Source organism: Kribbella sp. NBC_01245, assembly GCF_036226525.1.
Classification (GTDB): domain Bacteria; phylum Actinomycetota; class Actinomycetes; order Propionibacteriales; family Kribbellaceae; genus Kribbella.
Window position 1 is genome coordinate 7,550,638 of record NZ_CP108487.1, and the last position, 112,229, is coordinate 7,662,866.

The 112,229-nt window shown below is 66.6% G+C and carries 112 protein-coding genes and 1 tRNA gene (1 of these 113 running past the window's edge); 73 read left to right on the top strand and 40 right to left on the bottom strand.

Features of this window, described 5'->3' with window-relative positions; genetic code table 11:
* On the top strand, positions 1-505 hold the 3' portion of the coding sequence (locus tag OG394_RS34595) for a hypothetical protein (protein WP_328991418.1). 167 nt of this gene lie to the left of the window's left edge; only the last 505 of its 672 coding nucleotides appear in the window; its start codon lies off the left edge, out of view; the stop codon is at positions 503-505.
* Complete coding sequence (locus tag OG394_RS34600) at positions 505-1,557, top strand: MazG family protein (RefSeq protein ID WP_442914246.1); 1,053 nt, start codon at positions 505-507, stop codon at positions 1,555-1,557. The genes OG394_RS34595 and OG394_RS34600 overlap by 1 nt, the downstream gene beginning before the upstream one ends.
* Positions 1,558-1,567: 10 nt before the next feature.
* On the opposite strand, the gene OG394_RS34605 is transcribed toward OG394_RS34600, so the two are convergent.
* The 4 genes from OG394_RS34605 to OG394_RS34620 all read right to left on the bottom strand — a co-directional run bounded on the left by OG394_RS34605 (position 1,568) and on the right by OG394_RS34620 (position 4,654).
* On the bottom strand, positions 1,568-2,953 hold the full coding sequence (locus tag OG394_RS34605) for an MFS transporter (protein WP_328991419.1): 1,386 nt from the start codon (positions 2,951-2,953) through the stop codon (positions 1,568-1,570).
* A gap of 67 nt (positions 2,954-3,020) precedes the next feature.
* Positions 3,021-3,335, bottom strand: a complete 315-nt coding sequence (locus OG394_RS34610; protein WP_328991420.1) for a transcriptional regulator — start codon at positions 3,333-3,335, stop codon at positions 3,021-3,023.
* On the bottom strand, positions 3,332-3,793 hold the full coding sequence (locus tag OG394_RS34615; protein WP_328991421.1) for a hypothetical protein: 462 nt from the start codon (positions 3,791-3,793) through the stop codon (positions 3,332-3,334). The genes OG394_RS34610 and OG394_RS34615 overlap by 4 nt, the downstream gene beginning before the upstream one ends.
* Before the next feature lie 348 nt (positions 3,794-4,141).
* Positions 4,142-4,654 carry a hypothetical protein gene (locus OG394_RS34620; RefSeq protein WP_328991422.1) on the bottom strand — a complete coding sequence of 171 codons (513 nt, stop codon included), beginning with the start codon at positions 4,652-4,654 and terminating at the stop codon, positions 4,142-4,144.
* Positions 4,655-4,724: 70 nt separating this feature from the next.
* On the opposite strand from OG394_RS34620, the gene OG394_RS34625 reads away from it, so the two are divergent.
* The 8 genes from OG394_RS34625 to OG394_RS34660 all read left to right on the top strand — a co-directional run bounded on the left by OG394_RS34625 (position 4,725) and on the right by OG394_RS34660 (position 12,024).
* Complete coding sequence (locus OG394_RS34625; RefSeq protein WP_328991423.1) at positions 4,725-5,594, top strand: LysR family transcriptional regulator; 870 nt, start codon at positions 4,725-4,727, stop codon at positions 5,592-5,594.
* The gene (locus OG394_RS34630) at positions 5,591-6,139 is read left to right on the top strand and encodes an RNA 2'-phosphotransferase (protein WP_328991424.1); all 549 of its coding nucleotides are present in this window, start codon (positions 5,591-5,593) and stop codon (positions 6,137-6,139) included. Before OG394_RS34625 ends, OG394_RS34630 begins: the two co-directional genes overlap by 4 nt.
* Positions 6,140-6,213: 74 nt before the next feature.
* Positions 6,214-7,491: a phosphopyruvate hydratase gene (gene eno, locus OG394_RS34635; protein WP_328991425.1), complete on the top strand. Its 1,278-nt coding sequence runs from the start codon at positions 6,214-6,216 to the stop codon at positions 7,489-7,491.
* 54 nt (positions 7,492-7,545) lie between these two features.
* Entirely contained in the window at positions 7,546-8,145 is a 600-nt protein-coding gene (locus OG394_RS34640) for an FtsB family cell division protein (protein WP_328991426.1), read from the top strand.
* The gene (locus OG394_RS34645) at positions 8,142-8,639 is read left to right on the top strand and encodes a DUF501 domain-containing protein (protein WP_328991427.1); all 498 of its coding nucleotides are present in this window, start codon (positions 8,142-8,144) and stop codon (positions 8,637-8,639) included. Before OG394_RS34640 ends, OG394_RS34645 begins: the two co-directional genes overlap by 4 nt.
* Entirely contained in the window at positions 8,632-9,564 is a 933-nt protein-coding gene (locus OG394_RS34650) for a Ppx/GppA phosphatase family protein (RefSeq protein WP_442914247.1), read from the top strand. Before OG394_RS34645 ends, OG394_RS34650 begins: the two co-directional genes overlap by 8 nt.
* Positions 9,565-10,392, top strand: coding sequence for a uracil-DNA glycosylase (locus OG394_RS34655; RefSeq protein ID WP_328991428.1), 828 nt, complete (start codon positions 9,565-9,567; stop codon positions 10,390-10,392).
* 324 nt (positions 10,393-10,716) lie between these two features.
* Positions 10,717-12,024 carry an NAD(P)/FAD-dependent oxidoreductase gene (locus OG394_RS34660; RefSeq protein WP_328991430.1) on the top strand — a complete coding sequence of 436 codons (1,308 nt, stop codon included), beginning with the start codon at positions 10,717-10,719 and terminating at the stop codon, positions 12,022-12,024.
* Between the two features lie 105 nt (positions 12,025-12,129).
* Here the strand turns inward: OG394_RS34660 and OG394_RS34665 are convergent, their stop codons facing one another.
* From OG394_RS34665 to OG394_RS34675, 3 genes are all read right to left on the bottom strand, one after another.
* Positions 12,130-14,532: a GH92 family glycosyl hydrolase gene (locus OG394_RS34665; protein ID WP_328991431.1), complete on the bottom strand. Its 2,403-nt coding sequence runs from the start codon at positions 14,530-14,532 to the stop codon at positions 12,130-12,132.
* 68 nt (positions 14,533-14,600) lie between these two features.
* Positions 14,601-15,278 (bottom strand): response regulator transcription factor, encoded by a 678-nt coding sequence (locus OG394_RS34670; RefSeq protein WP_328991432.1) that lies wholly within the window; start codon positions 15,276-15,278, stop codon positions 14,601-14,603.
* A complete protein-coding gene (locus tag OG394_RS34675; RefSeq protein WP_328991433.1) occupies positions 15,275-16,450 on the bottom strand; it encodes a sensor histidine kinase in 1,176 nt (391 codons plus the stop codon). The genes OG394_RS34670 and OG394_RS34675 overlap by 4 nt, the downstream gene beginning before the upstream one ends.
* A 103-nt stretch (positions 16,451-16,553) precedes the next feature.
* On the opposite strand from OG394_RS34675, the gene OG394_RS34680 reads away from it, so the two are divergent.
* The 5 genes from OG394_RS34680 (at position 16,554) to OG394_RS34700 (ending at position 20,342) form a co-directional block, all read left to right on the top strand.
* Positions 16,554-17,063, top strand: coding sequence for a glycine cleavage system protein R (locus OG394_RS34680; protein ID WP_328991435.1), 510 nt, complete (start codon positions 16,554-16,556; stop codon positions 17,061-17,063).
* Positions 17,060-17,626: a peptide deformylase gene (locus tag OG394_RS34685; protein ID WP_328991436.1), complete on the top strand. Its 567-nt coding sequence runs from the start codon at positions 17,060-17,062 to the stop codon at positions 17,624-17,626. The genes OG394_RS34680 and OG394_RS34685 overlap by 4 nt, the downstream gene beginning before the upstream one ends.
* Before the next feature lie 105 nt (positions 17,627-17,731).
* Positions 17,732-17,815 (top strand) — tRNA-Leu (locus OG394_RS34690).
* A gap of 413 nt (positions 17,816-18,228) precedes the next feature.
* Positions 18,229-19,113 carry an inositol monophosphatase family protein gene (locus OG394_RS34695; RefSeq protein WP_328991437.1) on the top strand — a complete coding sequence of 295 codons (885 nt, stop codon included), beginning with the start codon at positions 18,229-18,231 and terminating at the stop codon, positions 19,111-19,113.
* 116 nt (positions 19,114-19,229) lie between these two features.
* Positions 19,230-20,342 (top strand): hypothetical protein, encoded by a 1,113-nt coding sequence (locus tag OG394_RS34700; RefSeq protein ID WP_328991438.1) that lies wholly within the window; start codon positions 19,230-19,232, stop codon positions 20,340-20,342.
* 170 nt (positions 20,343-20,512) lie between these two features.
* Here OG394_RS34700 and OG394_RS34705 read toward each other — a convergent pair whose 3' ends face one another.
* Positions 20,513-20,905 (bottom strand): hypothetical protein, encoded by a 393-nt coding sequence (locus OG394_RS34705; protein ID WP_328991440.1) that lies wholly within the window; start codon positions 20,903-20,905, stop codon positions 20,513-20,515.
* 256 nt (positions 20,906-21,161) lie between these two features.
* Between OG394_RS34705 and OG394_RS34710 the strand changes: the two genes are divergently transcribed.
* A complete protein-coding gene (locus OG394_RS34710) occupies positions 21,162-22,325 on the top strand; it encodes a hypothetical protein (RefSeq protein WP_328991441.1) in 1,164 nt (387 codons plus the stop codon).
* A gap of 9 nt (positions 22,326-22,334) precedes the next feature.
* Here OG394_RS34710 and OG394_RS34715 read toward each other — a convergent pair whose 3' ends face one another.
* Positions 22,335-22,736 (bottom strand): VOC family protein, encoded by a 402-nt coding sequence (locus tag OG394_RS34715; RefSeq protein WP_328991442.1) that lies wholly within the window; start codon positions 22,734-22,736, stop codon positions 22,335-22,337.
* 374 nt (positions 22,737-23,110) lie between these two features.
* Positions 23,111-24,379, bottom strand: a complete 1,269-nt coding sequence (locus tag OG394_RS34720) for an IS110 family transposase (protein ID WP_328989086.1) — start codon at positions 24,377-24,379, stop codon at positions 23,111-23,113.
* Positions 24,380-24,833: 454 nt separating this feature from the next.
* On the opposite strand from OG394_RS34720, the gene OG394_RS34725 reads away from it, so the two are divergent.
* The 5 genes from OG394_RS34725 to OG394_RS34745 all read left to right on the top strand — a co-directional run bounded on the left by OG394_RS34725 (position 24,834) and on the right by OG394_RS34745 (position 27,986).
* A complete protein-coding gene (locus OG394_RS34725; protein ID WP_328991443.1) occupies positions 24,834-25,559 on the top strand; it encodes a class I SAM-dependent methyltransferase in 726 nt (241 codons plus the stop codon).
* On the top strand, positions 25,556-25,933 hold the full coding sequence (locus tag OG394_RS34730; protein WP_328991444.1) for a hypothetical protein: 378 nt from the start codon (positions 25,556-25,558) through the stop codon (positions 25,931-25,933). Before OG394_RS34725 ends, OG394_RS34730 begins: the two co-directional genes overlap by 4 nt.
* Positions 25,930-26,406 (top strand): hypothetical protein, encoded by a 477-nt coding sequence (locus OG394_RS34735; RefSeq protein ID WP_328991445.1) that lies wholly within the window; start codon positions 25,930-25,932, stop codon positions 26,404-26,406. The genes OG394_RS34730 and OG394_RS34735 overlap by 4 nt, the downstream gene beginning before the upstream one ends.
* Before the next feature lie 39 nt (positions 26,407-26,445).
* Positions 26,446-27,027 carry a hypothetical protein gene (locus OG394_RS34740; RefSeq protein WP_328991446.1) on the top strand — a complete coding sequence of 194 codons (582 nt, stop codon included), beginning with the start codon at positions 26,446-26,448 and terminating at the stop codon, positions 27,025-27,027.
* Between the two features lie 119 nt (positions 27,028-27,146).
* The gene (locus OG394_RS34745; protein ID WP_328991447.1) at positions 27,147-27,986 is read left to right on the top strand and encodes a Bax inhibitor-1/YccA family protein; all 840 of its coding nucleotides are present in this window, start codon (positions 27,147-27,149) and stop codon (positions 27,984-27,986) included.
* Between the two features lie 172 nt (positions 27,987-28,158).
* On the opposite strand, the gene OG394_RS34750 is transcribed toward OG394_RS34745, so the two are convergent.
* Both OG394_RS34750 and OG394_RS34755 read right to left on the bottom strand, forming a co-directional pair.
* Positions 28,159-28,389 (bottom strand): DUF4287 domain-containing protein, encoded by a 231-nt coding sequence (locus OG394_RS34750; RefSeq protein WP_328991448.1) that lies wholly within the window; start codon positions 28,387-28,389, stop codon positions 28,159-28,161.
* A gap of 153 nt (positions 28,390-28,542) precedes the next feature.
* On the bottom strand, positions 28,543-29,574 hold the full coding sequence (locus OG394_RS34755) for an SGNH/GDSL hydrolase family protein (protein WP_328991449.1): 1,032 nt from the start codon (positions 29,572-29,574) through the stop codon (positions 28,543-28,545).
* Positions 29,575-29,650: 76 nt separating this feature from the next.
* Between OG394_RS34755 and OG394_RS34760 the strand changes: the two genes are divergently transcribed.
* Complete coding sequence (locus OG394_RS34760) at positions 29,651-31,021, top strand: cystathionine beta-synthase (protein ID WP_328991450.1); 1,371 nt, start codon at positions 29,651-29,653, stop codon at positions 31,019-31,021.
* A gap of 219 nt (positions 31,022-31,240) precedes the next feature.
* On the opposite strand, the gene OG394_RS34765 is transcribed toward OG394_RS34760, so the two are convergent.
* Positions 31,241-32,683 (bottom strand): flavin-containing monooxygenase, encoded by a 1,443-nt coding sequence (locus tag OG394_RS34765; RefSeq protein WP_328991451.1) that lies wholly within the window; start codon positions 32,681-32,683, stop codon positions 31,241-31,243.
* A gap of 257 nt (positions 32,684-32,940) precedes the next feature.
* On the opposite strand from OG394_RS34765, the gene OG394_RS34770 reads away from it, so the two are divergent.
* A complete protein-coding gene (locus OG394_RS34770) occupies positions 32,941-33,972 on the top strand; it encodes an IS110 family transposase (RefSeq protein ID WP_328991452.1) in 1,032 nt (343 codons plus the stop codon).
* A gap of 578 nt (positions 33,973-34,550) precedes the next feature.
* On the opposite strand, the gene OG394_RS34775 is transcribed toward OG394_RS34770, so the two are convergent.
* Positions 34,551-35,810 carry a lactate racemase domain-containing protein gene (locus OG394_RS34775; protein ID WP_328991454.1) on the bottom strand — a complete coding sequence of 420 codons (1,260 nt, stop codon included), beginning with the start codon at positions 35,808-35,810 and terminating at the stop codon, positions 34,551-34,553.
* A 39-nt stretch (positions 35,811-35,849) separates the two neighbouring features.
* Entirely contained in the window at positions 35,850-36,440 is a 591-nt protein-coding gene (locus tag OG394_RS34780; protein ID WP_328991455.1) for a TetR/AcrR family transcriptional regulator, read from the bottom strand.
* Between the two features lie 79 nt (positions 36,441-36,519).
* Between OG394_RS34780 and OG394_RS34785 the strand changes: the two genes are divergently transcribed.
* Both OG394_RS34785 and OG394_RS34790 read left to right on the top strand, forming a co-directional pair.
* Entirely contained in the window at positions 36,520-37,248 is a 729-nt protein-coding gene (locus OG394_RS34785; protein WP_328991456.1) for an SDR family oxidoreductase, read from the top strand.
* A 117-nt stretch (positions 37,249-37,365) separates the two neighbouring features.
* Positions 37,366-38,739: an FAD-binding oxidoreductase gene (locus tag OG394_RS34790; protein ID WP_328991457.1), complete on the top strand. Its 1,374-nt coding sequence runs from the start codon at positions 37,366-37,368 to the stop codon at positions 38,737-38,739.
* Positions 38,740-38,949: 210 nt separating this feature from the next.
* Here the strand turns inward: OG394_RS34790 and OG394_RS34795 are convergent, their stop codons facing one another.
* Positions 38,950-39,951: a hypothetical protein gene (locus OG394_RS34795; RefSeq protein WP_328991458.1), complete on the bottom strand. Its 1,002-nt coding sequence runs from the start codon at positions 39,949-39,951 to the stop codon at positions 38,950-38,952.
* Positions 39,952-40,071: 120 nt separating this feature from the next.
* On the opposite strand from OG394_RS34795, the gene OG394_RS34800 reads away from it, so the two are divergent.
* Positions 40,072-41,121 carry a LacI family DNA-binding transcriptional regulator gene (locus OG394_RS34800; RefSeq protein WP_328991459.1) on the top strand — a complete coding sequence of 350 codons (1,050 nt, stop codon included), beginning with the start codon at positions 40,072-40,074 and terminating at the stop codon, positions 41,119-41,121.
* Here the strand turns inward: OG394_RS34800 and OG394_RS34805 are convergent.
* A complete protein-coding gene (locus OG394_RS34805) occupies positions 41,118-42,671 on the bottom strand; it encodes a bifunctional NAD(P)/FAD-dependent oxidoreductase/class I SAM-dependent methyltransferase (protein ID WP_328991460.1) in 1,554 nt (517 codons plus the stop codon). The two genes, OG394_RS34800 and OG394_RS34805, sit on opposite strands and share 4 nt — an antisense overlap.
* A gap of 85 nt (positions 42,672-42,756) precedes the next feature.
* Between OG394_RS34805 and OG394_RS34810 the strand changes: the two genes are divergently transcribed.
* The 5 genes from OG394_RS34810 to OG394_RS34830 all read left to right on the top strand — a co-directional run bounded on the left by OG394_RS34810 (position 42,757) and on the right by OG394_RS34830 (position 46,395).
* Positions 42,757-43,323 carry a helix-turn-helix domain-containing protein gene (locus tag OG394_RS34810; RefSeq protein WP_328991461.1) on the top strand — a complete coding sequence of 189 codons (567 nt, stop codon included), beginning with the start codon at positions 42,757-42,759 and terminating at the stop codon, positions 43,321-43,323.
* Between the two features lie 32 nt (positions 43,324-43,355).
* A complete protein-coding gene (locus OG394_RS34815) occupies positions 43,356-44,240 on the top strand; it encodes a phosphotransferase family protein (protein WP_328991462.1) in 885 nt (294 codons plus the stop codon).
* A complete protein-coding gene (locus OG394_RS34820; protein WP_328991463.1) occupies positions 44,237-44,731 on the top strand; it encodes an NUDIX domain-containing protein in 495 nt (164 codons plus the stop codon). The genes OG394_RS34815 and OG394_RS34820 overlap by 4 nt, the downstream gene beginning before the upstream one ends.
* A gap of 48 nt (positions 44,732-44,779) precedes the next feature.
* Positions 44,780-45,121: a hypothetical protein gene (locus OG394_RS34825; protein WP_328991464.1), complete on the top strand. Its 342-nt coding sequence runs from the start codon at positions 44,780-44,782 to the stop codon at positions 45,119-45,121.
* Positions 45,122-45,243: 122 nt separating this feature from the next.
* Positions 45,244-46,395, top strand: coding sequence for a hypothetical protein (locus OG394_RS34830; RefSeq protein WP_328991465.1), 1,152 nt, complete (start codon positions 45,244-45,246; stop codon positions 46,393-46,395).
* 6 nt (positions 46,396-46,401) lie between these two features.
* On the opposite strand, the gene OG394_RS34835 is transcribed toward OG394_RS34830, so the two are convergent.
* Positions 46,402-46,875, bottom strand: a complete 474-nt coding sequence (locus tag OG394_RS34835; RefSeq protein ID WP_328991466.1) for a GNAT family N-acetyltransferase — start codon at positions 46,873-46,875, stop codon at positions 46,402-46,404.
* 110 nt (positions 46,876-46,985) lie between these two features.
* Between OG394_RS34835 and OG394_RS34840 the strand changes: the two genes are divergently transcribed.
* The 6 genes from OG394_RS34840 to OG394_RS34865 all read left to right on the top strand — a co-directional run bounded on the left by OG394_RS34840 (position 46,986) and on the right by OG394_RS34865 (position 51,225).
* Positions 46,986-47,444: a hypothetical protein gene (locus tag OG394_RS34840; protein WP_328991467.1), complete on the top strand. Its 459-nt coding sequence runs from the start codon at positions 46,986-46,988 to the stop codon at positions 47,442-47,444.
* 29 nt (positions 47,445-47,473) lie between these two features.
* Positions 47,474-48,139, top strand: a complete 666-nt coding sequence (locus OG394_RS34845) for a hypothetical protein (protein WP_328991468.1) — start codon at positions 47,474-47,476, stop codon at positions 48,137-48,139.
* A 204-nt stretch (positions 48,140-48,343) separates the two neighbouring features.
* Positions 48,344-49,549: an ATP-binding protein gene (locus OG394_RS34850; protein WP_328991469.1), complete on the top strand. Its 1,206-nt coding sequence runs from the start codon at positions 48,344-48,346 to the stop codon at positions 49,547-49,549.
* 7 nt (positions 49,550-49,556) lie between these two features.
* On the top strand, positions 49,557-50,096 hold the full coding sequence (locus OG394_RS34855) for a hypothetical protein (RefSeq protein ID WP_328991470.1): 540 nt from the start codon (positions 49,557-49,559) through the stop codon (positions 50,094-50,096).
* Between the two features lie 78 nt (positions 50,097-50,174).
* Positions 50,175-50,723: an SRPBCC family protein gene (locus OG394_RS34860; RefSeq protein WP_328991471.1), complete on the top strand. Its 549-nt coding sequence runs from the start codon at positions 50,175-50,177 to the stop codon at positions 50,721-50,723.
* 55 nt (positions 50,724-50,778) lie between these two features.
* Complete coding sequence (locus OG394_RS34865; protein ID WP_328991472.1) at positions 50,779-51,225, top strand: PaaI family thioesterase; 447 nt, start codon at positions 50,779-50,781, stop codon at positions 51,223-51,225.
* Here the strand turns inward: OG394_RS34865 and OG394_RS34870 are convergent.
* Both OG394_RS34870 and OG394_RS34875 read right to left on the bottom strand, forming a co-directional pair.
* Positions 51,222-51,533, bottom strand: coding sequence for a DUF1905 domain-containing protein (locus OG394_RS34870; RefSeq protein WP_328991473.1), 312 nt, complete (start codon positions 51,531-51,533; stop codon positions 51,222-51,224). The genes OG394_RS34865 and OG394_RS34870 overlap by 4 nt on opposite strands.
* 36 nt (positions 51,534-51,569) lie before the next feature.
* Positions 51,570-52,199: a hypothetical protein gene (locus tag OG394_RS34875; RefSeq protein ID WP_328991474.1), complete on the bottom strand. Its 630-nt coding sequence runs from the start codon at positions 52,197-52,199 to the stop codon at positions 51,570-51,572.
* A gap of 174 nt (positions 52,200-52,373) precedes the next feature.
* Here OG394_RS34875 and OG394_RS34880 point away from each other — a divergent pair, with 174 nt between their 5' ends.
* Both OG394_RS34880 and OG394_RS34885 read left to right on the top strand, forming a co-directional pair.
* The gene (locus tag OG394_RS34880) at positions 52,374-53,087 is read left to right on the top strand and encodes a DUF2625 family protein (RefSeq protein ID WP_328991475.1); all 714 of its coding nucleotides are present in this window, start codon (positions 52,374-52,376) and stop codon (positions 53,085-53,087) included.
* Positions 53,088-53,126: 39 nt separating this feature from the next.
* On the top strand, positions 53,127-53,657 hold the full coding sequence (locus tag OG394_RS34885; protein ID WP_328991476.1) for a DinB family protein: 531 nt from the start codon (positions 53,127-53,129) through the stop codon (positions 53,655-53,657).
* A 34-nt stretch (positions 53,658-53,691) separates the two neighbouring features.
* Here the strand turns inward: OG394_RS34885 and OG394_RS34890 are convergent, their stop codons facing one another.
* Entirely contained in the window at positions 53,692-53,928 is a 237-nt protein-coding gene (locus OG394_RS34890; protein WP_328991477.1) for a hypothetical protein, read from the bottom strand.
* Between the two features lie 324 nt (positions 53,929-54,252).
* Between OG394_RS34890 and OG394_RS34895 the strand changes: the two genes are divergently transcribed.
* Positions 54,253-55,044, top strand: coding sequence for a trypsin-like serine protease (locus OG394_RS34895; protein WP_328991478.1), 792 nt, complete (start codon positions 54,253-54,255; stop codon positions 55,042-55,044).
* A gap of 249 nt (positions 55,045-55,293) precedes the next feature.
* On the opposite strand, the gene OG394_RS34900 is transcribed toward OG394_RS34895, so the two are convergent.
* Together OG394_RS34900 and OG394_RS34905 are read right to left on the bottom strand one after the other, a co-directional pair.
* Entirely contained in the window at positions 55,294-55,998 is a 705-nt protein-coding gene (locus tag OG394_RS34900; RefSeq protein ID WP_328991479.1) for a DUF998 domain-containing protein, read from the bottom strand.
* Between the two features lie 52 nt (positions 55,999-56,050).
* Positions 56,051-57,706, bottom strand: coding sequence for an HD domain-containing phosphohydrolase (locus OG394_RS34905; protein ID WP_328991480.1), 1,656 nt, complete (start codon positions 57,704-57,706; stop codon positions 56,051-56,053).
* A gap of 163 nt (positions 57,707-57,869) precedes the next feature.
* Here OG394_RS34905 and OG394_RS34910 point away from each other — a divergent pair, with 163 nt between their 5' ends.
* The 3 genes from OG394_RS34910 (at position 57,870) to OG394_RS34920 (ending at position 60,273) form a co-directional block, all read left to right on the top strand.
* Positions 57,870-58,079 (top strand): (2Fe-2S)-binding protein, encoded by a 210-nt coding sequence (locus OG394_RS34910; protein WP_328991482.1) that lies wholly within the window; start codon positions 57,870-57,872, stop codon positions 58,077-58,079.
* Positions 58,080-58,094: 15 nt separating this feature from the next.
* Complete coding sequence (gene bfr / locus OG394_RS34915) at positions 58,095-58,553, top strand: bacterioferritin (protein ID WP_328991483.1); 459 nt, start codon at positions 58,095-58,097, stop codon at positions 58,551-58,553.
* Between the two features lie 331 nt (positions 58,554-58,884).
* Entirely contained in the window at positions 58,885-60,273 is a 1,389-nt protein-coding gene (locus tag OG394_RS34920; protein ID WP_328991484.1) for an LVIVD repeat-containing protein, read from the top strand.
* Positions 60,274-60,377: 104 nt separating this feature from the next.
* On the opposite strand, the gene OG394_RS34925 is transcribed toward OG394_RS34920, so the two are convergent.
* Entirely contained in the window at positions 60,378-60,953 is a 576-nt protein-coding gene (locus tag OG394_RS34925; protein ID WP_328991485.1) for a hypothetical protein, read from the bottom strand.
* Between the two features lie 90 nt (positions 60,954-61,043).
* Positions 61,044-61,418: a YciI family protein gene (locus tag OG394_RS34930; protein WP_328991486.1), complete on the bottom strand. Its 375-nt coding sequence runs from the start codon at positions 61,416-61,418 to the stop codon at positions 61,044-61,046.
* A 481-nt stretch (positions 61,419-61,899) separates the two neighbouring features.
* Between OG394_RS34930 and OG394_RS34935 the strand changes: the two genes are divergently transcribed.
* The 3 genes from OG394_RS34935 (at position 61,900) to OG394_RS34945 (ending at position 63,773) form a co-directional block, all read left to right on the top strand.
* Entirely contained in the window at positions 61,900-62,532 is a 633-nt protein-coding gene (locus tag OG394_RS34935) for a hypothetical protein (protein ID WP_328991487.1), read from the top strand.
* 98 nt (positions 62,533-62,630) lie between these two features.
* Complete coding sequence (locus OG394_RS34940) at positions 62,631-63,284, top strand: hypothetical protein (RefSeq protein WP_328991488.1); 654 nt, start codon at positions 62,631-62,633, stop codon at positions 63,282-63,284.
* 183 nt (positions 63,285-63,467) lie between these two features.
* Complete coding sequence (locus tag OG394_RS34945) at positions 63,468-63,773, top strand: hypothetical protein (protein WP_328991489.1); 306 nt, start codon at positions 63,468-63,470, stop codon at positions 63,771-63,773.
* Between the two features lie 645 nt (positions 63,774-64,418).
* On the opposite strand, the gene OG394_RS34950 is transcribed toward OG394_RS34945, so the two are convergent.
* Positions 64,419-66,098, bottom strand: a complete 1,680-nt coding sequence (locus OG394_RS34950) for a hypothetical protein (protein WP_328991491.1) — start codon at positions 66,096-66,098, stop codon at positions 64,419-64,421.
* A gap of 500 nt (positions 66,099-66,598) precedes the next feature.
* On the opposite strand from OG394_RS34950, the gene OG394_RS34955 reads away from it, so the two are divergent.
* Positions 66,599-67,480, top strand: coding sequence for a hypothetical protein (locus OG394_RS34955; RefSeq protein ID WP_328991492.1), 882 nt, complete (start codon positions 66,599-66,601; stop codon positions 67,478-67,480).
* A gap of 99 nt (positions 67,481-67,579) precedes the next feature.
* Here the strand turns inward: OG394_RS34955 and msrA are convergent, their stop codons facing one another.
* Positions 67,580-68,224, bottom strand: coding sequence for a peptide-methionine (S)-S-oxide reductase MsrA (msrA, locus tag OG394_RS34960; protein ID WP_328991493.1), 645 nt, complete (start codon positions 68,222-68,224; stop codon positions 67,580-67,582).
* 99 nt (positions 68,225-68,323) lie between these two features.
* Positions 68,324-69,781 (bottom strand): MocR-like transcription factor YczR, encoded by a 1,458-nt coding sequence (gene yczR / locus OG394_RS34965; RefSeq protein WP_328991494.1) that lies wholly within the window; start codon positions 69,779-69,781, stop codon positions 68,324-68,326.
* Between the two features lie 61 nt (positions 69,782-69,842).
* On the opposite strand from yczR, the gene yczE reads away from it, so the two are divergent.
* Positions 69,843-70,490, top strand: coding sequence for a membrane protein YczE (yczE, locus tag OG394_RS34970; RefSeq protein WP_328991495.1), 648 nt, complete (start codon positions 69,843-69,845; stop codon positions 70,488-70,490).
* Between the two features lie 111 nt (positions 70,491-70,601).
* On the opposite strand, the gene OG394_RS34975 is transcribed toward yczE, so the two are convergent.
* Positions 70,602-72,758 carry an MMPL family transporter gene (locus OG394_RS34975; protein ID WP_328991496.1) on the bottom strand — a complete coding sequence of 719 codons (2,157 nt, stop codon included), beginning with the start codon at positions 72,756-72,758 and terminating at the stop codon, positions 70,602-70,604.
* 94 nt (positions 72,759-72,852) lie between these two features.
* Between OG394_RS34975 and OG394_RS34980 the strand changes: the two genes are divergently transcribed.
* Genes OG394_RS34980 through OG394_RS34995 form a run of 4 tightly spaced genes read left to right on the top strand, consistent with a single transcriptional unit; the run spans position 72,853 to position 77,256 of the window.
* Positions 72,853-73,428: a TetR/AcrR family transcriptional regulator gene (locus tag OG394_RS34980; RefSeq protein WP_328991497.1), complete on the top strand. Its 576-nt coding sequence runs from the start codon at positions 72,853-72,855 to the stop codon at positions 73,426-73,428.
* Between the two features lie 9 nt (positions 73,429-73,437).
* On the top strand, positions 73,438-74,592 hold the full coding sequence (locus OG394_RS34985) for a cystathionine gamma-synthase (RefSeq protein WP_328991499.1): 1,155 nt from the start codon (positions 73,438-73,440) through the stop codon (positions 74,590-74,592).
* Positions 74,592-76,031, top strand: coding sequence for a glutamate mutase L (locus OG394_RS34990; protein ID WP_328991500.1), 1,440 nt, complete (start codon positions 74,592-74,594; stop codon positions 76,029-76,031). The genes OG394_RS34985 and OG394_RS34990 overlap by 1 nt, the downstream gene beginning before the upstream one ends.
* Complete coding sequence (locus OG394_RS34995; protein ID WP_328991501.1) at positions 75,991-77,256, top strand: AI-2E family transporter; 1,266 nt, start codon at positions 75,991-75,993, stop codon at positions 77,254-77,256. The genes OG394_RS34990 and OG394_RS34995 overlap by 41 nt, the downstream gene beginning before the upstream one ends.
* A gap of 53 nt (positions 77,257-77,309) precedes the next feature.
* On the opposite strand, the gene OG394_RS35000 is transcribed toward OG394_RS34995, so the two are convergent.
* Both OG394_RS35000 and OG394_RS35005 read right to left on the bottom strand, forming a co-directional pair.
* Positions 77,310-78,902: an MDR family MFS transporter gene (locus OG394_RS35000; protein WP_328991502.1), complete on the bottom strand. Its 1,593-nt coding sequence runs from the start codon at positions 78,900-78,902 to the stop codon at positions 77,310-77,312.
* Positions 78,899-79,390, bottom strand: coding sequence for a MarR family winged helix-turn-helix transcriptional regulator (locus OG394_RS35005; protein ID WP_328991503.1), 492 nt, complete (start codon positions 79,388-79,390; stop codon positions 78,899-78,901). Before OG394_RS35005 ends, OG394_RS35000 begins: the two co-directional genes overlap by 4 nt.
* A gap of 647 nt (positions 79,391-80,037) precedes the next feature.
* Here OG394_RS35005 and OG394_RS35010 point away from each other — a divergent pair.
* Genes OG394_RS35010 through OG394_RS35030 form a run of 5 tightly spaced genes read left to right on the top strand, consistent with a single transcriptional unit; the run spans position 80,038 to position 84,122 of the window.
* Positions 80,038-80,766, top strand: coding sequence for an SDR family oxidoreductase (locus tag OG394_RS35010; RefSeq protein ID WP_328991504.1), 729 nt, complete (start codon positions 80,038-80,040; stop codon positions 80,764-80,766).
* Positions 80,767-81,585 (top strand): LLM class F420-dependent oxidoreductase, encoded by an 819-nt coding sequence (locus OG394_RS35015; RefSeq protein ID WP_328991505.1) that lies wholly within the window; start codon positions 80,767-80,769, stop codon positions 81,583-81,585.
* A gap of 10 nt (positions 81,586-81,595) precedes the next feature.
* Positions 81,596-82,543 carry an ABC transporter ATP-binding protein gene (locus tag OG394_RS35020; RefSeq protein WP_442914248.1) on the top strand — a complete coding sequence of 316 codons (948 nt, stop codon included), beginning with the start codon at positions 81,596-81,598 and terminating at the stop codon, positions 82,541-82,543.
* A complete protein-coding gene (locus OG394_RS35025; protein WP_328991507.1) occupies positions 82,543-83,325 on the top strand; it encodes an ABC transporter permease in 783 nt (260 codons plus the stop codon). Before OG394_RS35020 ends, OG394_RS35025 begins: the two co-directional genes overlap by 1 nt.
* A complete protein-coding gene (locus OG394_RS35030) occupies positions 83,325-84,122 on the top strand; it encodes an ABC transporter permease (protein WP_328991508.1) in 798 nt (265 codons plus the stop codon). Before OG394_RS35025 ends, OG394_RS35030 begins: the two co-directional genes overlap by 1 nt.
* A gap of 2 nt (positions 84,123-84,124) precedes the next feature.
* Here the strand turns inward: OG394_RS35030 and OG394_RS35035 are convergent, their stop codons facing one another.
* Both OG394_RS35035 and OG394_RS35040 read right to left on the bottom strand, forming a co-directional pair.
* Positions 84,125-85,312 (bottom strand): hypothetical protein, encoded by a 1,188-nt coding sequence (locus OG394_RS35035; protein ID WP_328991509.1) that lies wholly within the window; start codon positions 85,310-85,312, stop codon positions 84,125-84,127.
* Positions 85,309-85,827: a SigE family RNA polymerase sigma factor gene (locus tag OG394_RS35040; protein WP_328991510.1), complete on the bottom strand. Its 519-nt coding sequence runs from the start codon at positions 85,825-85,827 to the stop codon at positions 85,309-85,311. Before OG394_RS35040 ends, OG394_RS35035 begins: the two co-directional genes overlap by 4 nt.
* Before the next feature lie 123 nt (positions 85,828-85,950).
* Between OG394_RS35040 and argG the strand changes: the two genes are divergently transcribed.
* Genes argG through OG394_RS35065 form a run of 5 tightly spaced genes read left to right on the top strand, consistent with a single transcriptional unit; the run spans position 85,951 to position 91,650 of the window.
* Complete coding sequence (gene argG, locus OG394_RS35045; protein ID WP_328991511.1) at positions 85,951-87,369, top strand: argininosuccinate synthase; 1,419 nt, start codon at positions 85,951-85,953, stop codon at positions 87,367-87,369.
* Between the two features lie 58 nt (positions 87,370-87,427).
* Entirely contained in the window at positions 87,428-88,645 is a 1,218-nt protein-coding gene (gene ilvA, locus OG394_RS35050) for a threonine ammonia-lyase (protein WP_442914249.1), read from the top strand.
* Positions 88,646-88,664: 19 nt separating this feature from the next.
* A complete protein-coding gene (locus tag OG394_RS35055) occupies positions 88,665-90,002 on the top strand; it encodes an extracellular solute-binding protein (protein ID WP_328991512.1) in 1,338 nt (445 codons plus the stop codon).
* On the top strand, positions 90,002-90,865 hold the full coding sequence (locus OG394_RS35060; RefSeq protein ID WP_328991513.1) for a carbohydrate ABC transporter permease: 864 nt from the start codon (positions 90,002-90,004) through the stop codon (positions 90,863-90,865). Before OG394_RS35055 ends, OG394_RS35060 begins: the two co-directional genes overlap by 1 nt.
* The gene (locus OG394_RS35065; RefSeq protein ID WP_328991514.1) at positions 90,862-91,650 is read left to right on the top strand and encodes a carbohydrate ABC transporter permease; all 789 of its coding nucleotides are present in this window, start codon (positions 90,862-90,864) and stop codon (positions 91,648-91,650) included. Before OG394_RS35060 ends, OG394_RS35065 begins: the two co-directional genes overlap by 4 nt.
* Here the strand turns inward: OG394_RS35065 and OG394_RS35070 are convergent, their stop codons facing one another.
* On the bottom strand, positions 91,651-92,079 hold the full coding sequence (locus tag OG394_RS35070; RefSeq protein ID WP_328991516.1) for a MarR family winged helix-turn-helix transcriptional regulator: 429 nt from the start codon (positions 92,077-92,079) through the stop codon (positions 91,651-91,653).
* Positions 92,080-92,166: 87 nt separating this feature from the next.
* Between OG394_RS35070 and OG394_RS35075 the strand changes: the two genes are divergently transcribed.
* Positions 92,167-93,639 carry an MFS transporter gene (locus OG394_RS35075; protein ID WP_328991518.1) on the top strand — a complete coding sequence of 491 codons (1,473 nt, stop codon included), beginning with the start codon at positions 92,167-92,169 and terminating at the stop codon, positions 93,637-93,639.
* 77 nt (positions 93,640-93,716) lie between these two features.
* Here the strand turns inward: OG394_RS35075 and OG394_RS35080 are convergent, their stop codons facing one another.
* The 3 genes from OG394_RS35080 to OG394_RS35090 form a co-directional block, all read right to left on the bottom strand.
* Entirely contained in the window at positions 93,717-94,757 is a 1,041-nt protein-coding gene (locus OG394_RS35080) for a copper resistance D family protein (protein ID WP_328991519.1), read from the bottom strand.
* Between the two features lie 4 nt (positions 94,758-94,761).
* Entirely contained in the window at positions 94,762-95,394 is a 633-nt protein-coding gene (locus tag OG394_RS35085; RefSeq protein ID WP_328991520.1) for a copper resistance CopC family protein, read from the bottom strand.
* 245 nt (positions 95,395-95,639) lie between these two features.
* A complete protein-coding gene (locus OG394_RS35090) occupies positions 95,640-95,957 on the bottom strand; it encodes a hypothetical protein (RefSeq protein ID WP_328991521.1) in 318 nt (105 codons plus the stop codon).
* Positions 95,958-96,345: 388 nt separating this feature from the next.
* Here OG394_RS35090 and OG394_RS35095 point away from each other — a divergent pair, with 388 nt between their 5' ends.
* From OG394_RS35095 to OG394_RS35105, 3 genes are all read left to right on the top strand, one after another.
* Complete coding sequence (locus OG394_RS35095; RefSeq protein WP_328991522.1) at positions 96,346-97,434, top strand: hypothetical protein; 1,089 nt, start codon at positions 96,346-96,348, stop codon at positions 97,432-97,434.
* Between the two features lie 474 nt (positions 97,435-97,908).
* Positions 97,909-98,901 carry an ATP-binding cassette domain-containing protein gene (locus OG394_RS35100; RefSeq protein ID WP_328991523.1) on the top strand — a complete coding sequence of 331 codons (993 nt, stop codon included), beginning with the start codon at positions 97,909-97,911 and terminating at the stop codon, positions 98,899-98,901.
* Positions 98,898-99,710, top strand: coding sequence for an ABC transporter permease (locus OG394_RS35105; protein ID WP_328991524.1), 813 nt, complete (start codon positions 98,898-98,900; stop codon positions 99,708-99,710). Before OG394_RS35100 ends, OG394_RS35105 begins: the two co-directional genes overlap by 4 nt.
* A gap of 50 nt (positions 99,711-99,760) precedes the next feature.
* Here OG394_RS35105 and greA read toward each other — a convergent pair whose 3' ends face one another.
* Positions 99,761-100,273 carry a transcription elongation factor GreA gene (gene greA / locus OG394_RS35110; protein ID WP_328991525.1) on the bottom strand — a complete coding sequence of 171 codons (513 nt, stop codon included), beginning with the start codon at positions 100,271-100,273 and terminating at the stop codon, positions 99,761-99,763.
* Between the two features lie 140 nt (positions 100,274-100,413).
* Positions 100,414-100,830: a DUF4307 domain-containing protein gene (locus OG394_RS35115; RefSeq protein WP_328991526.1), complete on the bottom strand. Its 417-nt coding sequence runs from the start codon at positions 100,828-100,830 to the stop codon at positions 100,414-100,416.
* A 35-nt stretch (positions 100,831-100,865) separates the two neighbouring features.
* On the opposite strand from OG394_RS35115, the gene mca reads away from it, so the two are divergent.
* The 3 genes from mca to OG394_RS35130 are packed head-to-tail and all read left to right on the top strand — an operon-like array spanning position 100,866 to position 103,098.
* Complete coding sequence (mca, locus tag OG394_RS35120) at positions 100,866-101,729, top strand: mycothiol conjugate amidase Mca (protein ID WP_328991527.1); 864 nt, start codon at positions 100,866-100,868, stop codon at positions 101,727-101,729.
* Between the two features lie 52 nt (positions 101,730-101,781).
* A complete protein-coding gene (locus OG394_RS35125) occupies positions 101,782-102,036 on the top strand; it encodes a hypothetical protein (RefSeq protein ID WP_328991528.1) in 255 nt (84 codons plus the stop codon).
* 51 nt (positions 102,037-102,087) lie between these two features.
* Positions 102,088-103,098, top strand: a complete 1,011-nt coding sequence (locus OG394_RS35130; protein ID WP_328991529.1) for a CopD family protein — start codon at positions 102,088-102,090, stop codon at positions 103,096-103,098.
* Here the strand turns inward: OG394_RS35130 and OG394_RS35135 are convergent.
* On the bottom strand, positions 103,095-104,726 hold the full coding sequence (locus OG394_RS35135; protein ID WP_328991530.1) for a response regulator transcription factor: 1,632 nt from the start codon (positions 104,724-104,726) through the stop codon (positions 103,095-103,097). The genes OG394_RS35130 and OG394_RS35135 overlap by 4 nt on opposite strands.
* Before the next feature lie 164 nt (positions 104,727-104,890).
* Between OG394_RS35135 and OG394_RS35140 the strand changes: the two genes are divergently transcribed.
* The 4 genes from OG394_RS35140 (at position 104,891) to OG394_RS35155 (ending at position 111,151) form a co-directional block, all read left to right on the top strand.
* Positions 104,891-105,286, top strand: a complete 396-nt coding sequence (locus OG394_RS35140) for a hypothetical protein (protein ID WP_328991531.1) — start codon at positions 104,891-104,893, stop codon at positions 105,284-105,286.
* A gap of 39 nt (positions 105,287-105,325) precedes the next feature.
* The gene (locus OG394_RS35145) at positions 105,326-107,308 is read left to right on the top strand and encodes a thioredoxin domain-containing protein (protein ID WP_328991532.1); all 1,983 of its coding nucleotides are present in this window, start codon (positions 105,326-105,328) and stop codon (positions 107,306-107,308) included.
* Positions 107,309-107,564: 256 nt separating this feature from the next.
* Positions 107,565-109,601, top strand: a complete 2,037-nt coding sequence (locus tag OG394_RS35150) for a M4 family metallopeptidase (RefSeq protein ID WP_328991533.1) — start codon at positions 107,565-107,567, stop codon at positions 109,599-109,601.
* Between the two features lie 122 nt (positions 109,602-109,723).
* Positions 109,724-111,151 carry a M28 family metallopeptidase gene (locus tag OG394_RS35155; protein ID WP_328991534.1) on the top strand — a complete coding sequence of 476 codons (1,428 nt, stop codon included), beginning with the start codon at positions 109,724-109,726 and terminating at the stop codon, positions 111,149-111,151.
* The last annotated feature ends 1,078 nt before the right edge of the window (positions 111,152-112,229 follow it).

A 112,229-nucleotide genomic window follows, 5' to 3' on the forward strand; every position in this document is an offset into this window, starting at 1 on the left:
CGACGGTATTGCCGAGGCCGCCGTGAAGCTCAAGGAGCCGGGGCTGACCCTGACCCCCGATGTCGTCATCAGCTCGCTGGTTCAGGCCGCCCTGGTCGAGCAGATCGCCGCGCGCAGGTCCGTTACGCCGACTCCGGCCGAGATCGCGACCGCTGAGAAAGAGTTCAATTTCCGTCCTGTGGTCGCGGAGGGTTTCCAACTCGGCGGTCAGTTGACGCAGGACTTCAAGGTGGCCCTGGTGCGTACGGCACTGAGCACCGCAAAGCTGGGTGGATCGACGTCGATCGCGGACCAGAACGCCTCGGCTGCCGGTGGCCGGATCATCGCGGAAGAACTCAAGAACATCGAGATCACGATCAGCCCGCGCTACGGAAAGTGGGACCCGGCGGCCGGCCTCGACACGAAGGCCTCCGGTTCGCTGTCCGAGCTTTCGCCGCAGACCAAGGCGATCAAGGACGCCGAAGAGGCCAAGCGGCAGGCCGAGCAGCAGCAGCCGCAGGGCTGATGTCTGGCCGGATCGCTCTCCTCGTCACCAGCCCTCGTGTCGCACCGGGCCTGCTCACCCGAGCGGCCTGGTCGGCGCTGGAGACGGCTTCCTCAATCGGTACGTCGGGTTCGCCGCAGGCGTCCGCCGTCACCGGCGCGGGTCTGACCGTCACTGACGTCATCGGCGATCCCTGGAACTGGCTCACCACCTCGGCCAACGCCGGCTCCGCCGTAGTCTGGCTCGTCGCCGACGACGGCGAACCCGCGCTCCTACGCCAAGCCGCCGAGGCCCTCTCAGCCGAACCACGCCCGACGTACGAGGTCGAAATCCTCTACGGCTCGTACGACGTACCGGGCGCGCGCCTGATCGACCTCGTCCGGGTGATGGACCGCCTCCGCTCGAACTGCCCCTGGGACCAGGAGCAGACGCATGCGTCCCTCGCGAAATATCTACTCGAGGAGACGTACGAAACCCTCGAGGCGATTGAAACCGGCGACTACACCCACCTCAGCGAGGAACTGGGCGACCTCCTCCTCCAAGTCGCCTTCCACTCCCGCATCGCCGAAGAGGACCCCGACGACCCCTTCTCGATCGACGACGTGGCCGGCGGCATCGTCGAAAAGCTCATCCGCCGCCACCCCCACGTCTTCGCCGACACCCACGCCGCCGACGCCGCCGCAGTCGAAGCGAACTGGGAATCCATCAAGGCCGCCGAAAAACAACGCACCTCAGCCCTAGAAGGCATCCCCCTAGCCCTCCCCGCCCTATCCCTAGCCGACAAAGTCCTCTCCCGCGCCGCAAAACTAGACCTCCCAGCCGACGCCCAGCCGCCCGTTCTGCCGCCCGCCGCGGGCGACACGCCACAAACCCGTTCATCGGGCCCTTCTGACGCGGCGAGTCGCGCTTCATCGGTCCCTTCTGACCAAGTGGCCGACGCCGACCGTCTAGGCGAAGACCTCCTGAACCTGGTCCGCCTCGCCCGCGAATCCGGCATCGACGCCGAGCAGGCACTCCGCGACGCCGTACGCCGCCTGGCCGACCAGATCCGCGCTGCGGAACTCGGCCGATAGCGCCAGCCGATCAGCCGGCTTCGGCGTCGGCGGGCGCGGGGGTGTGGAGGTAGCGCTCGGATAGGCCGCGGTAGTACTTCGTGCCCATCGCGCCGAGGGTGAGGATCAGGCCGATGATCCCGGTCAGCGTGAACACGAGCGCGATGCCGCGATCCTGGCCCGTGCCGAACCAGCCGCCGATCAGGTCGACCCCGGCGCCGGTGGTCATGAACGGGATGAAGATGAACTGCGCGATCGGGCCGATCAGGAACGCGGTGAGCGGCGAGGCGGCCTGCTCGACGCTCTGGGCGAAACCGAAGACCCGGCCCTGACGGTGGTAGGGGACCACTCGTTGCAGGATGGTCTGCTCGGACGCCTCGGCGAACGGAATCAGGCACATGTAGAGGAACAGGCCGCCGACGAGCAGGGCCAGAGAGGCCTGGATGGTGAACACCCCGGTGATCGTCCACAGCGTGACGTTGACGAGCAGGAGAGTCCGCACCGGGTTCTTGCCGAGGCCCACCCGGGCGATCACCAACCCACCGATGATGAAGCCGGCGCTCAGGAAACCCCAGAGGAATCCCCAGACCTCGACGGACACCAGCGACAGGCCGTACGGGTCCATCAACGCCATCAACACCCCACCCAGGAAGTTGTTGATCGTCGTGAACAGGATCAGCGCGATGAGCCCGGGCACGCCGCGGATGACCTTGATCGTCCCCCGAAGATCGACCTGCTTCGGCTCCGGCACCTCGCCCTCCGCGAGCTCGACCTTGCCCGACGGCACTGAGGTGAGCCACAAATGGACGGTCGCCAGCAGCAGCACGGCCATAGCCAGCAGCAGCACGTAGAACATGCCACCGGCGGCCACCAGCACACCGCTGATGACCGACGTGACCAGGAAGGACACACCGGAGGCCGTGCCGACGAGCCCATTGGCCTTGTCCCGCCGGTCCTCGGGAATGAGGAACGTGACGAGGGTCGGCAGGGCGATCGTGCGGATGTTCCCGGCGATCACGCCGAGCATCAGCAGCGTGACGAACACCCACAACGTGACGCTCGTCGGATCCTTGAAGGTAGCGGCCGGCACGGATTGATAGATGGCGAAACAGACCAGGTACAGCACGAACGAGGCGGCGCCCGAGAGCAGCATCATCGTCTTCTTGCTGTGGTGATCGACGAGGCTGCCGAACCAGATCCCGGTGAACGCCGTCATCACCAGGAAGAGGCCGGCGATCATCGCCGACGCGAAGACCGAGCGCGTCTCCAGGTAGACATAGAACGTGATCGCGAACCACACGGTGAAGTTGATCACCGAGGTGAGCAGGGTGTTCCCCAGCAGGTGGAGGAACGTCCGTGTCCCCGCTGCGTGAAAGTCCAGTCGAGCTGACGGAGCAGCCTTGCCGGCTTCGGCCATCTGCTCACCGTAAGCGGGCCCGCCCGGCACCGCCACCGAATACCTGGGCGAGTCGCCGCGCCCGATGCTAGCCCTCGGCCGCGGTTTCCCCGAGCAGCGGGCCGTCGAGCAGCGCGCGCAGGGCATCCCGGTGCGTGACGTACGCCTTCCGGCCTTCGCGGGTCAGCTTGTACGTCGTGGTGGCACCGCGCCCGCGGCCGTCCTTCGACGTACTCACGTAGCCGGCGGCCTCCAACGCGGACATGTGCTTCGAGAGGTCCGAATCGGCGATCTGCAAGTAGTCCTTCAAGAAGCGGAACGAGGCCGTGGGGGCGTTGGCGAGTACGGCCATCGCGGCCAGCCGCTTCGGCGCGTGGATGACGGAGTCGAGGCCATCGATCACGCGAGGCGCTCCCGGACCTTCGCCGCGGCGACCGCATACCGGCGCTCGTACAGCACCAACCCGGCCGTGACCAGCACAAAGGTAACCGGCGCCGCGACCGGGGGACCGGCCAGCCACCACACGAGCCCCACCACCGCGACGACGACTGCTACACCGGCGAAGTACCCGCGCCATACGACCGCGATCTCGGCCGGCGGCGTCCCGCGCCCGGGCATCGGCAAGGCGCCGTGCCGACGGCTCATCCACGCGATGAACGCCCCTTCGAGCGCCACCAGCACCACGATCGTCCCAATGAACAGCACCGTGTTCTCACGCCACCAGGCGAACGCCGCGATCAGCGCGGCCGCCCAGAGCCCGACCGACGGGAAGTACCACCAAGGCGTCGGCGGATAGTCGACGTACGGCGCCGCCTCCGCCCGCTCGACCATGGCCAACTGCTCCCGCGCATCACTTTCCATACCGGAAACCATAAGCAATAACTTTCCACTTCCGCAAGTGGAAAGCTAGCTCTCCGGGCGGCGAGAGGTTCGCGGCTCTACGGTCCTCACCTGCGTGCGGCCGGCTAGTTCGGGGTGGACCGCCAGCACCACACCGCGGCCCGGAAACGGCTGAACAGCGCGAACTGACACGTTGGTGTGGACCTGGCGGTCCGCCTACTCGCAGTGCAAAGCGGACGCCCGGCCATGTGCAAGTCCCGATTCCATCTCACTATCCGCGAGTGGTCTGGGAGTCGCATTGAGGGCGGCTGGTCGTCGCCGGACCTGGTACGTGATGACCCACGGAAACGACAGAAGTGACGGAAAGTTCTACGGCCGGACGGGACTGAGGGCGATGGTCTGGGTGATCGCGCGTTCGGCGTCTGGCCAGGTGAGGGTGGGGACGAGGTCGCGGGGGAGGTTGGAGTGGCGTTGTGGGCCGAAGAGGTAGCGGTGGGGGACTAGGCCGGCGAGGGCTTGGTGGACTTCGAGGTTGTCGTCGACGAAGTGGGTGATGGCGAGTTCGGCGCAGTGAGCGGCCTTGTCGGCGCGGCGGAGGCAGAAGCGGACGTTGGTGGCCGGGATGCCTGTGTGGGTGAAGAAATCGTGGTGGTGGAGCCAATCGAGGGAGCGTTGCTGGACTCGGGGTCCGGCTTTCGAGACGAGCCAGACGCGGTGGTTGAAGAGGGTCGTCAGGCGAGCGATGGAGTCGAAGGCGCCTGCCACCGCAGGAGTGCGGAGCAGGGTTGCGGTGTCTCCGTTGAAGAAGGCGGTGTCGCCGCCGTTCGGGTGCGAGCCGCCGTCGATGATCACGCGGCCGATGTCTATTCCTAATGTCTTCATGACCCCAGCCTGGGCTCAGCCAGGCATTGAGCAGAACTATAAATCTGCCATACAGCTATAGGATCAAGTGATGATTGTGGATCGGCTGGTGGCTGAGGATCTGGAGGCGTTCGCGGTCTTCGCGGCTCATCGGAACTACACGCACGCGGCCGCCGAGTTGCACGTGAGCCAGCCGGCCTTGCACGCCCGGATCAGGAAGCTGGAGCAGACCATCGGCCGCCCGCTGGTCGTCAAACAAGGCCGCAACCTCCTCCTCACCACAACCGGTGAACGCCTGGCCGCCTTCGCCAACGACACCCGCGCCCGGGCAGCGGACTTCCTCAGCACACTCGACGACGTACCGCCGAGGCCGTTGACGCTCGCAGCCGGTGCGGGCGCTTACCTCTACCTCCTGGGCGAGGCGGTCCGGCGCTACCTCGACCAGGCTCCGGGTGGACTGCACCTGATCACGGCAGACGCCGAGGCCACGTTGGACGGCCTGCGCGACGGTACGGCCGACGTCGGCGTCACCGCACTAGGCATCCCGCCGGACGACTTGGCCCATGAGCTGCTCTGCCAACTCCCGCAGGTGCTCGCGATGCGCCCGGACCACCGACTGGCCGGACGTCGTACGGTCCGGTTGAAGGACTTGGAGGGAGAAGCGCTCGTCGTACCGCCCCTATCCAGGCCGCACCGCCAGTCGCTGGAGCGGAATCTTCTGGACGCCGGGATCGACTGGAGCGTGGCAGTAGAGGCCCAGGGCTGGCAGTTGCAGCTGCACTTCGTAGAACTCGGCGTAGGCCCTGCAGTCGTCAACGGCTCAGTCCGTACGCCGCGGCCGCTGGTAACCGCCAGAGTCACCGATCTCCCGCCTGTTCGGTACTACGTGCTTACGCGTCGGCAGCAGTCGGACAAGCGTGTCGACATCCTTAAGGGACTACTGACACGCTTGACGCAATGAACGAGGTCGTACGTCGCAGTAAGCGGATCTCCCGGCTGCTAAGGCATACCGCGGGGGAGCGAGGTCTAGCGATGTCCCCGGACGGGTGGAGTTCTATCCAGGACGTCTGCGCCCTCCTAGACCTCACCAGGCCGCAACTGGACGAAGCGGTCGCGCAGAACGACAAGAGGCGGCTACAGGTGGACGGAGGACTAATACGCGCCTGCCAAGGCCACTCCCGCCTCAACATGCCGGTGACGCTCGAGGCCCTCGAAGCCAGCTGGGCCGTCTACGACCTGCAGGGCCTGCTCTGGCACGGTACGAACGCTCAGGCCGTCGGCAGCATCACTGCCACCGGACTACACCCAGGACGACGTACGCACGTGCACCTGACGCAGACCCGGGATAGCCCGCTAGGCAGACGAACGCCCGTGCAACTGGCAGTGGATCCGGCAGGGTTAGCCGTGTTCGAGGCGCCCAATGGCGTGCTGCTGACCAGGAGTGTTCCACCGGAGAACATCGTCAAGTCGGACGCGGTCCACCAGGCCCGCTGGTCTGGAAGCTAGGCTCGGCATGATCGTCGAGCTGCAGGCTGGGCTCGTCACCAGTGAACCCCGTCAACAGTGAACTAGGAGTGCATGTGGCCACCATTGAGGCCGTCGGCGCGCGCGAGATCCTCGATTCGCGCGGTAACCCCACTGTCGAGGTCGAGGTTCTGCTCGACGACGACACCGTCGCCCGGGCCGCTGTCCCGTCGGGCGCTTCCACCGGCCAGTTCGAGGCGGTAGAGCTTCGCGACGGCGGTAAGCGCTACGGCGGCAAGGGCGTTCAGAAGGCCGTCACGGCCGTTCTGGACGAGATCGACAAGGAGATCGTCGGCTACGACGTCCACGAGCAGCGGCTGATCGACCAGGCCCTGCTCGACCTGGACGGTACGCCGAACAAGGCCAAGCTCGGCGCGAACGCCATCCTCGGCGTCAGCCTCGCCGTGGCCAAGGCCGCCGCGGAGAGCTCCGGCCTGGACCTGTACCGCTACGTGGGCGGCCCGAACGCGCACATCCTGCCGGTGCCGATGATGAACATCCTCAACGGTGGCGCGCACGCGGACAGCAACGTCGACGTGCAGGAGTTCATGGTCGCGCCGATCGGTGCCGCGACGTACTCCGAGGCGCTCATGCAGGGCGTCAGCGTCTACCACGCGCTGAAGGCCGTGCTGAAGGAGAAGGGCCTGTCCACCGGCCTCGGCGATGAGGGCGGCTTCGCGCCGAGCCTGCCGAGCAACCGCGACGCGCTGGACCTGATCCTGGTCGCGATCGAGAAGGCCGGCCTGACCCCGGGCAAGGACATCGCGCTGGCCATGGACGTGGCGGCGAGCGAGTTCCACACCGACGGCGTGTACGCGTTCGAGGGTGGCAAGAAGTCGTCCGACGAGATGATCGCCTACTACGCCGACCTGGTCGCGTCGTACCCGATCGTCTCGATCGAGGACCCGCTGAACGAGGACGACTGGGCCGGCTGGGCCAACCTGACCGGTCAGCTGGGCGACAAGATCCAGATCGTCGGCGACGACCTGTTCGTCACCAACGTCGAGCGGCTGCAGCGCGGTATCACCGAGAAGTCGGCCAACTCGCTGCTGGTCAAGGTCAACCAGATCGGCACCCTGACCGAGACCCTGGATGCCGTCGACCTCGCCCACCGCAGCGGTTTCACCTGCATGATGAGCCACCGCTCGGGCGAGACCGAGGACACCACCATCGCCGACCTGGCCGTCGCGACGAACTGCGGCCAGATCAAGACCGGCGCCCCGGCCCGTTCGGACCGGACCGCCAAGTACAACCAGCTGCTGCGCATCGAGGAGGAGCTGGACGACGCCGCGCGCTACGCCGGGCGAGGCGCCTTCCCGCGCTTCCAGGGCTGAGCCTGGGACAATTCCCTCCGAGGAGTTTCCTAGGCGTAGTCGAGGAGCTGAGTTATGCCGTCCCGTCGTGATGCCGGTCCGCGTCCTGGTTCGAGGCCTTCGAGCCGCACCCAGACGCGACCGCCCGCACGCCGGGACGGCAACCAGCCCAAGCGCCGGACAGCAGGTACGACCTCCGGGCCGACCCGCACCCGGGGTTCGCGGAATCTGACCGGCCGGGCGGCGATGGTGCTGCTGGTCCTCGGCGCGCTCGTAGTGTCGTATGCGCAGAGCCTGCGGGTCTGGTTCGACCAGCACCAGCAGATCAGCGCCTTGCAGACCGAGATCCGCGACCGGGAGAAACGGGTCGGCGAGCTCGAGGACGAGATCGCGCGCTGGGACGACGACGCGTACGTTCGCGCGCAGGCCCGGCAGCGGCTCGGCTGGGTCATGCCCGGCGAGATCGGTTACCGCGTCATCGGCGCCGACGGTAAGGCCGCGGGGGCGCCGCCCGCGCCACTCGAGCCGGCCAACCCCGACGAGGCGCCGCAGGAGCCGACTTGGTACTCGAAGCTGTGGGGTAGCGTCGAGATCGCGGGCCGTCCGCCGAACGCGACACCGCCGACGGCCAAACCGACCCCGAAGACCCTGCTCACCCCGAAACCTGGACGATGACCGCACCCACTCCCGAAGACATCGCCGCGGTCAGCGCTCAGCTGGGCCGGCCGGCGCGTGGTATCAAGTCGATCGCCCATCGCTGCGACTGCGGTCTGCCCGATGTGGTCGAGACCGAGCCGCGCCTGCCCGACGGGACGCCGTTCCCGACGCTGTTCTACGTCACCTGCCCCCGTCTCTCCTCCGTCATCGGCACGCAAGAGGCCAGTGGTCTGATGCGCGAGATGACTGCCCGTTTGGACGAAGACCGAGAGCTCGCCGCGACGTACGAGGCGGCCCACAAGTCGTATCTCGCCCGCCGCGAGGCCATCGCACACGTGCCCGAGATCGACGGCATCAGCGCCGGCGGGATGCCGACCCGGGTCAAGTGCCTGCACGTGCTGGTCGGCCATTCGCTCGCCGAAGGGCCGGGCGTCAACCCGCTCGGCGACGAGTCCCTGGCGGCGCTGCCGGCCTGGGGTAAGCGTGGCCCTTGCGTGTCCCTGGATGACTGAAGTGAGCCGGGTCGCCGCGATCGACTGCGGCACCAACTCCATCCGGCTCCTGGTCGCGGACGCCGTCGACGGAGGCCTGCGCGAGGTCGACCGCCGGATGGTCATCGTCCGTCTCGGCCAAGGCGTCGACGCGACCGGCGTCTTCGCGCCCGAGGCCCTGGAACGGACGTTCGCGGCGTGCTCGGAATACGCCTCGTTGATCAAGTCGTACGGCGTTGAGCGGGTGCGGTTCGTCGCCACCTCGGCCGCGCGGGATGTCGCCAACCGGGACGAGTTCTTCGCCGGCGTCCACGCGCGCCTTGGCGTCGAGCCCGACATCATCGCCGGTTCGGAAGAGGCGGCCCTGAGTTTTGCCGGTGCCACGGGCGGGCTGGCCGACGTGCCCGGGCCGTACCTGGTGGCCGATATCGGCGGCGGCTCGACCGAGCTCGTACTGGGCGACGCGGATGGCGTGATCCAGGCCGAATCGCTCGACATGGGGTCCGTCCGGATGACCGAGCGACACGTGCGCTCGGATCCCGCCTCCCCGGATGAGGTCGCCGGGATGACGCGGGATATCGACGCGCTGCTCGACGCCACGGTCGTCCCGCTCGCGAAGACCCGGAGCTTGGTCGGCGTGGCTGGGACGGTCACCACTGTGGCTGCGGTCGCGCTCGATCTGCCCGAGTACGACCGCGACCGGGTGCATCACGCGCGTATTTCCGCCGCGCAACTGGTCGAGACCACCTCGTGGTTGCTCTCGTCCACGCGCTTGGAGCGGGCGTCGCGTGCGGCGATCCACCCGGGCCGGGTGGACGTCATCGGCGCGGGTGCGTTGATCCTGGCGCGTTTACACGCCCGCCTTCACGGTTGTCTCGCGGTGGATGAGCTCCTGGTCTCGGAGCACGACATCCTCGACGGCACCGCCCTGTCTCTACTCGAGTAGATGCTTCCGCATCCGCTGACGGGCGAGCTGTTCGACAGTCCCGTGCCGCCCGGCACCGGCTGGCCCGACGACCCGGCGGACGCCGGCACCCCGGTCGCGCGGAACTCCTCGGACGTCGTACGGCTTGCATCCAGGGCTTCATCGCTTGCCGAGCTGGCGGCCGAGGTGTCGGTATGCCGGGCCTGCGATCGGCTCGTCGCCTGGCGGGAGGAAGTTGCTGTCGGCAAGCGAAAGTCGTTCGCGGACCAGCCTTACTGGGGTCGCCCGATCGCTGGGTGGGGTGATCCCGCGCCCAGTCTGCTGATCGCCGGACTCGCGCCCGCGGCGAACGGCGGCAACCGCACCGGCCGGGTGTTCACCGGCGACCGCTCGGGCGATTGGCTGTTCGCGTCCCTTTATCGCGTCGGCCTCGCGAACCAGCCGACCAGCGAGCACGCCGGCGACGGCCTCCGTCTGATCGGCGCGCGGATGATCGCGGCCGTCCGGTGCGCGCCGCCCGCCAACAAACCCACGCCGGACGAACGCGACACCTGCGCGCCTTGGTTCCGCGCCGAACTCGCGATGGTGCTGCCCTCCGTGCGGGCGATCGTCTGCCTGGGCAAATTCGGCTTCGACGCGACGCTGGCGGGCCTGCAGACGGTCGGGTACGACGTACCGCGGCCCCGCCCTCGGTTCGGGCATGCCGTCGAGTACCCGATCGACGGCCCGTACGGCGAGGTGACCGTGATCGGCTGCTTCCACCCCAGCCAGCAGAACACCTTCACCGGCAAACTCACCGAACCCATGACCGACGCCATCTTCACCCGCGCGCTGACCCTCTGCAGCTGAACCGTCTTCTTTTGCGACGATCGGACCCGATTTGCCGCTCGTCTGTTACCTGTCAGCTGCAGGCTGCCTCGCAGCGGCAAATCGGGTCCGATCGTCGCAAAAGAAGGAGGGCACCCGGGTTTGCGGGGTCGGGGGGATGGCAACGGGTGTGGGGTGGTTGCAATGTGGTGGTAATGCGGGTGTGGTGAGGTGGTGTGGGTCACTCTGGAGAGGGATGCCCGGTGGGCGAGATCACCCTCCAGAGGGTTTGTGAAAGTTTTCACGAGGGCGCTACGCTGGTACTACCACAAGGTTGGTAATGCCACTCAGGGAGAGTGAAGGTAGATGACAGCCCAGGTACCGCACATCCTCATCGTCGGAGGCGGATACGTCGGGATGTACACGGCGTACGGACTGCGCAAGGCGGCCAAGCGGGGCAAGATCCGCGTCACGGTGGTGGACCCCAGGTCGGTGATGACCTACCAGCCGTTCCTGCCCGAGGCGGCGGCCGGTTCGGTCGAGCCGCGGCACGTCGTGGTGCCGCTGCGGAAGACCCTCAAGGGTTGCCGCGTCGTGACCGGCCGCGTGACGGCGATCGACCACTCGCGCAAGGTCGCCCACGTGATGCCGGAGGAGGGCCCGGACTACGAGGTGGCGTACGACCAGATCGTCGTCGCGCTCGGTTCGATCGCCCGCACGCTGCCGATTCCGGGCCTGGCCGAAGAGGCCGGCGGGTTCAAGAACGTCGAAGAGGCCATTGCCCTGCGCAACAAGGTGCTGGACCGGCTCGACGTCGCGTCGTCCCAGCCCGACGAGGCGCTGCGCAAAGCCGCGCTGACCTTCGTCTTCGTCGGCGGTGGGTACGCCGGGGTCGAGGCGTTCGCGGAGCTGGAGGACATGGCCCGCTACGCCACCCGGTACTACGACAACATCACCCCGGCCGACATGCGCTGGGTCCTGGTCGAGGCCACCGGGCGGATCCTGCCCGAGGTCGGCCCGGAGCTCGGCGTCTACACGGTCGAGCAGCTCCGCAAGCGCAACATGGAGGTCCGGCTCGAGACCCGACTCGAGTCCTGCGAGAAGGGCCACGTGGTTCTCAGCGACGGCGAGGAGTTCGACTCCGACACCATCGTGTGGACCGCCGGCGTGAAGGCCAACCCGGCCCTGGCCGCGACCGACTTCCCGCTGGACGAGAAGGGTCGCGTCAAGTGCCTCCCGAGCCTCCGCATGGAGGGCCTCGAGGACGCCTGGTCCGCCGGTGACAATGCCGCCGTGCCGGACCTGACCGCCGAGCCCGGCGTCTTCTGCGCGCCCAACGCCCAGCACGCGGTCCGCCAGGCCAACCTCCTCGCGAAGAACATCCTGCGCGTAGTCGACGGCAACGAGCCTGAGGACTACAAGCACAAGTACGTCGGTTCGGTCGCGAGCCTCGGCCTGCACAAGGGCGTCGCCCAGCTGTATGGCGTGAAGGTCAAGGGCTGGCCGGCCTGGTTCCTGCACCGGACGTACCACGTGTCCCGCGTGCCCACCTTCAACCGCAAGGCCCGCGTCATCCTCGACTGGACGCTGGCGCTGTTCTTCCGCCGCGAGGTCACGTCACTCGGCAGCCTGCAAACGCCGAACGACGAATTCCGCCGCGCAACCGGCTCCTGACCAGACGCGACCACTCGCCGCCTAAAACCCCGCGAGTGGTCACATTTGGCCGGACCAGACGCGACCACTCGCAGCCCAAAAGCCGGCGAGTGGTCGCGTCTGACCTCAGTGGTCGACGGGCAGATCCGCCGGAGCCGTTGCCCAGGCGCTGGGGGTAGACCCCATCGTCAGGGCGATCCGTCCGCCTCGCTGCAGGTAGGACTCAGGGAGCCAGGAAGACGTGTGCGGACGTCCGTTCAACCGGGCGGATTGCACGTACTGGTTGGCGTCTGACGTCTGCGGCGCCTCCACCACCAGATGTACGCCGTTGTCGCGGCGCAGCTCAACCCGGGGGAACAAGGGACTCCCGAGCAGGAGCTCCGCCCGGCCCGGCGTCTGCGGGAACAACCCGATCGCGGCGAAGACGTACCAGGCCGACATCGTGCCCAGATCGTCGTTCCCCGGCAGGCCCGACGGCCCCACGCCGTACACGGTGTCGACGATCTCCCGCACTGTCTCCTGCGTCTTCCACGGCTTTCCGAGCGCGTTGTACAGCCAAGGCGTGTGCAGTCCCGGCTCATTGCCCGGGTCGTACCGCAACGCGCTGCCGCCCTTCACGGCCCAGTTGCCCGCCTCATCGTGGAAGAACCCGTCCAGCCGTCGTACGGCGTTGTCGGCGCCTCCCATCGCCTCGGCCAACCCACCGACGTCCTGCGGCACCATCCACGTATAGGTGGCACTGGAGCCCTGAGCGAAACCACGGTCTGTCGACGGCGTGAAGCCCGGCACCCACGTCCCGTCGGCATTACGCGCCTGCTGGTACCCGACGGCCGGGTTGAACGTGTTCTTCCACCAAGTGCCTCGCTCGGCCATGGCGGCCGTCGGCTGTCCGAGGCGCTCGGCCCACATGGCGAGGGAGTGGTCGGCCAGAGAGTTCTCGAGCGTCTCGGCGGCACCACCCCAGCAGTGGCAGGCGTCCTGCGGTGCGTAGTTCAAGTCGACATAGCGATCCAGCGCCGGTCGTTGCCCGGTGCATTGCCCTGGGCAACCACCATCGTTCTCCGCGTCGGCGTTCTGGACCGTTGCCTGGTGCAACAGCGATCGATAGGCGCCGAGGGCATCGAAATTGCGCACGCCCATCGCCGCGAAGGTCGCCAGTGTCGGCGCGGACGGGTCGCCCGTCATCACGTGAGTGGCGCCGTTGTTGTGCAGCCAGCGATCCCAAATACCCTTATTTTGCTGGGCAAACTGATACAACGACTGAGCGAAATCGCCGGCGACCGAGGGCTTGACCAGCGCGAGCAGTTGGATATGCGCGCGGTATTGGTCCCACCCGGAGAACGTGCCGTACTGCGCGCGCTGTCCCTTCGCCAGCCGGTGGATCAACCGGTCGCTCCCGAGATACCGGCCGTCGACGTCGTTGAAGATGTTCGGCTGCAGCATCGCGTGGTAGAGCGCGGTGTAGAACGTCGACCGCTGATCCGCCGTACCACCGCCGATCCGCACAGCCTTCAGCTCGTTGTTCCACTGGCGATAGCCGTCGGCCGCTACGCCTTCGACCGTCGCGTCCTTGCGGAGTTCCGCCGCTCGGTTGAGCTCGGCGCCGGCCAGGCTGACGTACGAGATGCCGATCTTCATCCGCACGGCCGAGCCCGGGGCGAAGCCGACGTACCCGCCCGAGCCCTTGCCGGCCCGGTCGGCGCCGGTCGCGTAGCCCTCGCCACCCGTGGTGTGCAGACTGCCCGGAGTGAGGGTGCGGTCCTTCCAGGTGCCGGAGGCAACGATCGGCTGGTCGAACGACGCGCTGAAGTGGAGCCGGTAGTAGGAGCGCCGGTTGTTGGTGCCGCCGTTCGCGCGCCGGCCGCAGAAGGCGCCGGTCAGGACGGACCCGGTGACCTTGCGGCCGGCCGGGTCGATGGTGATCTCGGCGTCCTCGCTGCCGTTGAGAGAGTTCGAGACCCGGAAGAGCAGGTTCGCCGGTTTGCCCGCGGGGAAGCCGAATTCGCCGACTCCCGCGCGCGTGGTGACCGCGAGATCGGTGGTCACGCCCGAGTCGAGCTTGACCGAATACCTGCCGGGCTTGGCGGATTCCTCCGCGTGGCTGAAGTTGTTCGCGTACTTGGCGTCGGTGGTATCACCCGTCGGGGACGAGTCGACCTCACCGGCGTACGGCATGATCGGTACGTCGCCGGCGGCACCCGGATTGCAGCCGGCGCCGTTGACGTGGGTGAGGGAGAACCCGCGCACCCGCGTCACGTCGTACTGGTACCCGTTGGCCGCGCCCGTGCTGGTCTGATCCCCGCGAGTACTCGTCGGACTCCACGAGATCATCCCGAACGGCCGAACCGCGCCCGGCCACGTATTGCCATCCCGCCGCGACCCGACGAACGGATCGACGTACGACGCGAGGTCCTCCTGCCCGTACGACGCTTCGCCGTACGTCGTCGTGAGCTCTGCGGGTGGTGCCGCGGTGGCGGGTAGTACCGGCGTCAAGAGCAAGAGGGCGAGACCAGCGGCGACGATACGCATGCGTCATTCATTCCTTCCGTGGCGGGCGGACTCACCCACGCTAATGCGAATGAATGAACGAGAGTTGATTAGCGCGCGTCGTCCAGAAGACCGGCATCGTGCACGAGCAGGGCGATCTGGACCCGGTTGTTCAGGTCGAGCTTGCTCAGGATCCGGGACACGTGCGTCTTGACCGTCGGCACGCTGAGATAGAGCGTCGCGCTGATCTCGGCGTTGGATTTGCCCTCGCCCACCGCCACGGCGATCTCGCGCTCGCGGGCGTTCAACAGGTCGAGCCGCTCGTCCGCACGCGCCTTGCGCTGGTCCTGCCCGGACGCCGCCACCCGCTTCATCAGCCGCCGCGTCACCACCGGCGAAAGCACCGGTTGACCCGACGCCACCCGCCGTACGGCCTCGACGATCTCGGCCGGCGGCGTGTCCTTGAGCACGAACCCGGCCGCGCCCGCGCGCAACGCCCGCAGCACGTGCTCATCGGCGTCGAACGTGGTGAGGATGACGACCTCCGGCGCACCCGGACGCGATCGGACCACCTCGGTGGCGGTCAGGCCGTCCATATTCGGCATCCGGATGTCCATCAGGATCACGTCGGGGGAGTGCCGCTCGATCAACGCCGGCACCCCGCGCCCGTCGCCGGCCTCGCCCACCACCCGGATGTCGTCCGCGCCCTTGAGCATCATCACCAGGCCGGCGCGCAGCAGCGGGTCGTCGTCCACGATCAGGACCCGGATCACGGGTGTCTCGGTCATGCCGGCCACGGTAGCCACACCCACAGCCGGAACTCGCCATCACCCGTCCGCCCGTGCTCGATCCGCCCGTCCGCCAGCTTGGCCCGCTCGGCCAATCCGACCAGCCCCTGCCCGCCGTCGGTCCGCGGCGCGGATGGCACCGAGTTCAGGACCTCGATCGTCAACCCGTCTCCTGGTACGCCGTTGAGCTGGATCCGGACCGGCTGGCCCGGTGCGTGCTTGAGCGCATTCGTCAGCCCTTCCTGCACCACCCGGTACGCCGTACGCCCGACGTGATCCGGAATGTTGCCGGGCGCATCGATCCGCAGGTCGACCACCATGCCGGCCTGGCGCGAACTCTCCACCAGGGCGGGCAGATCCGCGAACATCGGCTGCGGCAGCTCCCCGACAGGCGCCCGCAGTACGCCGATGACCTCGCGCAGATCCTGGAGCGCGTGGTGCGCGCTGGCCCGGATGATCTCGGCCGCGCCGGCGATCTCGCTGGTAGGCGCATGCGGCCGATAAGCGAGCGCGCCCGCGTGCACGCTGAGCAGGGACAACCGGTGCCCGAGTACGTCGTGCATCTCCCGGGCGATCTCCTCCCGGGCCCGGAGCTGCGCCTGCTCGGCCTGTAGGTGGGCGAAGTCCTCGGCTCGCTCGGCCCGCTCCTCCAGGGAGTAGACGAGCTGGCGGCGCGACCTCAGGAACAAGCCCCACGCGGCGGCGCCGGAGTAGATGAACAGCGCGAAGACGCAGGTGAAGAGGAGGTCTTGAAAGCCGGTCGAGCGCAGATGCCAGCTGTAGACGGCATAGAGCGGTAGCAGTGGCAGATTGAGCAGGGTGACGAGCGCAGTAGTCCGGAACGGCCGATGGATCGCCAGTGTGAAGATCGCGAACAGCGTCGCCATCCACGCGGTATCGGAGAAGCTGCCCACCACTACCGTTGCGATCGCGATCTGCACCGGCCAGCGACGGCGGAAGAACAGCAGCAGGCAGGTGGCGAGCCCGATCCAGAGATCGATCGGCTCCACCCACCGGTAGGCGTACGGCGCGTTCGCGGCGTCGTTGTAGACGATCAGGCCCATCACGATCGAGATGACGACCATCAACGTGTTCACGATGCCGTTGCGAACAGGCCGTCGTCTGCGCTCTACCGCCTTCCACTCCGTGGTCAGCTGTCCCGTACCCGCCATGCGGTCGAATCTAGCCGTGCCACCGGCCGGATCAGCTCTTTCCGGGCTGTCCGGATACCGAAGTCGGAGTCGGTCGAGACTTTCGGACAGGTAGGTTTCAGGCATGAACCAGCTCGCTGTCACCGTGATCGGCCCGGACCGCCCGGGCATCATCGCCGACGTCACCGGCGCGCTGGCCGGCGTCGGGGTCAACCTCGAAGACTCGACGATGACCCTGCTGCGCGGGCATTTCGCGATGATGCTGGTCTGCACCGGCCCGGACGCCGACGCGGTCACCGAGGCGCTCGCGCCGCTCGGCGGCGAACTCGTGATCACCGTGCGGGCGGTCGGCCCCGAGCAGACGCACGCCCCGGTCGGCCCGCCGTACATCTTGAGTGTGCACGGCGCCGACCGCCCGGGCATCGTCTCGGCGATCACCCGGCTGATCGCGGCCGTAGGCGGTACCGTCACGGACCTGTCGACCCGGCTGAGCAGCACGCTGTACGTCCTGACCGCCGAGGTGGAACTGCCCGCCACCGTCGACGTCTCGGAGCTGACCGCCTCCCTCGAGGTGACCGGTGACGAACTCGGTGTGGGCGTGACCCTGCGCCCGGCCGAGAGCGACGACCTGTGAGCCTCGCCCACCTGAACCAGACCCTCGCCACCTGGAGCCCGGCCCAGCTCGGCCTGGCCGGCGACATCCTCGAGGTGGTCCAGGCCCCACACCCGGTGCTGGCCACCGAGGGTGCCGAGATCGACCCGGCCGACCCGGTGATGGTCGCCCTGGCCGCCGACCTGGTCGCCACCATGCGGGTCTCACCGGGCTGCGTCGGATTGGCCGCGCCCCAGGTCGGCGTCGCGGCGCAGATGTTCGCGCTCGACGTCACCGGTCATCCGAAGACCCGCACGTGTCACGGCGTTTTCGTGCTCTGCAACGCGGTCGTTGTCGAGGCCAGCCGCCAGGAGAAGGCCCGCGAAGGCTGCATGTCCGTCCCCGACCTCACCGGAGACGTGAAACGCGCCACCCGGCTGACCGTCACCGGCCAACTCCCCGGCACGGCCGAATCCGTCACCATAAGCACCGACGCCTTCGAAGCCCGCGCCCTCCAGCACGAGATCGACCACTGCGCCGGCAAACTCTTCCTAGACCGAGTAGCCGGCGCCCACGCCATCTTCCCCCGCAAGGTCTACCTCTAGCCCCCGCGCTCCAAGTCCCTACGCCCTGGTTCCCCGCGCCTTGGTTCCCGGCGCTCTGGTTCCCTGCGCCGGAGCCCCGGCTGCCTTGTAAGGTACGAGGGCCGGGCCCGGGTGGCGGAACGGCAGACGCAGCGAGCTTAAACCTCGCGACCGAAAGGTATACGGGTTCGAATCCCGTCCCGGGCACCACCACTTCTGACGCTCAGTCTGCAGCGACTTGCCGCAGACTTGGCTAGTCGCGTCTGCGCTTGAAGATCGCTCCCATGGCGGCGGCCATCGGGCGGCGACACCGCGCGGCAGAGCTTGCTCGCACATACGCATGTGCATGTGCAATCGAGCGAACAGTTATGACTAGTTTGAATTCCAACCAATATTTTGCGGGCATCCAACCGCGGTTCGGGATTCGTGACTCTTCCGTGGTTTGGTCCGGATTAGGCTCGGTTATGGCCCGTCAACGGGTCGCCCGTGACTGCCGTTTGCTTGGGAGGCCATGCCTCGCCTGGCGACGCGGCGATCAGCTCGCGGCTTCGGGCGAGGGGTGGGAGACTGAAGCGGTTTGTTGGCAGAGGATTGTTCGCCACTTTGGTCGCCCAGGAGACGCAATGCATCCCGAGAAGCTATGGACCGACCTTGCGACTGAGCTAATACATACGCTCAGCAGTTACCGCGCGCGTGTATCTGAGGTGGACATCCAGGAGAAAGCTGATCGCACGTTGCTCACGGACGCTGACTTGGCGGTCGAGGCGCTTGTCATTGACAAGATCCGTGATTGGGATTCCGAGGCGAAGGTCGTGGCTGAGGAATCGGGTACAGGCAGTTGGCGACCAGCTGAAGGTGATGAACCGAAGCGAGTCTGGGTCATCGACCCGATTGATGGGACCGCTGAGTTCGTGCGTCCAGGTAGCGTCGAATTTTGCTCAGTTGTTTGCCTGCTGGAACATCGCGAGCCGGTTGCTGCGCTAATTGTCGCTCCAGAGCTGGGGATAGGCCGCACGCCTGTCGTCGTACTTGCCTCGCGAGCTGAGGGAAAGATAACAGTCAACGGTCATCCAGCAATTCTCAATTCTGACCTGGAGCCAGCCCAAGCTGCTTCGGTGACCCGAAGTGCGAATACGGCGGCAAGATCGTATGAGTCAGAGATGCTTGAAGCGGGTTACAAGCTGAAAACTCGTACTACATCACAGACGCTGGACCTTCTTCGCACTGCGCTGGACCTCACGGAGGTTGCCGAAGATTCGCCCCGTTTCGATCTCTTCTACCGTCCCCAACAGAAGATCTGGGACGGGCTGGCCGGGTTGTGTCTCGGTGAGATCGCCGGTCTATTGTCTACAGACTTGGATGCTCGCAAGCGACTACCGGTATCCAGAGAAACACTTGCTCAACCTGAACCGACTTTCGAAAGCACCGTGATGGGCCGTCCGGAGGCAGTCAAGTGGTTCGTGGAGATAGCGCAGGACTCCCGCACAGAAGTACCGAAGTCCTCGTAGATGTCACGTCGATTATTGGCGCTGAGGAGTTCATCGCTGCTCAGAATCGAGGTCAGCAACCTAAAGATCCTTTCGCGCGCCAAGTATTCGTTGAGCTCATCCAGTCGCTAATTTTCATGTCGAAGGTGTGGGTCGCCCACCCCGTCCACGCCGCGCCGGTTCCAGAGCACTTCGGCAGCAAGCCCTATTTGCTTCGCGCGCTCGCCGACGCCGGCCTCCTGCACCCACTCCACCTGGATGCAGTTGAGATGGATGCGGCCCACGCCGCTGAGGATTCCGCTCTCCGCGACCTTCAGAGTTGGCAAGGCAACAAGAGCTTGGCGCAGTTCATCGAGCAAGCTTTGATCTGCGACGACGTGCAGCCGTGGGCTGGCAACTCGCTGTCCAAGCGAGTACAGGACTGGTCTACGTTTCAGGCCGCTAATGTTCGTGTTCCCGGACATCACGATGATCGCATCACCACATCTGATGGCATCGAGGATGACCCGTTCGGCGCGTGGGCGAGGGCAGCATCCATCGTGTTACGTGGTCCGTTGCAGTCCATGGCCCAGCCAGGTGAAGAGCCGTACGTGGCCGCAACCCTTGCACGTGGCCTGAAATATCGATGCCGCGCGGACGCGGTCAGGCTGTCATACCAGGCCCACCCGATGCGCCGCGACTTCCTCCTTACCTTCGATCTGACTCGCGAAGGCGCCAGTGAGCGCGTCGTCCTCGACGTGATCAAGGCGATTCGTGGCATCCACCGCTCCCTGGCGACAGCCGCCAGTGAGAGCGACACCCATCGCGTGCAACTGCTCGAACTGGAGTTGCCGCTGCTCGGCGGACGGCTCTGGGGGGCGGACGAGGTCGGCAACCTGGGCGAAGGAGAATGGATTGACCTCATAGTCAGCCGGATCGCGGACTATCGAGAACGGGCTGCTGACCTGCGCAGAGCCGTCGCGCGGTGTGTAACCGACGAAGACTACTTGCGGCTTGCCCGTGATATCGACGGTGCGAAAAGGCAACTTCTCGAACGGCTCGGCCTTCGCAGAGTGGCACTATCTGCGGTCGAAGAAGATCTCGTCAACGGTGTGGCGTCTGTCGCCGAGTCCGTTCCGGGCGTGCCGAAGGTGTCGGGCATCTGGCTCGGCGCGAGGACTGTGGGCAAGCAACTTTCGTCCACCGGCACACCTGTGCAGCGTTTCCTCTATAAGGAGTTTTTCCGGGCGTGGAAGCGCGCTGGTCGCTGACGCCCTGCGTCAGCGACCGAACTCCCCGCTACCTCGCCGACCCGAGCCCAACTTGCTTGCTGCGGCACATGACAAGGGGTGCTGTCGCGGACGTGTGGGGGAGTCGTGGCGGCAGCACCCCTTTGCAAAGCCGTTGGCGGCGACCCGAGCGCGGCGGCTCGGGGATCAGGTCAGAAGCGCTTGGTGTATTTGGTGCCGCGGAGGTAGATCTTGACGCCGTCGGGCTGCGAGGAGCTGTGGCCGAAGGAGTACTTGCCGATGTTGCGGATGCTGGTCTTACCGGCGGCGACCTCTACGTAGTCGAAGTCCGACTGGTGGTCGCGCACGATCGAGTACTTGATCCGGTTGGCGCAGGTGTTGGCGACCCTGACCTGCCACTTCGGGTCGGACCAGCCGCTGTTGTTCAGCTTGGTGCGGGTGGCTTTCACGCAAGACGGCCACGCGGTGATGGCGGTCGGGCTCGCGATCTGGGTCGGGCTGGTGGCCGAGCCGGTGGCAGCCTGCGCGGACAGCGGGGCGGCGACAAACGTGGTGCCCAGGGCCAGGATGGCGAGGACTCGCATCGGGTTCCTTTCGGTAGACGTTCGCCGGATCACGGCGAATTCTTTCGAATGCATTCTGTCGCGGCATAGGTCCAGCCGCCGCCGCTCTGGCCGGTTCCTGCCTTCGTTGACCGGCTCGCCAGCGGTCGGATAGCCTCACGGGTGCGTGGCCGGGGCCGCGTCGAGACTCGCCGGAAGGCTGGAAGCCACCCCGATTTGAGGAGTCCATCACGCGCTCCCTTGGCCTGTGCGAGTCCAGGCTTTGAGAGGACGCGCTGTGAGATTTCTGCCTGACAAGCCGAGCGTTGGATTTCTGCGCAAAGAGGCCAAGGACCTGCTTGCCGCACTCCGTGAATCCAGCCCCGACACATCGCTCGCGGTTGCCCAGCAGGCGCTGGCTTCCCAGTACGGCATGCGTGATTGGGCCGAGCTGAAGTCCGAGGCCGAGCGACGTGCCGCCGAGCTGCCGGTCGTACCTCACGGGCTTGCCGACGCGCTGGCCGCAGCCTTTGGCCTCGGCGAGGTCGCGAACGCGGCAACGCCCGTCTCGTTCACTCCGATGGGCCGCTGCTGGTCGATCACCACTGACCGCGGTCGGTGGCTGGCCGTCACGGTCTATCCCTGGATCACCGATGCGCAGGCCGAAGTCGGTACTCGGCTGCGCGATGCCGCGGTCGCCGCCGGTATCGCCGCTCCGACCCCGGTGCGCAGTCCCGAAGGTCGGCTGATCGAGAACGTGCAGGGACAGAACTGGCGGATTCACGAGTGGATCGAGGTCGGTCCATCGCCGGTTCGCCCAACACCGGTCGCCGTGGCTCGCCGGATCGGCTCGGTCTTCGGGACGCTGCACTCTCTCGCCATCCCGAGTGAAGCGCCCATCAATCCGTACCTGACCTCGCGGCGGTCCGACGCCGAATGGGAGGCCCTCGTCGATCGAGCCCGCGCCGCCCAGAAGCCGTGGGCCGAACAGCTCGCCCGAACCCTTCCCGCGTTGTTGGACCTGCGCACGATAGAGGCCGATGTCGACGGCGACGAGGTCATCCTCTGCAACTGCAACCTCATCCCCGAACACGTACGCATCGGCCACAACGACGCGCTCGTGGTCACCGAATGGGACTTCGCTGGCTCCCTCACACCCCGGCTCGAACTCGGCTACGCGCTCGCCCACTGGACCCTGCGCCCATCGATCAACGGCACGACGGTCACTGCGTTCCGCGAGGGGTACGTCGATGCCGCCGGCCGATGGCCCGAACTCGAGCTCGCGTCATTCGCCGTCGCCGCAACCGGCTGGCTCAACTGGACGTACAACACGATCTGCGAAGCCCTCAACCCGGCCGACCCCGACCAGGCAGCCCTCGCCGACCGCGGGACCGCCGACCTCCTCAATCAACCCATGACCCGCTCCGCCCTACAACACCTCCTAACCGTGCTCGACTCCTAGCGGTCCCCGTCAGTCGTCGCGGGAGCTGAGGACGCAGAACTCGTTGCCCTCCGGATCGGCCAACACCGTCCACGACCCGTCCTCGGTCTGCCCGACGTCCACGTGCCGGGCGCCGAGCGCCTCCAGCCGGGCGATCTCGGCGTCCCGGTCCTGACTCGTATGCGGCGCCAAATCAAAGTGCAGCCGGTTCTTCACCTTCTTCTCGTCAGGTACCGCCACGAACACCATGCCCGGTCCAACCCGCTCCCAAGGCGTCTCTCGCATCACCTTCTCGTCCGCCCAGGACGGGACGATCACGCACTCGTCATCGGTCTCATAGATCACCTGCCATTCCAACGCCTCCGCCCACCACGCCGCCTGCCCCCGCACGTCCCTGCAATCCACCACCACCGAATACCACCTCAACGCCATCTCTCTCCTCCTCCAACACCGGAACCCAGAGCCTCCCAGACCCCACCCCCAAATTCCGGCTCTCCTGCCGTTTCCTGGGCCTTGGTGGACCGCCAGGTCCACACGATGGCGCGAAGCACGCCCAATCGGGGGCGAAGTCGGCCATCGTGTGGACCTGCGCGTCCGCATACCCGACCTTGGCCACGGTCGCGTGCGAACTGCGCGACGTATGGCTCGAACGGCCGTCCACCTCCCCTCCTGCCGCGAGTGGTCAGGTCATGACGCGCCCACTCGCGGGAGGTTCAAAGCTGACCACTAGTCCGAAAATGACTGTGTTGGGGCGTGCGTGTGTTCCGGCGGAGCGCAGCGGAGCCGGGAGGTTGTGTGCTCGGTGGTCAGGCGACGGGTTCGAGGGTGACGTTGTAGCCGAGGGCTTGGAGTTGGCGGACGTGGTTGCGTCGTTTCCGTTCGGGGTTGATGCGGTTGTCGTAGAAGTCGGGGCCGAGGTCGTGGAAGTGGGCGTCGGGATCGGATAGCAGGTGCCAGACGATGACCAGGATGGAGCGGCCGACCGCGACGATGGCTTTCTTGCGGCCGCGGCGTCTGGCGATGCGCCGGTAGCGTTCGCCGAGGAAGGTGTCGGTTTTACCGGCGCAGACGGCGGCCTCGCCCAGGACCCGGGCCAGGTAGGAGTTGCCGTGGCCGGTGGCGCCGGTGCCTTTCTTCTTCCCGGCCGATTCTTTAACCCCGGGGGCGAACCTGGCCCACGACGCCAGGTGGCCCGGGGTGGGGAACCGGGTCATGTCGGTCCCGATTTCGGCGATGATCACGTGCGCGGTGACCCGCCCGATGCCGGGGATCTCATCGAGTCGTTCCACCGCCTCGGCGAAAGGGGCGATCTGGTCGCCGATCCTGTCTTCGAGGTCGGCGATATCGGCTTCGATCTGGTCGATCCGGGCCAGCATCTTGGCCAGCAGATAGGCGTGGTGGTCGGTGAAGTATCCGGTGAAGGCTTCTTCCAGGTCACCGATCTTGGCCCGCATCCGGGACCGGGCCAACTGCGCCAGCACCTTCGGGTCCCGCTCACCCCCGGCCAGCGCGGCCAGCATGTCCCGCCCCGACACCCCGAAAATGTCCGACGCGACCACCGACACCTTGATACAGGCATCTTCCAGCAGCTTCTCCACCCGGTTCTTCTCCGCAGTGCACGCGTTCACCAAATCAACCCGATACCGGGTCAGATCCCGCAACTGGCGGATCGGCAACGGCGGCACGAAACTGGCCCGCAGCATCTGCCGCTCCGCCACCTTGCACAACCACACCGCATCCAGCCGGTCGGTCTTCGGCCGACCCGGCAAATGCTTCACATCCTTGGCGTTCACCAGCCAGGTCTCCAACCCGGCCGCCTCCAGCAGATAGAACGGCGGCTTCCAATAGTCCGAGGTCGCCTCCATCACCACCCGCGACACCCCCAGCTCGACCAGCCGGTCAGCCAGCCGCAACAACGACCGCGTCATCGTCGAATACCGGTCCACCTCCTGCAACCGGCGCCCCGGCCGGCCCGGATCCGGAATCCGCACACAACACACCAACTCGGCCTTACCGATGTCCAGCGCCGCGACCCGCGCGATGATCTCCTCGACATCCTGCGTCTGCTCCAGCACCACAACCCACCTCCACACAACGCACCGGCAAACACGGTGCCCGCAGGAGCTGCAAGGATCCGGCGAATCTAGTCCGCGTGCTCAAAGGCAACACTGAAAGGCCCACAACGCAACTCCCGGCGCCCGACTCGCGGACGGCCTCAAACGAACCACAGTGATACGGCGTCAACGGGCACCACCCCAATTTTCAGCCCGGAACGGGCCGCCCACCAGAGCAGTGCCAGACTCGCGGCAGAGAGCGTGGGCAGGAAGGCGCTGACTCCGGCTTCGGCGTAACTCGCGAAGTTGGCGGTACCGGTGCCCATGGAAACGGCAGGAGTGCCGGTTTTCCACAGATGTCGCGAACGAGTGCGCGTGCGTCGGGTGGGTCTGCTAGGTGCGGGTTCGCGGGTGGGTTTGGGTGGTCTACTACGGTGCTTCGGCAAAGGGCGGCGTGGGATGAGGATGGTTGTGGATGAGGGTTGTTGAGGTCGAGGGGTTGCTGGACCTGCTGGATGAGGTGTTCGAGGGCCGCGCGGATGCGACCAGCCGGGCCGCGTCAGAACACTGGAACGGGATCCTGCTGCGGGAAGGCCATCCGCTGAACACAGATCGTCCCGACGCCAGCCTGGTCGAATGGCATCGGTCCGGGCTGTTGCCGATGGAGAAGGTCGCCACCGCCTTGGATGTCGGCTGCGGCCTTGGGCGGAACAGTCGGTGGATGGCCGGGTTTGGCGCTTCGGTCACGGGGATCGACATCGCCGCCTCCGCGCTTGAGGCCGCGCGTGGTCGTGGGGAGGGCGTGGAGTTCCGCGAGGTCGACTTCTTGCGGGAGGTGGTGCCGGGTGGGCCGTTCGAGTTGGTGTACGACTCTGGGTGCTTTCACCATTTGGCGCCGCATCGGCGGATCTCGTACCTGAAGTCGTTGCGGGAAGTCCTCGCGCCGGGTGGGTACTTCGGGATCTGTACGTTCACCTCCGGCCTTATGGGGTCCGACGAGCCCGACGACGTACTGATGCGCTCGGGACGTCTAGGTGAGGGCGTGGGCTATACCGAGGCGGAGCTGGCGGAGATGTTCTCCTGGCTCGACCCCATCGCCGCCGGCCCGATGCCCGGGCAGGACGCGTTCGACGTACCAGTCTTCACGCAGGACTTCCTGACAGTCGCCCTATTCCGCAACCCCGCCGAGGACGATCAGTGACTTACAGCAGATACCAGAGCCCGCTGCCAAACGAGAGTGGCCGTCATATCGGCATCTTCGGACTGGTCAACACCCTTGCCAAGCAGGGCAAGCTGACACCGGAGCAAGAGGCGTTCCGCCGGAGCAACAACGACTGGTACGACGCGGCCTACCAGAACCCAAGTCTCGTGGATCCAACCGTCTACGACCGCGAGGTCAATCCTCTCGCGGCCGCCTGGTTCAAGCCGTCGGCCGTCCACCTGTTCGACCGCATCCCGGGCTACCTGGACATCCTCGCCGCGCACGGCATCCCCTGCCACCTGGTGACCTCGACCGACCCCGGCCGCATCGTCTACGAAGACGCCGACCAGATAGTGGTGGTCCCGCCGGCATGACCCGGCGGCTGCCCGCGGGTGGGGATGATGCGGGCGTGGGGATCTTTAGGTCTAAGAAGGTGGCCAAGAAGCCGCTTCGGTTGACGTCTGAGCTGGCGCTTTTCGTGTTGCTGGCGGTGGTGTTGGGCGCGATCGGGTGGAACCTGGCCGAGGCGGAGATGAAGCTTCGCAAGGACGGGGTGACGGCTGACGGCACGGTGGTGCGGGTGCTCGGGTCGCCGACCAGGGGCGGGGACGACTTCCTCATCCGGTTCGGCCTGCCGGGTGGGCGTAAGGCCGAGGGGAAGGCGTCGCCGTATTTGGACAACGACCTCAAGGTGGGGCAGAGCGTGAAAATCCGCTACTTCCCGGCGCAGACCACTCGGGTATGGACCGAAGATCGCAACTCGGGCGTCTGGCTCCCGGTCACCTTCTTCGCCGCCGCCCTGGCCTCGCTGGTCGTCGGCCGCTGGCGCAACGCCCGCCGGGCATAACGTCCGACCGCCCGGCCGGCCTCGGGCATGATGGGCCCGGTGACGGAAGAGGAACTCGCTAAGCAGGTACGGAAGGTCGCGGCCGAGGCCAAGGCCGAGGTGCCCGTGGTGCGGTTGAAGGAGCCGCCCTGCAAGGGGCCGCACGTCTTGTACCTGCAGGCCAAGGGCAAGCCCGCCGAGATGCAGTTCTGCCCGGAGGTCGGCGACATGCCCGCCTCGATCCGGGAATTCCTGATCGCCCAGGAGTTCGCGGGCCGGCAGGCCGGTATGGTGCGCCGGCTCGGCCGCGTTTCGTCGTACAGCGTCGCCCTCGCGTTGGTGCTCGGCCTGGGCATCAACCTCCTGATCGATCGCCCACTCTGGTTCTTCATCGCCATCTACCTGGTGCTCTACGCCGTGCTCCGGCTGCTCGGCCACGCCATCGTGGTACGGCGGTTGCAGCGTGCGACCGATCGCCAGCTGGTCGAATGGCTCAGCCGGGATCAGGTCGTCGAGACGCTCAACCTCTTCCACCAGCCGGACCTGAAGGCGACCGCCTGGCAGCGGGTGCAATGGCTGCTGCGTGGCGCACCGCCGTCACCCCAGACCCGGCTGCGCTGGCTGAACACCAAAGGTGACTGAACGCCAGGCCAGATCACGGCTGGGGAACATGAAGCAAGTCCTCAGGCGTTGTTAAGGGTGTGCCCGTAGTATCTAGTCACGATCCACAGCGGATCGTTTCGGGTCATCAGGAGGATGACATGCAGAGCAGTAACCCGGTCCTGAACCGGTCGAGTGCTTTTGCGCCTGGCCAAGGCCAGGCCTATCCCGGGGCCGCTCCGTACGGTCAGCCGGGTCCCCACAACCAGCCCGGCCAGTACGGCGGTGGCTACGGCGGTCCCCAGCAGTACCAGGGCGCCCCCGCGAGCAGCCGTCCGATGACGCTGGACGACGTGATCGTCAAGACCTCGCTCACGTTGGCCGTCGTCACCATTTCGGCCGCGCTGTCGTGGTTCATGATCCCGGACACGTTGGTCACCCCGGCCTTCCTCGCCGGCGCACTGCTGGCGTTCGCGCTCGGCATGGTGCTGTCGTTCAAGCGGACGATCAACCCCGCGCTGGTGATGATCTACGCCGTCTTCGAGGGCGTTTTCCTCGGTGTCGGTAGCGAGTTCATCGCCAACTACGTCGGCAGTGCGGACGTGGTCGTGCAGGCGGTCCTCGCGACACTGGTCACGACCGCTATGACCCTGGCCACCTACAAGTACTTCAACATCAAGGTGACGGCGCGCTTCACCAAGATGGTCATCATCGCGACCATGGGCTTCGCCGGCGTCATCCTGATCAACTTCATCGCCAGCATGCTCGGCTTCAACAGCGGTATCGGCGGGTTCGGCGCGATGGGCCTGCTGTTCGCCGCGATCGGTGCCGGCCTGGCCGTGTTCAACCTGATCCTCGACTTCGACATGATCGAGCGCGGTGTCGCCGCCGGTGCCCCGCAGAACGAGGCGTGGCGCGCGGCCTTCGGCCTGACCGTCACCCTGGTCTGGCTGTACTGGAACCTGCTGCGGATCCTCGCGATCCTCCGCGGTGGCGACTGACAGTAACCGTTTGACGGGCAAGTCCTAGCAACAGACCACGGCCGGTGGGTTCTCAAGAACCCGCCGGCCGTGCGTCATTGCAGGAACCTGCAAGAAGGCATAGACGAAGGCCGACCCCTCCACCTGGTTGGGGTCGGCCTTCTGGTTGGTGCTCAGTCTCCTGTTCGGCTCGTCAGCCCATACGCCTGTGCGCTTTGACCAGGTCGTATTCGTGGACGATGGCTGTGGCGTGCCCATGAGCGAGCGCGTACTCGCTTGATAGCCACCGCACCCTGTCGTCGAAGCGCAGGAACGACGGTCCGTCGTTCATCAGCTTGAACCACTCGGTCATGTTGCGCCCGGTACATTGGGGCACCTTCTCCACCAGACGCTGATGCGTTTCTTCTGAGTGGTTCAGGCCCATTGTCGCCTCCCGTCGTCGGGGACAATCCGTTGTATATCGACTGTGCCTCACGACCGCGCGTCAGACAAGCCCCTAACGTTTCAACCTGTTCTCACCCGCATCCGCGAGCAGCAGTGCCGGAAACGCCTGTTTCACAAGGCCTACGACAGAGCGTTAGGACAGAGCATCAGCCGGTACGTCGGAGGCGGCCGTCGCGTGCTCGGGCTGCTTGTCCACCTCGGTCTTCGGGTGGCGCCGGCGGTGCCGTAGCTCGGCCCAACGACCCCGCGGCCCACGCTCCCGGCCGGCCACCTTGGTGGCTGCCACCTCCGTACCCGCGGTACGAACGGCCTCGACCGCGGCCTTGGCGATCGGCAGCACGGCCTCACCCCGGAAGGCCTCGGGATGAACGAACGCGTCCGGGCCTACGCCCACGGCAGCGGCCACCGAGGGCAGCAACGCGGCCGACGCGGCGGCGTACCCGGTCACCGAGGGATGAAAGCGGTCCGGGCCCCAGAGGGTCGGGTCCTTGCGGAAGGCCTCGCTGAGCAGGGAGCCCATCGAGACGGTCCGGCCGCCGGCTTCGACGACGGCGATCGTCTGCGCGGCGGCCAGTCGGCGGCTCCAGGAGCGCGCCACTTGCTTCAGCGGTGGCACGATCGGCTGGACCAGGCCCAGGTCTGGACAGGTACCGACGACGACTTCGCAGTGGGCCGCGCGCAGGCGGCGAACCGCGGCGTCGAGCAGGCGGACAGACTCCGACGGGCGGACCTGGTTCTTCACGTCGTTGACGCCGATCAGCATCACGGCGACGTGTGGTCCCGCCAGCAGGGCGTTGTCGATCTGCCCGGCCAGATCGCTGGACTGGGCGCCCGTTCTCGATACGTCGACGAGCCGGACCGGCCGCTGCGCCAGCTCCGCGAGACCGCTGGCCAGCAGCACGCCAGGGGTTTCTTCGGGCGACTCGGTGCCGTAACCGGCCGCGCTGGAGTCGCCCAGCATGGCAAGGGTGATCGGATGTCCGGGGTATCGGCCGTACAGGCCACCGCCCGGAGCCGGGTGTCCCCTCATCGGGCCGATCACACGCTGGGCATACCGCGCTTCCGCGGTCAGCACGCCGTACAGCGTCGCTCCGATGAGACCTAACCCCCCGCCCCCAAAGGCTGCGGCCTGGGCCAGCTTCCTGGCGGCCCTGGCTTTGCTCATGTCCCAAGGATTACACGCGGTGACCACAAAGCAAGCGAAATAGGCCAGTGTCGTGGGGGACCATATAGTGAGACTCGTGCAATACGTGAACTCACTCCTGGACCTGGTCGGCAACACCCCGCTGGTGCGGCTTTCGAAGACCACCGACGGCGCCAAGCCGTTGGTGCTCGCGAAGGTCGAGTACTTCAACCCCGGCGGCTCGGTGAAGGACCGGATCGCGGTCCGGATGATCGAGGCCGCGGAGGCCTCCGGCGAGCTCAAGCCCGGTGGCACGATCGTCGAGCCCACCTCCGGCAACACCGGTGTCGGCCTCGCGATGGTCGCCCAGGCGAAGGGCTACAAGTGCGTCTTCGTCTGCCCGGACAAGGTCAGCGAGGACAAGCGCAACGTGCTCAAGGCGTACGGCGCGGAGGTCGTCGTCTGCCCGACCGCGGTCGCGCCCGAGCACCCCGATTCGTACTACAACGTCTCCGACCGGCTGGTCCGCGAGATCGAGGGCGCCTGGAAGCCCAACCAGTACGCGAACGAGAACAACCCGCGCTCGCACTACGAGACCACCGGTCCGGAGTTGTGGGAGCAGACCCAGGGCAAGATCACGCACTTCGTCGCGGGTGTCGGCACCGGCGGCACGATCAGCGGCACCGGGCGGTACCTCAAGGAGGTGTCCGACGGTCGCGTTCAGATCATCGGCGCGGACCCGGAGGGCTCGGTCTACTCCGGCGGCACCGGCCGGCCGTACCTGGTCGAGGGTGTCGGCGAGGACTTCTGGCCCGAGACGTACGACAAGACCATCTGCGACCGGATCATCGAGGTCTCCGACGCGGAGTCGTTCGCGGTGACGCGGCGGCTGGCCCGCGAGGAGGCCATGCTGGTCGGCGGTTCGGCCGGAATGGCGGCCGCGGCGGCGATCCGGCTGGCCAAGGAGCTGGACGATCCCGACGCGGTGATCGTGGTGCTGCTGCCCGACGGCGGCCGGGGCTACCTGACGAAGGTCTTCAACGACGAGTGGCTGTCGCAGTACGGCTTCCTGGCCCATGCGCGCCAGGGCGCGACGCTCGGCGAGGTGCTGGCCGGCAAGGACGGCGGGATGCCGCAGCTGGTGCACACCCACCCGCACGAGACGATCGCCGAGGCGGTCGAGATCCTGCGCGAGTACGGCGTTTCGCAGATGCCCGTGGTGCGGGCGGAGCCGCCGATCATGGCGGCGGAGGTGGCCGGTTCGGTTTCGGCGCGCACGTTGATGGACGCGTTGTACTCGGGGCACGCCCGGTTGGCCGACATGGTCGAGCAGCACATGGATCCCGCCCTGCCGTCACTGGGCGCGGGGGAGCCGGTCACGAAGGCGGTCGAGCTCCTCGAGAACGCCGACGCGCTGATGGTGCTGGACGACGGCAAGCCGGTCGGCGTCGTCACTCGCCAGGACTTGCTGGGGCACCTCGCTACCTAGTCATCGGTCCACCAGGGACGGGATGATCGCGATCAGCACGGTGACCACGACGCCGAACAGGATGCCTGCTGCGCTGAGAATTCCGGTGATGTCCATGTATCAAGGTTCTTGCGAAAACACCCTTGATCCATCGGTCCGCGGACCTGTCTTGCCATCCACCCTAGGTCGTAGCCCGCACCCTCCGGCTACGACTTAGGGAGGTACGCGTACCCGCCGGGGTCATCCGTTCAGATACTCGGCGGGGTTGAGCCGCCTGGTGCGACGCCAGTAGCCGGTCGTGAAATGCGGCCAGATCGTCGAGTTCCGCCCCTGCTCGTCCAGGTACCAGCTGGCACAGCCGGACTGCCAGACCGTACCACCGAGATCCCGCTGCACCGAAGTCGCGAATCGCCGCTGCGCCTCCGGCCGGACCTCGACGGTCGACCCGGCCCGGATCCGCGCGAGCGCTTGGACGACGTACCGGACCTGGGCCTCGATCATGAACACCATCGAGCTGTGCGCCAGCACGGTATTGGGCCCGACCAGCAGGAACAGGTTCGGGAAGCCGGCCATCGTGATGCCGAGGTGTGCGCTGATGCCGTCGCGTTTCCACACCTCGTTGAGCTCGATGCCGTCGCGGCCGGTGATGCGCATCTTGGTCAGGTTCGCCGCGACCTGGAATCCGGTGCCGAGCACGATCGTGTCCGCCGGGTGCTCGACCCCGTCCGAGGTCTGTACGCCGTTGGGCGTGATCCGGGCGATTGGCGTCGTCACCACGCCGACGTTCGGCCGGGTGAGCGCCGGGTAGTACTCGTTCGACAGCAGGATCCGCTTGCACCCGATCTGGTAGTCCGGCGTGAGTTTCGCCCGCAGCTCCGGGTCCTTGACCTGCTTGTGCAAATGCCGTTTCGCCTGTATTTCAAGGGCTTTCAGCATCTTTGGGTGTACGGCGAACCCGGCGCCGCGTAGTTCCAGCGCCCAGTAGACGACGTTCCGGATGACCCGCTGGCCGATCGGAAGGCGCGCGTGCAAGGCCCGTTCGCGCGGCCCGATCGCGCGGTCGGGCTTCGGGGTGATCCAGGGCGGCGTCCGTTGGAAGAGCTCGAGCCGCGACGCCTGCTCCGCGACGGGTGGTACGAACTGGATCGCGCTCGCGCCCGTCCCGATCACCGCGACGCGCTTCCCGGTCAGGTCGACCGAGTGGTCCCAATGCGCCGAGTGCCAGACGTTTCCGGTGAACGACGAGAGGCCTGGCAGGTCCGGCGTATGCGGCTCGTGCAGACTGCCCACACCCGAGACGAGCGCGGCCGCGTCCACTTGCGAGCCGTCAGCCAGTACGACGGACCAGCCGTCGTCGCGCCAGGAGGCCTCGACCACCTCGGCGCCGTACCGGATGTGGTCGGCGATGTCGTACTTCTCGGCGCAGTGTTTGAGATACGCGAGGATCTCGTCCCAGGGCGCGAACATGCGCGACCAATGCGGGTTCTGCTCGAACGAGAACGAGTAGAGGTACGACGGGACGTCGCAGGCGCAGCCGGGATACGTGTTGTCCCGCCAGGTGCCGCCGAGGTCGTCGCTCTTCTCCAGGATGACGAAATCGTGCACCCCGGCCAGCTTCAACTGGATACCCAGGCAGAGCCCGGCAAAGCCCGAACCGATGATGGCGACCCCGGTTTGCGTCATAGCCGCCGAGGTTACCCGCCAGTCACGTCGTTTGTCAGCGGCCCAGGCGGCTACGAGGCCGGACACCGTCGGACGCGAAATACGCGACTCATGGCGCAAGCGGACCGCCATGTCGTCCATGTCCCTCTCCCGCGAGTGGTCAGGTTATGACGCGTCCACTCACGTGATGCGATGAAGGGGCGGGGCCTCCCGCCCGTCGTGGTTTCCGAGTGATGCTCGGTGTGCAGGTTTTGCACGAGTGGGGAAGGAGGCCCCTTATGTGTGCAGAGTACGACGGTCGGCAGGTTGTGGGTATTGATCTGCATCGGCGGCGTTCGGTGATTGCTCGTCAGTCTGAGTCTGGTGAGTCGTTGGGGTGGGTCCGGATTGTGAATGACCGTGAGGTGTTGCGCGAGCAGATCGGGTTGGCGGGTCCGGTGCCGCGGGTCGTGGTCGAGGCCACGTATGGCTGGTACTGGGCGGTGGACGAGCTGCGGGCGGCGGGTGCGGAGGTGTATTTGGCGCATCCGCTGGGGGTGAAAGGGTTCAGGTACCGGCGGGTGAAAAACGATGTCCGGGACGCGTTCGATCTGGCGGATTTGTTGCGGATGGGGCGGTTGCCGCAGGCGTGGATCGCGCCGCCGCCGGTGCGGGAGGTGCGGGAGCTGGTGCGGTATCGGGCCAAGCTGGTGAAGGTCCGGTCGGGGTTGAAGGCGCAGGTTCATGCGGTGCTGGCCAAGAATGGTCTCGGGGCGAGGGTGAGTGACCTGTTCGGTGTCGCCGGGCGCGAATGGCTGGCGGGGTGCCGGTTGCCGGCGGCGTATGCGGTCCGGGTCGGGTCGCTGCTGGATCTGATCGATCATCTTGATCGGGAAGAGGCCCGGTTCGCGGCGTTGATTGCGGCCCGGCTGGCCGGTGATGAGGGGTATCGGGTGATTCAGCAGTTGCCTGGTGTCGGGCCGACGTTCGCGGCCGTGTTCGTGGTCGAGATCGGTGATGTGCACCGGTTCGCCAACGCCGCCGCGCTGGCCAGCTGGGCAGGGTTGACCCCGCGGCATCGTGAGTCCGACACGACCGTTCACCGCGGTCACATCAGCAAGCAGGGCTCCCGGCTGGTGCGGTGGGCAGCGGTGGAGGCCGTGCAGCACGCCACCGTGGCCAAGATCGCTGCCGACCGGCACCGCATCGAGCAACGCCGCGGTACCAACATCGCCAAGGTCGCCGCGGCCCGCAAACTACTCACCCTGGTCTATTACGGGCTGCGCGACCACGAGATCCGTGCGCTGGCCCGCTGCCAGGACCCGGTATGAGTAGCTCGACCGCAGCGCACGCAGGGTCGTTGAGTGGTCAGACCTCCCGATCCCGAACCGGTGATCCAGGGCACGGTCGTTGTACGTGATTGACCTCGCGCGCTGCGGGCCGAACCACTCCATGCCCCCAAGACCTGCGGGGCGAAGGGATGACAGGGCAGTCGAGCAACCCGACCTGCCGGACCCTTGCACAAGACAAGGGATGGAGAACCGACCCACAACCCCTATACCGGCATTCCGGTCACAGCAAGGCTGGCGATGGTCTACGACCAGCGTCAAGACCAAGCCCTCCGGGCGGCCTCCGGCCGGCCCTGACCCCGGCCGCACACCACGCTGCCCAAAACCCGACCGGAACCCCACAAAACACGCACCCACCAGCCCCTTGCACAACCCCACCCCTTCAGGGATGACCACTCGCGGCGAAAGGAGGGGGAAGACCGGACCGCCAGGTCCACACGGAGACTCGAAACGGGCCGGACCGAGGCGAAATCGGCCTCCGTGTGGACCTGGCCGTCCGCTTCAACCGCAGGTGTCAGCCGACAGCCGCCGAGCTGCGCGCACGGGCACTCGGAAACAAGTCAGTGGTCAGCGAGGCGGTAGAGGGTTTCGCCGGCGTTGGGGACGACGAAGGTGTCGGGGTCTGACTCGTAGGACTTGAGGTCGAAGGTGGCCAGGTCGAGGTAGCCGAGGTCGGCGCCGCGGACGATGTGCTCGGGGATGCTCGTCACGAGAGTCACCTGGACCCGGCACTTCTCGCCTTCGGCCTCCGAGTACGTCCCGGCGCCGCGGAGGTGGGTCGAGTGGGCCAGGACGCCCCAGTGGACGGACTTGAAGCGGTCCCACTGGGCGAGGAAGTAGTCGCGGCAGTGGTAGCCGATCTGCTCGATCTCCGGATGCATGGCGGCGATGTGCGTGACGTGCGGGGCGTAGAGGATGACCTCGCCGCCATCCGCGACGACCGGTTCGAGTTTGTAGAAGCCCTTCGCGGCGGTCCAGATGTCCTGGTACTTCGGCGGCATCACCGACACCACGCGCTGCACCGGCTTGTCGAGATACCGCACGTGCGTCTCGGCCGAAACCGCCGCGGCCGCCTCCCACGACGTACGGGTGTCGCCGAAGGCCACGGCGTGCAGGGCGGACGTCCCAGACTGGGCGACGACCGACAGCGCGAGCTTCTCGGCCGGGATCAGCTCGGCGGCCGCATCGATCAAGGCGCGCACGGGCGTGATGCCGCGAGTGCCGATGATGTCCGAGCTGGTGATCAACGCGCCGAGCCAGTGCGACAGGTCGATCACCTCCTGCCCAGCAACCCCCGGAAAGAAGTACTTGTTGCCGCCGGAGAAGCCGACCACCTCGTGCGGGAACACCGGTCCCACGACCAACGCGACATCGTGCTCGACGACGGCCCGGTTGAGTCGTACGGCGACCTCCTCGTGCAGCAGGCCATTCGAGATCTCGCCGACCCGGTCGGCGCCGATCGTGCCGAGGTGCACGAACGTCGCGGGGTCGGACCACTCGTGGTTCAGCACCTCCATGCCGGGATAGTCGCCACCGAGGTGAGTCTCGATCTCGGCCGGCGTCATCGCGGCGTGCGTGCCGAGGGCGATCAGCGTGGTCAGGCGGCTCACCCGGCCGGTCAACGCGCCGTGCACCGCTCTCATCAGAAGCGGCAGCGGGCAACTCCGGGTGGCGTCGGGCACGATCACGCAGACGCTGCGACCGTCCAGACCGGCACCCGCGAGGGCCTCGTGCACGAAGGCCGTGACCTGGTCATCCGCCAGCACCTCGTCCGGCCCGCCGATGACCGCGGCCGGGCGTACGTCGTACAGCGTGGTCATGGCAACTCCTTCGAGGGCACACGGTAACCGCTTGCAAGACTACGGCCAGCCGAGCATCGCGGTCTCGGCGACTGCCTCCAGGTCGGCGCGGCTGGCGCCGTCGCGGGCTTGCTGGGACATGCCTTGCAGGGTGGCTGCCGTGTAGATCGCGAGGTGGCGTGCGCTGGTTCCCTTCGGCAGGACGCCCGCGCTGATGTCGGTCTTGATCCGGTTCTCGAGGTGGGCCAGGTTCTCCGCTCGCAGGGCGCGCAGTTTCTCCTCGACCCCGGCCGAGGCGGGCGTGCAGTTCTGGCCGGCCGAGATGACCAGGCAGCCTTGCGGATGGGCCGGATCGGTGTAACGCGCGGCGGCCTCGCGCAGCACTCGCGCAACGCCGTCCCGGGCGGTCGGTTCCTCGGCCAGCGCACGCGCGGTGAAGTCGCCGTACGTCGCCTGGTAGGTCTCGACCACCTCGTCGAAGAGCTTCCGTTTGTCGCCGAAGGCCGCGTAGAGACTGGGTGCGCCGATCGACATCGCGCTGGTCAGATCGGCCATCGAGGTGGCGTCGTAACCGTGCCGCCAGAAGGCCAGCATCGCCTGGTGCAGCGCGGCCTCGCGGTCGAAGGAGCGAGGGCGCCCGAGCTTGGTCATGAGACCCATTCTATAACGATCGCTAAAGATCGTGCTACGGTCTGGCTTCTGTAACGATCATTCGAGAAAGGTGCGGACCATGAAAACGGCACTCATCACCGGTGGCAGTCGCGGTATCGGCCGGGCGATCTCGCTGCGGCTGGCCCGGGACGGCGTGCGGGTCGCGGTCCACTACGGCCGCAATGACGAAGCCGCGAAGCAGACCGTCGCGGAAATCGAGGCGTTCGGCGGTCAGGCGTTCGCGATCAAGGCCGAGTTGTCCGAGCCTGGTGCGGTCGCGCGACTTTGGCTGGCCTTCGATGCCCAGGCGGACGGCCTCGACATCCTCGTCAACAACGCCGCGGTCATTGCCCCTGGCCCCTTTTCCGGCCAGACCGAAGGGCAGCTCGACCAACTCCTCAAGGTGAACGTCCAGGCGCCGTTCTTCCTTATTCAGCAGGGGCTTTCGCGGCTACGGGATGCCGGCCGGATCGTCAACATCACCTCCGGCGTGACGCGGATCGCGTTCCCCGAGGATGTCGCCTACTCGATCACCAAGGGCGCGCTCAGCACGATGACGCTCGCGCTGGCGAAGGAACTCGGGCCACGCGGTATCACCGTCAATTCCGTTGCCCCCGGCATCGTCGAGACCGACATGAACTCCTGGCTGGCAGACCCCGTCGCGGCCGAAGCGGCAGCGTCGTACTCGGTCTTCCATCGGGTCGGGCAGCCGGCGGACGTCGCCGACGTGGTCGCGTTCGTGGTCTCGGACGACGCCCGCTGGGTCACTGGTCAGTACGTCGACGCGACCGGCGGTTCGCAACTGTGACCGAGCGGAAACACCTTGTATGCAGGCGATTCGCGTCATCTCGCGGTAATCCCTGAGCTGTTGACCGGGCTCGACCGCAGGCGTTCCATCGGAGCCAACGAGTCCGAAGGGGGAACCATGAGCGACACGATCATGCCTGCCAAGGCGATCGGCGGTTTCGGGGGAGCGCAGTTGCAACCGGGCGATCCGGCGTACGACGAAGCGCGGACGCTTTTCAACTCGATGGTCGACAAACGGCCCGCGTTGATCGCGCAATGCGAGTCGGTGGCCGATGTGGTCGCGGCGGTGGAGTACGGCGTCGACCAGGGGCTCGAGATCGCCGTACGCGCTGGTGGTCACGGCGTGACCGGCGCTGCCCTCTCCGAAGGCGGTCTCGTTATCGACGTGCGGCGGATGAACCAGGCCGAGGTCGATCCGGACGCGCGCACGGTCAAGGTCGGCGGCGGCGCGATCTGGGCGGACCTCGACAACGCGTGCCAGCCGTACAACCTGGCCACGACGGGCGGGCGGGTCTCGACCACCGGCGTCGCGGGGCTGACGTTGGGCGGTGGTTCGGGTTGGCTCGAACGCAAGCTCGGTCTGGCCTGCGACAACCTGCTGGAGGTCGAACTCGTCCTCGCGGACGGCCGGCTCGTCACGGCCAGCGAGACGTCCAACCCCGAGTTGTTCTGGGCGTTGCACGGCGGCGGTGGGAACTTCGGTGTCGCCACGTCCTTGACGTTCCGGGTCCATTCGTTGCCCGCGACAACCTTGGCGATGCTGTTCTGGCCCGCCTCGGCCGGGCCTGAAGTGTTTCGCGCCTATCGAGATCTGATCGAGCAAGGAGCGCCGGAGGAACTTGGTGGTGGGACCCTCTATCTGACCGGTCCGCCGGAGGAGTTCATGCCGGCCCATCTGCAGGGCGAGCTGATCGTCGGCTCGGCCGCGGTGATGATGGGCGACGAGCACGAGCTGCGCGAGGTGTTCCAGCCGATGTTCGACCTCGCGCCGGAAGGTGCCCTGGTCGCGGAGATGCCCTATGCCGAGCTCCAGTCGGCGCTCGACGATCCGCCCGGCTACCGCAACTACTGGTCCGCGGCACATCTCAACACGCTGCCGGACGAGGCGATCGACTTGTTCTGCGGGCGAGCCAGTGCGATGCCGATGCCGTCGCCATCGCAACAGGCGTTACTTCCGTGGGGCGGGGCCGTCGCGCGGGAAGCCGACCGCTGGCCGCTGCCGCACCGGAGCGCTAGCTGGACGGTGCATCCGTTCGGCCTCTGGCCGGATCCGGACCAGGACACGGTCGGTATCGCCTGGGCCCGGGACCTCGTCGCCGAGCTGAAGCCGTTCTCCACTGGCGCGGTGTACCTGAACTTCATCGGTGACGAGGGACGGGACCGGGTGGTCGCGGGCTTCGGGCAGGCGAACTACGACCGGTTGACCAGGGTCAAGGGCGAATTCGACCCGGGCAACGTGTTCCACCTGAACCACAACATCCGGCCGGCCTAGAACTGGTGCCGCCGCCGAGGGGCGGGACGGCGGCGGCACTTCCTTTAGTGTCCCGTGTCCGAAGTTCCTTGGCGATTGCGGCGCCCAGGCACGCACCTCGCGGCACTGGAGAAGCATCCACGATGCTCCGCATCGAGGACCCTTCTCCAGCACCGCGATGCACGCACCTGAACACCGCAATCACTCAAGGCACTTCGGACACGGGACACTTTAGATCGCTTTGGCGATGGCGATGTTGCCGTCCAGACGGGCGCCGGCCTCGTAGATCATGTACTCGACGCCGTTGTCGGTGCCGAACGATGGTGCGGCGCAGCGGCCGTTGTCCGGGAAGCCCGCGAGCGGCCGGTGGAAGACGCCGAGGTGGTTGCGCCGGTCGAAGTTGTTGCCGACCTCGGTGATCCGCATACTGCCGCCGGACTCGATATTCGTGTGATAGATGACGTACGTCGAACCGTTGCGCTTGGCAAGCGTCGGTGCGCCGAGGTTGATCGCGCCGACCTCCTGCGGGGTGATCAACGGCGTCTGCGCGAAGGTCCAGGTCCGCCCGTCCGGTGACCAGCCCCAGCCGATCGTCCGGCGGTTGGTCTGGTTGTTGATCATGAAGACCATCACGTAGCGCGCATTGCGGGACGGGATGTCGTGCCGGAAAACTCGCGCGTACGACGCTTCCGTGGTGCCGGATGGCAGCATGCCCGTATTCAGCACCACCTTGTCGTACGTGAAGTTGATGCCGTTCTTCGATCGCGCCAACCGGGTGGTGGTGTTCTCGCCGTGGAAGTACATCCACATTTCGTCGACGTCGTCGTTCCACATCACGTGCGGAGACGAGACGTGCGAGACGTTGTAGAACGGCGACCACGTGCGCGAGATGATCGGATTGCTGTGGTATTCCGTGTAAGGCCCGCCGAGCGAATTCGAGTAGGAAAGGCAAAGGCCGCCGGGCGCGTCATGCGGTGCGTAATAGAGGTAGAACCGGGCCAGCGGATTGGCGATCCGGCCGGTGGTGCCGCGGACGCAGGGGAAGATCAGTTCACCGGTAGGGTTGTAGCGCAGGTTCGCCTTGTTGAAGGCCGTCCGCACGTAGGCGTAGTCCGGGAAGCCGGCCGGTGCCGCCGTGGCGGGGGTCGCCAACGGGACGCCGGTGGCGAGTCCCAGACCCACTCCGGCACCACCTCGCAGCAGGGTGCGGCGACTGACGGATTCGTTGCTCATTCGGTTTCCTCCTGAAGCTGAGCTGCCTGCCCCTGGTCAGCGAGTGTGGCCAGCGCTACGCTGCCGGTCAAGGTGCTAATACGCATTAGTCAAGGTGTTCAGGGATTACTAGGAGATGGCATGGATTCGCGGTCGGGGAGAGGTGGCCGTCCGGCCCGCCAGGCCGATATCGCCGAGGCGGCCGGGGTGTCCCAGACGACCGTCTCGCTGGTGCTCGCGGGGAATCGCGAGGGCGTGCGGCTGTCGGAGTCGACGCGGCAACGCGTGCTGAAGGCCGCGGAGAAGCTTGGCTACGTGCCGGACCCGGTCGCGACCCGGCTGGCCTCGTCGCGGAATCACATGCTCGGCGTTTATACCTTTGCCTCGGCCTTTCCGACCGACGTAGACGGGTTCTACTACCCGATCCTGGTCGGCGTGGAGGAGGAGGCCGCCGCCCTCGGGCAGGACCTGGTGCTCTTCACCGGCACCGGTGGTGCGGACGCGAGGGCGCACGACCGCACCACCATTCGCCGTACTCGCATCACTGACGGCTGTCTGTTCTTCGGCCGCCACATCCCCGAGGAGCCGATCGACTGGCTGCTCGGTAGTGGCTTCCCGCTGGTCTACATCGGCCGCCGCGATGAGCTCGACGGGCGCATCCCGTTCGTGGGTGTGGACTACGTGACCGCCTCGGCCGCGGTGGTCGATCGCCTGGTCGCGCAAGGCCATCGCTCGATCCGGTACCTCCGCGAGGACGACGACGCCCCGTCCTCGACCGACCGCGAAACCGGTGTCCTGCAAGCCGTACGACGCGCAGGTCTGCCGACGGCCAAGGTCGTCGTACGGCGCGCGCCTAGCGACGTCGGGCCCAGCCTGATCGCCGGGTGGCGCCGGGCCGGGGTCACCGCCGTCATCGTGGAGGAGACCGATACGGGATCTCTTGCGCGGGCCTTGTTCGAAACGCTCGACGCCGCGGGGTTGCGTTGTCCGGACGACTTATCCCTGGCGGTGCTCGGGCGATCGCCTTATCGACCGGAGGCGAGCGGTTTCGAGGTGCCGAGGCGCGAGTTGGGGCGTCGTTCGGTGCGCCTCCTCGTCGACCAGATCACCGCCGCGCCCGGCGAGCGCCGTACGGCTCAGGAGCTCCTCCCCTGCACGCCCGTCATCGGCAACACGATCGGGCCTGCTTAGCGCTTTCGGGCGTGCAGGACGGTGTCGTGGATGGTGACGGATTCGCCTTCGCGGCCGACCGCCTCGCGTGGTCGGGCGTGGGTGGCGATCTCCCATTCGGCCGGGTCGAGTTCGGCGGCGAGTTCCTCGGCGGTGAAGAACATGTCGGGCAGGTTCGGCCGGGGCGCGTTGGTCTCGAGATCGCGCGGGTGGTGCGCCACGATCAGCAGGCTGCCGCCGGGTGCGACCGCCTCGGCCAGCTTGGCGTACAGGATCTCGCGCGGCTCCCGCGGAAGGTGCATAAACTGCGCCGAGACCAGGTCGAACCGGCCGTGGTCCGGCTGCCAGTCGGTGACGTCGACGTGTTGCCAGTCGATCTTCAGGTCGCCGGCGTGCTCGGCGGCCCGTTTGAGCGCCACGGTCGAGAAGTCGACGGCCGTGACCTGCCAGCCCTGCGAGGCCAGCCAGATCGCGTCAGCGCCTTCGCCGCAACCGACGTCCAGGGCCGTACCGGGCGTGAGCGGTGTCGCCTCCGTGACGAGCTGCGGGTTGGGCTTGCCGCTCCAGACCTTCTCGCTGGAGCCGTAGCGCTCTTCCCAGTAGGCCTCGTCGAACACGTTCTTCTTTGTAGAGCGGGCGTTGACGGCTTCACGAGTCTCTTCCGCGATGAGGTCCATGTTGATCGCAGCGCCTGCCGAGAGACCTGCTGCGGCTGAGGAAACCACCTGGGCGCGGAGATCGGCGACGTTGCCTGCGATCCATACGCCGGGAACGGTTGTAGCGCCGTCCTGTCCGCTCGGGATGTACGTGCCGACTACGTGGTCGCCGTACAGCATCTCTACCGGCTCTAGCCCCAGCTGAGTTAGTACGTCGGCCCGGGCGGTGAATCGTGGCGCGACCACTAGGGCCTGTCGGGGGATGACCTTGCCGCTAGTGAGCCGTACGCCGGTGATGCGGCCGTCTGTGCTCTCTACCGCCTCGACCTCGCCAGTGACGACGGAGATCCCTCTGGCCGCTAGACGCTCCCACTCCTCGTCCGACGGCTCAGGCGCGGTGTGGAGGAACAGCGTCACGTTATCGCTCAACTGCCGGAACAAGTCAGCCTGGTGCAACGCCATCAAGCTAGTGGCGATTACGCCGATCGCTTGGTCGCGAACCTCCCAGCCGTGGCAGTACGGGCAGTGGAGGACGCCGCGGCCCCACTGCTCCGCAAGGCCTGTGATGTCGGGTAGCTCGTCCACCAGTCCAGTAGTGACCAAGAGCCTGCGGGCCTCTACCTCGGTCTGGTCGGCCAGTGTGACCTTGAAGCCGCTGCTGGCTTGGGTGATCGTCGTGACCTCGCCCGGCCGGACCTCCGCGCCGTACTGCTCGAGCTCTTTGCGGCCGAGGGCCAGCAGCTCGCCCGGGGGACGCCCATCATGGCCGAGAAAGTTGTGAACGCCCTCCGCGGGCGCGTTGCGGGGCCGGCCCGAGTCGATCACCAGCACCCGGCGGCGGAACCGCGCGAGCGCTTGCGCCCCGGCCAGCCCGGCCGCGCCGCCACCGACCACCACCACGTCGTACTTGTCCATTTTCTGCACTCCTTTCGTGGTTTCCAGAGTGCTTCGGGTTTTCGGTATCGACAAACTTCTTTGCCGATATGGCAAACTGGAACGCATGGACGACGTACTCGAAGCAGTCGGACCACGGCTGAAGGCCATCCGGATCCAGCGCGGTCTGACCCTGACCCAACTCGCTGAGGCGACCGGGATCTCGGTCAGTACGCTGTCCCGGCTGGAGTCGGGCCAGCGCAAGCCCACGCTGGAGCTCCTGCTGCCGCTCGCCCGGACCCATCAGGTCCAGCTGGACGAGCTCGTCGACGCGCCTCCGACCGGCGATCCCCGGATCCACGCCCGGCCGATCCAGCGCCACGGCGCGACGTACATCCCGCTGACGCGACGGCCCGGCGGTGTGCAGGCGTTCAAGCAGATCGTCCCGGAGGGCTGGAACAACGGTGAGCCGACTCCGAGGGTCCACGAGGGGTACGACTGGGTCTACGTCCTGTCCGGGCGGCTCCGCCTGGTGCTCGGCGACAAGGACATGATCCTGGAGGCGGGCGAGGTGGCCGAGTTCGACACCCGTGTGCCGCACTGGTTCAGCAACCCGGGGCCGGGGCCTGCCGAAACCCTGATGCTCTTCGGCCCTCAAGGCGAACGCATGCACGTCCGTGCCTCTGCCCGCTAAACCCGTTTGCAGGCGCTTCTAGCGTGGGTTGGGTGCAGATCGAGAAGCTGGTCGCTGAAGCCCTGCCGGATCACCAGGTGCTGGAGGTGCTGCCTAGAACTGGCGGTGAGCTCAGCACGGTCTTTGAGGTTCGCCTAGACGCAGAACCGACTGCTGTCATCGTGAAGGTCTATGCCGACGAGTGGGCGTGGAAACAGGTCAAGGAGGTCTACGTCTACAGCCTGCTCAAGTCGTCGCTCTCTTCAGTACCGGAGGTCTTGTACGTCGGAGCGGGCTACACAGTCCTGACGAAGCTTGAGGGCGTGCCGTTGTCGCAGGTGGAGGTGGCGCCCGAGGACTGGTACGACGTCTACCACCAACTAGGACAACTCGTACGACGTTTCCACGGCGTGGCCCAACCGGCGTACGGCTATGTGGTGGAGGAAGTTCTAGACCCCAAGCCGGACAACACGTCGTACATGGCCGGCCAGTTCGCCAAGAAGCTGCAGGAGTTCGCAGACCTAGGCGGCGCCGCGGACCTCCACGACCGCATCGAGTCCTACGTCGCGCACCACTCGCACCTCCTGGCCAAAGCGACTGACCCAGTCCTCTGCCACAACGACGTCCACGAAGGCAACGTCCTCGTGGTCCCCGGTGCCAGCGGCTGGCGCATCACAGGTCTGATCGACGTCGAGAATGCCATCGCCGCCGACCCCCTGATGGACCTCGCCAAAACCGACTGCTACTCGATCCGCAACAACCAGCACAAGCTAGACGGGCTCCTGGCCGGCTACGGCGACCTCCCGCCCGACTGGCAACCCCGCATGACCCTCTACCGCCTCTACCACGCCCTAGAGCTCTGGGACTGGTTCGCCTCCACCAACAACCCAGCCCCTCTACCCAGCATCGCCTCTGACCTCACGAAGATCGTCGGATGACGTACGTTGGTTCGCACTTGTGGGAGTTGCGGCAGCAGGTCGGGTCGCGGTTGCTGGTCATGCCTGGGGCTCAGGTGTTGTTGGTCGACGACCAGGAGCGGGCACTGTTCCAGCGTCGTCGCGACTCGGGCCTGTGGGAGATCCCCGCCGGCGCGGCCGAGCCAGGTTCGAGCTTCCGCGACACGGCCATACGGGAATTGCACGAGGAGACGGGTCTGACCGTCGCCGCCGACGACCTCACGCCGTTCGCCTCCTTGTCCGAGCCAGACGTCCATGTCATCACCTACCCCAACGGCGACCGCCTGCACTGCTTCGCCCTCTGCTTCGAGGCCCGCCGCTGGACCGGCACCCTCACCCCGTCGCCCGACGAAGTCCTCGAAGCCACCTTCTTGCCCCTGGCAACACCACCCACCCCCTTGCAGCCCCAAACCCACGCGGTCCTCGACTTGCACCGCGCCTATCGCGCTACCAACACCTTTCAGGCCCGGTGACGATGCGAGGATGCCTCCTGTTGTGTCCGTTGTGCGATCGGAGTGGTGATGGGCTGGTTCAACCGCAAGAAGGCGATCCCGCAACAGGCCGTGATTGTTCACTACCGGCTCAGTGGCGACCGATTCGGTACCGAGGTCGAGCGGGATGCCTTTAACGGCCTGCAAAGCCGGCTGGAGACCCTGATCCGGAGCCAGGGCCTTGGCGAGCTGGACGGCGACGAGATCGGTGAGGGCGAAGCCGTGCTCTATTGCTACGCCCCAGACGCCGACCGGCTCTTCGCTGGTATCGAGTCCACGCTACGTACGTTGCCGTTCCGCCCTGCTCACGCTCAGATCCGCTACGGCGAAGCCGCCGACCCCAACGCCAAAGAACGCCGCATCGACTTCTGAGCGAGGCCGGCGGGCCAGCCCGTGCGTGGCGCTAGGTCTCCAACGCTCTGCGTATCTTCCAAGCTCGACACAGATTCCGGCGTTTGGCGATGGTGGGACTGCGGTGCTCTAGCATCTGGCGGGTGAATCGTCTGACTCCGGATGCGCCGCCACGGCCGATCGCGGTGGGGGATGTGGTGGTGGCGTTCAACGACCTGCTGGGGGAGTGGACCGCGGCACAGGTCACGCACTTCCACGAGGAGTGGAAGTCCGTCGCGCTGCTCGAGCTGACCTGGTCGGGGCCGGAGCCCGCGGGCATCGACGACCTGGGTGTTGTGGAGGCGCTCAAGCTCTCCCATCAGAGCTGGGGCGGCGGGCTTTCGCATTGTTTCTTCGAGTGGATTCTGCCGCGTAGCCACAAGATCATCGGCACGATGCCGGTCCTTCAGGCCAAGCCACCATCCAGCTATTCCGCCGGCTGGCGCATCGGTGATCAGCTCTTTTACCAGCGACGCTGGGACAGCGGCAATCGGGACGAATTTATCGACCCAGCCGAATTGAGCTGTACGGGCGCAGAGTTGAACGCGCTATCCGGTCCGCGACAAGACCTGCGAATCCTCCGCGTGGCAGGCATCGACGAACTCGATTGCAAGCAACTCGTCGAGAGCTATCCCGATCTGACTGAGCTGATTCTCACCGGGAACCTCGGTATTTTGGCGAATGCGGGCAGCCTCAATCGCCTTACCCGGTTGAAGAGTCTCATCATTTCCGATCTGTTCGGCATGGACGGCCCGGACTGCCTGCTGCCCAAACACGTGCCGGCGTTGGAGAATCTCTGGTTGAGCAGCGTTCCGCGGGATTACGCGAGCGCGACGCGGACGGCTTGGCGGGGGGAGATCGTGCACGGGGTTTCGCTCGAGATCCAGGCGCCGCGAAAGCCGGAATGGGTCGCGGAGAACCTCAACAATCCCTTGCGTGATTGGGATGGACGCGAGCGGATCAGCGCACTTCGCTACAAGAAGGCGCTCGCCTTGTACAGAACCACCCGCCGCGCGGTCCAGGACGCGTTCGCGAACGCGTCCGGCGACGCCCGGCTGGCTCGGTTGACCGAGATCGGCCGCGGTTTCAGCGAAGGCTTCAACAAACTCGACGGTCGGGATCCCTTCATCGAGACCGTCGAACGCGATGAGCTCTTCGCCGCCCTGAACCATCTCATCACCGAAGTCGGCGGCATGGACGATCCGGCCGCGCGCGATGCCCTCCTGGCTTCCGCTGAGGCCAACCGCGACTGGTAGTGACAACTAGTGAAGTGACTTCACCATGAAGAGCATCCTGGTCAAGCCGTCGTCCAGGAGGGCTTCATCCGAGTCGACGAAGCCGCTGCGCCGATAAAGCTCGATGGCGGCGTCGTTTCCGGCAAGCACGGACAGCCTCAACACGGTCGCACCAGTCTCCCGGGCCCAACCTTCGACCTCCGCGATCAGTTTGCCGCCAAGGCCGTTGCCCCGAGCAAGCGGACTCACCCAGACCGACCGCAGCTCGCACCCACCGTGATCACCCGGCACCCCGCTGGCAATTCCCACCGGCTCGTCATCCAGCACAGCCACGAGGTTGTACGACCCGGCCAACTCCAGCCGTCCCCGCCACCGCGCCTCACCGCCCGCCGGCCACTCCTCCACGCTGGACCCGAAAGCGTACGGCGCCTCCCTCAACGCCGCCAACCGAACGTCCCGCCACAACTCCCAATCCGCAATCCCCACTCGCACAATCCGCACGCCCCGATTCTGCCGTACGACGTACGTGAGTCTCGTTGACGAGACAGCAAAGGTAAATTTCACAGTGGTGACGACTTTGCGGACGTAAGGACTGCCGCTACCTTCTCCGCATGCGTTCTAGCGAAGCCGACCAGGTGCTGCGGACGATGCTGCTCGAGGGCGGCGTCGATCTCGACCAGCCGACCGTCAAAGACGTGACCCGGGCTTGGGAGGTCTTCCAGCAGTTCGCGGCGATTCCGGCCGAGGATGTGGCCGAGAACCCCGACAGCGACGGTGTCCTTGCCCAGCACGGAGTTGGCGACTGGGGTGACGAGGACGGCCGGCATTTCTACCTCGACCTCACCCGCCAGTTCGGCGAGCAGGGCGGCGAATCGTTGAGCCAGCTCAGTTGTGCCTTGATCTTCGAGGCCTTGCCCGAGCTCGAGCAGCTCCAGAGCTCAAGCCTGTGGTCGTTCGACCTCGAGCCGGAGGAGTTCTGGAGCCGCGCCAACCAGCTCCCCGGGGTCGAGCAGGTGCTGGCGCTCGAGGCCCAGCCGCGCCGGCTGCGAATCGAGTTCGGCCAGCTCTAGAGCGATCCGTCCGGCAGGGATACTGGCGTGTGACGAAATTCGACTCGCTCTTCGACGACAGTGTGCCGCTGATCCTCAAGCAGGAGCACCAGCGCGAGACGCCCCCGGTGGAGGGCGGGCGCTGGCCGCTCAGCGTCGCGCTGTATCCGGACGGCGAGCTGGGCGAAGCGCTCGAGGGCGCCATGCTGGAGGCGCTCGAGTTCGCGGGTCCCGGTCATTGGCAAACGGGTCGCCGTGGCTCGGCGCATCTGACGGTTCGCGCCCTCGAGTACTACCGCGACGACGTCCCGCCGGGTGACCCGTTCGTAACGCGTTGCCACCAGGCCTTGCAGGCGGCAGCGGTTGGGCCGACCTCGTTCGAGGTGTTCGGCCTGACGCTCACGGCCGGGACGTTGATGGCCTGCGCCCGCCCGACCGACGACCGGGCCGACCTGCTGATGGACCGGCTGGCAGTGGAACTCGGGGAGGACGGTTGGCTCGAAGCGCCGTACGGGCGTCGCGATATTTGGTACCTGAACCTCATCCACTTCGCCGCCGACCTGGCCCGGCCGGAGCTCCTGGTCGAGTGGGTCGCCAAGCGCCGTACGCATCACCTCGGTTCCGTCACGATCCCAACGGCCAGTCTGGTCCGATTCCGGTACGACGAGACCGCGGGCTATCCGTTCATGCGCCCCGAAGTCCTCGCCGTGGTCTAGCCGTACGGCGCGAGCTGTTGCCGGAGACACGCGAATAGTTGCAGGAAGCTGAAACGCGGTAGGTCCGGATAAGCCTTTCCGCGGCCATTCGCGGCCCTAGAGTGGGGGCTCCGAAGCGAGCGAGGTGGTGGGATGGCGTACGGCAGTCCTTTCACGCCCAAACCCGGGCAGTTGCCGAGCTGTCCCCGTGGGCATGGTCGTGAGGTGGGCATAGTTCGCGATTTCGCCCGCCAGGTGGCGCATGCGCAGGTGAGCGACACCAACGGGCTGTACCTGACCGGCAGCCAAGGCATCGGCAAGACGACCCTGTTGAGCAGGCTGGCCGTTGAACTGCAAGAGCGCGGGTGGCGCGTTGCCATGGTCGACCGGTCCGACCCGCGCGAGCCCGGTCGTGCGCTCGGGCAGAGCCTCGATTCGTCCGGCATGCGGGGGATCGGCGCGCGGGTCAGGGACAAACTTCAGCAGCTCCGGGGCTCCGTCAAAGGCGGCAGCATCTCGATCGGACTCGACGGGCCGAGCGCCTCTCTCGACCTCGGACGCCCGCAGGGTAAGCAGAACATCGCGACCCAGATCGCCGACGCCGGCAGGCGTGCCCGCGAATCGGCCCGGCCCTCGATCGTCCTCATCGATGACCTGCACCAGTGGTCGCCGGACGAGATGCGGCAGTTGTGCGAAGGCCTGGACACCTGTTCGCGGGAAGGCCATCCCATCGGCGTGGTCGCGACCGGTCGGCCCGCGGGCGTGGCTACGTTGACCGCGGTCGATCCGACCCGCGTGTTCGATTCGGCCGCGATCAAGGGGCTTAAGCCGGACGAGGCGAGCGCAGTCCTCGCCGACACGGCCGCTCTCCGCGGAGTCACCATCGAGCCCGAGGCCCACGAGCAGCTGGTGAAGTTCTCCCAAGGTCATCCCGATCGCCTGCAGTTGGCAGGGCACGAGGCCTATAAGGCGATGCCGATCGGCGACCAGGTCATCACGGCTCAAGCCGCGGGCCAAGGAATCGAGCAGGCGGCCGGAAAGCTCGACCGGCAGATCCACGCGCCGAACTGGCAGGCCCTCTCGCCGGCCGAGCAGTCGATGGCCCAGGCGATGGCGTCCGTCGGCCGCGGAGCCGTCGAGCCGTCCGCCGTACAGACCCGGATGGCTCCCCAACACCGCGGTGACTTCGAAGCCGTACGGGCCGGCCTGGTGGCGAAGGACGTCGTCCACGAATCAGCCGGCGGCAGGATCGCGTTCAACAACCCTGGTACGGAGCCGTGGATTCTCGCCAACCGTCCGCCCAACGGGTCCGTGGCGCACATCCTGCAAGGCAACGCGCCCGCCCGGCAGGTCGGCGCGAGCGGCCAAGGCCAGCGACCGGCTCACCTGGATCGTGGCAAGACCGTAACGGGACCCACCTATGAGCGATAGGCCACCCATGACGCAAACCGGCAACACCGAACGGCAACGCACCGTCCCGGGCCTCGGCCTGGACATCGACCAGGTCATCGACACGCCTGCCCAGGTGAGCGACGCCGCCCGCGCAACCCTGGATCCGCAGGCCGTCGCGATCATCGAATGCACCGAGGCCCTTGCCCAGTACGTCGAGGAGCTGCACGCGCCGCACGGGCTGGACCAGTTCCTCACCGCCGCGGAATGCGCCGAGGTGGCACGGTTTATCGATGCCCTGGGCAACAACCCGGCCCGAGCTGACGAGTTCTTCGAACGGCGTACCGGCCTGGCCCTTCGGTCGCGTAACCCTGAAGCCGGTTGGAACGTCGAGACCGTCCGCGAAGCCGTTGCCCAGGCCAACAATCGCCACGACGCCTTACCGGACTTCGCCCGCGAGTGCTTCGTCCTACTCAACGCCCTCATCGCCTACCTAGACGCCTTCCACGGCTCCACCGGCTTCCGCGAAGTCCTAACCCCCACCGAACGCCAAGCCGTCGGCAACAAAATCACCCACCTCTTCACCTAACGCCCGAGGCCGCTTGACAACTCGACAGTGAGCTAGTCACACTTCAGTTACATAGTCTAACTGAAGTGAGGATTCGTCATGTCGATCGTTCGTCGTATCACTGCCGCAGCTGTGTTGGCTTCGCTGGCCTCTACGTCGCTGCTTCCCGCCGCCGGGGCCACGGGACGTGCGCCGGGGCAGGATGTTGGGATCGACCTGCAGGCGCCGGTGATCACACGGGATGACGTGCTCATCAAGGCGCCGCTGGCCGCCATCTGGAAGATCCAGACCGACGTGGAGGGCTGGCCGGCCTGGCAGCCCGAGGTGGTTTCCGCCGTACGGCAAGACGAGGGGCGGCTCAAGCCTGGTTCGGTCTTCCGCTGGGAGGTGCAAGGGCTGGATGTCACGTCGACGGTCAAGCAGGTAAAGCCGATGCGCCGTCTGGTCTGGGGCGGCCCGGCGAACGGCATCACCGCCGTGCACGTGTGGACCTTCACCCCGGTCCGCGGCGGCGTCCTGGTCCACACGGAGGAGTCCTGGTCCGGCGACCCCGTTGAGGCGAACGTCGAATTCGCCCAATCCGCGCTCGACGCATCCCTCCACGCCTGGCTGCAAAACCTCAAGCAAACCGCCGAAGTCCACAGCTGAGAGACTCGTCGATAGGCCAGCCATCAGAAGCGGCCATCGCGCTCGAGGAGAGTTTGTGGAAGAAGAGAACGCAACGCCTGAGGTGCAGGAGCGGGTCAGGGCCAGCTTTGAACGCCAAGGCCTGATGGCACACCTCGGCGCACGCCTGAGCCATATCGGTCCGGGACGCGTGCACATCGTGCTGCCGAGTCGACCCGAAGTGACCCAGCAGCACGGCTACTTCCACGCCGGAGCCACCAGCGCCATCGCGGACAGCGCCGGCGGTTACGCGGCGTTCACCTTGTTCCCGGAAGACGCCTCGGTGCTCACGGTCGAGTACAAGGTCAACCTCCTCGCACCCGCGCAAGGCGAACACATCGAGGCAGTTGGCCAAGTCCTCCGATCCGGCCGAACCCTCACCATCTGCCAACTAGAAGTCTTCGCCATCCAAGGCACCACCCGCTCTCTCGTTGCTGCCGGCCAGCAAACCCTGATCTGCCTCCACGACCGCCCGGACCACTAGAGGTCGACCAGTTCAAGCCGTACGGCGACGTCGCCATCCGTCGACAGGTCCTCGGCGATGCGCACCGCCTTCTTCATGGGCAGCATGAAAGTCCCGCTCTTGCTGTGCGGGAAGATCGAGGTCTGCCAAGTCGTGCTCCCCACCGTGACCGTGACGCGCACCGAGCCGAAGCCACGCCGGTTGCCGGCGGTGAGCGCGTTGATGTCGTCGCTCACGTCGCCCGGCACCGTGACGAAGTGCCATCCAGCGTCGCCGCCCGCATACAGCCAGAGCGGCGCCACGAATTCGAAGGTCCCGATGCGTGTCATACCTCCGACCGTAAAGCCCGCCACCGACAGAAACGATCAGCTGGTGAACAGGTGGAGGTCGGCGCAGAAGTCGCGGCCTTCGGTGTCGTTGCGGCCGTTGCTGGGCTTCACGACTGTTTCATCGAGGAGCACATCGTCTTCGGGATTGGTGGGCGTGCCGCCGTGATCGATGAGGAGCTCGACCCTGATCTGCCCGGAATCGACGAACAGCAACTTGCCGTCCGGCCCGTAGTGCTTCACAACGCCGGGGGACATGGCAAGGATCGTCAGGGTCCCGTCGCCGTTGTCGGTCACCTTGAGGTCCTTGTTGATGAAGTTGTGGACACTGGTGAACGACTTGTTAGTGGCCAGGTTCGTGTACGAAATCGTGCCGTGCAACGACTGCAGGAAGTAGACGAGCCCGTCCGGCCCCTGAGTGTTGATCAGGAGCAATCCTCGCAAGTCGGTATCGATCCGCACCCTTAGGTCGCCACAGAATGGATCGACCACCTCGCTGCCGACGTCGCGGAAGTGTTCATGCTCGATCGGCGCGGCCGCGGCCGGCCCGACGGACGAGACCAGGGCCGAAACCAGCAGCCCGGTCGTCGATGCGATTGCACACAACAGTTTCTTCGCGTCCATGCCGGCCTCCCAATGCGTGCGCCGCAGACACCAGCCCGCCTCCAACGGGTCCGCGGCCCACCCCTTCCAGCCAGCGTCACCCCACCTCCCAAAGATGTCCAGACCACCGCGCACCATCACTGGACGTGTCGACGGGGCAACCTGGCGAACGTGATTTTGCAGGTAGTGCGCCCGGCGCAGGGGTTGGTTCGACGGGATGAACTCAGGCAGTCTGCTGCAATGCCTGAACTGCGTAGTGAGTCTGAGTTGGCAGACGTCGATGAGCCGGCCTGGCCGGGGCTGGCAACTCTCATCGACGCCGCGCCGCTGCCGGTCGTCGTACTGCCAGTCCCGCCTGACCAGGCGAGGGCTGTCCTGTACCGGCTCCAGGTGACGGCACGTTCGGCGTTGGGTGCCCTCGCGCTGAACTGCGGTGGCCTGCTGATCGATCACGGCTGGCTACGCGTCCTCGGTGGCGGTGGTGACGGCCTGCCCGACATCGCTGCCGTGAACGACCTTGCGGATCCAGCCCGTACGCACAGCCCGCCGCCGTTCCTCACGGTGGCGTTCGACGTACTCGGTGGCCGGTTTGCCGTTGATGGCGGCGGTCTTGGGGTCCAGCCTGGCCAGGTCTGTTACTGGGGACCGGACACCTTGGAGTGGAGTGGTCTGGGGGTAGGGCACGGCGACTTCGTGGCGTGGGCGCTGAGTGACGGTCCGACCGAGTTCTATGCGGACCTGCGCTGGCCGGAATGGGTTAGTGACGTCGGCCGTACGTCCCCGTCCGAGGGCATCGCGGTCTACCCTCCGCTGTTCGCCGCCGAGGCGCAGCTGGCCGCTTCGCGACGCGCCGTACCGTTCGACGAGCTGCTCCGATTCCACCAGGACGCGGCGGATCAGCTGGCGGGCATGCCGGATGGCGCGGAGTTCACGTTTAAGGCTCGGCTGGAGTAGAGGCCAGAACCTGTCCTCTATGCCTCGTGGGCTCGGTATATGACGACGAACCAGCAGATCGTGACGGGTGAACGAGCCGACATCCTCGACTTCCTTGCCAAGCACCGCTACTTCCTGCGCTACACCGCGGAAGGGCTCTCCGACGAGCAGGCGAACACGCGCAGCACGGTCAGCGCGTTGACGGTCGGCGGCCTGATCAAGCACGTCACCGAGGTCGAGCGGAATTGGGCCGACTTCGCCCAGACGGGCGGTAGCCAGGACGCGATCGAGGAGACCGAGTACACCCCGGAGCGAATCGCCCAGTGGGAGAACCAGTTCCGCCTTGCCGACGGCGAGACCCTGGCCGGCGTACTGGCCGAGTACGAGAAAGTCGCAGCCGCCACCGACGACCTCGTCCGCACCCTCGACCTCGACACCAGCTACGAACTCCCGGCCGCCCCTTGGCAGCCGCCAGGCGTCTTCTGGACGGTCCGCCGTGTCTTCCTCCACATCACCGCCGAAACCGCCCAGCATGCCGGCCACGCCGACATCATCCGAGAAACAATCGACGGCCAGAAAACCATGGGCTGACGCTCGAACGCCAGGACCCCGAAGAGCTACCGACTCAGGACCCTAGGTCAGACCGCCGGAACGGGAAGAACTCGCGGACGTCTTGCGCACAGCGGCAGGCGACCGCGACCTTCGCGGCCCACTCCAGGGCCGCATCCCAGGTGGGTACGAACACCCCGGCATCCTTGGCCTCCTGGACCACCGCGTGGCCGGCCTCGGCGACATCGGGCAGGTCGTTCGCGGGGATATGAGCCATCGCACCTTCGTCGAACGAGATCAGGTACTGCGTCATCTCATCACCCCTCGTCCACTGCGGCCGTCCTCCGGCCGCCTCTCACCCCTACTGCGAACGCCTCACTCCGAATCCGACACACCGCCGACAGAAAATTTTAAGGCTCCGTGGACACCTAGCGCCTGACCTCGGGCGCGGGTCGGGTGCGGACGTTCGCTCCTAGCGGGCGCGAGGGTCCGGGGCCGATTCACCGGTGTCGCACGCGCCGCAGTCGTCGCGGAAGGGACCGCCGGCGCCGCTCGTTTGATCACTGCGCCCGAATCCGCGTCTGGTAGACAGGGGCCGCGGATCGGAGGATGCTCCCAGAGTGGGAGGGGATGCCTCATGAGACGAACATTTGGCGTGCTTGCAGGGGCAGCGGTACTGATCGGGATGGCCGGCGTACCGGCCGACGCGATCGTGTACGGGGAGTTCGACGGGAACCGGCACCCGCAGGTCGGCGCGCTCGTGGCGGAATGGCGAACCGACGGCGTCAAGGACCTGCTCTGCACGGGGACCATCGTCGAGGAACCGGATGTCTTCGTGACGGCCGCGCACTGCACCGAGTTCCTGCGGTCTATCGGTATCGGTCCGGATGAGGTCTGGGTGACGTTCGATCCCACGTTCGACCAGAGTTCCCCACTGATTCCGGGTACGTACGTCAGTCATCCGGAGTTCGGTCACGAGCAAGCGGATCCCAAAGATATCGCGGTGGTACTGCTGGAACGGCCGCACGAGGCGACGCCGGCCGACCTGCCGACGCTCAACCAGCTCGGCCAGATGAAGGCGGCGATGACGATCGACGACCAGCGCTACACGGCGGTCGGCTACGGCACAGTGCGCGAGTCGAGACGGACCGGCTCTCAGGGCATCCTGGACAACACCGAGCGACGGTTCGCTACGCAGACGTACAACGCGCTGACCGCGAGCTGGCTCAAGCTGTCGATGAACGAGGCGACCGGAGACGGCGGCACGTGCTTCGGCGACTCGGGGGGCCCGCACTTCCTCGCTGACACCGATCTGATCGTGTCGATCACGGTGACGGGCGACGCGGTCTGCAAGGCGACGGACGTCACGTACCGCCTCGACACACCGGTGGCACGCGACTTCCTCGACGAGTTCGTCTCGGTGCCGTGACCACAGCCGGGCTCGCGGCAGGACGCTTCCGCTGAGGCCGTGCGATTGGACACTGGGCCGCCTGTGCATGGCAATCCGCCGGCCAAGTTCGTGTCTTGGCCGGCCGACTCTCGTGCAGGTGGGTTACGCGTCGCTTGGGAACGGGACGCCGGTGTTGCTGTGGCAGCGGTAGCCGTTGGGGTTCTTGCGGAGGTACTGCTGGTGGTAGCCCTGCGACCAGCGCGATAGAAACAGTCAGCTGTTCGCTGGTCAGCGGCGGCCGGCCGCGACCTGAAGCAACCTGACCGAGAGCAGGATGCGGCAGGGGAACAAGACTGCGACGACCAGCACTCGCTGATACAAGCCGGCCCAGTCGTGCAGCGGAGCGTCATCCGGCATCACGAGTCCGCCGCCTGCAAGGAAGCCGGTAAAGGCGACAATCCCGGTGACGAGCGAGTACATCGCGAGGCTCCGCCACTTTGGGTCACGCGCCACTCGACGCGACACGACGATCAGCCCGGCCGCGCTTGTCATGAAGAACATGAATCCGGCGACGATGTGGCCGCCCGGGTCGTACGTCGCGCCGGCGGCGTCCTCCCGCAGCGGGAAGATCGCGGCGAGCAGAAGACCGATTCCGCTGAGGAACAGCAACGTTGGGCCCGCGACGCCCGCCCTCGTCGGCCGCAGGCCGCGGTGCAATCCCAGCACGAAGACGATGGTGAGTACGCCGAACACGACAAAGTTGACCTGCTGAATCCATCCGTTGGGTCCGGCCGTCAGCGCGCTGACCGGCTCAGCAAGCGGATCGTACTCGCTCCGGCGGAATGCCTCCTGGGCCAAGAACGTCGCTGTGAAGAGAACCGGACCGATGATGCCGGCCCAGGCCGACAAGGAGAGGGACCGATCCGGCCACTCAACGAGTCGGCCGCCGGCCGACTCCTGGCTTCGCGTCTTTGCAACCCGCGTACCCCTCATGACCGCCTCCGTCCGACGGCACCCGGTCTGCCGGATGCTCTCGTCGCTGACGCTACGGACGGCCGCCGATCCGAGCCATCGGGAGTTCTCCCCATGCGACGAGCCCGTGCTGCATCGCGAAAACGGCGGCTGCGGCCCGGGTCGAGATGCCGATCTTGGCGTAGGCGTTTTGGATGTGGCGATCGGCCGTCTTGGCCGAGATCCCGAGCAGGCGGGCGATCTGCTTGGTCTGCAAGCCGCGGGCAAGGAGCCCGACCACCTCGGCCTCGCGCTCGGTCAAGCCGGCGGGCCGCGCGACGTGCTGAGGTCCGACGTGCTCGGGCGCGACGTGCTGGGGTACGACGTGCGGGGGTACGACGTGCTGGGCCCGATGCCCGGCGGCGTCGAGCACCGCGGCGACGCTGTCGGCGTCCAACCGCCCGGCGCGCGCCTCTTGCCCGAGCAGGTCAGCCGCCAACTCTGGCGTCAGCGCCGGGCGATGCGGACGAGGTTCGGTCATCGCGTGGTACGCATCCGCGGCGGCGAGCAGACGCGCCGGAGTCGTGAGCGCTGCCGCCGTCGCTCCACGGTGGTAGCCCGCGCCATCGAGCCGCTCGTGGTGGTACGTCGCCACCGGCAGAAGGGCTGCGAGAAGTGGCGATCGGCAGAGGACACGTTCGGAGTGGTACGCGTGCAGCCTGACCTGCTCCCACTCATCCGGCGACAACGGCCCGGCCTTCTGCCAGATGAGGACGGATACGGCCACGCGACCCACGTCGTGGACGAGCGCCGCACGCCGCGTCGCCGCCACCTCGCCAGGCGGAAGGCCGCACCGCTGTGCCGCCGCCGCGGCCACCTCCGCGACACCCGCCGAATGACCGACCAGGTACGTCGAGGCCAGATCGGCGAAGTCGCCCATCGCCGCGAGTGCTCGGTCTATCGCCTCACCTCGCAACGTCAAACGAGGAGCCGGCTCGGCCGCGAGGACGTCGTCCCACGCAGACCGCTCGTCATCGAGCGCCAGGATCTCGGTCGCCTCATCCGCCAGTCGCGCGGCTATCACCGGATCGAACGCGCCTCCACCTCGCTCCCGGACGACACGCGCCGCGTAGTCCACACCGCCGATCATCCGCTGCAGGGCGGCGTCGCGGGCTACGTGCACGATCCGCAAGGGGAGCGGGATCTCCTCGCCGTGGACGGCACTGGTCGGGCCTTTGCCGTCCCAGCGCGCGGTGAAATGGTCGAACAGTCGTCGTACCTCGGGGGACATGCCGAGCCGTTCGCTCAGCATCTGTGCGACCTCGCAGAGCGCGGCGATGTGGCGGCGATGACCCCGAAGCGCCCTCGGGAGCCGGCCGGCCGCCTGCAGCGCACGAACGGGCGCCGAGCTCTCCGGATCGGCCAACGCGCGCATGATGCCGCCCATCATTTGCGCCGTCGACCCGAACATCACCGGGTTGAAGTTCGTGAGCAGGTCACCCTTGAACAACTCGGCGCTGATCTCGGCATCCACCGTGCAACCGACATAGAACAGCAGGCACCCGTAGTAGGTCTGCGATGCGGTCGCGGAGTCGACGTCCAGACGATCCGCAAGCCGCATCGCGAACAGGGTGCTGTGCAGGCCGTGTTCGAGCGGGAGCCCCATACCGAGATCCGTCGCCAGACACAGCGAAGCGATCACTTCGGCGGTACGGATCTCGTCCTGCCTCCACGCTGGCTCGCCTGCCACAAATCGACCGTACGCCGCCACGCGCGCTGCCAATAGCTACTGCATCAGCGTGATTTCTCCGACAGGCTGGCGACAGAAGGTGGGGTCCTCCGTGGTCGGCAATTGGAGGCCGCGCTGGACACGAGTGCGACTAGCCCGCAGTGGTTAGGATAGCCTCACCTGCATGATTGTCTGCCACTGCGAGGTTGTCAGCGACCGCGAGGTCGTCGAGAGCATCGACGGCGGCGCGCGCACGCTCGCACAGGTGTGCAGGGCGACCGGGGCGGGGCGGAACTGTGGCGGCTGCGTCTTCTCGTTGAAGCGGTTGTTGTGCGAGCATGGGAAGTCGGTCTCGGCAGCCTCGTTCACGGAGGTGGCAGGTGCAACCGGTTAACTACGCGTCGTCGAATTGCTCAACGAGGCGCTAACACTCGAGCTGACGGTGATCAACGGGTACTTCCTGGAGGCCAGGATGCTCGACAACTGGGGATTCGGCCGACTGGGCAAGGCCTTCTACGACCTGTCCATCGACGAGATGAACGACGCCGACGCGTTGATCAGCCGCATCCTGTTGTTCGACGGTCACCCGAACCTGCAGAAGCTCGGTGCCGTGACGGTCGGCGAGGATGCCCAGGAGATGCTCCGGCTGGGGATCGAGAGCGAGCACTCCGCGGTCGCGCAGTTCAACGCCGCCGCGCAGGAGTGCCACGACCTCGGCGATCACGGCACCGCCGCGGTGTTCGAGGAGATGGTCCGCGACGAGGAGAAGCACGTGGACTGGTTCGAGAGCCAACTCGACGCGATCGAGCGGGTCGGCGCCCAGCAGTACCTGGCCCAGCAGATCGAGTCGGGGAAGTCACCCGGCTGAACAAGCGCCGCACGAACCACATCTGAGCTCGGTCGGAGATGACATGTGGGCGCCGGATATCCCGGCGCGGCCGTGTCAGGATCAGTCAGTGCGGGTGACGCTTGCCGTTCGGCCGACGCGGATCTACGTTCGATGAAGCGTCGGTAAGGACACGCGACAGGCGTGGCGTTGCTGACCAGGGGATCGGTGTTGACGGGCAACCTGTGGCAGCCATGCGGTGGCCAAGGTGCTGGGGTGCTCTGCTCGATGAAACTGAGGCACAGCCGGGGAACCGCTCGTCGGGGCGGTGTCCCCCGCAGGCTCGCGGAGCCAATTGGCGAAGGGTGGCGTCATGAAGCGATTCGTCTGGTTCGGGTGCTCGTTGTCGATCGTCGGCCTACTGTTCGGGGGTCTGTCGGCCGGCGCGGCGACGACGAAGGGAACCGCACTGAACATGGAGGTCGTGGGTCGCCACGATCTCGGCAACCGCGGCTACAACGCCGACGTCTGGGTCCACGACGGGCACGCCTATGTCGGCAGTTGGGGCTTCCAGGACTGGGCCGGAGGTGGCGAGAACCGATTCTGTCCGGACGACGCGCACGCCGGCATCGTCGTACTGGACACTCGGGTGCCTTCCGATCCGAGGCCGGTCGCCAAACTCCAGCAGCCCACCGGCACGTCCGCCGAGGACATCGTCGTCTTCACCGCCCGGTACGGCGCGTTCGCCGGTCGCGACATCGCCGTCTCCGGCATTCAGACGTGCGGGAGTTCCAGGTACGACGTGTCGCTCTTCCGCGGCCTCGTGGTGTGGGACGTGACGAACCCGGCCAGTCCAGTGGAGATCGGGCGACTCAACACAGGCTGCTGCACCCGTGGCATCCACGAACTCGAGGTGCAGCACCGTGCCGACCTCAACCGGACCTTCGTCTATGCCAGCGTGCCGGCTAGCGAGTACCCGGACTCGGCATCACCGACCGGCATGCGTGACCAGTCCGGCCGCGGAGACTTCCGGTTGATCGACATCACCAATCCGGCCCAGCCAGTCGAGATCTCCGACTGGGGAGTCGTGCACGACCTGGGCGGACCGCCCGCCGCCGGTCAAGGGTGCGACCCGGACCCGATCTTCGGCCACTCTGTCGAGCCGTCGGCCGACGGCAGGCTCGCCTTCGTGTCGTACTGGGACAGCGGTTTCGTCGCCCTGGACCTGGTCGACCCCGCCCGTCCGACGTTCCGTGGAACCACCCGCTATCCGGTGAACGCCGACGGCGATGGGCACTCGTCGCAGTACGACGAAACGCGGCGGCTGCTGTTCACGGCCGACGAGGACTTCTGCAAGACGTCGGGCGCAGGCATCGAGAAGGGCTTCGGCTATCTGCGGGTATACGACTACAGCAACCTCGGAAGGCCCCGGCAGATCGGCCAGTACAAGACACCGAACTCGTCCGGTCCGCGGGACATCGGTGCGGGCGACTACTCCATCCACAACCCGTTCCTGGTCGGCACCGATGTGTACGCGTCGTGGTACAGCGACGGGGTGCGCGTCATCGACGCCAGTGACCCGATGGCGCCGCGGGAGGTGGCGTACTTCGTGCCGCCCAGCGCCAACAACCCGGTCAGCCCGTCCCAACGTGGAGTCCTCACCAATGCCACGCAGGTCTGGGGCGTGGTCGTCGACGACGCGACGGACCTGATCTATATCAGCGACATGAATTCCGGCCTCTGGATCCTCCGCCGGACCTGAGCGTAGCCTGCGGCGGCCGTCAAGTGTTCGGGAGTCCGAAGACTTGACGGCCGGCCAGCAACGGTTTGCCCGAGGTATACAGGCGTGCACGCAAACCGGGGTGGCTACACGCCCTGACCGGTGGACAGCTCAAACCGCAGGCGGTCGGGAGCGCCGACGGTCATCGTCTCATCGATGTACTGCTGGGAAGACCGGATGAGGAATCGGAGATCGGCGTCCTTGATCTCCCGGTATGTTGCCGGCGTTTCGCCGGTGCGGTCGGGTGCGCCTCCGCTGCGGATCCAGTCGGCTACGACGGCGCCCTGGTCCCGGATGGAGTTCCATCGCCCGCGGGTCAGAGGTCCCATGCCTGCCTCGATCGTCGCAACTACCTCTGATGGCGTCTCCGGCCACGAGCACCAGTCGCTCACTACTTCGACCAGGCCTAGCGTGAGCGCCTCGTCGAGTTTGTGGTCGAGCTTGACACCCGCCAGGGCCTCTTCGGTAATGGCGAAGGAAGTCACCACTGGGGCCGCGTCACCCCGGTCAATCGCTGGACACAGCTGATGCTGGGCGAGGTGCGCGAGTTGCGAGTACGGCGTGGGGGCGTCGGCGAGGGACGGCCGGAACCACCGCAGGCTCTTGGACAGGCGTCGGAGTACGGCCTCGGTGGGGTCGGTCGGGCGGCGAAAGATGCTCACCGGCCCAACCTTATGGCGCAACGGACGGGTGCGGTTCCTCAGATGCCCTGACCGCCGGGCCAGTACGACGTACTGGCCCGGCCAGGGAGTTCAGAAGACGTGGATCGGGCGGAGTTCGATGGTTTCGCCGGGGCCGGCGAAGGTTTGGGCTACGGCGTCGGCACGTTCCGGGCTGTCGACGTCGATGAGGAAGAAGCCGGCCAGGTGTTCCTTCGACTCCGAGTACGGGCCGTCGGTGACGACGGGGCGGCCGGAGTAGCGGTAGAGGCGGGACATGGCCGGGTCGCCCAGGGCCTCGCCACCGAGCAGTTCGCCGTTGGCCTGGAGCTCGCTCAAGAGCTTCTCGAAGTCCGAGTTCAGCCGGTCGCGCTCGGCTTTGGGGAGGGCCTGGTGCTCGGCCACGGTGTCACCGGTCGGGTGGCCCCACGGCTGCGGGTTGGAGTGGATCAATAGGACGTACTTCATCAGAGATCCCTAACGTCGGAGCAGCCGCTGGTCGGCCCTCTCGACGCTACATCGGGGCCGACCCGCGACTCTCGACATTTCAGCTTGTCAGCAGGTCTTCGAACGGCATCGGGTGGGGCCGCCAGTGGGTTTGGGTCGGCGCAATGCGCCGGCCCGGGAGGTGAGTACGGGTGGGCTGAAACCTCAGCTCGGGAACGGCACCCCGGTGTTGCTGTGGCAGCGGTAGCCGTTGGGGTTCTTCTTCAGGTACTGCTGGTGGTAGCAATACCGGCTAGGTCATAGAAAGTCAGCACACGGTGACGGCCACAACTGAGACTCCGGGAAAGGTGGGACAGCCTGGCTGAGAGCGTCGCGAGAGCGGCCGTGCCGTCTTCGGTGATACTGGGGGCAAGCACGGCGGGAGGCATCGTGAACCTGGACGTGGATCGATGAACGCGGCATCGGTCGAGGCCACCCGTTTTCGCACGAGGTACTTCCTTCCATGAGCACGACTTCAGAGATCATCAGCGCGGCGGGCCCGTACGTGCTGGCTGGCGGCACGCTTATCGGTGCCTACCTCAGCACGCGGAAGACTGGTCGCGAAAGCCGTCACACCGCACGCGTGGAGCAGCTCTACCAGGACATGCTGGACTACCTCGAGCACAGGTACATCAAGCTGCAGGAGCGCCAGGGACGGCGTGCGTACCTGGCGCCAATCCCCACTCGGGCGCTAGCTGACGAAGCGTTGTCGATTTCCCGCATCCGGCTATATGCGACGCCAGCCATTTTGGAGAGGTGGTCGAACGTCAACATAATGCTGTCCACCCTGGAGTTGGAGGGACACATGCCCCTCTACGGCGATGAGCCGACCCCTTATGACTTTGCTTACGATGCCTCCTATCGCCGTGCCGTGGGCGACCTGGCGGAACTGATGCGGCGTGACATAGGAGTCCCGCCGAATCGCATTCATGGAGCGCGCCGCCGTGCGAAGCGGGTGAAGCAGTGGGCTTTAGGTCTACGCGTCCGATTAGGGCTTGATGCGGAGGCCCAACGCGGCAATGGACTACCGACATTCGGAGAAAAAGTGAGAGCTCTATGCAAGGGGCGACCTAAGCCGCCTCCGGGCCGACCGTGACCCCGGGAGCGCAGTCGGACGATAAGGTGCGGTCGGATGTCGTTGCTCAGAGGCCAAAAGCGCCTGGCCGCAACACCGCCGGGCGCTTCGCTCGTTGGGTGATGAGGCATACCGGTTACGTCGTGTGTGCGTTATTGGCCCTTCTCGCAGGGTTGTTAGTTGGCTTGTGGCTGGGAACCATCAGTGCGTGCGGCGATGACTGCAAGCCTCATGTCGACCTGATTGAAGCAGCCGGCACCTGGGCCGGCGGGATTGGGACCGTGGTTGCGGTATTGGTGGCCGCGGCCTCGCTCCGAAGCCAGCAGGACGAACGCGAAGAGCGGCGTGACCGGGAGAGAATCGAGCAGCAACAGGCGGTTGCCGACGAAGCGGAGGCAGAGAGAGAACTGCTGAGCTTGGCGGAGCAGGTCCGGTTCACGTACATGTCGGTCACTCACGACGGCGACAAACTGACCCATTTCGTGACGCAGGTGATCAACGAAACGCATCAGCACCCGATCTACGACGTCGCTGTTGACACCGACGAAGGGCGACAGATTTCGGAGAGGTCCCTAGCAGCCCACGGTGGCATTTCGGGGGCCTTCCACCTCAAGCCGTTGCCGACTCAGGGCGTGGTATCCATGAGCGATGATGACTCAGTTGTCGCTGTGAAAGCGCAGGCGAGATTGACATTCAAGATGTGCGATCGGTGGTGGCAGCGCGATGGTGTCTGTCCGGTCGGGCGAATCGAACCGCCCCAACCGGGCAACTAGCTCGATGGTCTATCTACAGGAGCGTCCGGCGTATTAGCCCCGGTTGCTACCACTCGTCGGCCACTCAGTTCCTAGACGAGGTGTCGGCCGGGAACGGTACGCCGGTGTTGCTGTGGCAGCGGTAGCCGGCTGCTTCGAGTCAGATCTGGTTGTTCCGTTTGGGCGGCTGTACTTTCAGCGTTCATGGACACCACGACGGTTGCGCTCATCGCATCTGGCATTGGCGCTACTGGTGCTGTCGCCGGCCAGATCGTTGCTCAACTCTTTACCGGCCGACGAGAGACGAAGCGGCTCAAATGGGAAGGGGAGCAGCGGGAGTGGGAACGGCAGCGAGACCGCGACGCAGAACAACTTGAGCGCGCTCGGATCTTCGCTGACATCAAGCGCAAGGCTTATGTCGACTTTTTTGAGAATGGTCGGCGACCGGCGGTTGCAGCTATACCGCGCAACGAGCGGATCCGAATCACGACGCGATGCGGCGCGGGCTGAGGTCGTGGCGGGGTGGTTTGAATGGTGGAACGGCCTCCGGCATCTCGGTGGTGAGATCACCATGCTGAACCCCGAAGTGCACGCCAAGTGCAAGCCTGTATTTCATGCGCTGAAGGCTTGGGATGATGCAGTTAAGAGGGGTTCAACAGACATAGGGCTTGAACCAATGCGCGAGCTCGACAAGCAGGTTCACACAGCGTTGAACGCGATGCGCAATGACCTAAATCTTGGGCCCTCGCGGGACCTGGACACTTCGGCGCAGTGAGTCGCCCCCTTATGTTCAAGCCCTGGGTGGTCGCCTGAGGGCTTGAACATGGGGGGCGCTAAATGGACAAGACTCAGATCTCCACCGTCACCGTTATCTCGTTATCGGTAAGCCCGTAGGTGGGCACCACTGCCGACCTGCGCGCCACGACCGATCCAGGCGATGGCCGCTAAGAGCGAGCGAATCGACAAGAGCGTTCAGGACAACCGTGTGGCGGTCACGGACGTAACGAGCGCGATTGATCGCATGGAGGGGTCGGTGTCGCGCCTCCAGAGATTCGCTATCCGGGTCGGTGTCGTGACCCGGCCTGGTTGGTGCGCTCATCGGTACCTTTGCCGGTGCGTATGCCGCCCGGCTGATTGGCAGCTAATCGCCGGCTCTCAGGGCCACCAACTCGGATCGGCGATGATCACAGAAACGACCACTGCGCCAACGGCTATGAGGATTGAGAGCATTGCGATAACAACGGTCCATCTCTGCAGTCGTATGTCAGCCGCCGCCGCAGAAAGAGAGGCACCGGTGTGCAAGACCTCTCGGAGCTGGCGGTCCTGTTCCGCCAGACGCCGCGATGCCTCTCGCTGCTCCTTCCGGAGCGCGTTAACAAGGTTGGTGACATGCACCAACCCTGTCTTATCGCGCTCGCGCTGTTCAAATTCCAGGACGTCATACGCGTACCGTCTCCGGTCGGCCGTTAGTTGCTCCAAGCCCCGGGCAATTTCGACAATATCCAGGCTCACGCCGAATACTCGCTCGCGCAGCCGCAGACTGCTACGGACTGCGCCCCGGCCATGAATTCGCTTGGCAAGATCACGGGTTGCGGCCTGGTCATGCTCAAGTAGCCGCAGTAGGTCGGTGATGGCTAGCCGTGACGCTATCCCATCGATATAGCTCATATCGAGGCGCCAAACGATGTTATCGACACTCCTTTTGCCATCGCCCATGTATTGGAATGCGTCGTCAGCAAATACGTCCGCGTAGCGCCCACTAAGCGTGTATCCAGGTGCGAGTTCTCGGAGGCCGCCCCCCGCATGCAAGTACAGTCCCTTGGGGTCCGTGCAGATCCAAGAGTCGTAAGCGGTGCCGATTCCCAGCTCCTCAAGATAGAACCTGTCGAAGCCCCTCCGCGGACCTTGGGCTGGCTCACTCACCTCTGTCAGCATGAGATCAATCACGGAGGGTCGGCCGGGCTGGACGTTCCAAAAGATCCCGGGTACGCGACGAGCGATCCACTTCTGCGCTTCGACGTGATGGCTCGTTACAATGTTTTTCAGGTCACCACGCTTCGCGAATACCGTGTCAAGTGTATTCCGGCGACGCATTCCAGGCTCGCGAGATACCCTGGGTTCGGTCTTTTCTTTTAACGTCCGATCCAATATCAAGCTCTCGGATTCATCCAGCACGAACCCGGCCCGCAGTAATGTCAATGCCGAGGTTGGTTGATGTAGCCGGATTACGACTCGTTTGATGCCCTCCGGCAGGGATGACCGGACCGCGCCTGACATCAACCCGACTGGCCCATCCTTCGGTATTATCGTGACGAGATTCATCCACGCCATTCCCGTGTCGCCGCGGCGGCGCATTTGCGCAATCCATTCCCTTACCTCATCACTTCGACGTATCGACGAGCGAGGGGCCGACCAACCTGCCTTGTCTATTCCATCGAGGAGCGCATCGAGCGTCGATGGTGTAAAAGCCTCGGTTAGCCAGAAAATCGGCCAGTGGATCGTTTCGCCTGAAGGCATCGAGTAGTACTGTTCGTGGCTTTCATCAAGCCGTGCTCGGTAGCGATCACGCAGCCAATACAGAGTCAATTCGTGCCGGGCGGCCCAAATTGGCCTCCGTAAGAGCCGGGGGATCTTCGCCTTGAGCGCAAGGCGATCGATGCGGTTGAGAAAGTTTTCCGGCGCTGTGTACCAGCCTGATACGTCGTCTGAAGGCTTGGGGATCTCCGGCGTGAGGCTAGAACCGGTCTCTGGGTCAGGACAGGATTCATCCGATTGATTGACACCCGCTGCGTTGGAGGCGGAGCCGTTAGGCGCTTCCTCGTCGCCATCGTCCACGAGGGAAGAGACTACGTGATGCCATCCTGGCGGTGCGCGCAATCAGTCGACCCGCACACCATCCCAGCCGTCACTCAACCGGATTCAGAGCTGGCCGGACGGGCCCACCCGGTTCCGGGCCAGGCGCTACGTGGTCAATGGCTAGCCGGCGCCGTCTCTGATGATTTCTTCTTTCCTACGCTGCGTCAGCTGGAGCAGCAACAGCGCGAGTTGAGGGCTGACGAGGCTCGGCACGCGGTGCTGGCCGTGCGAGCCAGATCAGACTTCAGCGACATTCGTCACCGCTGGTACGACGGAGAACTGGATCTGTCTCAGAAGCGTGCCCTAGTCAAGGAAAGTATGCATGCGGTGATCGTGCACCCGGTTGGTCCGCACGGCCGTGGACGGGCGCCCTTCAATCCAGATCTACTCGAAATCGTCTGGAGAACCTAGTCGGTGGTACGCGATAGGCGTGCCGAAAATGCCGCGCCATGCGGGGCGGTGGTGCGTAGGGTTGCGGGGTGGCCCGTCCTCTCAGCAAGTCCTTGCGAAATCAGTTGGCCGTCTACCAAACGTTCGCGATGGAGCATTATCAGGAGCGACTGTCGTGGCAGGCCACAGCTGATACTGGCGTGTTCTCGGTATGCACGGATCCGGTACCGAACCCACCGAGGCAATCAGCGTTGCTCTGTCCGTTCTGCGGCCAGATCATCGCGAGGGAGTTGATGTCCAAGGAGGACGCGCCCCCTAGAGGGGGCCAGTCTTCACTGGGCGCGACGGCTGTTGTCGTCGTGCTTACGTGCAAGCGGTGCAACAACGGTCTTGGGGCTACTTACGAAGCCGAGGCAGCGACGTTGAAGCGGGAGGACCAGGTTGAGGAACTGACCGCAGAGGACCATGCAGCGCTTTCGGCGGCTCGCTCGGTGATCGAACGACAGGTCGGGGTTCGGATCATCGCGCGGCCTCTCGCCTTCAACATGACAGACCTCAAGGCGGCATTCGTGATCGCATTCGGCGTGCTCGGGTATCGATGGGCGATGAGCCCCGAGCTTCAACCAGTTCGGAACGGCATCGTTAATGGATATGAGCCGGGTAAGAGATCTGTTCAGATTATCGAACTGGGCGCAGGTAGCTCAGTGATAGGTGACTTCGTGCTTGAACTCGCGGCACCCGAACAGTGCGTAGTGGTTGTTGCTCGCACAGGTCGCGCTGTTGTTCTACCGATCCCGGGGGCTCCACAGATACCCACACTCCGCTCGAAGGACGTTCGGGCCCGCCATTTTCCCTGGCCTGCTACGGCTGCGCATGGTCGCATTAACGAGGTCGAGCGCGCATGTCTTGCTGGCACGCTCTTCCACGCTGATCTGTGCCACGCGCATTGGCCCAATGTGCGTTACGTCTAGTAGTGGTGCAGTGCGTAGCGTGGGACTCGACCGGGTCGCTTGCGATCGCCTGTGCGGTGAGGCCTGCCTGAATGTGCGGGTCTCACCGATCAGTTGGCATCAGTCGGGAAACGGCACACCGGTGTTGCTGTGGCAGCGGTAGCCGTTGGGGTTTTTACCCTCTGAAAGGTACTGCTGGTGGTAGGGCTCGGCGTAGTAGAAGGTGGCCGCGGGGGCTACTTCGGTGGTGATGTCGTCGTAGCCGCGGGACTTGATCGCCGGTTGGTAGGTGGCTCGGGTGGACTCGATGGTGGGCACCTGGTCCGGGGAGGTGTAGTAGATGGCGGAGCGGTATTGGGAGCCTAGGTCGTTGCCCTGGCGCATGCCCTGGGTTGGGTCGTGGGACTCCCAGAAGACCTTCAGTAGGTCCTCGAACGACACCTTCGAAGGGTCGTAGACGACGCGCACGGCTTCGGTGTGACCGGTCATGCCGCTGCAGACCTCTTCGTACGTCGGGTACGGGGTGTAGCCGCCGGCATAACCCACGGCCGTCGTGTAGACGCCTGGGATCTGCCAGAAGACCTCCTCGGTGCCCCAGAAACAGCCCGTGCCGAACCACACCTCGCCGAACCCCTCGGGGGCCGGGGCGGTCTGGGGTGTGCCGAGCACGATGTTGTCGGCGGGTACGGCGAAACCGGGGGTCTCGCGACCGGGGAGGGCCTTGTCGGCCTCGACCAGGGCTGACTTGTTCCTGAACAACGACATCTCACGCCTTTCGCAGCAGCAAAGTCCTACTCATGGTCTCTCAACGCCGTACCCAAGGCGAACCTTCCCCCGCGACCACCTAAAGCCCTTACGGCGCGATTACGCGATCATGGCGGCGCTACGCCGGGGCACGGCGTCCGCCAATTGCCCGTACGCCGTGGCGATACGTCGTACCGCCTCAGTCAGGTCATCGGGCTGCAGCGTGTAAGGCAGGCGCATGAACCGCTCCAGCCCGCCATCGGGGGAGAAGCGCGATCCGGCCATCAGGAGTACGCCGGTGCGCTCAGCCACTCCGACCAGGCTCGAGCCGACCGGCGCCGGCAGCTCGCACCACAGCGACAACCCGCCACCGGGAAGCTCGAACGACCAAGACGGCAAGTGCTCCCGCAATGCACGAGCGAGCGCATCACGACGGGTAAGCAGGCCCATACGACGCTCCGGCAGGATCTCGTCGCGGGAGGCGATGAGCCGAGTCGCGATGAGTTGTTCGAGCACGGGCGCGCCCAGATCCATCGAGGCGCGCGCGTCGAGCACCCGAGCCACCAGCGCCGGAGGCACCCGAAGCCAGCCGATCCGCAGCCCACCCCAGAACGACTTGCTCAGACTCCCGATCGTGATCACCCCGAGCGGGTCGTACGTCGCGAAGGGCGCGGGCATCGGGCGTCCATCCAACGCCAAATCGGCCAGCGTCTCGTCGATGATCGCGGTGGTCCGGCTGCGCGCGAACGCGGCCGCCAGTCGCTCCCGATCCGCGTCAGGCATCAACCCACCAGTCGGGTTGTGGAAGTCCACCACCATCCACGCGGCCCGCGGCGCGGTCTGCCGAATGGTTGCCTCCAGCAACGGCAAGTCCCAGCCGTGCGGCGTCATCGGCGCGGCCACGATGCGGTTGCCACCACGGCGAATCGCGTCCATCGAGTTCGGATGAGTCGGGCTTTCGGTCAGCACCCGGTCGCCGATCTCGGCCACCGAACGGACCGCGAGCGCCGTACCAGCGAGGGCTCCGGCGGTCACGATGATCTGGTCGGGCGTGGTCGGCAGGCCCTTGGCCTCGTAGTACGCCGCGATCTCCTCGCGCAGTTCCAACAGCCCCTGCGGGTGATAGCCCGGCGTGCCGAGGTGGCTCGCCAGTTCCTCGGTGGCCGCGCCGACCGCCGACCCGATCCCGACGGCCGACGGCGAGGCGGCGCAGGTCAGGTCGTACAGCCCGGGCGTATCGAACTCGGGCGCCTGCGTGATGCCCGCCGTACTCCGGCCACCTGTGCCGCGAGCCGCGCCCGACGGCAGGCTCGTCACGCTGCCGGAACCACGCCGGCTGGCGAGGTACCCGCGGTCGCGCAGTTCGCGGTACGCCGAGGCGACAGTGGTCCGGCTGACGCCCAGCGCCTCGGTCAGCTCGCGCTCACTCGGCAACCGCGCGCCCGGCGGGATCCGGCCATCCGCGATCAGCAGGCGGATCCGCTCGGCCAGATTGCGGTACGCCGGACCGCCCGCCTCGGACCAGCCATGCATGAGCGCGGCGACCGTACTGGCGGGAAGATGTCGTGGAGCAGCCATGCAGTCCACTATTGCCCAATTGGCTATCGAATACCAGACCAATCGGCCTCAAACTGGCATCGTGACCGCCACCACCGCAGTGCCAGCGCCCAATCTGAACCCGCTCGCCCAGCTCAAAGCGGGCCGCCTGACCCGACGGCTGATCCAGCTGTACGTCGGACTCGCGTGTTACGGCATCTCGTTCGGCGTGATGGTCCACAGTCATCTCGGCCTGCCGCCGTGGGCCGTGCTCGACTACGGCATCGCCGAGCACCTTCCGCTGACCATCGGCCAGTCGAGCATCGGCGTGGCGTTCCTGGTGTTGCTGATGTGGATCCCGCTGCGGCAATGGCCCGGACTCGGCACGATCAGCAACGCCTTGGTGATCGGCGTGGTCTTGGACCTGACTCTGTGGGCGCTGGACCGCCCGGATCAGCTCTGGATCCGGATCGCCTTCCTGGTCTTCGGCATCGTCGGCAACGGCCTGGCCACCGCGATGTACATCGGCGCGCAGTTCGGGGCAGGCCCGCGCGACGGCCTGATGACCGGACTCGTCCGCCGTACCGGCCTGAGCGTCCGCCTCATCCGCACCACGATCGAGGTCGCCGTACTCGCGATCGGCTTCGTCCTCGGCGGCATCGTCGGCCTCGGCACCGTCGCCTACGCCCTGGCCATCGGCCCCCTGGCCCAACTCTTCCTGCCCCACTTCCGCGTCCGCCTGGATAAGTAGGGCGGACCGCCAGCACCACACGACGACCGGAAACCGGCCAAAACAAGGCCGAATACCTGACGGTGTGGTGCTGGCGGTCCGCTTTGCAGGACCCCTCAGCCTGCAGCTCTGTCAGCCCACCGGTTCGGCGACCTTCTCGGCCGCCTCCGTGGAAGGCGCGACGGCGAGCTTTCGCGGCCACCAGATGCGGGTGCCGAGGAGGGCGGTGACGCTGGGCACCAGGAAGATGGACATCAGGAAGGCCGAGATGGCGATGCCGACGGCCACGGAGAAGCCCATCTCGGTGAGCAAGGCCATTCCCGCCAGCATCAGCGAGGAGAACGTGCCCGCCAGGATCAATCCGGCGGCAGCCACCGAAGGCCCGCCGTGCTCGATGGCCAGATCCGCCGCCGTACGGGGATCCGTCCCTTGTTCGGCCTCTTCCCGCAATCGCGCGATCATCAGGATGTTGTAGTCCGTCCCGATCGCGACCACGAAGAGATACAGCATGATCGGCAGCGAGAACGTCACGCCCGCATGGCCCGCCGCGCCCTGGAAGACCAGGACCGTCGCGCCGATCGTGCTGAAGAAGCTCAGAATGACCGCCAGCATCAGGACGAGTGGCGCCAGCAGACTACGCAGCAGCAACGCCAGGATGAGCGCGATCAGACCACCCGCGACCGGGAAGATGACCGCCAGATCCCGGCTGTTCGCGTCCCGGATATCGGCATAGCTCGCGGTCACTCCACCGAGCAGGGGAGTGGTGCCGGCCGGGGCCGCGGCGTGTGCGACCTCGCGCAGTTTGCCGTCGACCAGGTCCATCGACTCCTTGGCGTACGGCGCCCCCGCGAGTACGACGTTGATCTGCGCGACCGTCTTGTCCGGATTCAGCAGCGCGAGACTTCCGTCCGCCCCTGCGGGTAGTACGGCGCCGACGCCCGGGACCTTGCCAAGCTCCTGTGCATACGCGTTCAAATCCTCAACGGACAAAGGCGAATCGCCGCGCACGTACACGGTCGTCGGGTTCAGCGCGCCGGCCGGGAAGCCCGACTGGAGGTCCTTCACCGCGCGAGCCGACTCGGTGTCATCGGGCAGCTGGCTGAACGCGTCGTAGTCGGTCTTCATCCCCAACGCACCGAGGGCCAGCGCGACCATCAGACCGCCCGAGATGACCGCCACCACGGCAGGCCGGCGGGCCGTGAAGGTGCCGAAGCGCTTGAACACCGCACCGCGCGGCGTCTTCTGCCACGACTTGGACGGCCAGAACACCTTCGGCCCGAGCAGCGAGACGACCGCGGGAACCAAGGTGATCGCCGCGAACGCCATCACGGCAACAGCGATGGCCAGACCCGGACCGAGGCTCTTGAAACCACCGAAGACGGCGAGTAGCAAGGCGCTGAAGGCCACGACGATGGCGCCCGCGGCCGAGACGATGACCTCGGATACGCGACTGGTGGCGTTGACCAGGGCCTCCTTCGGCTCCTCGCCCGCGCGCAGCCGTTCCCGGAAGCGGAACAGCAGGAACAGGATGTAGTCCGTGCCGACGCCGTAGAGCACCACCGTCAGGATCGTCTGCAGGTCTTGCGTCGCCTGCAGGTCGAAAGCCTTGGCCGCAAGGGCGATCAGACCAGGCGCGATCGCGCTCACCAGGCCGACCGTGAGCAACGGCAGGAACGCCGCGACCGGGCTGCGGTAGATGAACAGCAGCAGGCCGACGATCAGCACCACGGTGGCGATACCGACGACCACGAACGCGTTGTCGAAGGCGTCCTTGTTGTCCAGGAACAACGCGGCGTCCCCGGTCACGCCGTACTGCAGACCGCTGCCGTCGGCGGCTGGCCCGGCAGTGTCGCGCACCTTCTGGATCGCGTCGAGCACCTTCTGCTCGTCCGGCAGACCCTTCAGGCCGACGCTGATCAGCTGGACCTGCTTGTTCGGCGACAGCGCCTGCGGCCCGGTCATCGCGCCGGTCACGCGATCGATCTTGGCCGCGGTGATGCGACTGGCGATCTCGGCCGCCTTGGCCTGATCCGCCGCGGTCAGGACGGCGCCGTCGGTGCGTTTGACCACGATCGTGGCCGTCGCGTCATTGGTCTGCCCGAAGGCCTTGGCCGCGAGCTGTTGCGCCTGCACCGACTCGTACTTGTCGGGCAGGAAGCTCGTCTGGTCCTTGTTGGTCACGTCGGCCAGCGTCGGCGCGAACGCCACCACGGCGAACGCGGCGATCACCCAGGCGGCGATCACCTTCCAAGGGTTGTGGACGACGAACCGCCCAAGTCGAGTGAACACGAGACCCCTCCGTCTGTGATTGACCTGTCTACCTGCCGGTCGGTAGGTAGACTACCTGCCGCACGGTAGGTAAGAAAAGTGGGAGGCTGGTCACATGCAGCGCGATACCAAGGCCGAGATCCATCAGGCCGCCCTGGAACTCTTCTCGACCCACGGCTACGAGAAGACCAGCCTGCGTGAGATCGCGGAGCAGGTCGGCATCACCAAGGCCTCGCTCTACTACCACTACTCGTCCAAGCAGGACCTGCTGAAGGCGATCATCGGCACCTTCTTCGACGACCTGCAACGGGTCCTGCAACTCGTGGACGTGGTCGAGTGGAGCCCTGAGTCGGAGCGCGAGCTGCTCGCGGCGTACCTGGACGTGGTGATCCTGCACCGCTCGACCGGGCCGTCCCTGCTGCGCGATTTCACCGCCGTGCTGGCCGCGTTCGAGGAGAGTCTGGACGAGCTGATCGCTCAGAGCCGGCGCTTCCAGGTCTGGCTGGCAGGTCCCGACCCGACCACGGCCGACCTGATCCTGGCGTCCGCGGCGGTCGAGGTGGTGGGCGCGGTGATCTCGAGCGCGTTGGCCACGCCGGAGGCCACGGACGAGGAGCTACGCCGCGTCGTACTGGGGGCCGCGACGGCCGTACTGGCCCTTCGTTCCAAGTCCGTCCAGGTGCCGTCGTAGTCTGAGCTGGTGACCACTTCTCCGCAGTACGGTTTCGAGACCCTTGCGATCCACGCCGGCAATGAGCCCGACCCCACCACCGGCGCTGTTGTGCCGCCGATCTACGCCACCAGCACCTACAAGCAGGACGGCGTCGGCGGTCTACGCAACGGGTACGAGTACTCACGCTCGGCCAACCCGACCCGGACGGCGCTGGAGGAGTGCCTGGCCGCGATCGAGGCCGGCACCCGCGGTTTCGCGTTCGCCAGCGGTCTGGCCGCCGAGGACACGCTGATGCGGTCGATCTGCAAGCCGGGCGACCACGTGGTCTTCCCCGACGACGCGTACGGCGGCACGTTCCGGCTGTTCTCGAAGGTGCTCTCGCAGTGGGGTATCGACATGACGCCCGCGGCCGTCACCCACCCGGACGCCATTCGCAAGGCGATCCGCCCGGGCGTGACCAAGGTGGTCTGGCTGGAGACGCCGACCAACCCGCTGCTGAACGTGGCCGATATCGCGATCGTGGCCCAGATCGCCCATGACGCGGGCGCGCTGCTCGTCGTCGACAACACCTTCGCCTCGCCGTACCTGCAGCAGCCGCTGGAGCTCGGCGCCGACGTCGTCGTGCACTCCACCACCAAGTACATGGGCGGTCACTCGGACGTCGTGGGCGGCGCGCTGATCGTTCGCGACCCGGAGCTGGCCGACAAGATCGCCTACCACCAGAACGCCATCGGCGCGGTGGCCGGCCCGTTCGACGCCTGGCTGGTGCTGCGTGGCATCAAGACCCTTGGCGTGCGGATGGACCGGCACAGCGACAACGCCGAGAAGGTCGTCGAGTACCTGCAGCGCCACCAGTCCGTCACCTCGGTTCTCTACCCGGGGATCGACGGTCACCCAGGCCACGAGACCGCTGCCAAGCAGATGAAGCGGTACGGCGGCATCGTCTCCTTCCGCGTCTCCGGTGGTGAGAAGCAGGCCATCGACATCTGCAACAAGGCCGAGGTCTGGACGCTGGGCGAATCGCTCGGTGGTGTCGAGTCGCTGATCGAGCACCCGGGCAAGATGACGCACGCCTCGGTCGCGGGCACGCCGCTGGAGGTGCCGGGCGACCTGGTCCGGCTGAGCGTGGGCATCGAGACGGTCGACGACCTGCTGCACGACCTCGACCGCGCGATGTCTTAATGGGTCAGCTGTACGTCGCGGTGGACTTCGGTTCGACGTTCACCAAGGCGGTTGCGGTCGACGCCGCCTCGGGAGCACTCGTGGCCCGGGCGGAATCGCGGACGACGATCGGCACGGACGTGATGGACGGCTGGCTTGCCTGCCGTACGGCGTTGCTCGAGGCCGATCAGGCGGTCGCGAAAGCCGACGTGCTGGCCTGTTCCAGCGCGGGCGGCGGTTTGCGGATCGCGGTCGTCGGTAACGAGGAGCTCGTCACCGCCGAGGCCGGCCGCCGGGTCGCGCTGTCCAGTGGTGGCCGGGTCGTCGCCGTGGTGAGCGGAGGGCTGACCGCGACGTCGCTGAAGGCGTTGCGCGCCGACCGGCCGGACGTGGTGCTGCTGCTCGGCGGTACCGATGGCGGCAACTCGGCCGTGATCGAGCAGGCGGCCGCGGTGCTGGCGAAGTACCGCTGGCGCCGTCCAGTTGTTGCCGCGGGCAACGTTGAGTCGCAGGGGTTGATCGCCTCGACGCTGGGCGATGCGGACGTGCCGTATGTGTTGGCGGACAACGTCGTGCCCGAGATCGGGTTGTTCGCGCCGGACAGCGCGCGGGCCGCGATCCGCGAGATGTTCCTGGCCCACGTCATCGGCGGCAAGAACCTGTCCAAGGACCCCGGTTTCGCCCGCCTGGTTCGCGCCGCCACCCCGGACGTCGTACTGCGTGGGGTCGAGGTGCTCGCTGGGCTGCACGGCGACGTCGCCGTCGTGGACGTGGGCGGTGCCACCACCGACGTGCATTCGGTGATCGAGCTCGATCCGGAGGACGCGAATCTCGGCCGCGAGGTGGTTGCGACGCATCCCGTCACCCGTACGGTTGAAGGCGATCTCGGCATGCGCTGGAGCGCCGTACCGGTGGTTGCCGCAGGCATCGAGTCGGGTTTGGTCGCGGATGACCCCTTGTTGCGCGAGGCGGCCGAGCGGCGGCACGCGGATCCGTCGTACCTCCCGGACAGTGCGGACGAAGCGACCTACGACGAACGGCTGGCGACGATCGCGATCACTGTCGCGCTACGGCGGCACGCCGGCCGGCAACGGGTGGTGTTCGGCCCGTCCGGGCGGGTGATCGAGCGGTCCGGCAAGGACTTGCGCGAGGTGGACCTGCTGGTCGGATCCGGGGGAGTGCTGCGGCACAACGGCCCGGACGTCGCCGCGCGCATCCTCGGCGCGGTCGGCACGGGCGCTCTCGAGGAGGGCTGGCTGGTGCCTACGGCGGCGCGGACGACGGTCGATACCGACTACGTGCTGGCCGGGGTTGGACTGCTCGCGGAGGTGGACCTGGTCGCTGCGACCGGGCTGGCGCGTGGCATCGCTGGCTGCCACCGTCACGCCGTAGGCTCCTCGCATCGATGGCGGAGGTGTGATGAACAACCCGGAGAAGCCGGTGGTTCCGGAACACGATGAGGACGATGCCGGTCGTGCCGACGAGAGTCCGGTCGCGGACAACAAGGTGGCTGAGGGGATCGCCTCGACCGTTCCTGAGGAGGGCAGCACGACCGTTGCCGAGGACGAGCATCACTTGATGGCTTCGTCCAGCCGGGGGCAGGTCGATCTCGGGGTCACACCGGGCATGCAGATCGCTAGTGCCTGGGCTTGGCGCTTCCTGGTAATCGTGGCTGCTGTCGCCGTAATCGGGTATGGCCTTCGCTACCTGTCGGAAGTGGTTGTGCCGGTTACGGTCGGCGTGCTGCTCACTGCACTGCTTATCCCGGTTACGAATGGCCTGCAGAAGTTGCGGCTGCCGCGAGGCCCTGCTGCTGGTATTACCGTCCTTGGCACGGTTGTGCTGATTGCAGGCCTACTGACGGTTGTCGGCACGCAGATCGCCAGCGGGTTCTCAGAGCTTTCGGACCAGGTGGGCGAGGGTATTCGCGAGCTGCGCGACATGGCTCGCTTCAACCTGAATATCACCGACAAGCAGATCACTGACACGTTCAACCAGATCAAAGACACCGTCACCAGTAGTGGCGCGCTAGGTCAGCGTGCGGCTGAGGTGGGCAGTACCGCCACGCACTTGGTCGCAGGTATCTTCATCGCGCTGTTCTGCCTGTTCTTCTTTCTCTACCAGGGCAATCAGATCTGGGCATGGCTGGTCCGCCTCTTCCCGCGGCACTCGCGTGGGAAGGTCGACTCGTCCGGCCGGAAGGCGTGGGTCTCGCTGACCGCGTTCGTTCGCGCCACCATCATCGTGGCCGCCGTCGACGCGACCGGTATCGCCATCGGCGCCGCCGCACTCGGCCTGCCGCTGGTGAGCGCGATCGGCATCCTGGTGTTCGTCGGTTCGTTCGTCCCGGTCGTCGGTGCCCTCGTCAGCGGCTCGGTCGCGGTGCTCGTCGCCCTGGTCGCGAAGGGCCCGCTGGTCGCCGTACTGATGCTGGCCGTCGTCATCGGGGTCCAGCAGCTCGAATCGCATGTGCTGCAGCCGTTCCTGCTCGGCCGGGCCGTCAGCGTCCACCCGCTCGCGGTCATCCTCGCGATCGCGACCGGCGTCATCGTCGCGGGCATCGTCGGCGCCCTGGTCGCCGTCCCGACCGCCGCCGTACTCAACACCGTCGTCAACCACCTAGCCGGCAACGACGTCGACCCCGAACCACCCCGCCGCCCGATCCGAAAACCCAAGCCCGCTTAGGAATTTGAGAAGGCCTCCGCTCTTTGCAGAGCGGAGGCCTTCTCGTTCAGCGGTCAGTGCATCGAGGCGGCGGACTCGAGGTCGACCTCCTTGGCGGCACCGTCCTCACGCGCGGCCAGCTTCTGCTCCGGAGTGATGATGGCGAGCACCAGAGCGATCGCCAGGAACGGCAGCGAGACGAGGAAGACGTCTCCCATCGCGCCTACCAGGCTGGTCAGCGCCCAACTCCTCGGCGGCTGCGGCAGCGCGTGCAGAGCCTGCACGCTGTTCGCCGCCTTGGCGAGGCTGTCGATGGAGTCCTTCGCGGCAGCCGGTACGACGTCCTCGAGGTGGACCTTGAGCCGGCTGGTCAGCACCGCGCCGTACACGGCCGTACCGATGGCGCCACCCATGGACCGGAAGAACGTCATCGTCGACGTCGCCGTACCCATGTGCTTGCGATCCACGCTGTTCTGCGCGGCGGTGACGGTGATCTGCATCGACAGACCCAGACCGGCGCCCATCACGAACATGTAGATCGCGAGCTGCCAGTACGCCGTGTCGATGGCGAGGGTCGACAGCATCAGCATCGCGCCACCCACGAGCACCGCACTGATGATCGGGTAGATCTTGTAGCTGCCCGTCCTGCTCATCAGCTGGCCGCTCGGGATGGAGGCGCTGAAGATACCGACGATCATCGGCAACAGCGCCAGACCCGACTCGGTCGGCGACATCTCCTTGACCGCCTGCAAGTACAGCGGGAGGAAGATCAGCGCACCGAACATCGCGAACCCGAGCAGGAACGCGTAGGCCGAGTAGCCGGCGAAGATGCGGCCCTTGAACAGGTCCATCGGGATGATCGGCTCGCTCACGCGCAGCTCGACCAGCACGAAGGCGACGCTCAGCACGACCGCGCCGATCAGCAGGGCCAGCGTGGTGGTGCTGCCCCAGCCGTAGTCGGGACCGGCCCAGGAGACGGCCAGCAGCAGCGCCGTGACCGCACCGGTGACGATCGAGGCGCCCAGGTAGTCGATCTTGTGACTGCGCTTGGTGTGCGGCAGCTTCAGCACCGCGGCGACGACGGCCAGGGCGACCACGCCGATCGGCAGGTTGATCCAGAAGATCCAGCGCCAGCCGGGACCGTCGGTGAGCAGACCGCCGAGCAGCGGGCCGGCGACCGAGGACAGACCGAACACGGCACCGAAGTAGCCCATGTACTTACCGCGCTCACGCGGCGGAACGACGTCGGCGATGGTGGCGAAGGCCAGCGACATCAGACCACCGGCGCCAAGACCCTGGACGGCGCGGAAGCCGATCAGCATCTCGATGTTCTGCGCCATGGCGGCGAGCACCGAACCGCCGAGGAACGTGACGATCGCCGCGATGAACAGCGGGCGCCGTCCGTACAGGTCGGAGATCTTGCCCCACAGCGGCGTCGACGCGGTCGAGGTCAGCAAGTACGCCGTGACGACCCAGGACAGTTTGTCCAGGCTGTTGAACTCGCTGACGATCTGCGGCAGCGCCGTTCCGACGATGCTCTGGTCGAGCGCCGCCAGGAACATGCCCGCCATCAGGCCGCCGAGGACGACCAGGATCTGCCGGTGGGACAAGTACGACGGCGGATCCTGCGTGGTGCCGGGTAAGGCTTCCGGCTCAGTGGTGCTCATCGGTTCTCCAGTACTTCGGTGGGTTCAGGGGATGCGGCCTCGCCACGCGCGTCGGCGACGTTGTTCACGCCGTCCGCGAAGCGGGTCATCAGCCGTTCGAACGTCTTGATGTCATCGAGGTCCCACCCGGCCATCGCCTGGGTGAGCAACTCCTGTCGCCGCTTGGACGACGCCTCGAACTGGGTCAGGCCCTCGTCGGTCAGCTCGACCCGGGAGGCGCGGCCGTCGTCGGGATCGGGGGAGCGCCGGACCAGCCCGGCCTGCTCCAGCGACCGCACATGCCGGCTCATGGTGGAAGCGTCGATCTCGACCTTCGCGGCGAGATCCGAGAGCCGGGTCGGCCCGGAACACTTCAGCATGAACAGCACGATGTGAAGGCTGTGGTCCACCGCGTCACCAGGCTGTCGCGCCTTCATCCGCCGGCCAATGCGCATGAATGCGTGCAACACCCCTTCTTCAGGCGTCTGCGGGCTCCCATTTAGATGCATGCTGCAAGCATATACATACATGCATGACACACGCAACTTATTTACCCGCACCCCGCCCGCCACCTCGGCGGCCGCAACCCGCCCTCGTCACCCGGCGTGTCGAGGTTCATCGGTCCCTTGTGACGGGCCGTGCCGGTGTTGCCTTTGGCTCGGTGGTGTTGGTGGCACCCGTCCCCCTGAGTCTTCCGAATTGTCAGGCCGGTTCGGGCCGCGTCAAGGGTCCAGATCGGCTAGCGCCGACGCTGACGCGCCCTTGACCCGGCCCGAACCGGCCAAAGGCAGCTGGCTATCAGGGGGACGGGTGAGGTCTGACCGGGTGTGGTGGTACGGCGCTGCCGCGTCGGGTCGTGCCTGCTCGGATGACGGCTTCCTGAGCGGACTGGACGTTTTTCGGCCCGAAAAACGTCCAGTCCGCTCAGGAAGCGCGCGATTTCGGGCCAGGCGGGCTGCCCGGGCAGTGGCTGGCCATGCGGCACTCGAAGACCAATGCACGCGGATACCTCAGCGAACGGGATGACCTGGAACCCGGTCAGACCTCACCCGGCCCCCTGATAGCCGGCCTGACAATTCGCAAGACTCAGGGGGACGGGTGCCCACCGACATACGCTGACCCAGGTCATAACCCCATGCGGAGGTAGGGACACCAAATGCCAGTAGCCGTAGTTACCGGAGGCGGGTCGGGCTTGGGGCGCGAGATCGCCCACGCCTTGGCGGCCGCCGGGTTCGACGTGACCGTCACCGGTCGGACCGAGACCACGCTGACCGAAACCGCCGCCACCGCACCCGCCGGCCAGATCAACACCGCAGTGCTCGACGTCGCCGATGGGGAGGCTGTCGCGGAGTTCTTCGACAGGCTCGAGCGCATCGACGTACTCGTGAATAACGCAGGTCGGGGTAGCCGGCCGAAGCTTGTGCACGAGGTGACTGAGGAGGATTGGCGCAAGGTGATCGATACCAATCTCACCGGGTCGTTCCTCTGCGCCAAAGCGGCGTTCGGTCTGATGATGCGGCAAGACCCCAAGGGTGGGCGGATCATCAACAACGGGTCGATCTCGGCACACGTGCCCAGGCCGCAGAGCATCGCCTACACCGCGTCGAAGCACGCGATCACCGGCCTGACCAAGGCGATCGCGCTGGACGGCCGCGACCACGGCATCACCTGCGGCCAGATCGATGTCGGTAACGCGGCCACGGCGATGACCGCGCGGATGAGCGATGGCGTATTGCAGGCTGACGGTTCGCTTGCGCCGGAGCCGACGTTCGATCCGAAGGTGGTGGCGGATCTCGTTGTGCAGATGGCGAAACTTCCGCTCAATGTCAGCATTCCGGCCCTTACTGTAATGGCGACGGGTATGCCCTTCGTAGGACGCGGCTGAATGACCGAACGCGCGATCCGTATTGGGATCCAGCTCAATCCGCAGCACGCTGACTATGCCGATATCCGCCGTGCCGTGGTCGAGGCGGAGGAACTCGGCGTGGACTTGGTGTTCAACTGGGACCACTTCTTCCCGCTCAGCGGGGACAAGGATGGCAAGCACTTCGAGTGCTGGACGATGCTCGGTGCCTGGGCGGAGGCGACATCGCGGGTCGAACTCGGTGCGCTCGTCACGGCGAACAGCTATCGGAACCCTGACCTCGTTGCGGATATGGCCCGTACGGTCGACCACATCAGCGGTGGCCGGCTCGTGCTCGGGATGGGCGCGGGGTTCAAGGAGCGGGAGTACGTCGAGTACGGCTACGACTTCGGTACGCCGGGCTCGAGATTGGCCGAGCTCGCCGACGCGATGCCGCGAATCGGGCGGCGCCTGGCCCGGCTGAATCCCGCGCCCACTCGCAAGATCCCGATGATCCTTGGCGGGGGTGGTGAGAAGAAGACGTTGCGCATCGTGGCCCGGCATGCCGATATCTGGAACACCTTCGCCGAGGGGGAGACCTTCGTTCGCAAGTCGCGCATCCTCGATGAGCACTGCGCGGCGATCGGGCGCGACCCGGCGGAGATCGAGCGGTCGGTCCTGGTCGGCGGTGATCCGATGGACTCGGGTGAGGCGCTTCGCGCGGCAGGCGTCACGCTCTTCATCCTCGGCGCGGACGGTCCGGCGTACGACCTGACCGAGCTGAGGCAATGGCTCAAGTGGCGGGATGCCCACAACCGGGTTTCCCAAAACGACAAGAGAAATGTCGGAGGGCCGGTCTAGGGTCTGGAACGTGACTGAATCGGCGGAATCCCTCGTTCACGCCCGTGGCCTGCGCAAGGTCTACGGGGTGTTCGAGGCGGTCAAGGGCATCGATCTGGATGTACGGCGCGGTGAGGCCTTCGGCTTCCTCGGGCCGAACGGCGCCGGCAAGTCGTCCACGATGCGCATGATCGGCGCGGTCTCGCCGGCGAGCGGGGGAGACCTGCGCATTCTCGGCATGGATCCGGCTACCCAGGGGCCGCAGATCCGGGCCCGGCTCGGGGTCTGCCCGCAGGACGACACCCTCGACGTCGAGCTGTCCGTGCGGGAGAACCTGACCGTTTACGGCCGCTATTTCGGGCTCAGCCGGGCCGAGTGCCGGTCGCGCGCCGACGAGTTGCTGGAGTTCGTCGCGTTGTCCGAGAAGGCCAACGAGCGGGTCGAGGAGCTCTCGGGCGGGATGAAGCGGCGGCTGACGATCGCCCGGTCCCTGGTCAGCAAACCCGACCTGCTGCTGCTGGACGAGCCGACGACCGGGTTGGACCCGCAGGCCCGGCATCTGCTGTGGGACAAGCTGTTCCGGCTCAAACAAAGTGGCGTCACGCTCATCATCACCACCCATTACATGGACGAGGCCGAGCAGCTCTGCGATCGCCTGGTCGTGATGGATGGCGGCCTGATCGCAGCCGAGGGATCACCCGCCGAGCTGATCCGGGACTACTCGACCCGGGAGGTGACCGAGCTGCGGTTCGGGCCCGAGGTGATGGCGTCCGACCATGACGCGCTGGCCGGCAAGGTGGCCGATCTCGCGCATCGCATCGAGGTGCTGCCGGACCGGTTGCTGCTCTACACCGATGACGGCGAGCAGACCGTGGCGGCCGTGCACGCGCGCGGGCTGGAGCCGGCCGCGGTGCTGGTCCGCCGTTCCACTCTGGAGGATGTCTTCCTGCGCCTCACCGGCCGGACGTTGGTGGACTGATGAGCCTCGCCTGGGACAACGGCGTGCGCCAGTTCGACTACTGGGCCAAGGTCTACCAGCGGACGTGGAAGGGCAGCCTGATCTCGAGTTTCCTGGTGCCGCTGCTCTATCTCGCGGCCATGGGCGTCGGGCTCGGCACCTTCGTCGACGGCAGCGGGACTAATGCGCTCGGCGGCGTGAGCTATCTCCAGTTCCTCGCGCCGGGGCTGCTCGCTGCCACCGGGTTGCAGATCGCCGTCTCCGAAGCGACGTACCCGGTGATGGGCGGGATCAAGTGGCACAAGACGTACTTCTCGATGATCGCGACGCCGTTGCGGTCGGCCGATGTGATGTACGGCCAGCTCGGGTTCATCGCGTTCAGAGTGGTGTCGAGCTGCGCGGTGTTCCTGGGGGTGATCGCGCTGTTCGGTGGGCTGGGATCACCGCTCGGCCTGCTGGGGCTGCCGATCGCGCTGCTGGTCGGGATGGCCGTCGCGGCGCCGGTGTGCGCGGCGGCCACGCGGCTGGAGACGGATGCGGGGTTCGCGATGATCTTCCGCTTTGGCGTGCTGCCGATGTCGTTGTTCTCGGGCGCCTTCTTCCCGGTGTCGCAACTGCCCGACGCGGTGGAGTGGCTGGCGTATGTCGCGCCGCTATGGCACGGCGTCGAGCTGACGCGTGACCTCAGCCTCGGCACATTCTCGCTCCTACCCGCCATCATCAACGTGGCGTACCTGTTGCTCTGGTTCGCCGTCGGCACGCGCCTCGCGGTGACCGGCCTGGAGAAGAGGCTGATCAGCTGATGGCCACCACCCTTGCCGCCCGGATCGTGCCGATACCCAGCAGCGGCCTGCGCCTGGTCGAGCGGAACTTCCTGGTCTACCGCAGGTCCTGGCTGGTCTTCGTCTCGGGCTTCTTCGAGCCGGTCTTCTACTTGCTCTCCATCGGTGTCGGCGTGGCCGCGCTCGTCGGCGACTTCACCCTGGCCGGCGGCACGGTCGTGAGCTACACCGCCTTCGTCGCGCCGGCGATGCTGGCCAGTTCGGCGATGAACGGCGCGATCTTCGACTCGACGTACAACATCTTCTTCAAGATGAAGTACCTGCACCTGTACGACGCGATCCTGGCGACACCGATGCGCCCGTGGAACGTGGCGACCGGTGAGATCACCTGGGCGTTGCTCCGTGGCGCGTGCTACTCGGCCGCGTTCATCGTGGTGATGCTGGTGATGGGCCTGATCGACTCGTGGTGGGCACTGCTCGCGCTACCGGTCTCGGTGCTGATCGCGTTCGCCTTCGCGGCGGCGGGGATGGCGCTGACGACGTTCATGCGCAGCTGGCAGGACTTCGAGTTCGTGCAGGTCTCGATCATGCCGATGTTCCTGTTCTCGGCGACGTTCTACCCGGTCGAGACCTACCCGACCGCCGTCCAGTGGATCGTCGAAGCCACCCCGCTGTATCAAGGCGTCGCGCTGATCCGCGCCCTCACCACCGGCTCCGTCGGCTGGCACCTACTGATCCACGTCGCCTACCTAGCAGCCATGGGCGGCATAGGCCTGTACGTCGCCTCCCGCCGCCTCGGCCGCCTCCTCCTCAAGTAGGACTAGTTACTTGGGCCGAACATCAAACTGTCCGTCGGCGCGGTGAGCGCTCTTTCGCACTTCCCGGAGTGGACGTCACAGCGGACCAGCACGCGCCTGGTTTCGGTGTCGACGGCGAGCAGCACCTGGTCGCCGTCCTCCCAGGCGTGATCTCCCAGCGGCACGCCCGGCAGCCAATCGAGCTGCGTTTGGTGCTGGAAACCGACCGTCCTCGCCACTCCATCCGCGGTGATGAAGACAGCGCCATCCGCTGACAGCACGGACCCGCTGTCGCCGAAACCGCAGTACTTGGCGACCACGGAGAAGCCGCGCTCGCCGAAAGTGGTGATCTGGTCGCAATCACCCGACCGCTGGACCATCCGGTCGGTACGGCCCGACGGTACGACGACGGCGCCGATGCCGAGTTCCTGCACGGCCTTACCCGGTATCCAGCGTGACAACTGCATCGGCTTGGCCGAATCCGGCAACGAGGACAGCCAGATCCCGGCCGCATTCCACCCGTCGATGCGGGTAGTCCTGCCGATGCCGACCGACGCGACCTCTTTCCTGGTCCCGACGTCGAATACGGCCGCGCGCGGCTGACCGCCGGCCGGGATGATCGCATAGGCGATCCGCTTTCCATCCGGCGATACGACCGCGCCCCGCAATTCTCCTCTCGCCAGTTCAGCGAATCGATCCGGCTGCATCAGGACGCTGTACCTGCCGAGTTGCGGCTTGTCAGGGCTGGCCGACGGCAGGATCCCGATGAGCCAGCCATCCGGTACTCGACCGATCGGCCACAGATCGTTTGGCGTGGCGACGGCGGAAAATGGCACCCGCTGAGTGCCGTCCTGGAGATAGGTGCTGGTCAGGTACGGAACGCGCGGCAAGGGTCCGCGCGGAAGTCCCGCAAGCCATTGGTCGATTGCCGCGCTGCCTGGATTCGGCGCCTCCTGCGTTGCCCGCACTACCGGCGGTGCTGCCGGTGAAGGAGAAGCCGTTGGATCGGGACCGGATGAGTTGAGGATCGTGGTCGGCAGAAAGACTGCGAGCACCACGCCGACGGCGGCGATTCCGATACCGGCGGCGCGGCGGCCCCGGCGAATGCGGACGCCCCGGCGGATCGCCGTACGGGCCAAGTCGCCGGTAGGCGTGAGCCGATCGGCTTCGGTGGTCATGACCCGCTTGACGCGGTCGTCGAGGGCGTTCACCGCTCCTCCTCTACTAAGTCGAGCATCGGGACCGGCTCGGTCAGCGTCCGACGCAGGTGTTTCAGCGCTCGTGCGCTATGGCTCTTGACCGTGCCGGGCGAACAACCGAGCAGCCGGGCGGTCTCGGCCTCGGAGTAGTCCTCCAGGAAGCGCAAGGCGACCACCGCCCGCTGCCGGGCCGGCAACCCGCGCACCGCCGCGAGCACTCGCGTCCGTTCGTCGATCTCGCCGAACCGGTCGGCCGTGGCGGAGTCCGGTACGACGTCGCGAACCTGCTCGCCGTGCCACGACTTGCGACGCCACCACGCGGTCGCCGTACGGACCATGGTCCGGCGGGCGTAGGCGTGGACCGCGTCGCGATCGACGATTCGGTGCCAGGCCAGGAAGGTCTTCGTGAGGGTCACCTGCAACAGGTCCTCCGCCAGCCCGCGATCTGCCGTCAGGTAGTAGGCAAGCCGCAAGAGGGCCGCCGAGTAGGCGTGCACGAAGCCGGTGAACTCCGCCTCGTCACTCATGGATGTCCCGTCGCTCGTCCGGCCCGGCACTCGCCGGGTCAACTCTATGGAGTCGACCACCCACTGATCCGGTTGTCCTCGGGCTGAGTTGAATAATTATGCGAGAGACTGCATACTTGGATCATGTCCAAGGTCCTCACTCAACTGCCCATCGGCGAACGTGTGGGGATCGCCTTCTCAGGCGGTCTCGACACCTCGGTCGCCGTCGCCTGGATGCGCGACAAGGGCGCCATCCCCTGCACGTATACCGCTGATATCGGTCAGTACGACGAGCCCGATATCGACTCGGTGCCCGGTCGCGCCGCGGCGTACGGCGCGGAGATCGCGCGCCTGATCGACTGCAAGGAGGCGCTGGTCGAGGAGGGGCTCGCCGCCATCACCTGCGGCGCGTTCCACATTCGCTCCGCCGGGAGGACGTACTTCAACACCACCCCACTCGGCCGGGCCGTGACCGGCACGCTGCTGGTGCGGGCGATGCTGGAGGACAACGTCCAGATCTGGGGCGACGGGTCGACCTTCAAGGGCAACGACATCGAGCGGTTCTACCGCTACGGCCTGCTGGCGAACCCGCAGCTGCGGATCTACAAGCCCTGGCTCGACGCCGACTTCGTCACCGAGCTGGGCGGCCGGAAGGAGATGTCCGAGTGGCTGCTCGCCCATGAGCTGCCGTATCGGGACAGCACCGAGAAGGCCTACTCCACCGACGCCAACATCTGGGGCGCGACGCACGAGGCCAAGACGCTCGAGCATCTCGACCACGGTCTCGAGGACGTCGACCCGATCATGGGCGTGAAGTTCTGGGACCCGGCGGTCGAGATCGCCACCGAGGACGTCTCGATCCAGTTCGAGCAGGGCCGGCCGGTCACCATCAACGGGGTCAAGTTCGACTCCGCGGTGGAGCTGGTCAAGGAGGCCAACACGATCGGCGGCCGGCACGGGCTGGGCATGTCCGACCAGATCGAGAACCGGGTGATCGAGGCCAAGAGCCGCGGCATCTACGAGGCCCCTGGGCTCGCGCTGCTGCACATCGCCTACGAGCGGTTGCTGAATGCCATTCACAATGAAGACACCCTCGCCAACTACTACGCCCACGGGCGGCGGCTCGGCCGGTTGATGTACGAGGGCCGTTGGTTCGACCCGCAGTCGCTGATGCTGCGGGAGTCCCTGCAGCGCTGGGTCGGCTCGGCCGTCAACGGCGAGGTGACGCTGCGGCTGCGGCGTGGTGAGGACTACTCGATCATCGACACCACCGGCCCGTCGTTCAGCTACCACCCGGACAAGCTGTCGATGGAGCGGACGCACGACGCGGCGTTCGGCCCGGTGGACCGGATCGGTCAGCTGACCATGCGGAACCTAGACATCGCCGACTCCCGCGCCAAGCTCGAGGAGTACGCCGGACTCGGCCTGATCGGTGCCGCCCAGAGCGAGCTGATCGGGGCCACCCCGACCGGTGGCGCCGAGGCGATCGCATCCCGCGGACCCGCGCCGGCCGAGGACGACGAGGCCTTGGACCGCGCCGCGATGGAGTTCGGCACCGACTGATCTCCGACTGGTGCTCCGTATCCAGGGAACCTCGGATACGGAGCACTAGTGTGTGGGTGTGAGCGAGATCGAGGTAGTGACGCCGGAGGAGATCGCGAAGGCGGCGGACCTGCTGCACAACGTGGTCGCACCCACCCCGCTGGAGTACTCCCGCTGGCTGAGCGAGTTGGTCGGCGGCGACGTGTTCCTCAAATGCGAGAACCTGCAGCGCACGGGGTCGTTCAAGCTACGCGGCGCGTACGTCCGGATGTCCCGGCTGTCCAAGAAGGAGCGCGCCCGCGGCGTCGTCGCGGCCAGCGCCGGCAACCACGCGCAAGGCGTCGCCCTCGCGGCACAGCTGCTCGGTATCAAGGCGACCGTCTTCATGCCGTACGGCGCGCCCATCCCGAAAGAGAAGGCCACCCGGGCGTACGGCGCCGACATCCGCTTTGTCGGCACCTCGATCGACCATTGCCTCAAGGCGGCGCGCGAGTTCGAGGCCGAGACGGGCGCGGTGCTGATCCACCCGTTCGACCATCGCGACATCGTTGCCGGTCAGGCCACGACCGGGCTCGAGATCGTCGAGCAGTGCCCGCAGGTCCGGACCGTGGTGGTGCCGACCGGCGGCGGTGGCTTGGTCGCCGGGATCGCGGCCGCGATGCAACGCGACGGCCTGCCCATTTCGGTTGTCGGCGTGCAAGCGGCAGGCGCCGCGGCGTACCCGGCCTCCCTCGCGGCGGGCGAGCCCATCGCGCTCGAGTCCATGTCCACGATGGCGGACGGTATTGCCGTTGGGCTGCCGGGCAAGGTCCCGTTCGCCGCGATCCAGAAGTACGTCGACCAGGTGGTGACCGTCGACGAGAACGCGCTGTCGAAGGCCCTGCTGCTCGTGCTCGAACGGGCCAAGCTTGTGGTCGAACCCGCCGGAGCGGCAGCGGTAGCCGCCGTACTCGACAACCCGACGCTGTTCAAACCGCCGGTCGTGGTGGTCCTCTCGGGTGGCAACATCGACCCGTTGCTGCTGATGCGGGTGATCCGGCACGGTATGGCGGCGGCCGGGCGGTACCTGTCGTTGCGGGTGCGCATCCCGGACACGCCGGGTGGGCTGGCGAAGCTGCTGACCCGCCTCGCGGAGGTCGACGCGAACATCATCGAGGTGGTGCACGAGCGCATCTCGCCGACCCTGACCCTGCACGAGGTCGAGGTGTCGCTCCAGCTGGAGACGCGCGGCGAGGAGCATCGCGAGCGGGTCCTGACCTGCCTGACCGAGAACGGCTACACCTACACGCCGAACTGACCGAACGGAGTGGTGCCAGATGTCCCGCCGCGCCCCTGCAATCGCTGTCGCCGTCCTGCTGCTCGCCGCCTGTACGCCGGGCTCGGACAGCCCAGGCGGAACCGGGACTCCGCCAACCGAGGTACGGACGGACGCGGCAGCCCTCGGCGATGTCACGCTGACGGTGTGGGACCAAGAGGTCCGTGGCGGTCAGGCCGAGCAGATCAAACGGCTCAACGCCGAGTTCCAGACGATGTACCCGAACATCAAGATCAACCGGGTCTCGCGCTCGTTCGACGACCTCAAGACCACGCTGCGGCTCGCGCTGTCCGGCAAGGACGCGCCCGACGTCGTCCAGGCGAACAACGGCCGCTCCGACATGGGCGAATTCGTCAAGGCCGGGCAACTGCTGCCGCTCGACCCGTGGGCGAAGGCGTACGACTGGCCCAAGCGCTACTCCGACCGCGTCTTGCAGTACTCGCGCTACTCCGCGGACGGTAAGACCTTCGGCGAGGGCAACCTGTACGGCCTGCCGCAGGTCGGCGAGGTCGTCGGCATCTACTACAACAAGGCGAAACTGACGTCGCTCGGCCTGCAACCGCCTACCACCTGGCCCGACTTCGAGGCCGCCCTGGCCAAGGCGAAGGGCGCCGGCGAACTGCCGATGCAGCTCGGGAATCTCGACAAATGGCCCGCCATCCACGTGTTCGGCACCGTCCAGGGCCGATCGGTCCCGGCCGACCAGATCACCACGCTCGCCTTCGGTCGCCCGGGCGCTTCGTGGACCACCTCGGAGAACACCAAGGCCGCGACGGACCTGGTCTCGTGGGCCGACAAGGGCTACTTCAACTCAGGCTTCAACGGGCAGGGGTACGACCCGGCCTGGCAGGACTTCGGCAAGGGCAAGGGCGTCTTCCTGATCGCGGGGACGTGGTTGCAGGCCGACCTGCAGAAGGCGCTCGGCGACAAGGTCGGGTTCATGCTCCCGCCTGGTACGGCGGCCGACGCGCAGCCAGTGGTGACCGGAGGCACCGGTCTGCCGTTCGCCATTACGAACAAGGCGAAGAGCCCGGATGCCGCGGCGGCGTACATCAACTTCATCACCAGCCAGGACGCGATGAAGGTGCTGACGGCAACGGGTAACCTCCCGATCGCCGACACCACCGCGCAGCAACCGCCCGCGGGGTTGGGCAAGGACGTCTTCGCGGCGTTCGGCACGGCTCTCGACAAACAGGGGCTGGTGCCGTATCTCGACTACGCGACGCCGACGATGTACGACACCCTCGGCGCGGCGTTGCAGGACCTGCTCGGGAAGAAGGCCACGCCCGAGCAATTCCTCGAGCGGCTGCAGACCGACTACGCCGCCTTCGCGAAGTAGTGGGATCGCCGCCGGGGGAACCGCGTCGGATCGGCTACCTCTACCTGCTGCCGGCACTGCTCGTCTACGGATTGTTCCTGCTCTATCCGTTGGGCCGGGCCGTCCATCTCTCGTTGTTCGAGTGGGACGGTATCAGTCTCGGCAAGTTCGTTGGCCTGGGCAACTACCTGGAAATCCTTCAGGACAAGGGATTGCGGGCGTCCTTCGGTCATGCGCTGGTGCTGATCGTGTTCTACTCGGCGCTTCCGGTGGTGATCGGTCTGGCGCTCGCGTCGGTGTTGCATCGGGCAAAGGTCCGCGGATTGGGCCTGTTCCGCACGATCATCTTTCTGCCGCAGGTGGTCGCGATGGTCGTCGTGGCGGTCGCGTGGCGGCAGATCTATTCGCCAGACGGCCTGCTGAACGACGTACTGCGGGCTGTAGGTCTCAATGGCCGTGGTTGGCTGGGGGACTACGCCTTCGCGTTGCCTGCGGTCGGCGTGATCGGGACATGGTTCGAGACGGGCCTGGTGACGGTGTTGCTGCTGGCCGGGATGGCCCGGATTCCGCGCGAGCGGTTCGAAGCGGCCCGGCTGGACGGCGCGAACGCCTTCCGCGAGTTCTTCGCGGTCACGCTGCCGGCCGTACGGGGTGAGATCGCTGTTGCGGTCACGTTGACGGTCATCGCCGCCCTGCGCACGTTCGACCTGGTCTACATCACCACCAGTGGGGGACCGGGTACGTCGACCAGCGTCCCGTCGTACGAGGTGTATCACCGGGCCTTCGAGCTCGGCCAGGTCGGATCCGCGGCCGCGATCGGGGTCTGCCTGACGGTGCTGATCTTCGGCATCACCTTCGGCGTGAACCGGTTGGCGGATCGATGAGGACCTCCAAGGCCGAGCGGTTCGGCAACTACCTGCTGTTGTTGGTGTTCGCGGTCTTCGCGTTGACGCCGATCGTCTCGATCCTGGTCGCGGCCGTTGCCCCGGACAAGCATCTCGGCAACTTCGTCGACGCCTGGGAGATCGGCCACTTCGGCTCGTACCTCCGGATGAGCGTGCTCGTCTCGGTGACGGTCGTCGTGACCAGCGTGGTGCTGTCGATCCTGAGCGGATACGCCTTTGGCACCATGCGATTCCGCGGTTCGGGCGTGCTGTTCTACCTGTTCCTGGTGGGCATCATGATGCCGACGGAGGCCATCGTCGTACCGCTGTACTTCGACCTGCGTACGCTCGGGCTGACCGACACGTACTGGGCGATCGCCTTACCGCAGGTCGCGCAATCCGTTGCCTTCGGCACCTTCTGGATGCGGGCGTACTTCCGCGGCTCGAACCGCTCGCTGGTCGAGGCGGCCCGGCTCGATGGCGCGGGTCATTGGCGCACGCTGTGGCAGGTGCTCGTGCCGCCGGCGAGACCCGCACTGGTGACGCTGATCGTGCTGGTGTTCATGTGGACGTGGAACGAGTTCCTGATCCCGTTGGTGATGGTCACGAGCGAGTCGCTCCGTACGGCGCCACTCGGGCTGGCGTTCTTCTCCGGCCAATACACGTCGGGCTTCACGTTGCTGGCTGCCGGCGCCGTCATCGTGGGGACGCCGGTCGTCTTGGTCTACGCGTTCCTGCAGCGCCACTTCATCGCGGGGATGCTGGAAGGCGCCGTACGGGAGTGACTACTCGCCGTCGGCCCAAGCGCAGGACTTGAGCACCGGCGCGTGCAGGCGCTCGGCGAGCACCCGGCGCTGCGTCGGCTGGGCTTGCGCGTGCCGCTTCAGCCCGGCCGCGGTGATCCGGACGTTGACCGCGCGCCGATCCTCCATGCAGACCTGACGCTCGACCAGACCGGCGATCTCCAGCCGGCCGATGACCCGGGAGAGTGCGCTCTGGGAGAGATGGACCGCGCCCGCGAGCTTCTGCACCTTGCCCGAATGCTCGGGGATCTCGGCGAGCCGCTCGAGCACCTCGAACTCGCTCATACCCAACTGGTGCTCGGCTTGTAGCTCACGCTCGAGCACGCAACTCATGTCGGCGTGACGAGCCAGCAGTTCGCGCCATTCGCGCACGTCTTGCGTGGTCTCGGTGCTGACCTTTGAGACGGCCATGGCGCCGACATTATCATGCAGACGCAATCTATGCAAATGCAATTAATGCCTAGACATTAAATGCACGCGCATGCAATGCTACTCGGCATGACGCAAGCAACCTCTGTGCCACCGACTGACGTGACCTGGGACGCGCGCCTATGGGGCGTACTCCTGGTGGTCTGCGGCGTGGTCTTCCTTGACGGCCTGGACGTGTCCATGGTCGGCATGTCCCTTCCTTCCATCGGCGCCGATCTCGGTGTCCCGCTCTCTTCCCTGCAATGGGTTGTGACCGGCTACGTGCTCGGGTACGGCGGACTGCTGCTGCTCGGCGGGCGTACCGCCGATCTGCTCGGCCGTCGGCGCGTGCTGCTGATCGCGCTGGCCGTGTTCGCCGTGGTCTCGATGCTGAGCTCGCTGGCCACCAGCCCCGAACTGCTCATCGCCGCGCGGTTCGTCAAGGGCATCGCCGCCGCCTTCACGGCACCGGCCGCGCTGTCCATCCTCACCACCACCTTCCCCGAGGGGCCGATCCGGAACCGGGCCCTCGGCATCTTCACCACCTGCGCCGCCAGTGGCTTCTCGATGGGCCTCATCCTCGGCGGTCTGCTGACCGAGGTCGGCTGGCGCTGGACCTTCCTGGCACCCGGCCCGGTTGCCCTGATCGTGCTGCTCTTCGCCCTCAAGGTGATCCCGAACAGCCCGCGCGACGACGCCGCCGGCGGTTACGACGTACCGGGTGCGGTCACCGTCACCGCGGGCATGCTGGCCCTGGTGTACGCCGTGGTCGGCGCCGAGCACGCCGGCTGGGCCTCGGTCCAGACGATCGGCCTGTTCGTGCTCGCGGCAGCCCTGCTCGCCGCCTTCGTGGTGATCGAGCGCCGCTCCAAGCACCCGCTGGTCCGGCTCGGCATTCTGCGCAGCGCCAACCTGCGCCGGGCGAACCTCGCCATCATGACCGTCTTCGGCGCGTACGTGGCGTTCCAGTTCATCGCGACGCTCTACCTGCAGAACCTGCTCGGCTGGTCGTCCTTCGAGACCGCGCTCGGCTTCCTGCCGGCCGGCCTGCTGGTCGCCTTCCTGTCGCCGAACGCCGGCAAGATCGCCGACCGGATCGGCACCGAGCGGATGGTCGTGATCGGGATGGCGTTCTTCGTCGCCGGCTACGCGCTGGCACTGCGGATCGGCCCGGTCTCGGACTACTTCGCGACGATCCTGCCGACCATCCTGCTGATCGGCCTGGGCTTCGCGATCACGTTCCCGGCGCTGAACATCCAGGCCACCAACGGCATCGCGGACCACGAGCAGGGTCTCGCCTCCGGCCTGTTCAACACGTCCAACCAGGTCGGCGGTGCGATCGTGCTCGCCGTCGCCACCGCCGTCATCACCTCCCAGTCCAGAGGTGTCACCGCGGCGTCCGAGATGCTCTCGGCGTACAAGCCCGCTCTCGTGGTCGTCACTGGGATCTCGGTGCTGGGGCTGCTGGTCGGCATTGTCGGCTACCTCAAGCGCCGTGCCACTGAGGCCGAGGTCGCCGACCTCGAGCAGAGCCTCGCCGAGGACCTCAGCCCGGCCGCGTAACGACAGACTCCGGGCGGAGGGGCCCGGTATGACGGATCCGGGTCACGGTTTACTCCCCGTGGCCCGGATCCGCGCGTTCAGAGTGGGCGCGCGAGGACGGTCGCGAGGGCGATGACGGCCGCCATTACGGTCAGCTCGACTGCCGCCAGGATCGCGAGGGCGGCCGGCTCCTCGCGTCGTACGGCGGGGAGCAGGATCTGCCGGATGTACCCGCCGGTGGTGCCGAGGAGGAATAGCCCGCAGAGCTTGCCCACCACGAGCCAGCCCGCGGGCGTGTGGATCAGCGCCTGCGCCAGGTCGTACAGGCCGGGCGTTGGATCCTTGATCAGTCGCGGGCCGGTCAGGAGTACGCCGCTGGCGGCGACGAGGGCGATGCAGAGGCCGGCGACCGTTGAGAAGCGTGGCAGTACGAGGGCCAGCGCCTTCCGTCGGCCCGTGGCCAGTGTGGTGATCAGCGCGAGCCCGCCGACCCACAGGCTCATGGCGCACACATGCAGGCAGATGGCCGGCGTGGTTAGCCAGACGGCTGAGCTCTGGGAGGCGTGGCCGGTGACCGGTACGGCGATGAGGCCGATTAGGGCGAAGGCCAGACAGCCCGCTGGCCAGTACGGGTGGGGGCGGAGGGCGGCGATCGCGGCGAAGGCGGCCGCGGCGAGGATGGTGACGAGTAGTGCGCTGCCCGAGTTCACCTGGCGCGCGTACTCGATGAGACCGACGAAGGTCATCCGCGTGCCGGCCTCGGAGACCGCGGCGGCCTGCAACCACCAGGTCGTTGTTGCCGCGGTGATCCAGACGATGCCGGCCGCGATCCCGATAGCGCGGGCGCGGAAGGCGATCGCCTCGAACTGGTCTCTGCCCGCGGAACCGAGGAGCAGGAGCAGCAGGGCCGTGCCGATGGCGGCGACCGCTGCGCCGTTGGTGGCGAGCCGGGCCAGCGGAGTTGAGTAGAGGACGCCTGCGTCGGGGGAGGGGACTCCCGGCTGTGGGGCCGGCCGGGTTACCAGGATGGCCCAGACCAGTGCCGCGACGGAGATCGTGATGATGGCCGCCAGGACGGTTATGCGTCGCCACGGCAGGCCTCGGTGGAGGAGGTTGGCGGTGGTGGCGGTGTCGGTCATGAGTTCAGCCGCTCATGGGGGAGTCGAACTGGCGCTGGCCGGCGACTGCGGCCGGCTTGGTGGCACCGGCGGCCCGCGAGCGTACGACGGCCTGGCAGGTGACCACGATGCCGAGGGCCAGCTCGACCAGCCAGGCCCAAGCGGGTACGCCGCCACCGGTCATCGCGAGGGTGGAAGTGGCGGGGGTGCCGGGTCCGACCTGGCCGAGGGTGACGGTGATGTGTCCGGCCACGGGATGTCCGTCGCCGGAGATCACCCGATAGCTGACGTGGTAGTCGCCGGGCGGGCCGAGATGGCCGCACTTGGCGGTGATGGTGTTGCCGGTGACGCGGACCGAATGGGCCGGCCAGCGCATCCCGTCCGGACCGGTGACGATCACCGCGTCCCAGCCCTGCACCGGCTGGAGCGTCTGGTCGAAGGTGAACCGCACGTCCCCAGGGGTCTGGGTCAGCCGGGTCCCGTTGGCCGGCGAACTGCCGACGAGTCCGGTATGCGTCGAACTCGCCGCCGCCGGGGTGGCGGTCAGTGTCGCGATCGCGACCGTGCTCAGGGCTGCCGCCGGAATGAAGAGAAACAGGCCGGCCAGTGCAGCCAGACCAGGCCGCCGGACCACCTTGGACCGAATCCAGGACGTCATCTCGATCCTCCTGCAAGGAATGTCTGCGTGAATGGACCTGTTGCACTGGCAGGCAATATCTATTTCGCGTAAAGGTAATTTGCCTGTTACCTGTGGGTGCAATTGTTAATAACGGTGAAACATCTCACTGGTAATTTGCTGGTGTGAGAAATTCGCCGATTAGTCCGCGCCGGGTGGTGGCCGGGACCGCCCGTGCCCGCGGAGTCGGACTCCACGGGCACGGGGTATCGGGTCAGCTGAACCGATCAGTGATCGTGACCGGTGCCGTCGTCGGCGATCGCGTGGCCGCTCAGGGTGAACGACACGATGTTGACGCCGACCGGGAACACGTGGCTGCTGGTGTAGCCGAGCGGGTCGGCGATGGCCGGGTTCAGCCCCAGCATGGGCGCATCCAGGTGTGCCTGGACCTGATGGGCCCCGTAATCGACGGCGTCGCCGACGTTCGCCACCGGGGTCGGGTCTTCGTGGGCCGACGCGGCCGGCGCCGCGAGCAGGCCGAAACCGATGGCCATCGCGGCCCCGGCCAGCGGGATGGTGAGCAGGCGGCGCTTGAGGTTGGGCATGACGATCTCCTTGACGTGGGACAGGCCGGTCCGCCCCCGAGAAGGGCAGGACTGACGTGAGGGGGATTCGACCGTTGAATGGGCGCGGCCGACCGGTCGGCCGCATTTCTTAATTCGCCGTGCGGTCCCCGTTGACCGGTGCCCGGCGAGTACTTCAACGCTTCGCAGTGGTCGTGTCACGGAGCGTTTGAAGTGAATGTATTGATGGCTGCCGGACGGCACAAGTAAATGCAATAAAATGACCACGTATTGAGATGGACTATTCCCGTATGGGCGTGATTTATCGGTGGTCGGCCATTGGATCGGCGGTCGGTCGTCAGGGTGGTCCCGGTCAGGTTGGGGGCTTTCCCCGATTGGTTTGGACCGCTCCGGGTGCTGAACTTGCGGTATGAGCGAGCAGAACGCAGGAACCCAGGGCCCCACCGAACGCGACCGCAAGGTGAAGGACCTTCTCGACCGGGTCGCGGCAGGCACGCTTTCCAGCGAGGAAGCGGCCATCCTGCTGGCCGCGACAGCCCCCGAGCCGCAGCCGGCCCCGCAGACCGCGTCGCAGACTGCGCCGGAGTCCGAGGCTGAGCCGGTGGCCGAGGAGGCTGCGGGCGACGTTTGGGCAGAGGCGGTCGCAGCGGCTTCCGTCGACACCGCCCAACCCGAGGCGGCGGACAAGACGGAGACGGCGGCCAAGGCCGACGCGGCGGACAAGGCTGAGGTGGCGGATAAGGCCGAGAGGCCTCAGGATGAGCCGGCCGCGAAGACGGAGACCGCTGAGAAGGCGGAGACCGCCGAGGCTGCCGGGGCCGTTGAGGATGAGCTCGAGGTGGAGCACTCCCACTTGCCGGCTCCGGCCGGCGTACAGCGGGTGACGATCCGGGCGATCGGGCGGCGGGTCCGGCTGACCGGTGAGCCGGCCATCAACGGGGTCGCGGTCGACGGCCCGCACCAGATCAAGCGGGACGGCGACACGCTCGCGATCAACAGCGAGGGCGATATGGGCGTCTCGCTGGACGGCTTCACGATGCTGCGCACCCGGTCCGTCGGTGACCTCAAGTCGCACATGAACGGGTTCGCCAAGGAGCTCCAGATCCGGGTGAACCCGAGCCTGCGCGTCGAGGTCGAGGTGACCGGCGGCAGCGTCGTGGCCGAGCGGCTGCCGAACCTGGCGAAGGTCCGCGTGACGGCCGGTACGGCGAAGGTGACCGACGTGGACGGCCCGATCGACCTACTTGTGCAGGCCGGTTCGGCGACGTTGGACGCGCAGATCACCAAGGGCCGTTCGCGGGTCCGGGTCGAGTCGGGTGCCGCCACGGTGAACCTGCGGCGCGGGTCCGACGTCAAGGTCCACACCGAGGCCCAGCTCGGCAAAGTGAGCTGGACCGGCGCGGTCAACGGTCAGAGCCAGGACGTCGAGATCGGCCGCGGCCGCGCCTCCCTGGACGTCGAGGTCCTCGTCGGCACCGCCCAAATCGCCTCCGACTGACGGCAGGTCGTGTAGCCGTCGATAAGGGGAGAGCGGCAACCAGCCGGCGCTGAGCAAAATGGCGCCGGCTTGGCGAGGTTGCCCAGCACGTAGAACCCGATCCGCCAGCCGGGCCCGGCCAGCGGCACGCCAGGCGGTCACACAGTCACAAGGGACCGATGAACCACGGCGCGCCTGGTCGCAAGGGCCCGATGAGCGGGTTGAACTCCTCCTCCTGCCGCGAGTGGTCGCGTCTGGTCCGTCACGCCGACGACTGCTGACCCGCCGCGCGGACCAGACGCGACCACTCGCGGCATGAAGAAGGACGCGACCACTCGCGGCATGAAGAAGGACGCGACCACTCGCGGCATGAAGAAGGTGGTGGTGGCGGTGACTGGATCGGACCGGACCAGTCAGTAATAGGTTTGACTTATATAAAGGTGCGGGCACATAGTGAGACGGCTCACGTGTCTATTGAGAGAAGGAGGCGGCTGGATGGCTGCCATCGAGGCGACCGGCCTCGTGAAGACATTCCGATCGCGCAAGGCCACGGTGAAGGCACTGAAGGGCATCGACCTCGAGGTGGCGGAGGGAACGGTGCTCGGGCTGCTCGGGCCGAACGGCGCCGGCAAGACCACGGCGGTCCGGGTGCTCACCACCCTGATGGATCCCGATGAGGGCAGTGCCCGCGTCCTCGGACATGACGTCGTCAAAGAGGCCGATACGGTCCGCAGACTCGTTGGACTGTCAGGGCAGTATGCCGCGGTCGACGAGCTCCTGACCGGCCGGGAGAACCTCTGGATGTTCGGCCGGCTCTACCAACTCGACAGCCGGCAGGCCAAGCAACGGGCCGAAGAGTTGCTTGAAGTGTTCGACCTGACCGACGCGGCCGACCGGATCCTGAAGACGTACTCCGGAGGTATGCGCCGACGGCTCGACCTGGCCGGTTCGCTGATCGCGCACCCGAAGGTGCTGTTCCTGGACGAACCGACCACCGGTCTCGACCCCCGAAGCCGCCTCGACCTCTGGAAGATCATTCGTGACCGGGTCAGCGAGGGCGTCACGATCCTGCTCACCACTCAGTACCTGGAAGAGGCCGACGAGTTGGCCGACACTATCGCCGTGGTCGACCAGGGCTCGGTCATCGCCCGCGGTACGGCGGATGAGTTGAAGGCCAAGGTCGGAGGCGAGCGGATCGAGGTGGTGGTCTCCGATCCCGACGAGATCTACCGCGGGCTCGAGCTGCTCACGGCGGCTCTGGAGATCACCGATCCCGAGGCCACCACGGTGGAGAAGCACACGCGCCGCATCACCGTGCCCGCGCCGGGTGGTTCGTCCAACCTGGTCGAGGTCATCCGCACGCTCGACGGCGCCGGTATCGGCATCCACGACATCGGCCTGCGCCGCCCAACCCTTGACGACGTATTCCTGAGCCTGACCGGCCACGGCGCCGAAGAAGGCGCAGAAGAAAGCGAGGCGGCCAAATGAGCCAGTTCGCAAGGGCGATCAACGACGGTGGCGTGCTGGCCTGGCGCAACCTCAAGCGCATCCCGCGCACTCCGGACATGCTGATCTACGCGACGATCCAGCCGATCATGTTCGTGCTGCTGTTCGCGTACGTCTTCGGCAACGCGATCCCGATCCCGGGTTTCCCCGGCGCGCAGGCGTATCGCGAGTTCCTGATGTCGGGCATCTTCGCCCAGACGATGGCGTTCGCGGTCGCGTCGGCGAGTGTCGGTCTGGCCGATGACATGTCGAAGGGCCTGATCGACCGGTTCCGGTCGTTGCCGATGGCCCGTTCCGCGGTGATCTCCGGCCGGGTGATCGGTGACCTGGTCTTCAACGCGTTCGTGATGCTGGTGATGATCATCTGCGGGTTCATCGTCGGCTGGCGCTGGCATGAGGGCTTCCTGAACGCCTTGGCGGCGTTCGCGATCCTGCTGCTGTTCGCCTTCGCGATGCTCTGGGTCGGTGCCGTGATCGGGTTGTCGGTCGGTGGGCCTGAGGTGGCCGCGTCGGCCGGGCTGATCTGGCTGTTCCCGTTGACGTTCCTCTCGAACGCCTTCGTGCCCACGCCGAACCTGCCGAGCGCGCTGCAACCCGTCGCCGAGTGGAACCCGATCTCCTCGATCGTTGCCGCCTGCCGGCATCTGTTCGGCAACCCGTCGCCGTTCGCCAGTCCGGACAGCTTCCCGGCCCGGCATCCGGTCATCCTCAGCCTGTTGTGGTGTGCCGTCATCATCGGCGTCTTCGCACCACTGGCCATCCGGAAGTACCGCAGTACGACAGCCCGCTAAAGGAAGAAGGCCCCGCCGGTGTGGCGGGGCCTTCTCCTGAAGAGAAGCGGTCAGCCCGTGAAGGGGACCGCCGCGACGATCTTGACCGTCACGTCCTTGCCGTTGGGGGCCTGGTAGACCGCCTTCTCGCCCTTCTTCTTGCCGAGAATGGCCGCGCCCAGCGGGGACTGCGGTGAATACACGTCGATGTCGACCGAGTCGTCCAGCGCGAGCAACTCGCGCGAACCCAGCAGGAAGGTCTCCACCTCGTCGTCGCCGGCGAAGGTGATGGACACCTTCATCCCGGGCTCGACCACACCACCGGCTTTCGGCGTTTCGCCGACCCGGGCGCGCCGCAGCATGTCCTCCAGCTGACGGATCCGCGCCTCCGACTTGCCCTGCTCGTCCTTGGCGGCGTGGTAGCCGCCATTTTCCTTGAGGTCGCCCTCGTCACGTGCCTCGCCGATCTTCGCGGCGAGTTCGGCGCGGGCCGGGCCACTCAAGTACTCGAGCTCGGACTTCAGCCGCTCGTGGGCCTCCGGTGTCAGCCAGACAACGCTCTCCTCACCAATCTTCTGCGTCATGGGCTGCTCCTCGTGGTTCGTGGGGTGAATCGGATGACCGGTCGATGGCCATCTGAAATGCCTCTGGCCGCCGTCGTCGACGGCGACCAATCCACCAAGCCTACCAGGGGTGAGCCGACTGAACCGGTTCAGTCAGAGCCTCAGCGCGGTCGGTCGGAGCCCGGCGTGGTGCAGCCGATCAGCACCACCGAGGTGGCGGCGCGCTGGGTGCTGACATCGGTGGTCAGCGTTTGCCGCCGCGGCGCGTCGGCCGCCACCGTGACGGTCACCTCACCCACCACGGAGAAGTCGGACGCCTTCGCCTGGACCCGGCAGGCGGCGATGACATCGTCGGTGCGCTCGACTTCGATCGTGGCCTTCGCGGTGGCCGGCGAGACGATCTCGAACCCGATCAGCCGGGAGGCCACCGGCGGGGTCGAATGCTGCACGGCCACCCAGATCAGCCAGCCGAGCGCGGCGACGGCCAGCAACGCGCCGGCGACGATCAGTGGTCGGCGTGCACCCTTGCGGGACCGTCCGTAACGGGCGGCCAGATGGTCAGTGAGTGGGTCGGTCACGCGGTCTCCTCGGGCTTCGGGGACCATTGTGTCTTGTGACCGAGAATCTCCGTCTGCTGCATGTCCACGCGCATCCCGACGACGAGTCGAGCAAGGGTGCCGCCTCGACGGCCAAGTACGTCACCGAGGGGGTCGACGTGATGGTCGCCACCTGTACCGGTGGCGAGCGCGGTTCGATCCTGAACCCGGCCATGGACCGTCCGGACGTGCTGGAGAACATCACCGAGATCCGCCGCCAGGAGATGGACCGGGCCCGCGAGATCCTCGGTGTCCGGCAGGAGTGGCTCGGCTGGGTCGACTCGGGCTTTCCCGAGGGCGATCCGCTGCCGCCGTTGCCGGATGGCTGCTTCGCCGCGCTCAAGGTGGAGGACGCCGCGGCCCCGCTAGTGCAGCTGATTCGCGAGTTCCGCCCGCAGGTCGTCACGACGTACGACGAGAACGGGGGATACCCGCACCCGGATCACGTGATGTGCCACCAGATCACCGTGGCGGCGTTCGAGGCCGCTGGCGATCCCGACGCGTACCCGGGGCTCGGCGAACCGTGGCAGCCGCTGAAGCTCTACTACCACCACACCTTCCACCGCGAGCGTACGAAGGCGTTGCACGACGAGATGCTGCGGCGCGGCCTCGAATCGCCGTACGCGGATCGGCTGAAGGACTGGAAGCCCGACCCGGAGAACGAGCGCCGCATCACCACCCGGGTGCCGTGCGCCGAGTACTTCGCCCTGCGGGATCAGGCCTTGCTCGCGCATGCGACGCAGATCGATCCCGAAGGCCCCTGGTTCGCTTGCCCGCTGGAGGTTCACCAGGCGGCTTGGCCGACCGAGGATTACGAGCTGGCGCGCAGTGTGGTCGAGCCGGCGCTGCCGGAGAACGACTTGTTCGCGGGCTTGCGCTGACGTACCGAGGGCCTGCGCTGACGTACGAAATCGATGATGAGAGACTGAAATCGTGATGATGATCGCTGCTTTGGCCCCGATGGGCGAGATCGACCCCAACACCGTCAAACCCGGCTGGGTGGCGTTGCTGATCATCATCGCGCTCGGTGGCGCGACCTTCCTGCTCTGGCGCAACATGGGCAAGCAGATGAAGAAGATCCACTTCGATGCCGTCGACAACGACTCGCCAAAGGCCCCGGCTGAACCGGCCGATCCGGCCGACACGGCAGAGCGTCCGGATTCGGGTACAGAGCGCAAACCGGACTGACTCCTATAGTGATCGCGTGCTCATCCGTGGCGCCGCGATCGGCAACGTGTGGTGACGGGCCCTGCCGGCCCGCGCCACCGGCTACCCGGCCGCGTCGTGCTCGGGGGCTCTGCCGCGGTCACGTTGGCAGCCCTCGCCACGTTCATCGGTCTGCTCTCGACCGGCGCGATCGGTACTGACGGCGGTCTCGACCTCTCCAGCGGCGGCCTGGTCGTCGCCTGGACGTCACCACTGGTCAGCCTGCTCATGGACCTCGCCACCATCGGTTGCGTTGGTGCTTTGCTGAGCGTGCTCTTCCTGCTGCGCACCGACGGCGGCCCGCTCGGAACGCAGGGACAGCGCGCGGTCCGCGACGCCGGTAAGGCCGCGGTCGTCTGGAGCCTCGCGGCAGTGCTCGGCGCGCTCACCGCGGGTGCCAGCATTCTCGGCGTCTCCTTCCGCCTCTTGTTCGGCCGCTTGGGCTCGGCGCTGGCCTTGCCCGAGGTCCAAGCCCTGCTGGCCTCCGCGGTTCTGGCCGCACTCATCGCCGGTACGGCGGGCAGAATCCGCACCTCGCCGCGAACCATGACCGCCGGCGTTCTCGCCATCGCGGCGATCCTCCCGCCCGTACTGACGGCCTTCCCGCGCAACGAGCCGAACGTCGTACCGGCGGCTATCGGTCTGATCGTCCACGTGATCGCGGCAGTGGTCTGGATCGGCGGCCTCGCGGGCGTTGTCCGTTACGGCCGCGGCAGCCGGGTGGGACTGCCCCTGGTGCTGCGACGGTTCGACCGGGTCGCCACGATCGCCGCCATCGCCGTACTGCTGAGTGGTCTGTTGACCGGGCTGCTCCGCCAGACCGTCGTGAATGGCGGTCTATTCACCGGCGGGTACGGCGGACTGTTGCTGGCGAAGGCGGTCGCGTTCGTGCTGCTCATCGTGGGCGGCTTGTGGCACCGCCGTCAGGCCATCACCACCCTCGCGGATGTCGGCCGCCGCTTCTGGCGATTGGTCGCCGTCGAACTCTTCATCCTCGCGATCGCCATCGGCCTCTCCGTCGCAATGGCGCACACGCCGCTTTAGACGATGCCGTGCTGGACGGCGTAGGTGGCCGCCGCGGTCCGGGTTGAGGCGCCCAACTTGGCCAGGATGCTGCTCACGTGCCGATGGACGGTGCGCTCGCTGAGGAAGAGTTCGGTCGCGATCGCGGCATTGGTCTTGCCGGCAGCAACCAGTCGGAGCACTTCCAGTTCCCGCGGGCTCAGCCGATGCCGGTCACCGTCGGTTTGGTTCAGGAGCTCTCTGACCCGTGTCGCATCGGGCCGTGCGCCGAGCCGGGCAAAGCTGTTCAGCGCGGCGTGCAGCTCCATCGCGGCTCCTTCCTCGTCGTCGACCGCTTGACACGCGGCGGCCACCAACACCGACGCCCGGGCTGTTTCATACGGTGCGCCGAGTTCACGCCACCCCTGCGTGGCCTTGCGCAGGCAGGCCAGCGCCTCCGACGTCCGGCCTTCAGCCAGGGCGAGCGCTCCGCGCGCTTCGGCGACCTGCGCGCGCACGGCCGGAGTGGGATATCTCTGCTCGGCTTCCGCCATCTCGGCCAGGGACGCGCGCGCCTCGTCCCACCCGGCTGCCTCGATCGAGGCCGCGATCAGGGTCGGCAGGAGCAGGAATCGGCTGAGCGGCTCTTCCAGTTCGGCAAGGGCCCGGCGAAGTCCGGTCCGGGCGACCTCGACCGCACCGAGGCCGAGGTGGTGTTTCGCCAGGCCCGGCTGGGCCGAGCGACCGAGGCTGGTGGCACGCTCGTACGCGTCGAGTACACCCGAGTCGCCCCGCAGCCGGCGCATCTCGCCGAGTTCGTACCAGGCGTGGCCGGCCACGAGTTTGCCGTCGTGGGCGAGGTCGCGGCAGGCCTGCTCGAACTCCGCCGTCGCCCGTGGCCAGTCGCCGCGCAGGCGCATCAGCATCGCGCGATAGATCCGGCAGTTCGCGAAGTAGGCGCCTTCGAGTCGGTCGAGCTCTTGGAGCCACTGATCGAGCGCGACCGACCACTCGCAGGCACGGCGTAATTCCTGCACTTCGTAGCAGGTGCCGATCGCGGCGCAGAACATCACGCTGGTGGTCCGGGGCGAGGTCATCCGGGTCAGCACGCGCACCATCGCCTCGTCCAGCAAGGACAATCCGGCGTCCATGGCCCCGGATTTCAGCAGCGCACGGCCGCGCATCACGGACGCGATGGTGACCAGGTCCACGTCGCCGGCGGCGATGCCCCGCTCCACGGCCCGGTGCAGCAGTCCGGCCGCCGCCTCGAAATCGGCCTTGCCCAGGTACGCATAGGCCTCCGGCACCAGCAGCCAACCGTCCGACGCGGAACCGTGCTGATCGGCCAGGGTGCGAGCCCGGACGACCCAGCCGTGGGCCAGCGCGAACTCGCCTCGGGCGAACACATGGGCGCTCCACAGCCAGTACGCCGCGCTGGCCGCGGCATGGATCTCCCCGGCGCTCGCGTGGATCTCGAAGGCCCGGGCCAGAGCGCCGATCGCCTGGTCGATGCGGCCGGAGATCTGCGCGGCCTCAGCAGACCGGACGAGGTCGTCGACGCCCAGCGGTTCGAGGTGATCAGCGGCCGCGAACTCCGCGCACGCTTGCCCCCAGCGCGAGCCGTCGAAGTGCTCACGGGCCCGGGCGAGGTGGCTTCCGGCGTCGACCATCGGTGTCCTCCAGCTTCATCTTGCCACCGGCCGGCGTTGGGCAGAATTACCCATGCCTCAGGCCCCAAAATCCGGCCCGATCTGCCGAAGTGGGGACCTGCCCGCCGGCCGGATCGTGGAATCACCGGCCCGGACCCGTCGGGTCGCAACATCAGGAGGGCATCATGACCGCACCATTCGTCTTCATCGGAACCCACCGGATCAAGCCGGGCAAGCGCGAGGCGTTCCATCGCCACTTCGCCGATTTCTGCACCGACGTCGTCGAGCCACAGGAGCCGAGACTGCTGTCGTTCTACGGCTACGCCGCGCCCGACTCCGACCTGGTCACCGTGGTCCAGGTGCACCCCGACCCGGAGTCGATGCTGACCCACATGGCAGTGGGCAAGGCGCACTTCGCCGAGGCGTACGCGGAGTATCTGGAGCCCGACAGCACCATCCAGGTCTACGGGACGCCGAACCCGGAGGTCCTGCAGACGATGGCCGCCCTCGCACAGGTGAGCGCTGACTCGGAGTCACCGGTCGTCGTTCGCGAGCCGTTCGCCGGCTTCGACCGACTCTGACCCATACGCCGCTGGGCTAGTGCCACTAGGCTGACCTGGGTGAATCGCCTAGGCAGTTCGACCAGTCCCTATCTGTTGCAGCACGCGGAGAACCCGGTCGCGTGGTGGCCCTGGTCGGAGCAGGCGTTCGCCGAGGCGCGCGAGCGCGATGTGCCGGTCTTTCTGTCGGTCGGGTATTCGGCCTGCCACTGGTGCCACGTGATGGCGCACGAGTCGTTTGAGCACGAGGCCACCGCGGCGTACCTGAACGAGCACTTCGTCTGTATCAAGGTCGACCGCGAGGAACGGCCCGACGTGGACGCCATCTATATGAACGCCACCGTCGCGATGATCGGTCAGGGCGGCTGGCCGATGTCCTGTTTCCTCACGCCCGACGGCAAACCGTTCTTCGCCGGCACCTACTTCCCGCTCGAGGGCCGGCCGGGGATGGCGTCGTTCCAGGACATCCTGGCCGCGCTGGTCGATGCCTGGCGCAACAAGCGGGACCAGATCACCGAGATCGGCAGCTCGATCGTGGACCAATTGGCCGCACGCGATCTCGGCACCGGCGGCGTGGCCTATGACGACGATCTGCTGGACCGGGCCGTCACCCAGCTCGGCCGCGACTTCGACCCGGTCGACGCGGGATTCGGGGGAGCGCCGAAGTTCCCGCCGTCCATGGTGCTGGACTTCCTGCTGCGGCATCACCGGCGGACGTTGTCGGCGGAGGCGCTCACGATGGTCGCGAAGACCTGTGAGCGGATGGCTCGCGGCGGCATGTACGACCAGTTGGCCGGCGGCTTTGCGCGATACAGCGTCGACGGGCAATGGGTGGTGCCGCACTTCGAGAAGATGCTGTACGACAACGCGTTGCTGCTCGACGTCTATACGAACTGGTGGGCCGTCGACGGCACGCCGTTGGCCGAGCGGATCGCGCGGGAGACCGCCGACTTCCTGCTCGCCGAGCTCCGTACGCCGGAAGGTGGTTTCGCCTCCGCGCTCGACGCCGACACCGAGGGCGAGGAGGGCCGCTTCTACGTGTGGACGCCTTCCGAGTTGACCGACGTGCTCGGCCCGGAGGAGGCCGCCTGGGTAATGCGCCTGTGCGAGGTCATCCCGGCCGGCACCTTCGAACACGGCTCATCCGTGCTGCAGCTGCACCAGGACCCGGACGACGCCGACCGCTGGCAAGCCGCCCGTACGGCGCTCCGAACCGCTCGCGCCACTCGAACCAGGCCCGGTCGGGACGACAAGGTGGTTGCCGCCTGGAACGGTCTGGCCATCTCCGCCCTCGCCCGTGCGGGAGTGATCTTCCAGGAGCCGGCGTACGTCGCGGCCGCGGTCAAGGCGGCAGAGTTGATCCGCGACGTCCACCTCGACGGCGACCTCCTCTACCGGACCTCCCGCGATGGGCGTCGTGGCGATGCGCTCGGCGTATTAGAGGACTACTCGGCCTATGCGCACGCCTGCCTGGTTCTGCTCGGGATCACCGGTGACGCGTCTTGGCTGCCCGTCGCCGAGGGACTGCTCGACCGGGTGCTCGAGCATTTCGTTGCTGACGGCACCTTCTACGACACGGCCGACGACGCCGAGGCGCTGGTCTGGCGGCCGAAGGACCCGACCGACAACGCCAGCCCGTCCGGCGTATCCCTCGCGGCAGAGGCGTTGATGGTCTATGCCGGCGTGACCGGATCGGCCCGGCATGAGCTCGCGGCCGGTCAGGCGCTGGCGGCGTCGGCCGGATTGGGCGCGCGGGCGGCGCGATTCGCCGGGCGTGGGCTGGCCGTGGCCGAGACGATCGCGTCCGGTCCGCAGGAGATCGCGATCGTGGGGGAGTCGCCCGAGTTGTTGCGGACGGCCCTGGTCGAGGCGCAGTGGGGCACCCCGCTCGCGAGCGGATCGCCTGGCAGCGACGTACCGCTGATGTTGTCTCGCGACCTCGTTTCGGGACAGCCGGCGGCGTACGTCTGTGAGAAGTTCACCTGCAAGCAACCAGTTGTGTTGCCGGAGGACCTTCGGGCCCTCGTCGCCGCGCCTCGCTGACAGCGCGGTCATTGCAGGTTTTCCCTGTCGTTTCGCTGGAATCCCTTGACTCGCGGCTCTGCGGGGTCGAGAGTTCTCCCTCAGTCGGATGTAACAGAACTCGCATGTCATGACACGAAGTGTCACATGTTGGCAGTGGCACCGTTGTGTCATTCATCCGGCGTCCCCATCTGTTATCGGTCGCTGCGCCCAAACAGCGACCACACCGTGAGGAGATGTTGTCTTGAAACGACTGACATCAGTAGGGGCGGTGGTCATGGTCGCAGCAGCGGGCATGTCCGTCTCGCCCGCTGGGGCGAGCCTGCCCACCGCAGGACTCCCCAACGCCGGCGTTGCCCAGCAGGCCGCACTCCAGGCCGAGCAGGGTCGCGCAGCGCAGACCGCAGCTGCCCTCAACCTGGGTAGCGGCGAGAAGCTCGTGGTCCGTGACGTGGTCAAGGACTCCGACGGCACCGAGTTCGTCCGGTACGACCGCACTTTCAACGGCCTGAAGGTTCTCGGCGGAGACCTGATCGTGCGCCGTGAGAAGGGCGCCATCTCCAAGGTGACCTACAACCGCGGCGCCAAGTCGGTCGCGGTGGCGTCGACCACGCCCAAGGTGTCCGAGGCTTCGGCGGAGGCCAAGGGCGCAAAGGCGGCCGGGTACACCCCGAAGACCAACAAGGGTGACCTGGTCATCTTCGCCGCCGACGGCAAGCCCCGCCTCGCGTACGAGGTGGTGACGACCGGCGTCAAGGCCGACCAGACGCCGTCGCAGCTGCACACCTACCTGGACGCGTCGACCGGCGCCGTGCTGGCGGCGAACGAGCGCGTCCGGACCGGTAACGGCAACTCGATGTACTCGGGCCAGGTGTCGATCGGCACCTCGAAGCCGGGTACGAACTACGAGCTGAAGGACACCGGTCGCGGTGGTAACAACACCACCGACCTGAACGGCGGCACGTCCGGCACGGGCACCCTGTTCACCGACGCGGACGACACCTGGGGTACCGGTTCGCCCTCGAACCGGCAGACCGCCGGCGTCGACGCGCACTACGGTTCGCAGCTCACCTGGGACTACTTCAAGAACGTGCACGGCCGGAACGGCATCTTCAACAACGGCGTCGGTGCGCGGTCCCGCGTGCACTACGGCAACGCCTACGTGAACGCCTTCTGGGACGGCACCCAGATGACCTACGGCGACGGCGCGGGCAACGTGAAGCCGCTGACCTCGATCGACGTCGCGGGTCACGAGATGAGCCACGGTGTCACCGAGGCCACCGCCGACCTGAACTACTTCGGTGACGCGGGCGGTCTGAACGAGTCCACCTCCGACATCTTCGGCACCCTGGTCGAGTTCTCCGCGAACAACACCTCGGACCCGGGCGACTACCTGATCGGCGAGAAGATCGACATCCGTGGCAACGGCACGCCGCTGCGCTACATGGACAAGCCGAGCAAGGACGGCCGGAGCTACGACTGCTGGAGCAGCTCCGTCGGTGGCGCTGACCCGCACTACTCGTCGGGCCCGCTGAACCACTGGGCGTACCTGGCCGCTGAGGGCACCGGTAGCAAGGTCTTCGGTGGCGTCACCCACACCAGCACCGCCTGTGACGGCTCCACCATCACCGGTGTCGGCCGCGACGTGGTCGGCAAGGTCTGGTACCGCACGCTGAGCACCAAGCTCAGCTCGGGCAGCACCTACAAGGACGCTCGCGAGGGCGCCATCACCTCGGCCAAGGAGCTGTACGGCGCCACGTCCGCCCAGTGCAAGGGCATCGAGGCCGCCTTCACGGGTATCTCGGTCCCGGCCGGCGCCGCCAAGTGCGACGGCACCACGGAGCCGCCGACCGGTACCAACCGGCTCCTCAACCCGGGCTTCGAGTCCGGCGCGGTGAACTGGACCGGAACCGCCGGCGTCATCACCAGCAGCACCACCAAGCCGGCTCGCACCGGTAGCTGGAAGGCCTTCCTGATGGGCAACGGCAACACCAGCACCGAGAACATCGGCCAGTCCGTCGCCATCCCGGCCACGGCCCCGTCCGCCTCGCTCTCGTTCTGGATCCGCATCGACACGACGGAGACCACCAGCTCGACGGTCTACGACACGTTGAAGGTGCAGATCGTGGACGGTACGACCACGACCACGCTGGCGACTTACTCGAACCTGAACAAGAACACGACCTACACGCAGAAGACCTTCGACGTGTCGGCGTACAAGGGCAAGACCGTCACGGTGAAGTTCCTCGGCGCGGAGGACTACTCCCTCCAGACCAGCTTCGTCATCGACGACACCTCGCTGCTCGCCGGCTGAATCAGCCGGTAACAGCTTGACCGTTTGACCGTGTCCGGGGTGGGGCCTCCGCCCAGGCTCCACCCCGGACACTCCCTTGATCTGTGCCTTGTGTCGTTGTTCGAGGTTCGAGGAGGACCGCTATGAGAACGTCTCTGCTCCGGGTGGCGACCGGACTCGGTGCGCTGGGCCTGACGGCCGCCACCGTATTGCTCGCTCCGTCCTCGGCCACCGCGGTCGAGTCGCCGGACATCTCTGTCACCAACACCAAGGCACACCTGGACAAGCTCCAGGAGATCGCCACCGCCAACGGCGGCAACCGCTACACCGGTCGCCCCGGTTACAAGGCTTCCGCCGACTGGGTGAAGGCCAAGCTCGACGCCGCCGGATACACGACCACCATGCAGTCGTTCTCGACTTCCGCCGGTACGTCGTACAACGTGATCGCGGAATGGCCGCACGGCGACGCGAACCACGTCGTCATGACCGGCGCGCACCTGGACAGCGTCAGCTCCGGCCCCGGTATCAACGACAACGGCACCGGTAGCTCGGGTGTGCTCGAAGTGGCCCTCGCGTACGCCGCCAGCGGCCAGACCCCGCGCAACCGCATCCGCTTCGGCTTCTGGGGTGCGGAGGAGATCGGCCTGCTCGGTTCGAAGTACTACGTCGGCCAACTGTCGGCGGCTGACAAGGACAAGCTCGAGCTGTACCTGAACTTCGACATGATCGGTTCGCCGAACCCGGGCTACTTCGTCTACAACGACAACCCGGCCGGCAATGGCGCTCGCGACGACCTCACGGCGTACTTCACCAGCAAGAGCATCCAGACCGAGTACATCGACGTCCAAGGCCGTTCCGATCACGCGGCCTTCCGCGCCTCGGGCATCGCGACGGCGGGCACGTTCACCGGCGCCGAGGGCATCAAGACCTCCGCGCAGGCGACCAAGTGGGGCGGTACGGCGGGCCAAGCGTACGACCCGTGCTACCACCGCTCCTGCGACAACATCAACAACCTGAACCTGACGGCGATCGACCGCAACATCGATGCCATCGGCCACATGGTCTGGAACTACGCGCAGAAGGACTACGCCGATCCGGAGCCGCCCGTTGGCACGAACGTGGTCAAGAACCCGGGCTTCGAGTCTGGCGCGGTCAACTGGACCGGGACGTCCGGAGTTGTCACGAGCAGCACTTCCAAGCCCGCGCACGGCGGCACTTGGAAGGCGTGGCTGATGGGCAACGGCAACACCAGCACCGAGAACATCGGGCAGTCCGTGGCCATCCCGTCAACGTCGACCGCAGCCACGTTGTCGCTGTGGATCCGCATCGATACGACCGAGACGACTAGCTCGACGGTCTACGACACGGTGAAGGTGCAGGTGGTGGACGGTACGACGACGACCACCCTGGCGACGTACTCGAACCTGAACAAGAACACGTCGTACGTGCAAAAGACGTTCAACGTCCTGCAATACAAGGGAAAGACCGTCACCCTGAAGTTCCTGGGCGCAGAAGACTCCTCCCTGCAAACCAGCTTCGTAATCGACGACGTCGCCCTAATCGCCAACTAGTCCAACCCCGCAGCGCTGCTACTACCTACCGCCCGCAGGTAGTAGCAGCGCTCACTTTTGTTCCCCCACACACCGCCCGCTATCCGCCGCCTGCGGCACCCCGCCTGCCGCATCCTGCACCCCGCCCGCCACCCTTGCCTTGCCTCTTCCGAATTGTCAGGCCGGCCCGGGCCGCGTCAAGGGCTCCATCGGCTACCGCCGACGCTAACGCGCCCTTGACCCACCCGAACCGACCAAAGTACAGCGGGCTATTCAGGGGGACGGGTGAGTTCTGCCCGTTTGCTAACGCCTTCCACTCACGAATAGCCACCGCCAACGGGTCATACGCCGGAACCGCGGCAACTGCTGCGGTCTACGGCCGGCGGGCCTCGGGCCTTCGCGCCAGCTCGGGCCGTTCGGTAGCTCCCGGGCTCGCCGCCGGGGTACCCGAGCACAGCCGACGGGTGATCCATCCGCGGCCCGACGTCTTCCTGACCGAACTGGACGTTTTCCGTCCCCAAAAACGTCCAGTCCGCTCAGGAAGGTGCGCGCCGCCGTCGATGCACGCGCCGAGTCGCCAGGTTCGGCGCTGGTCGTCGTCTTTGCGAGCTGGCCTGACGATTCTCGGCCCTGCAAACGTCCAGCCCGCTCACAAGGACAGCCGTACGGGCCTTCGCGGGGTTTGGCGTCCGCAGATCGTGCGTTATCCCTTGATCTGCTGGGTTCCGGTGCCAAATAGCCGGCCCAGAACCCAGAATCTCAAACGTTAACCCCCAAGATCCCGGCTTAACCCCTCGGATCGCGAGGTTGAACCCGCCATCTTGGTGGCCAACCCTCCACATCCGCAGCGCCACTCCAAGTTGAGACAAGCGCCCTCCCAGTTCCGGCTGTGCGTCTCCCTATTCCGAGGGTCGACCCTCGGAATGGGGGGTCGACCCCAAAGCCGGTTAGTTAGGCGTTTCGGGTGGTTGCCCAGGACTGGGTGGGCGTGTTGGACATCGAGCAGCGGAGCTCCGCGGGTAGACAGGTTTGTCCTCGCGAGACAACCAGCTACCGGTGAGGCTCCGCTGCCTGTTCAGTCTGTCATTACTCGCACGAT

Excerpts from the sequence above, each read along its gene's own strand:
- OG394_RS34600 (WP_442914246.1), top strand. The coding sequence starts at position 505 with ATGTCTGGCCGGATCGCTCTCCTCGTCACCAGCCCTCGTGTCGCACCG.
- OG394_RS34605 (WP_328991419.1), bottom strand. The coding sequence starts at position 2,953 with ATGGCCGAAGCCGGCAAGGCTGCTCCGTCAGCTCGACTGGACTTTCAC.
- OG394_RS34615 (WP_328991421.1), bottom strand. The coding sequence starts at position 3,793 with ATGGAAAGTGATGCGCGGGAGCAGTTGGCCATGGTCGAGCGGGCGGAG.
- OG394_RS34620 (WP_328991422.1), bottom strand. The coding sequence starts at position 4,654 with ATGAAGACATTAGGAATAGACATCGGCCGCGTGATCATCGACGGCGGC.
- OG394_RS34625 (WP_328991423.1), top strand. The coding sequence starts at position 4,725 with ATGATTGTGGATCGGCTGGTGGCTGAGGATCTGGAGGCGTTCGCGGTC.
- OG394_RS34630 (WP_328991424.1), top strand. The coding sequence starts at position 5,591 with ATGAACGAGGTCGTACGTCGCAGTAAGCGGATCTCCCGGCTGCTAAGG.
- OG394_RS34640 (WP_328991426.1), top strand. The coding sequence starts at position 7,546 with ATGCCGTCCCGTCGTGATGCCGGTCCGCGTCCTGGTTCGAGGCCTTCG.
- OG394_RS34645 (WP_328991427.1), top strand. The coding sequence starts at position 8,142 with ATGACCGCACCCACTCCCGAAGACATCGCCGCGGTCAGCGCTCAGCTG.
- OG394_RS34650 (WP_442914247.1), top strand. The coding sequence starts at position 8,632 with ATGACTGAAGTGAGCCGGGTCGCCGCGATCGACTGCGGCACCAACTCC.
- OG394_RS34655 (WP_328991428.1), top strand. The coding sequence starts at position 9,565 with ATGCTTCCGCATCCGCTGACGGGCGAGCTGTTCGACAGTCCCGTGCCG.
- OG394_RS34660 (WP_328991430.1), top strand. The coding sequence starts at position 10,717 with ATGACAGCCCAGGTACCGCACATCCTCATCGTCGGAGGCGGATACGTC.
- OG394_RS34665 (WP_328991431.1), bottom strand. The coding sequence starts at position 14,532 with ATGCGTATCGTCGCCGCTGGTCTCGCCCTCTTGCTCTTGACGCCGGTA.
- OG394_RS34670 (WP_328991432.1), bottom strand. The coding sequence starts at position 15,278 with ATGACCGAGACACCCGTGATCCGGGTCCTGATCGTGGACGACGACCCG.
- OG394_RS34675 (WP_328991433.1), bottom strand. The coding sequence starts at position 16,450 with ATGGCGGGTACGGGACAGCTGACCACGGAGTGGAAGGCGGTAGAGCGC.
- OG394_RS34680 (WP_328991435.1), top strand. The coding sequence starts at position 16,554 with ATGAACCAGCTCGCTGTCACCGTGATCGGCCCGGACCGCCCGGGCATC.
- OG394_RS34695 (WP_328991437.1), top strand. The coding sequence starts at position 18,229 with ATGCATCCCGAGAAGCTATGGACCGACCTTGCGACTGAGCTAATACAT.
- OG394_RS34700 (WP_328991438.1), top strand. The coding sequence starts at position 19,230 with ATGTCGAAGGTGTGGGTCGCCCACCCCGTCCACGCCGCGCCGGTTCCA.
- OG394_RS34705 (WP_328991440.1), bottom strand. The coding sequence starts at position 20,905 with ATGCGAGTCCTCGCCATCCTGGCCCTGGGCACCACGTTTGTCGCCGCC.
- OG394_RS34715 (WP_328991442.1), bottom strand. The coding sequence starts at position 22,736 with ATGGCGTTGAGGTGGTATTCGGTGGTGGTGGATTGCAGGGACGTGCGG.
- OG394_RS34725 (WP_328991443.1), top strand. The coding sequence starts at position 24,834 with ATGAGGGTTGTTGAGGTCGAGGGGTTGCTGGACCTGCTGGATGAGGTG.
- OG394_RS34735 (WP_328991445.1), top strand. The coding sequence starts at position 25,930 with ATGACCCGGCGGCTGCCCGCGGGTGGGGATGATGCGGGCGTGGGGATC.
- OG394_RS34745 (WP_328991447.1), top strand. The coding sequence starts at position 27,147 with ATGCAGAGCAGTAACCCGGTCCTGAACCGGTCGAGTGCTTTTGCGCCT.
- OG394_RS34750 (WP_328991448.1), bottom strand. The coding sequence starts at position 28,389 with ATGGGCCTGAACCACTCAGAAGAAACGCATCAGCGTCTGGTGGAGAAG.
- OG394_RS34755 (WP_328991449.1), bottom strand. The coding sequence starts at position 29,574 with ATGAGCAAAGCCAGGGCCGCCAGGAAGCTGGCCCAGGCCGCAGCCTTT.
- OG394_RS34765 (WP_328991451.1), bottom strand. The coding sequence starts at position 32,683 with ATGACGCAAACCGGGGTCGCCATCATCGGTTCGGGCTTTGCCGGGCTC.
- OG394_RS34770 (WP_328991452.1), top strand. The coding sequence starts at position 32,941 with ATGTGTGCAGAGTACGACGGTCGGCAGGTTGTGGGTATTGATCTGCAT.
- OG394_RS34775 (WP_328991454.1), bottom strand. The coding sequence starts at position 35,810 with ATGACCACGCTGTACGACGTACGCCCGGCCGCGGTCATCGGCGGGCCG.
- OG394_RS34780 (WP_328991455.1), bottom strand. The coding sequence starts at position 36,440 with ATGACCAAGCTCGGGCGCCCTCGCTCCTTCGACCGCGAGGCCGCGCTG.
- OG394_RS34785 (WP_328991456.1), top strand. The coding sequence starts at position 36,520 with ATGAAAACGGCACTCATCACCGGTGGCAGTCGCGGTATCGGCCGGGCG.
- OG394_RS34790 (WP_328991457.1), top strand. The coding sequence starts at position 37,366 with ATGAGCGACACGATCATGCCTGCCAAGGCGATCGGCGGTTTCGGGGGA.
- OG394_RS34795 (WP_328991458.1), bottom strand. The coding sequence starts at position 39,951 with ATGAGCAACGAATCCGTCAGTCGCCGCACCCTGCTGCGAGGTGGTGCC.
- OG394_RS34800 (WP_328991459.1), top strand. The coding sequence starts at position 40,072 with ATGGATTCGCGGTCGGGGAGAGGTGGCCGTCCGGCCCGCCAGGCCGAT.
- OG394_RS34805 (WP_328991460.1), bottom strand. The coding sequence starts at position 42,671 with ATGGACAAGTACGACGTGGTGGTGGTCGGTGGCGGCGCGGCCGGGCTG.
- OG394_RS34810 (WP_328991461.1), top strand. The coding sequence starts at position 42,757 with ATGGACGACGTACTCGAAGCAGTCGGACCACGGCTGAAGGCCATCCGG.
- OG394_RS34820 (WP_328991463.1), top strand. The coding sequence starts at position 44,237 with ATGACGTACGTTGGTTCGCACTTGTGGGAGTTGCGGCAGCAGGTCGGG.
- OG394_RS34825 (WP_328991464.1), top strand. The coding sequence starts at position 44,780 with ATGGGCTGGTTCAACCGCAAGAAGGCGATCCCGCAACAGGCCGTGATT.
- OG394_RS34840 (WP_328991467.1), top strand. The coding sequence starts at position 46,986 with ATGCGTTCTAGCGAAGCCGACCAGGTGCTGCGGACGATGCTGCTCGAG.
- OG394_RS34855 (WP_328991470.1), top strand. The coding sequence starts at position 49,557 with ATGACGCAAACCGGCAACACCGAACGGCAACGCACCGTCCCGGGCCTC.
- OG394_RS34860 (WP_328991471.1), top strand. The coding sequence starts at position 50,175 with ATGTCGATCGTTCGTCGTATCACTGCCGCAGCTGTGTTGGCTTCGCTG.
- OG394_RS34870 (WP_328991473.1), bottom strand. The coding sequence starts at position 51,533 with ATGACACGCATCGGGACCTTCGAATTCGTGGCGCCGCTCTGGCTGTAT.
- OG394_RS34880 (WP_328991475.1), top strand. The coding sequence starts at position 52,374 with ATGCCTGAACTGCGTAGTGAGTCTGAGTTGGCAGACGTCGATGAGCCG.
- OG394_RS34885 (WP_328991476.1), top strand. The coding sequence starts at position 53,127 with ATGACGACGAACCAGCAGATCGTGACGGGTGAACGAGCCGACATCCTC.
- OG394_RS34890 (WP_328991477.1), bottom strand. The coding sequence starts at position 53,928 with ATGACGCAGTACCTGATCTCGTTCGACGAAGGTGCGATGGCTCATATC.
- OG394_RS34895 (WP_328991478.1), top strand. The coding sequence starts at position 54,253 with ATGAGACGAACATTTGGCGTGCTTGCAGGGGCAGCGGTACTGATCGGG.
- OG394_RS34900 (WP_328991479.1), bottom strand. The coding sequence starts at position 55,998 with ATGAGGGGTACGCGGGTTGCAAAGACGCGAAGCCAGGAGTCGGCCGGC.
- OG394_RS34910 (WP_328991482.1), top strand. The coding sequence starts at position 57,870 with ATGATTGTCTGCCACTGCGAGGTTGTCAGCGACCGCGAGGTCGTCGAG.
- OG394_RS34920 (WP_328991484.1), top strand. The coding sequence starts at position 58,885 with ATGAAGCGATTCGTCTGGTTCGGGTGCTCGTTGTCGATCGTCGGCCTA.
- OG394_RS34930 (WP_328991486.1), bottom strand. The coding sequence starts at position 61,418 with ATGAAGTACGTCCTATTGATCCACTCCAACCCGCAGCCGTGGGGCCAC.
- OG394_RS34935 (WP_328991487.1), top strand. The coding sequence starts at position 61,900 with ATGAGCACGACTTCAGAGATCATCAGCGCGGCGGGCCCGTACGTGCTG.
- OG394_RS34945 (WP_328991489.1), top strand. The coding sequence starts at position 63,468 with ATGGACACCACGACGGTTGCGCTCATCGCATCTGGCATTGGCGCTACT.
- msrA (WP_328991493.1), bottom strand. The coding sequence starts at position 68,224 with ATGTCGTTGTTCAGGAACAAGTCAGCCCTGGTCGAGGCCGACAAGGCC.
- yczR (WP_328991494.1), bottom strand. The coding sequence starts at position 69,781 with ATGGCTGCTCCACGACATCTTCCCGCCAGTACGGTCGCCGCGCTCATG.
- OG394_RS34980 (WP_328991497.1), top strand. The coding sequence starts at position 72,853 with ATGCAGCGCGATACCAAGGCCGAGATCCATCAGGCCGCCCTGGAACTC.
- OG394_RS34990 (WP_328991500.1), top strand. The coding sequence starts at position 74,592 with ATGGGTCAGCTGTACGTCGCGGTGGACTTCGGTTCGACGTTCACCAAG.
- OG394_RS34995 (WP_328991501.1), top strand. The coding sequence starts at position 75,991 with ATGAACAACCCGGAGAAGCCGGTGGTTCCGGAACACGATGAGGACGAT.
- OG394_RS35000 (WP_328991502.1), bottom strand. The coding sequence starts at position 78,902 with ATGAGCACCACTGAGCCGGAAGCCTTACCCGGCACCACGCAGGATCCG.
- OG394_RS35005 (WP_328991503.1), bottom strand. The coding sequence starts at position 79,390 with ATGCATCTAAATGGGAGCCCGCAGACGCCTGAAGAAGGGGTGTTGCAC.
- OG394_RS35010 (WP_328991504.1), top strand. The coding sequence starts at position 80,038 with ATGCCAGTAGCCGTAGTTACCGGAGGCGGGTCGGGCTTGGGGCGCGAG.
- OG394_RS35015 (WP_328991505.1), top strand. The coding sequence starts at position 80,767 with ATGACCGAACGCGCGATCCGTATTGGGATCCAGCTCAATCCGCAGCAC.
- OG394_RS35025 (WP_328991507.1), top strand. The coding sequence starts at position 82,543 with ATGAGCCTCGCCTGGGACAACGGCGTGCGCCAGTTCGACTACTGGGCC.
- OG394_RS35030 (WP_328991508.1), top strand. The coding sequence starts at position 83,325 with ATGGCCACCACCCTTGCCGCCCGGATCGTGCCGATACCCAGCAGCGGC.
- OG394_RS35040 (WP_328991510.1), bottom strand. The coding sequence starts at position 85,827 with ATGAGTGACGAGGCGGAGTTCACCGGCTTCGTGCACGCCTACTCGGCG.
- argG (WP_328991511.1), top strand. The coding sequence starts at position 85,951 with ATGTCCAAGGTCCTCACTCAACTGCCCATCGGCGAACGTGTGGGGATC.
- OG394_RS35055 (WP_328991512.1), top strand. The coding sequence starts at position 88,665 with ATGTCCCGCCGCGCCCCTGCAATCGCTGTCGCCGTCCTGCTGCTCGCC.
- OG394_RS35065 (WP_328991514.1), top strand. The coding sequence starts at position 90,862 with ATGAGGACCTCCAAGGCCGAGCGGTTCGGCAACTACCTGCTGTTGTTG.
- OG394_RS35070 (WP_328991516.1), bottom strand. The coding sequence starts at position 92,079 with ATGGCCGTCTCAAAGGTCAGCACCGAGACCACGCAAGACGTGCGCGAA.
- OG394_RS35075 (WP_328991518.1), top strand. The coding sequence starts at position 92,167 with ATGACGCAAGCAACCTCTGTGCCACCGACTGACGTGACCTGGGACGCG.
- OG394_RS35080 (WP_328991519.1), bottom strand. The coding sequence starts at position 94,757 with ATGACCGACACCGCCACCACCGCCAACCTCCTCCACCGAGGCCTGCCG.
- OG394_RS35085 (WP_328991520.1), bottom strand. The coding sequence starts at position 95,394 with ATGACGTCCTGGATTCGGTCCAAGGTGGTCCGGCGGCCTGGTCTGGCT.
- OG394_RS35090 (WP_328991521.1), bottom strand. The coding sequence starts at position 95,957 with ATGCCCAACCTCAAGCGCCGCCTGCTCACCATCCCGCTGGCCGGGGCC.
- OG394_RS35095 (WP_328991522.1), top strand. The coding sequence starts at position 96,346 with ATGAGCGAGCAGAACGCAGGAACCCAGGGCCCCACCGAACGCGACCGC.
- OG394_RS35100 (WP_328991523.1), top strand. The coding sequence starts at position 97,909 with ATGGCTGCCATCGAGGCGACCGGCCTCGTGAAGACATTCCGATCGCGC.
- OG394_RS35105 (WP_328991524.1), top strand. The coding sequence starts at position 98,898 with ATGAGCCAGTTCGCAAGGGCGATCAACGACGGTGGCGTGCTGGCCTGG.
- greA (WP_328991525.1), bottom strand. The coding sequence starts at position 100,273 with ATGACGCAGAAGATTGGTGAGGAGAGCGTTGTCTGGCTGACACCGGAG.
- OG394_RS35135 (WP_328991530.1), bottom strand. The coding sequence starts at position 104,726 with ATGGTCGACGCCGGAAGCCACCTCGCCCGGGCCCGTGAGCACTTCGAC.
- OG394_RS35140 (WP_328991531.1), top strand. The coding sequence starts at position 104,891 with ATGACCGCACCATTCGTCTTCATCGGAACCCACCGGATCAAGCCGGGC.
- OG394_RS35150 (WP_328991533.1), top strand. The coding sequence starts at position 107,565 with ATGGTCGCAGCAGCGGGCATGTCCGTCTCGCCCGCTGGGGCGAGCCTG.
- OG394_RS35155 (WP_328991534.1), top strand. The coding sequence starts at position 109,724 with ATGAGAACGTCTCTGCTCCGGGTGGCGACCGGACTCGGTGCGCTGGGC.